We start from the raw sequence: 110,081 nt of genomic DNA on the forward strand, positions 1-110,081 counted from the left end.
GCACGGCTGCCGCCACCAGGGCTGTCTCGGCCGCGTCTGTGAGCACCATGCCCGTTCCGACCAGGGTCAGCACGGCGAACAGCAGCCAGACCTGTTCCTGTGAACGCACGAAGAGCGGCGCGGTCATGACGGCGGCCAGGGCCAGGTTGGTCGCGACCAGAAGCGGACGTCGGCGCACCCGGTCCGCCACGGTGCCGAGCACGGGTCCCGCGAAGGTCGGCAGCCACATGCAGAAGCCGACGAGCGCGGCGAGGCTGCTGGAACCGGTGAGCGTCTTGACCCAGATTCCGGCGGCCAGCGCCATGGCCGAGTTGCCGAAACCAGAGACGATCACTCCGCCCAGATAGAGACGCGCGTTGCGGTCCCGGAAGACCTTCAGCGTGTTCCAGCTCATTCCCTCGCCCTTCGGTGCGCCTGGCGGCACAACCTACCCCCAATCATCTGCTTGGTGGTAAGGGTTCACCGGCGCCGGGCATGCGCTTTACTGGCCCGCGTGACCGAAACCGATCCCGTGCTGCGCGCGCTCGCCCACCCCTTGCGGCTGCGGATGCTCAGCCTCATGTGGCCGGGGCCGATGTCGGCCGCCGAGCTCGCCCGCGAGTTGGACGTCTCTCACGCGCTGGCCAGCCAGCACCTGCGGCGCCTGGACGCGGTGGGTCTGGTCGAGCTGGCGGAGGAACGCACCCGCCGCGGCGGCAGGGAGCGCCGCTACCGCACCGTCCAGGGCACGCCACTCTCCGACCAGCACGAGGGAACCCCGATGCTGGCCGAGACCATGGCGCACACCCTTCGGGAACGTGCCCGGCGACGTGCGGAGGGAAGCGAGGGCGTCACCGTGGACGCCGAGCTGTGGGTGGATCCCCCAACCTGGGAGAGCGTCCGGCAGCGACTCGTCGAGCTCGCCACCGAGCTCCACGAAGCGGCCCGGCCGCCGCACACGCCGGGCACTGTCCCGCTGGGCGTGAGCGTGATGGCCTTCCCGCTGCAGGACGGGACGCGTCCGGACGGATGAACCGCCCGGGCGGGGCCGGTGGGGCGCCCGTCCTCGGTGTGTCTCGTTACCTGGCCCGTCCGGGGCCACTTGGGGGTCCGGGGCTGTCGCCGGGCGCCGGTGGACCGGTTTCGCCTCGGGCGACGCGGATCATGACAGTTTCGCCGGGCGGTGGACGCGAGCGGCGCCGGGACCCTGGTCCGGGCGCCGCTCGTACTCGTCCTTCTTCAGGCCCGGTTCGGCCGGCCCGGCGTGTGATTCCGGGTCAGCAGCCGGTGTCCTTGGGGGTGAAGTCCATACGCGCGTGCTCGTCCGTGCCGATGGCCGCGTCGTAGGTCGTTCTGCTGACCTGGTACCAGACGTCGTCCTTGTTCTTGTCGCCGCTCACGTCGTCCAGGCTGACACACCACTGTTCCCGCCGGACGACACGCGTGTAGGTCTCGGTTCCGCTGCGGATCTGCTTGCAGCTCTTGGAGTGCTCGGTCGAATACCAGGTGCGGGTACGCCGCTTGGCGCCCGAGCCGGTGCTTGTCGTGTGTTTGACCCGCCGGGTGGCCGTGGTGCACTTCTTCGTCATGTGCGGCCGCTTGGCCCGGGTGGTCAGGGCCGCGCGGTGGCGGATCTCGTCACGGAGGCCGAAGACGCTCGCGGCGGCCGTGTCCGGTCGTCGCTCCCCGGCGGCGTTCCCGCTGTCCTGGCCGACGCCGGCCGAGTGGTTCGACCCCACGTCGCGGACGTCATCCCCGTTGCTGCACGCACCCAGCCCGGCTATCAGAACAGCCGTCACCGCAGCCGTGGCAAGTCGCTTGAACATGTTTTCCCTCGTGGTCGACGGGCCGCAGCGTAACCGATCACCGGCCGAAGCCGAACAGGAGGGATCAAGAGCGGGCTCGGAGAGACATCCGCTCCTGCCCGGCGTACGCGAACACCTGCAGCCATCGTCCGTGCGCCGGTGTGCGCCCCGGCGGTCAGGGGGTCGTGCAGATGGCTCTCAACCCTTACCAGCAGGGGCCGTTCATCTGCCGACTCGCCTGTTGGAGTGCCGCTTCTCAAGCCGGACCACCGGCCGACCGATGCCAACGCCGGAAGATCAAGATCGAGAAGGGCTGGACAGAGTGACATCAGTTGGGAAGCGACGGCCGCTGGACCCCCTCGCCGTCGCCGTCGGCGAACTGCGGGCAGGGCGCCCGGTCATCGTGGTCGACGACGAGGACCGGGAGAACGAGGGCGACCTGGTCATGGCGGCCCAGTTCGCCACTGCGGAGACCATGGGCTTCTTCGTCCGCTTCACCAGCGGGCTGATCTGCGTCCCGATGACGGGCGAGATCGCCGACCGGCTCCGGCTGCCGCTCATGGTGGAGCCCGCCCCGGGCACGGATCCGATCAGCACGACCGCCTACACCGTCTCCGCGGACGCGGCGGGCACCGGGTCGGGGATCTCGGCCGCCGACCGGGCGGCGACGGCGCGGACGCTGGCCGACGCCTCGACCCTGCCCGGACAACTGGTCCGCCCCGGGCACATGTTCCCGCTACGGGCCCGCCCCGGCGGGGTCGCCGAACGGCGCGGCCACACCGAGGCCACCGTGGACCTGCTGCGCCTGGCCGGGCTGGCACCGGTCGGCGTGCTCAGCGAGGTCTGCGAGGACGACGGCTCCCTCGCACGTTTCGAACGGCTGCGTGTGTTCGCCGACCGGCACGGGCTGGCACTGGTCTCCATCGAGCAGCTCTCCCAGCATCTGCGTGATGCGGACCCCGCTCCGGCCGCGGTGTGAACGGCGTGCTGAGCGCCACGGTCTTCGATCTCGACGACACCCTCATCGACACCGGCGACTCCTGGGAACGTGTCTGCGCCGATTTCACCGCCCGCCACGGTCACCGCTGGCGGTCGCGGGACGGCACCGCACTGCACGGCAACGGCCACTGGGCGTCCTACGTCGCCGGACTGTGCGGCGGCCCGGTGGACACCGCCGAGGTCATCGAGGCATGCACGGACGTGATGGCCGACGCCTGCGCGGCCGGCCGCATCCAGGCACTGCCCGGAGCCGTGGAGCTGTTCCGCGAGGCCGTCCGGCACGGGCCCGTCGGGGTGGCCACCGCCAGCCCGCGCCGCTTCGTCCTGGCCGCACTCGAACACCTCGGCCTCGCCGGGGACGTGAGCGCCGTGGTGTGCGGCGAGGACGTCACCCGGGCCAAACCCGCCCCCGACCCCTACCTGCGCGCGGCGGCCGCCATCGGCGTCCCGCCGTCGTGCTGCCTGGCTGTCGAGGACTCCCCGAACGGCATCCGCTCCGCCACCGCCGCCGGTATGCCCGTCCTCGCCATTCCGCGCGACCGCATGGAACTTCCCGTGGACATCGCCCACCTGCCCCTGGCCCAGGCCCCCGACGCGGCACACGCCATGCCGCTGCTCACCCGACTGCTCGCCCGCCGGCCCGAACCGGCCGTCCCGGGGCGGCCGGTCGGCGCAGCCGGATGATTCCGGACCACGCGACGGCCCCGTCGCCCACCGCGATCCGGCCCTGGCTTCACGAGAGCACAGGCGGCGGGCGGGAGGTCCTTCGACTCCCGTAGGCGTCGACCCGGGCCTCGCCGCGGACAGCGTCCGCGGCGAGGCCCGGTCAGCCGGCTTCCCGGGAGTTCACGAACGGGCGCCGGTCGGACGGTTTCGAGGCACTGATGGACACCCGGACTTGTGTGTCCGGGCTCTGGCCGGCCAGAGCCCGGGTGACGGCGGTGCGGCAGCGACGGGTGAACCGGGGCCAGGGACGGGCCATCTCCTGGGGCCAGATCGCCGAGACGGCGGCCAGCACGGCCCACAGCGGCATCCATGCCATGGTCCACCAGCCAGGGTCCCGATCGGGCAGCCCGGGGACGGCGCAGCGCATGATCATTGCATGCATGGACATGCCGAACGCCGTGACGAAGGCCGCGGTCAGGGCGGGGAAGCGGTAGGAGCCGAACCTGCTGCGCAGGGGCGCACGACGGGTCTGGAGAACCTTCCGGAAACGAGGGTCGGTGAGCAGTACGTCCACAGTGGCCCCCTTGTGGAGGTGCACGAGTCTCATGAGTGCGGCGAGGACCGGATCCTTCTGACCGAGGAACCGCCTGTGCGGCACGGTGATCCGACCGTCGCGGTCGATCTCGGCGTCACCGGCCAGGATCAGCAGCCTCACGGCCACCTCTGCCGCGTACTTTTCCTGCTGGGCTGACGCGCCCTCCCACGAGGCGCCGAGCCACCATGCCGCCTGTATCGGCTCCACATCCGCTGCCCGGATGCCACGCAGGAACTTCCGCTCGTCCCGTGTACGTCGCCACCATGCCGCGTACAGCCCGGCGTGGACCGCGCCGAAACCGAGCAGCCAGCCGCCGGCGATCCACTCCGTCGCGCCGCTCATGACAGTGCCTCCGCCGTCCCGCTCGTCGGACATGACACCTGACGATCCCCCCTCGCGGCCCGCTGCTCCACTGCGAACGACCTCCAACAGCCTCCCATGGAAGGGAAGTTGGAGGTCGTTTCCGCTCAGGGGATCATTCGGTTCCGGGAACCGCCGACGGGGCACGGCGAGCGCCGCGGAGGCGGATCACGCCTCCGCGGCTGTCAGCCCGGGCTGAGCCCGGGCACGACTCAGCGGCCGGCCAGGGCCTTCAGGGTGGCCTCGGCCGTACCCGTGCTGGACTGGGGGTTCTGGCCGGTGATCAGCTTGCCGTCCACGACGACCTTGTTGCTCCACGGCGCCCCGGTCTCCACCGCGGCACCACGCTCGCGCAGCACGCTCTCCAGGTAGAAGGGGGTGTTGTCGCCGAGGCCTCCCTGGCGCTCCTCCTCGTCGGCGAAGGAGGTGAGGGCGCGGCCCGCGAACGTGAAGCCGCCGTCCGGCGTGGTGGCGCTGAGCAGGGCGGCGACGCCGTGGCACAGCGCGGCGACGATCGTGCCCTGGGCGTCGGCCTCGTTGAGGAGCCGACCGAGATCGGCGTCCTGAGCGAGGTCCGCCATCGGCGCGTGACCGCCGGGAATGTAGAGCGCGTCGTAGTCGCTCAGGCGTACGTCCGCCAGCTTCAGCGGGCTGGAGAGCTGGTCGGCGATGGTGTCGAGGTAGGCGCGGAACTCCTGGGCGTCGGCCTCGGACACACCGCCGCGGGAGTCGAGGCTGAGGGCGTCGACCGTCGGGCGGACAGCGCCGGGGGTGGCGATGTCCACCTGGGCTCCGGCGGCGCGCAGCACCTTGTGGGAGGCGGCGACCTCTTCGGCCCAGAAGCCGGTCGGATGGGTGGATCCGTCGGCCAGGACCAAGCTGTCGGCGGCTGAGACGATCATGAGGATCTTCGACATCGGAATACCTGCTCTTATCTGTGGGGCGACTCTGGAAGGCGGTACCTGGGCCCTGCGGACCGCAGTACCGCGGTGCTCAGGACAACCCCAGCATTCATCACGGAAATGCCCTGCCGCCTCCGCCTCGTCATAAGAAGAGTTATGGACCGGGGTGACCCGCTTCCCGTGGATGTGCCGTAGGGCGTCGCACGACCGGTGACCGTGCCCCGGGCGCCGATTCCATCACTAGGATTGGATCGACCGGAGCCTTTCATAAGCTCAGTGATGGATGAAGTGATGGACGGAGGTGCCCATGCCCGGCCTGGACCTACTGGCGACGTTCCTCGAGATCTACCGCACCGGTTCGCTCTCCGCTGCGGCCGCGCGGCTGGGCGTGAGCCAGCCGGCGGTCACCGGACAGCTCGCCCGTCTCGAGGAGCAACTGGGCGAGCCGCTGTTCGTGCGGTCGAGCAAAGGGGCGCGGCCGACGCCCCGGGCGGCGGCGCTGGCCGCCCGCGTCGGCCTGCATGTCGACGGGCTGCGTACCGCCCTGTCCCCTTCGGGGGAGGACAGCATGCTGGAGGGCACGATTCACCTCGGCGGAGCGGCCGAGGTGATGGCCCTTCAGGTGCTTCCCGCCCTGGCGCCGCTCTCCGCCCGCGGCCTACGGATCCGGGTGACGCTGGGCCTGGCCGGAGAACTGCTGGCGGCACTGACGGCGGCAAGGCTCGACCTGGTCGTCTCCGCGGTTCGCCCCCGGCAGGAGGGGCTGTCGGTGGCACCGCTGGTGGACGAGGAGTTCCTCCTGGTGGGGCCGCCCGCGCTGGCGCACGCCGTGGACCGGGAACGGCTGGCGGCGGATCCGGTCGCCGCACTGGCCCCCATGCCGCTGGTGGCCTACGCGGCCGATCTTCCGATCATCCGGCGGTACTGGCGCAGCGAGTTCGGGCGGCGGCCCCCCAATCAGGTCGCCGTCGTCGTCCCGGACCTGCGCGCCGTGCTGGCCGCGGTGGTGTCCGGCATGGGCATCTCCGTGCTGCCCCGCTACCTCGCCGCTCCGGCGCTGGCCGCGGGGCAGGTGGTGCAGATGCACCGGCCGGAGGTCGAGCCGTTGAACACCCTGTACCTGGCGTCCCGGCGCGACATGCCGGCGAGCCCCGCTCTCGCCGCCGTGTGGGAACACCTGGCCCGGGCGGCACAGGAATGGAAGAGCCTCTGATTCCTCGTGGCCGCTGATGGAACGCCGGACCAGGCTTCTCGCACGCGTGCGGTCGTACGGGAAGGCCCTGTCCCGTGTGTCGCGCGGGACAGGAGTCTCCTCCGGACGTCCGGTCAGTCCGACTGGAGGTTCTCCAACGTCGAGCGGGTGTCGGTCTTCACCCACCGTGAGACCTCGTCGATCTCGGGCGGGGTGGTCGTCTCGTAGGAGGACGAATAGGTGCTCCAGCTCATCTGGTAGGTCATCCAGCCGTCACGCACCGCGAGGATCACCGCCCGGCTGCCGCTGGTTCCCGAGCCGGACGTGGTGTCCTCGGTCACGAGATATGCCTCGTCACCGAAACCGGAAACCTCATCGACCTCGTAGTCCTCGTACCGCTGGGCGTACTCGGACCACACAGCCGTGAACTCGGGGGCCGGGTCGGTCGTCTTGTGCAGGTCCATCTCCACCGAGAGGTACGCATCGGCGTAGGAGGAACTGGACGACGTCTTCAGGGAGATGCTGCAGTAACTCTGATCGATCGCCTTGTGCTTCAGTGCGCTGTGCGTGGGGAGGTTGTCCTCCTCGGCGTATTCGGTCCTCAAGGCGGTGTAGTCGACCGCGGAGCAGAGATTGGCCTTGGCCCGGTAGCCCGCGAGATCGGCGTTGTCGCCCAACGGGCCGAGAACGAGGATTCCTCCGGCCCACAGCGCGGAGGCGGCCACCGCACCGACCGCCGCCCACAGCACCGCGCGCCCCGCGGTGCCCTTGCCGCCAGGCGGCGGGGGAAAGCCGGGCGGTTGCCCGTACGCGTACTGCTGGGCCGGAGGGTAGGCGGGAGGAGTCCCGTAGGTGACCGTCGGCGTCGCGCCTTGGTTCGGGCCCGGGGTGGGTTCGGGTCTTGGCTGGGGTAACGGCTGGGGCTGCGGTTGGGGTGCGGGGGCGGGTATGGGCTGCGTGGGGGAGCCGGGTTGAGGTGACGTCTGCGCCTGGGGCTGCGCCGGGACATCCTCGGGCCGATCCTGCATCCTGTGCTCCTTGGTCGTAGGGAGTGCGGTCAGATGGCGGAAGGGACGGCTGGGCTCGGCGGCGACCGGTGGCGGCGTCGACGGGTGGCGCGGTCGTAGGGACGCCTTGAGCGGGCGGGGCAGGAGCCGACGAGGTGATCGGCCGTCGGGTCGGGACGGTGGGGCAGGGATGCCGGGGCGCGTGAGGGAATCAACAGGCAGATTCTAAAGGCCGGTTCGACAGAAGTGGCCTTGTCGTATCGGCCGTTGCCCGGTTGCCGGTCTCCTTGGAACGGCGCGCCGTGCGCACGTCGCGGGAAGCCTCCGGATCGCAGTGCGAGAACCCGCGCATGCACGGGGTGGTGGTGATCGGCACGAGGGTTTCGCCCGCGGTTTGCTCGGGCCGGGCCGCCGCGACTCGATAGGGGCGTGCCTGCGGCGAAGGGCCCCGCAGCAGTGCTGCGGGGCCCTTCGCGGATGGGGCAGGGACCGTCAGACGGTCTTCTTGATCTTCGTGACCTGTGCCTCGACGACACTGGTCGGCACCTCGGGGGCCTTCTCGTTCAGGATGTTCATCGCGTAGAAGACGGCCAGGGTCGAACCACTCCGTACGACCGTGTAGGTCACCGGGATCTTGGTTCCGTCGATGTCGCTGGTCATCGTGTACGACACCGCCTCGTCGCCGAGGGCGGGGGCCTTCGCGGGCTTGACGCCGGTGTAGTGGTAGTCGGCGTGCTCGTAGGAGGTGCACGTCTCGCTCTGGGTGCGCAGGTCCGCGACCACCTTCTTGGCGTCCGCTTCCTTCTGCGCGAGCAGCCCGACGCGCAGCACCGTGGCATCGGTCGCCGTCAGGCTCGTCACCGAGCGGGACACACGGGCCGTCGCGTCGGGCTCGGTGCCCAGCAGGAACATGTCGGCGAGAGCCTGGCACTTGGCGGGATTCGCGGGAACGCTCACCTCCGGGATCTCGTCGTCGGGAGTGTCGCCGACGCGGTATCCCTTGAGGTCCGCCTTGGTGATCACGGCTTTCGTCAACTGCGCCTCGGTGAGGGGCTTCAGCTCCTCCTCGACGGCGGGCTTCGCCGCCGCGGCCGGCTTCTTCGAGCTGCCGCTGTCGCTCTTGCCCTTGCTGCCGGTGTCCTGCCCGCCGCACGCGGCCGTCGCAGCGAGTGCCGCCATCACGCCGATACCCACCAGGACGCGCCCCGGAACTGACTTCACGTTCTTTCCCACCCTCATGTCTTCATGGGCGCGTCCACGACAACGGTCGCGCCGAGCCGCATTCAAGCCCACAACCAGCGGACTTTGCCAGCGCGTTAGAGTCGCTTGGCGTAACGATCAGAGATCGGCGACATGGTTGTACGGCGCGGCAGTGGTTCTCGCCACGGTTGGGGCTCGCGCTGCGGGGGAAGCGAGAGCCGACGGCATGGCCCGTCACGTCGTGTCGGGCCGTCAGGCAGGCTGGTCGACAACTCCCGGGAGGGTTCCCGGACATGCGCCGCCGCCGTCATGCCCTTGGTGGCAGCGCGCCGGTCGAGTCAGGAGGATGGGCTCATGGAACCGGGATCCAGTGCATCGCACGACGACAGTGACCGCGTTGTCGAACTTGAGGCGGAAGTGCGGCAGTTGAAGGAGGCCGTCACATCGCACGCCGTCGTGGACCAGGCCATCGGGATGGTGGTCGCTCTCGGCCGGGTGTCCCCGGACCAGGGCTGGGCCGTACTGAAGGACGTCTCGCAGCACACCAACATCAAGCTCCGCAACGTCGCCGAACTGATCCTGGTCTGGGGACGCGAAGGCGACATCCCCCCGGACATCCGCGCCGAACTGGAAGACGCCCTCGACCGCCACGGCCCCACCCAGATCCCCGAAGCACCCTCGGAATGACACCCCGCCGACCGCGCCGTGAGGTATCAATTTCTGCCAATCCTTCCGGTACCGCTCCGGGTATGTGAAGCTGCTGGACCGGATGGACCATGAACCGGCCGGGGCGCGCCTCCACGAGCCGGTGAGCCAGAGAGGATGGCTGCATGTCGACTGCGAAACGTCGGTACAGCCTGATGTGGACCGACCCGGACGGTGCGTCGCAGGCTTCGGCCGGCCGTTACGACAAGCGTTCCGCCACGCGGCGTCGGCGTGCGCTGGAGGCGGTCGGCTGCACCCGTGTCGAGGTCGTCGTGGTCGAGCCCGGAGAGCTTCCCGAACCGGCACTCTGACCCCGGGCCCGCGACTCACCGCCCTCCGGGCCCGACTCACCGCCCCCCGAGCCCGACTCACCGACCGGCCGCTCGGTGGCTAGGGTTTCCGGAGGAACTCGTAGGTGAGGAAGGCCAAGCCGTCACCGATGGTCCTGGCTTCCACCAGACGCAGGGGCTTCGTGCTCGGGGCCTCGCCGAAGAACCGTTCGCCGGCCCCGAGCACGACCGGGAAGACGACCATCCGCACTTCGTCGACGAGGTCGTGCTCGATCAGCGTACGACCGAGCCGGTAGCTGGCCGGGACGACGATCTCTCCGTCCAGCTCCCGCTTCAGCTTCGCGACCTCGGTCACCACGTCGCCCTTCAGAACCGTCGAGTTGTCCCAGTCGGGTTCTTCGAGCGTCGAGGACACCACGTACTTGGGCATGCTGTTCAACCGGTCCGCCAGCTCGCCGCCCCGGGGCCGCCACCGCTCCCCGAAGAACTCGTAGCTCTTGCGGCCCAGCAGCCAGGCCTCGGCGCCCAGCGCCTCCTCGAGCGCGATCTTGCTCCACTCGGCGAGATCCTCACCGCCGAACCGGGTGAACCAGCCGCCCAGCTCGAAGCCCTCCTTGCCGTCCGGGTCCTGGACCACTCCGTCGAGCGAGATGTTCTGCGGCCCGCTCATCACGATCTTTCCCATGTCCGATCCCTCCTCGCGCCGACGTTGTCGTCGACCACGTAGGTACAGGCGCCGGTCGGGTGGAGAACTGGGCGGCCGGGCGGCGCCCAGTTCTCCACCCGGCCGGCGCCTGTACAGGATGGAGGCGCGGCAGGGCGCGGAAAGAAGGAGACGGTGACGATGGCGGCAGCCGAACTGATGGAACGGGCGCGAGCCGGGGACGGCGACGCGTTCAGGGAGCTGACCGAGCCGCACCTTCGAGAGCTCCAGGTGCACTGCTATCGCATGCTCGGATCCTTCGAGGACGCCGAGGACGCTCTCCAGAACACGCTGCTGACCGCATGGCAAAGCCTTGCCGGGTTCGAGGGACGCGCCTCGCTGCGCACCTGGCTCTACCGGATCGCCACCCACCGGTGTCTCGACGCGCGCCGCGCGGCCGCCCGGCGCCCTTCCAAGGAGTGGGATGTGCCAGGGGTTGAACCGCCCGAGCCGACCCGGCTCGGCGAGATCGTATGGCTGCAGCCGTTTCCCGGCGCCCTCCTGGAGGACGCGGCCGAGGCGCCGCTCGGCCCGGAGGCCCGCTACGAGCAGACCGAATCCGTCTCGCTGGCCTTCGTGACCGCCCTTCAGGCCCTGCCGCCCCGCCAGCTCGCCGTCCTCGTCCTGCGCGACGTCCTGGGGTTCAGGGCGAGCGAAGTGGCCGACATGCTGGATTCGACCGTCGACTCGGTCAACAGCGCCCTCAAGCGCGCACGCGCCGGCCTGCGACGCAGCCGGCCGTCGGCCGTCGGACACCAACCGCCTCCCGCCGCCGGCTCACCCGCCGAGGAAGGAATCGTCGGGAGGTTCGTCCGCGCGTGGGAGTCCGCAGATGTCGACGCACTGGTGGCCCTCCTGACCGACGACGTCTTCATGTCGATGCCACCGATGCCCTTCGAATACCAGGGCCGGGACATCGTGGCCCGCTTCTGCGCCGGGCTGTTCGACGCCGGCCGCAGGTTCGACCTCGTCCCGTCGCGGGCCAACGGCCAGCCCGCTTTCGGGGCCTACCTGCGCACCCCCAACGGCATCAGCCACGGGGTCGGCCTCTACGTCCTCACGCTCGCCGGCGATCGGATCTGCGCCATGACCCGATTCGACAACAGTGTGCTCCAGTGGTTCGGGCTGCCCCGCTCTCTCCCGAGCCGGTGACCGGAGTCCTCGGAGGGCGGGACGGACGGGGTTCGTGGGCGGTCGGAACCCGCTGCCTACGGTGGTAGGTGCCTACATACGGTGGTACGTGCCGGAGTCCTCCTGGCGATCGTCGACGACCAGTTCGACCGTGTCGTCCGAGGTGTGCGTGACCTGGGCCCTGCCGGGCGAACCCTCGTGGACGATGCCGCATGCCATGGCGACGGAACCGAGGCCGGTGCCGGAGACCGGGGCGTCGGGCCGGCAGTCGTACAGCCAGATCCACGTCCCGTCGCCTCGGCGGCCGCCCGCCCCAGAGCCAGGACCTGCCGCCAGGCTCCCCACCGCAGCGTCCGGCACAGGGGGTCTGCGGTGGAGGCGCTTTCGTGCGGCGCTTCAGACGGAAGCCCGCCCGGCTGGAGCCGGGGCAGGCCCCCGGCGGGGCTTCTCCGGGTCCGATCTGGGTCCGGAAGGACGGTGAAACCCCGTGAACCAAGACCGCACCGCAGCCCCGGACCGAGGCACGGATCAGATCCGGACGCCGAACTGGAAGGGCATGTTGCCGATCGACTCGTAGCGGACGACCGTGCCGGTGCGCGGGGCGTGCAGCACCTGGCCGTTGCCCGCGTAGAGGCCGACGTGGTGCTGGTCGCCGTAGAAGATGACCAGGTCGCCGACCTGTAGATCACTCTGCGAGTAGATGCGGGTGCCCGCGTTGGCCTGGGCCTGCGAGGTGCGCGGAATGGTTACGTCGGCCTGGGCGTACGCCCAGGAGGTGAGGCCCGAGCAGTCGAAGGTGCTGGGGCCGGAGTGGGCGTACGCGTACGGTGATCCGATCACACTCTGGGCGGCGGCGAACGCGGCGGCGGCGCGTCCCGAGGCGGCCTTGGTGGTGCCGAGGTCGACCCGCTCGGCGGCGCGGGTGGCCCGCTGCTGGTCCTGGGTGGCCAGCGCCGCCTTCTCCTGCACCGTCAGCGTGTTCAGGAGCTTCTGCGCCGCGCCCAGCTTGCTCTGGACTTCCTTCTTCTTGCTCGCGAGCTTGGTCCGGGTGTCGGCGAGGTCCTTGAGCTTCGCGGAGGCCTCGGCACGCTGCTGGGCGAGCGAACGCTGCTTCTCCTGGACCTTCTTGAGCGACTCGGCCTGCTGAGCGGTCAGCTGGTCCATGGCCGAGGCATTGTCCAGGAAGTCGTCCGGGTTCGAGGAGAGGAAGAGCGCCACGGAGGGGTCGATGCCGCCGGTGCGGTACTGGGCACTGGCCATCGAGCCGAGGCCGTCGCGGAGCTGATTGAGCGCGTCCTGGCCGCGGGCGACGTTGTCCTGCAGGGAGTTGATCTCCTTCTGCAGTTCCTTCTGCTTCTCCTGGGCGCCGTCGAGCTTCTCCGTGGCCTGCTCGGCCTCCTGGTAGAGCTTGTCGACCTTGGTCTTGACCTCGTCCTTGTCGGGCTTCTCGGACGGCGCGGCATTGGCGACGTTGGCACTGAGGGCAACGGCGGCAGCGGCGGCTGTGGTGAGCACGGTCACACGGGTGCGGCTCGGCTGCTTGGGTCGACGGTGGGACGCCACGAAAGCGAGCTCCTTCTTCTTTCGGCCGCCTGCCGAATACGCCGACGAGCGGTGATCCTTTGCTGTCACCCCAGCGAGTGAACAACCGAGCAAAGGTTCGGGTGGCGACTGTAGTGACTCAGTCTTCATTAGAGCAAGTGGCGTTGTAATGCCGGATGTTGAGTGACAGAGACGAGTGACGGCTCCCTTCAGGGTGTTGCCGGTGAGGCGGCAGGTGTTGATTTGGATTCGACCAGTCAAGGCGACACTCTCGGCTGATGTGCGAAATCCCGGGCACTCGCGCGGCCGGTTGTCGAGCTTCGTCGCGATGGCGTCAAGCTCGTCCTGGCTGAACGTCGACAGGTTTGTTCCTTTGGGCAGATACTGCCGGAGCAGCTTCTCGATCGGTCGGGCGTCGGTGATCTGTGAACGCCACTGGCCTTTCACCGTGTGGCGCTTGTTCTTCCGGATCGGGCGGCCGGTTCGAACGCGCCTGCACAGTTCGCGGGGACCACCTTCCAGCGGGTGGTGTGGATCGTCCGGTGGATCGTCTCGTGGGTGATCTGCGTCCGCGGGTCGTCTCTGTGACGCAGACGCAGGTGCCCGACGATCTGTTCGGGCGACCACTCCTCCGGCAGCAGGGGCAGCGCCGTCTGCCTCCAACCGGCACCGTCGCTCTGGCCGGTTGGATCCGAGTCCGTCAAAGCGGATCTGGTTCAGCGGGAACCTTCGACCGGTTGCCGGACACGTATAGGGCATGGAACTGAATGACGCTGGTCCCGCCGTACCGGTCGGAGGGATATCTGATCGAGAACTGTGGGCGAGGGCCGTCGACGGCGACCGGGAGGCGTTCGGTCGGATCTTCGACCGTCATGGGAAGACCGTCTACAACCACCTGTTCCGGCGGACGGCCGACTGGTCCGAGGCCGAAGACCTCACGTCGACCGTGTTCCTGCATGCCTGGCGTCGGCGATCGGAGACGGTGCTGGACCGAGACTCGGCCCTGCCGTGGTTGCTGGGCATCGCCGACCGCCTGCTGTCGAACACCAGGCGGCGGCTGAGGCGGGCCGAGGCGTTGCTGCGCCGGCTCGTCTCGCACGACGAGTCGGTGGGCGACCACGCGGACCGTGTCGCCGTCCTGGTCGACGACGAGCGTCGTATGTCGGAGATCCACCGGGCGCTGGCTCGGCTGCCGCGCCACGAACGCGAGGTCGTCGAGCTCTGCGTGTGGTCGGGCCTGGATCAGCAGGCGGCTGCGGCAACGCTGGAGGTGGCGGTCGGAACCGTGAAGTCCAGACTGCACCGGGCGCGGCAGAGGCTGGGGGCCGACCTCGTCGGCAGATCCACGGTTCCGGCGTCATTCAGTTCGAGGAGTCCCGTCAACGCGGAAGAGGGCGCACGATGAATGACATGCCGGGCATTCCCGCGGCTCCTTCCGATCGTGATCTGCCGAACCACCGGCGGACCCGAGAGGAGCTACTGATGAAGATCGATCCAGAGGACAACCGTGCTTCACTGCGACGCAGGTGGGGAGTGCCGCTGGGTGTTGCCACCGGCGTCGCGGCGGTGAGCGTCGCGGCCGTGGCCGTCTTCAGCGGGGTAGGGGGTGCCAAGCCGCTTCTCGCCGATCCTGCCGGAAACCCGACGGGTGCCGCCGCGCCATCGAGTCCGATCACAACGCGTGGCTCCACGTCGGCCGGAGCCGGGTCGGCGCCGTCATCGACTCGCACGACTTCCACCCCGGACGCGTTCGCCATCACCAGCGGGACGACGAGCCCGATCGACGCGGGGACCGTCGCCAAGATCCTGGCCTCCTGCCTGGGCTCGGATGCCTCGAGCTACCACGCGGTGGTCGCGGCCCGCGCTCCCATCGCCTCGCGGGACGGGGACGGTGTGGTCATCGCCGTCAACTCCGCCGATCAGTACGTGCAATGCCAGTCAAAGGGCGACAAGGGCAACAGTCAGGATTCCCCGCCCACGTTCATCAACAATCGCCTGTGGGGCACCGGTCGTACGATCGAGTATTTCGACTCCATTCGCGCGTCCGCCGGCAAGGGGCGATATCTCATGTTGGGCGCCGGGCACTACACGTCCGACATTGCCAAGATCGCCATCAGCTACGGCGATAATCCGAAGCAGTACCCGGCGGTCATGGCAGGCGGCGCGTTCGTCTACGCGGCGGCTCTCTCCGTCGACAACCCCGGCTCGCGCTATGCGGGCCCGAGCCCCTACATCCATGCCTACAACGCATCCGGTGAGGAGATCTACAACCAGGAGAAGGACCCGCAGTTCACCAACAACCGGTAAATGGGTCATTCGGTCGACCTTATTGCTGCCCGGCGAAGCCGAAGGACTACGCGCCGGTCTCGCCGGCGCTGAGGATGAGCTCGCCCAGATCGACAGGCGTTCCCGCAAGTAAACGGTCGTCGGTCTCGGTATGCCTACGGCCTGGAGCGAAGATCGTCGAGTGCCGTGCAGATCGGGCGGACGCCGGCGCTCTCGGCAGCAACTGGCGCGAGCTGCCTATCGAGCGGATCCGTGAACTACGGCGTCACAAGAACCTGACAGCCCATCTGGAGAGGCTTCTCAGCCACCTGCGGTCCGGCTACGACGGCTGCTCACCGTTATCGAAGGCGGCGGCGACAGGCCGGCCGACCGATGCCGCGTACCACCACCGCCCCGGCCGAAAGCACCGGAGCGGGTCACCGGACCGGTTCCCGGACCACTGCCGACCTCGCCTTCCTTGCCTACGCGATGAAGGCCCCGCCCCCCGCCCGGCAGTCAGCCGGCGGGCGGGCAGTCAGGGAAGCGGCAGACGAGGGGGCGCCGACGGCCTCGGCAGGGTTGCAGGTGGGGGCAACTGATCATGGGAAAGCCGAGATCGGTGCCGTGTGACACGGCGCCTGCCCTGCCGGTGAAGGGTGCACGTGCACGGACGGTCGATGGCGGACAAGGGAGGGGGAGACATGAACGGCAGTGCACGCACCGCGGCGCCGAAGCGGCCGGCCGCGCGCTGGCGCACCAGCCCATCGTTGTGACGCCCCGAAACCCGCCTCCCGCCCTTGCGGGCACGCCCACCGGGCCCGCGACGGCGTTCGGGCAGCCGGGCTGCCAAGGCCGCGCCCAAGTGCAGGAGTTGACGGAGTTCGTGCGCAGCCGGGGCCACCCTCGATCGTGTCCCGGCTGCGGGGTGCGGCCGATGGCGTTCACCGTCCCGTGGATGGACGTCTGCTCGGAGAGCCCGCACGGCGCGGGGCTTGACGTGTGAGGTCCGATGCCGTGTCATCGTGAAAGAGACAACGACGACGGGTGACGCGATGGTGACAGAGGGAAATGGCTGCCCTGGTGCCGAACCCGCACGCGACAATGTGAGCCCACAGCCCAACGCTCCGAAACCTCCACGCGAGCAAGACAGTTGGGCTGCAGACAACGTACCTGTGATCATCCTGGCTCTCATCGTCCTGGTGCTGGGGATCGCGGGCATGGCGTCCAACGGCAGCGTCACCTGCCCCGGCGGAGCCACCAGCTGCGGCACTCCCTGAAACAACGCCACCGCATCTCAACATCGGGCGCCTGACGATCAGGCTGAGGGCGGGCGCCGGTAGAAGCGTGGCGATGCAGCACGCGCTCTCACCATCGCGCACCAGGCACTCCGGTCAGGAGCTCTGACTGCTGCTGCCGGGCTGATTCGGTCCCGCGCGTCCGCGGGACGTAAGCCACCGCCTGCTGCGGCAGCGCTCGTGCTGCCGTCGTGGGGTTGTGGGTGAGGACCCGCAGCCGCCACAGTGCGGGTCCTCACCACTGTCCTGGGAGGTGTGGACAAGTGACAGGATCGAACAGCTGTGCCAGGTGGGCTGGTCAGTAGCCGCCGCTCTGTGACGACGACTGCTTGGTGATCTGCTTGCCATCAGTACCCAGCACGTACCACTTGGCGCCGAAGGCGTCGATCCCCTGGCCGTTGGTCTGCCCGGCCTTTGTGTCGTCGGCGAACGTGTAGAGCGGGTGACCGTTGTACGTCACCTGCTTCGAGCCGTCGCTGCGCGTGATGGCCGAGAGAAGTTTGCTGTTGACGCCGCCCTTGGCGATCGTCTTTCCGTTCGCCTTCAACGGCGGCCAGGCCTTGGCGCAGTCCCCGTTGCACGTGGACTTGTTCTTCTGGTCGGACTGGAAAAGGTAAAGGGTGTGTCCCTTGCCGTTGACCAGGATCTTGCCCAGCGGTGTGGACTTGGTGGACACCGTCGCGGAGGACGAAGTGCTCACGGCCGACGCCGCTGCGTGTGCACCGCTTGCCGAACTGTGGCTGTTGCCTTGGGCGTACGCGACGGTCGTCGCGGACAGGAGAAGCGCCGATCCAGTGGCGGCGATGAATCCTCTGGTGTGTCTATTCACGAGAATCGCCTCGGAGAGTGTATTGCGGCCTCCGCTCGTGGGCGCGCGCCGCACATCTCCCAGTACACCCCGAAGCCGACGAGCTGGCCACAGCGTCGGTCGTTCACCCAAGGCTCTGGTGAGCGGCCCCGTCAACGGGTAAGTCATGCCGGACCCGCAGACCGGAGACCTCATCGCGGAGCCGCGAAGGAGGTGACGGAGGGGATCGACATCATTACGGAATGCGACTAAAGGTTTGTGTCATCTGCAGTGGCATCGTCCTGCAGAGCGGCGGCATTGCAGATCCGCATGGTGGTGACGCACCCGGCCAGGCCGGGTACAACTACCACTCCAGCGTCCGCCAGGACTACGCCGGCAGGCTCGCAGGTAAGTACAAGGGCACCCTCTTCACTGCCGCCCGGGTAGAACTGGTCATGAGCCAGAAGGATCCCGGGGCGTCCGGCTGATCGACGGCCCGGACGCCGCAAGGGTGACGAGTACATCAACGCGGTGTACACACTCAACCGGGTGCTGAACGGCGACCCCTTCTACGTGAAGATCACGAACCAGCTGAAAGGCTCCGACTGGCCAGGGCGCTTCTCGCCGAGCGTCACGTCACCGCAACCCCCGGCCGCCGCGTCCTGGAGGTCTATGACGCGGACGCCTTCCTCGGCGACAGCGCCGCCCTGGACGCCTGGGGTGCGTCGCCGTGGACGCCCTCACCGGCCCCCAGGTGAGACTGGACGCGGCCCCGCTGACTGGCTGCACGCCTTCCCATGTGGAGAACTGGCTTGTCCACCGCATGACACGGCCCGGCAGTCTGGCGTACAGCGTCGCCGGCGATCCGGTCTTCGCCGACCTCGGCCTGGTGATCCGCTCCCAGCGGGCCGGCGACGCCGTCCTGACCCGCCCCCTCTTCCTGCTCCACGACTGGCTCGACCTGTGGCACGCGCTGCCGAGCGAGGAGTGGAACTGCTCCTGAAGCGTGGTTTCCGTGCGGTGTCCTCCCCCGCGTCCGCCCTCGGATGCGGCAGACGCGGCTTCCCGGACCGGGGGAGGCGGGTTGCCTCCCTGACCCCTCTACCGTGCCGACGCCGTGAGGCCGGGCAGCATGCGCCGCCGCGTGCGGGCTTTGCCGTGAGAGGCTCACCTCAAGGGGCCAGGCAGCCAGCCGTGCGGTGTCAGTGGTTCTCCCAGTCCGGTGCGAAGAAACGGGCCCCGCTGACGACGGTGTCTCCGGCTCGGGTGGCTCGCACGGACATGTTGAGCTCCTCCGGTCCCGGACCGCCGTCGCAGTGGACCAGCCGGCCCAGGCCGTGCTCCTCGATGTGCCGGATCACCTCTGCGCCGACCTCGGAGACCTTCCGGCCGATCAACGGGATGCCGTCCCATTCGACCTGGGGCCCGGTGCGCCCGTGCACGGTCACGGCAGCCAGGGCGGGAACGCCGTCCGGGTACCAGTAGTGGGCGCTCACCCCGGCCTTGTCGAACCGTTCCTCGCTCGAATACCACTGGCCGGCCCCGTGCTGTGACCACTGGTGCCAGCCCCGGCGGTTGGTCGGCACTTCACCGTGCAGCGCGGCGGCCACCTGGTGCGTGGTCATCCCGAACCGAAGCGGGCCGACCCGCTCCAGCGCCGTCCAGTCCCAGCGGGGCCGGTCCCGGTCCAAAGTCACCGGCCACGTCCCGGAGTTCGTCTCCACATCGCGGACGTCGTGCCACCGGATGACCGGCGTCGCCGCGTACGGATCCTCGGCCGGCGCGGGGCCGACCAGCAGGGCATCGGTGATCATTGCGTCCCCCCGCTCCGCGTACCCGTCGGGCGACAACCTCCAGTCCTGCGCGGCACCCATGGACAACCCCCAGGCCGCCACCTCCGGATCACCGCTCCAGTTCACCCGGACCGAAACCCCCACCCGCCGGGCAAGGTCGTGGATGTCAGCACGCGCCTGGGACGGCACCCGGGCGATCAGCCCGACGTCCCCCACCCGCACCTGCGGCCCGGACAACGCATCGACCGCGACGGCGACCAGAAGCGGCCCCGGCCCGTAGACCGCAGTCACGCCCACATCCCGGTACCGCTGCGAACACAGCCCGTTCTGCGAGCTGCGTGAAACGGAAGCGACCGCCCCGTCCAGCGCCTCCTTGACCTGATCAGGGCTCATCCCGAACCGCAACGGCCCGACCCCCACCAACGGCTCGAGCACCCACCGCGCACGCTGCGACTCCGGCTTCCTGGTCCACCAACTCACCGGCACATCCCCGGGATCACTTCGAACAGCCTCGGCCTCCACCAGCCGGTGATCTTGGCGGTCACCCTACGCAGGCCCACTGACAACGCGGTCCTTGATGTTGCCGGAGGACGGCATGCGCACGTGCTGGTGGACGGACTGGTAGCACTGGTTCTGACGCTGAAGCGGTAGCGGTCAACGAACTCCTGACAGCCGCTGACATTGCCTTGACCAGTGGATTTGTGTGGCTGAGAGTGGCCGTACTGATCGACTGGGGTGGGAAGCATGACGCACGACGAATGCGCGGACCGCTGCGAGGAGTTCTTCGCTGTGGGCGGGTTCACGCAGGTCCGGAAGCTGTCCGAAGCCGGCCTGGAGGAGCTTGGGCCCGATCCGGTGCTCTACCGGTGGCTCGGCCTGGCACACGCGGCGGAGGATGAGGACGACCACGATGCCGAGGCGGAGAAGGCCTACGAGTCCGGGCTCGCGCAGTGGCCCGACGACCTCGGACTGCTCGTCTCCTACCTGGAGTTGTGCCTGCGGGCCGACGGCTGGACGTACCCGGGGCGTAGCGGTCGAGCTGTCGTGCTCAAGGAGCGGATCGCTGTCCTGGCTCCGGCGGGTTCGCCAGAAGCGGCGCGGGTGGAGGACGCGCTCGGCTGGGCCGGGCGCGGCTACTGGCAGGACGTACAGGAGAGGACGGCCACCGTGCGGGCCGAGCGGGCCGCTTTGACGTCCCACAGCGCTGATGTGGCAGAAGCGCTGGAGCGGGGCGGGCAGGCGCCCGCGCATCCCGAGGACCTGCGGGCCGCCGAGGTGGCGGCCGCGCTGGAGTTGCTGGCCGGTCCGTGGCGGGCCCCGCTCCGGCTCATGGTCCGTCATCGGGTGGCCGCATACGTCGCCACGTTCGTGCTCGTCCTTGCCACCAACAAAGCACTGGTACTGAGTGGGACTGTCTCGTACAGCCTGTGGGGCTGGATCTGGTATGTGCCCCTTCTGCTGGCTGACGGAAGGCTCAAGCTGGCCCGGCGGGTGGCTCGGCAGCGGGTGATCGCCGCGATGGAGGCCCGGCACGCCGACACCGTCGCCTCCGCGGACTAGCTGGCCTTTCCTTAGCGACCCGACGAGGGCCAATAAGACGGCCGCAAGAGGCCCTGCCCCTGGAGGGGTAGGGCCTTTTGCGTCGCAAGGAGCCTGCGTTGGAGGTGCTTTCGTGCCCAGCGCTTCAGCCGGAAGCCCGCCCGGCTGAAGCCGGGACACCCCCCGATGGGGCTTCTCTGGGTCCGATCTGGGTCCGGAAGGACGGTGAAACCCCGTGAATGATCAACACGGTCGGGACTGTCGAATCGTTGAAGTCCGGCCTCCCTGTTTCGGAGTCCAAGTCTCTTCGTCGGTCCACACGACTCCGATGATCAGCAGTGGCCGCACCCCTGTCCGCACCAGCCTCGACCAGCAAGATCACGACCAACGGCTGGTGTACGGGTACTCCAACAGCGCTTTGACGTTTCCCCTGTTCAGGGGCGGTTTCGGTGAGTGTAGTGGGCTGGTTGTGATCGCCCCGACAAGTCCTAGGCGGTTTCGAAGAGTCGCTTCCGCAGTAGGGCGGTGCCGGATTCGGCGAGCCAGTCCGCGAGCGTACGCAGGCCGGGGTGGATGATGCGCAGCGCCTCGATGTCGGCGTCCCAGCGCGATCCGGCTGCCCAGCGCTCTCGGACCTGGGCGATCTCGGGGTTGAGTGCGGCGGCCTCGGCGTGGGTGATCTGCTCGTAGCGCACCGTCGCACCAGTGGCCTCGCTGATTGCGGCAACTGCCTCGGCCGGGGTGGGGGCGTCCCCGGCCAACTCCAGACTTCGCCCCGCGAATCGGTCCGGCTGGTCGAAGGCCAGCGCGGCGAATTCGGCGATGTCCTCCACCGCGATGATCTGGACAGGTTCGTCCGGCGGGAAGATGTGCCGGTGCACGCCGTGGACGATGCCGTCGATTCCGATGGGTGTCGATCCGAGATAGTTCGACATGAAGCGGACTGGGCGCAGTACGGTCACTGACCGGATCCGCTCATGCAGGTGGTCCTCGATGCGCTTCTTCCCCTCGGAGCCACCCGGGCGCCCCGGTGTGGACGCGACGCCCGTGAACACGACGTGCTCGACCCCCACGGCGGCTGCGGCATCGATCAGTGCTCGGCCCCGGGCGAACTCCCGGTCTACGTCGGGGCCGGCCGGTCCGAATGCCACAGGCGGTACGGCGAACAGTGCCGCTGCTCCCTCCAGCGCCGCGGGCAGACTCGACGAGTCGTCGAAGTCACCTCGGACGAGTTCGGCCCCGGCGGTTTCGAGTGACTTGGCGGTGCGTGTGGTCGTGTCTCGCACGAGTACGCGCACCGGTCTGCCGGCCGCCAGGAGCCGGCGTGCGGTGGCACCACCTTGTCGGCCGGTCGCACCGGTCACGACGACCAAGCGGTCAGTGGTCATGTCGTCCTCCGCCCCGGGATTGTAGGGAGGCATGGTGGGTCGGACCCGGGGTCGATGTGGAATGCTGCACCCGGTTGAGTCCGACGGACAAGGGGTTACGTGACATGACCGCAGCTCCCGAGGACGTCGGCAGGGCTGATGCCCGCCGCAACCGCATGAAGGTGCTCGCCGCTGCCTCGCGGGCGTTCGACGAGCACGGTCTGGACGTCTCGCTCGGCGCGATCGCACGGCAGGCGGGGGTCGGCGCCGGCACCGTGTACCGACACTTCCCCAGCAAGGAGATCCTGCTGGAGGCCGTACTCGTCCAGCAGATCGACAACCGAGTGGACGCCGCCCGACGGCGGGCGGCCCGCACCGACCCTGTCGCGGCGTTCTTCGGCTTCCTCCTGGAGGTCGTCGACATGTCCCAAGGGCGCAAGCATGCGTGCGACGCCTTGACCACGGAAACGAGCTGGCCGCGCCCCAACCTGGCGGCGTCGGCGCGACGGTTCCGGCAGGCTCTCGATGAACTGCTCCGCGCAGCCCAGCGGGCCGGCGGGGTCCGCACCGACGTCGGCGTGGACGATGTCGCCGCGCTCACCGTCGGGTGCGCGACGACATGGGCTGCCCACCGCGACCGGAACGGCGGCACCCGCATGGTGCGGCTGACGCTGGAGAGCCTGCGGAGTTCCGTATCCGTCACGGAAGGGCGGGTGTTTCGTGACGTGTCCGGCACGCTTGACGTGGCGCCACGGTGTGAGGAGTGCGGGACCCGGCTCGATGCCCGCTCCACCGGCCGCCCTGCCCGCTACTGCGGAGCGACTTGTCGACAGCGAGCACGTCGTCGTCGCCTCGGACCGGGAACGACCTCCTAGTGCCGAGGGAGTCCAGGCCGTTGACGCGAGCTTCACCGTGACCTGCCCCGGCGGTGACGTCTACGGCAGCGTGAGCACCGGGTTCGGCGATGCAGGTGCATCCCTGGCCTGTGGCGTGAACCCCCACACCAAGGAGCCCTGGGTCCAGGAGGCCTACCGGCTGACGTGCGGTCCGCTCAGATTCTGAGGAGCAGACCCGGTGGGCGGCACTGAAGTGGGACCGCCGGATCTGACGACGAACTACTGGCGCAGGACACTGGCGGAGGATGCTCGCTGGAATCGGAAGGCGCCACGTACTGCAATGCCCGGTGCCCGCGGCCGACGTTGCTGCTCCGATTCGGCATCCGTGATCACCGCCGGAATGCCGACCGGCCGATCCCATGAGCTGATAAGGCGTCAGCTCTGGCCCGATCGTCGGAGTCCGTCGGCACTGCTCTCCTTTCCGTGGGTTGTCGGTGTGTCGTTCATCGACAGGGGGAGCGGTGGGGCGTGACGGACGGCCGGGCTGGCGGTGGCGGCAACAGCGGTGACGAGCATCAAGGTGGCCAGCACGCAGAGGGAGCCCACCGGTCCGAGACCGGTGAGCAGGAAGCCGGCGCCGAGGGACGCGAGGGGCATGACTCCCCACGACAGGGTCATGGCCGCGCTGTTGACGCGCCCCAGCAACTCGTCGGGGACCAGGAGGGTCGCGTAGCTGATGATCACGACGTTCCACAGCGGTCCGACGAACGCGCAGGCGGCGCCGATGGCGCCGATCAGCAGGGGGCTGGAGGTGAACGCGAACAGCGGCAGAAGCGCGGCCCAGATCCAGTTGACTCCGAGGATGACGGTCTTGGGCGTGAAGTGGCGATGGAGCCTGCCCGCCGCGATTGCTCCCGCCAGGCCGCCGCCGCTGTAGATGCCGAGCATGGTGCCGATGGTGCCGGGTGTGGCGCCGTGGTGTCGGGCGAGGACGACGAGGATCAGTACGAGCGCCTGGAAGACCAGGTTGCTGCAGGCGATCAGCAGGATGGCGGCACGGATGAGTGGGTGACGCCAGATCCAGCGCAGCCCCGCGATCGCCGCCCGCCACAGCGACTCCGAAGGTCGCCGGCGGCCGATCGACCGGTTCCGCGCAGAACCGAGATCATCGTCAATTACAAGTTGACGACGCTGCATCGTCAACTTAAGATTGACGCATGAGTCCACTCGACATCAGCCTCGCCGACCTGATCGCCCGACTCGACGAGGAACTTCCCGAAGCCGACGAACTGTCCCGCATCAGCGAAGCACGACTTCGCGCCCAGACACTGTCCGACCTCGGTGACCAACTCATCGACCACTACGTCAGCAAGGCCAAGCGGACCGGCGCGTCGTGGACGCAGATCGGCGACGCCATCGGGGTGTCCAAGCAGGCCGCCCAGCAACGCCACGCGCCCGCACCCTTCGAGCGGTTCACCAACCTGAACCGGCACAGCATCGTGCTGGCGCAGGAAGCCGCCCGGACGTACAAGCACGACTTCATCGGCACCGGACACCTCCTGCTCGGCCTGCTCGGCGAACCGCAGGGCATGGCGTACGAGTTGCTGCTCGCCAAAACCGAGTCGGAGCAGCGTGTCCGCGACGTGATCGAGGAGGCGATGCCGCCGGCCGGGGAGAAGGCGCTGCGGGGTCACATCGCGTTCCGTCCGGAGAGCAAGGAGGCCATCGAGCAGGCACGCCAGGCGTCGGTGGACCTCGGCCACGACTGGATCGGCACGGAACACATGCTGCTGGGCCTGATCCGCGCCGAGGAGAGCACGGCGGCGCAGGTCCTGCGCGGACTCGGCTTCACGCCGGACGAACTGCGCGAGACGGTCAGGACCGAGGTCGCCGAACGGCTGGCCCCGCGCGACCCGCAGTAGCGAAACGCTCAGCCGTTGCCGTTGCCGTTGCGGGGGCAGGGGCGGGCCCGGTTCGCCCCCGTCCGTCCCGCCCCCCATCTGTCCCGGCCCGATCCGGGGCGGACCGGCAGGATCACCTGACGTCGACGAAATCGCCCGTCGCCGTGGCCGGGCCGGTGGTGGAGGTGCCGGTGAAGAGGAAGCGGAAGTAGCCGTCCGCCTTGGCCGTTGTGGTGGTCTTCAGCGTTCCCTTGTTGCCACTGGTGACGGTCTTCAGAGTGGTGTAGGTGGTGCTGCCCTTCTTGCGGAACTGGAGCTGGACGGACCGGCCCTCGTAGCCGGTGTAGGTGCCGGTCTCCCAGTTGGCGCGGGTCAGCTTGCCGGTGACCGTGATGGTCCTGCCCGCCTTCACCGGCTCGGGGGAGGCGTTCACCGTGAGCTTGGCGTACCGCTTGAACCGCGCTGTGCCGGCGACATCGACGGCTGTCCAGTCGTCGTTGGTGTCCTGCGCCTCGGCGAGTACCTTCCAGGTGCCGGCGAGGCCGATGTCGTCGAAGTCCCGCGCGGCGTCCACCCCGAAGCTCACCTTGCAGGTGGAGGTGGTGCGGTCGGTGGGCGACACCGTGCACGTGCCCGCAGGTGGATAGGTTGGCAGTCTGCCGTCGGCGTCGTCGGTGTTGGGGCCGTGCCACAGGTAGGCCCAGGAAGCGGCCACACCGTCCGGGTCCGTCGCTGTCCACGTGATCGTGACGGTCTTCTTGGTGGCCAGACCGAGCACGACGTCCTTGCCGCCGTTGACGACGACGTTCGAGAACGCCGTGTCGCTGGGCGCGGCCCGGTCCGCCGCCTGGGCGGCTGCCGGAATCACTGACACGGAAAGAGTGGTGGCGAGGAACGCGGCGGCGGTGGCCGGGCGGATGCGCATGAGATCCCCCCTCGGGATCATGGGATCGCCGTTTCCTCACGGCGAACCAGGTGATGGGTCACGCTGCCTAGACACCCGGCGGCCGGTTGCGGTTGCCCTGGCATTCGGCCCGGCTTCCAGCTTCCGTAACGCGTTCTGTGTTCTTGTCCGGCTGTCCTTGGCCCGCGGTGTCGGCGGAAGCGCCTGGTATCGGTGCTCGTACCGGTCCTTGGGCCTGTCGGACTCAGGAGGGCGCGGCCCCGCTGGTCACGGTGGTCCAGCGGCCGCCGGTCACCGAGCACACCGTCAGACCCCGGTTGCGGGTGTCGCCGTACTCGTCGAAGGCGACGCGGCCGGTGACCCCGTCGAAGTCGAGCCGGGACACGGCCTGTTGCATCTTCGCGCGGGCGTCCTGGGGGAGCGTGCCGCCGTTGGCCTTCACGAGGGCCTTCACGGCCTCGACGATGCTCCAGGTGGCGTCATAGGCGTATGGTCCGTACCAGTCGGCGTCGTCCGTGTACCCGGCCTCGTGGTACCGGGCGAGGAAGTCCGTCCCGCCCGCCAGCTCCTCGGCGGGCACGCCGATGTTGACGGCGAGGTCGCCGTCGGCCTTCGGGCCGGACGTGAGAAACCCCTCGGTGAACAAGCCGTCGCCGCCCATGAGGGGGATGTCGGCCCCAGCCTCCTTGAGCTGCTTGGAGAGTGGTCCCGCGGTGTCGTAGTAGCCGCCGAAGTAGACGGCGTCGGCGCCCGAGGCCCGGACGTTCGTGGCGAGATCGGAGAAATCGGTCTGGCCGTCATCGACCTGCTCCGCGCCGACCACGGTTCCGCCGAGCTTCTTGAACTCCGCCATGAAACCGGTGGTGAGACCGGTGCCGTAGAGGCTCTTGTCGTCGATGACGTACACCTTGCTCGTGCCGCCCTCGGCGTGCAGGTAGCGGGCGGCGAACGGACCCTGGTCAACGTCCGTGGCCACGGTGCGGAAGTACGTGTCGTACGGGCGGGACTTGGTGCCCGCCGCCCAGTCGGGGCCCAGTGTCGTCTCGGGAGCGGTGTTGCCCGGTGAGATGTTGACGAGGTCCGCCTGGGCCAGGGGCCCCACCAGGGTCCGGGCCACGCTGGAGTTCAACGGTCCGACGACCCCCAGCACCTTCGCGTCGGAGACGAAACCGGCGGCGTTCTCCTGGCCCTTGGCGGGGTCGGACGCGTCGTCGAGGGACTTGATCTCGAACTTGACGCCGGGAACGAGCTTCTTCTTGTTGGCGGTCTTGACCGCGAGGTCGGCGGAGTTCCGGATGCCGAGGCCCATCGAGGACATATCGCCGGTGAGTGGTGCGTCCACCCCGATCACCACCGTCGCGGTGGAAGCCGCGGCGGCGCCGCCGGCCGCTCGGCCACCGCCGGGTGTCTTGTCCTCACCCGAGAGGGTCCAGGTCAGGGCGGAACCGGCCGCGAGCGTGGCCAGTGCCGCGCCCAGGACCACGGAACGCCGGGTGAGGGCGCGGGACCGTACCTGCTTCGGCTCGTCCGTCTCCATCTCGGTCGTCTTCCCCGGCCAGACCAAGTCCTCGGTCGGGGGCGTGGGTACGGGGACCGACGGCGGGTCGGTCGGCCGGTCCGGGGCGGGAGGCAGGTCCCGAACGGGGTCCCGATCCGGAACGGGAGGTTGGTCCCGGACAGAGTCCTGGTTGGGGACTGAGTCCTGGTTCGGGACGGGGGGCTCGTCCGGAACGGGATCCGGGGCCGGGACAGGGTGATGGTCTCGAACGGGGTCCTGGTCCGGAATACGGGGCCAGGGGTCGGCCGGGGTTGCCCCGGAGTCCAGGACCGTGGGCTCATGCGGCGTACCCGGCGTCGAGGCCTTGGGAGGCTTGCGGGGCTTCGGGGGCACAGAAGGCGGTGCGTGTTCCGTCGCGGCGTCCGGGGCGGGACCGCGCCCGGGCTCGGGCTTGCGCTCGTGATCCGGCCCCGGTTCGGCGGCCGCGTCGTCCTGGGCAGGGAAGGAGCGCAGCACCGACGCCAGCAACCCGGCGGCCTCGGTGGCGCCCACCCGCTGCTCCGGATCCTTCGTGAGCAGCGCCTCCAGTACGGGCGCGAGCGGCCCGGCGTGGACCGGCGGCCGGTGCGGGCGGGTGAAGACGGCCACGGCCAGGGCGTGGAGACCTTCCGCCTCGAACGGCGGCTGCCCCTCGACGGCGTGGTACAGGGTGGCGCCGAGTGCCCACAGGTCGTTGGCGGGGGTCGGGCGCTTGCCCTCCAGCTGCTCCGGGGACATGTACTGCGGCGTACCGATGACGATCCCGCTGTGGCTCAGCTTGGTCGTGGCGTCCGCGAGGTGCGCGATGCCGAAGTCGGTGAGGACCACCCGGTCCTTGGTCAGGAGCACGTTGTCCGGCTTGATGTCGCGATGGACGATCCGCCCCTCGTGCGCCTCGGCCAGCGCGTCGAGCATGGCGGCCCCGATCTCGGCCACCTGCTGCACGGGCAGCCGGCCCTGCCCGCGGATGGCGGCCGCCAGGGACTGCCCACGGATGAACTCCATGACGATCACCGGGGCGCCTTGGTGCTCCACGACGTCATGGATCGTGATGATTCCTGGGTGGCTGAGAGTGACCGCCGCCCGAGCCTCGGCGGCGAAACGCCCGAGCAGCGTCGCGCGGTCGGCGTCCTCCATCCCCGGCGGGAAGAGGATCTCCTTGACGGCGACCTCCCGTCCGAAGAGTTGCTGGTCCACGCCACGCCAGACCCGGCCCATGCCGCCTTGGCCGATACGTTCGACCAGCTGGTAGCGGCCGGCGATGAGTTCGGGGTTCTGCTCGGTCACGCGCACACTCTAGGTCCTGTTGTGCCGTTCGTGTGAAGGAAAAATGGCTTGATCGTGTTCCTGGGGGTGAGGGCCGGGAGAGGGCGAGGCCGGAGCGAGCCCGCGGGCGGCGGGGCGGCGCGGGCATCCAGGTTCAGGAGCCCGGAATGTGGTGACCCGTCAGCACCTCGCGGGAGGTCGGGCCGGCTGCTCGACATGTCGGCCGGGCGAACCGAGGAGTCGATCGCCCGTCGGTAGACCGCGACGGCGCCCCCCGCGTCCACGGCGGGGCACCCCAATTCCTGCCCCTGGCACCGGACCGGGACCAGCCGGCCGGGACGGGCCGGTGGAGTGGGCTCTCTTGCGAAGCGATGACTTCCGCCACACCCGATGGTTCTTCCGGTGCGGTCCCCGGCATGTGAAGCTGCTTGATCGTAGAACCGTGAACCGGTCCGGGTGCGCCCGTACGAGCCGGTGATGCCAGAGAGGAATGGCGCATGTCGACTGCGAAGCGCCGGTACAGCCTGATGTGGACCGACCCGGACGGTGCGTCGCAGGCGTCCGCGGGCCGTTACGACAAGCGTTCCGCCACGCGGCGTCGGCGTGCGCTGGAGGCGGTCGGCTGCACCCGTGTCGAGGTCGTCGTGGTCGAGCCCGGAGAGCTTCCCGAACCGGCACTCTGAGCCCCCGGACTCCGCCGCCTCCTCGACCGTGAGATGCGCGGGCATCGCGGGACCGGGCATGTCTCCCGCCCGTTTTCAGGCGGCGGTGTCGGGGCTGAGGTAGTGCACCGTCGTCCGCGCGGCGTGCGGGGAGAGCAGGTCCTGGAGCTCCTCGGCCGCCGTCTTGAGAAGCCGTCCGTCGCGGGTGGCGTGGACTGTTTCGAGGATGAAGGCCACGTGGGTGGAGCCGGGGGTGACGCGGGTGCGATGGGCGTCGCGGTGGTTCCAGTGCCGGGTGAGCACGTCGGTGCTGTCGGCGTAGACGACTTCGCCGGGGCGGGGGTTCTCGACGGCGTCGGGTTCGCCGAGCGGGGTGAAGGTCTCGCTGCCGTCGGCGTAGCGGATCTCGACATCCCCGGTGACGTGGTCGAGGTCGAAGGCACCGGCGGGCAGGCCGTGGCGCACGGAGACGGCGTTGTAGGAGTCGACGGCCGCGTTGATGCGCGGGAGGGCGCCCTTCTTGGCGAGACGACGGCCGAGGGCGTCGACACTGGGCCGGGTGCGGCGGGGGTTGGTGCCGAAGGACCGGTAGGCGGTGTGCCATGCCTCGATGCGCGGATCGTTCTCGTCCGCGGGCTGCCAGGTGGCGTCGGCGAGCCGCTGCTCCAGGTCCTGAAGGGCGATGGTGGTGGCGGGCCAGGGTTCGTCGCCGCGCAGGCCGGTGGCGGTGACGACGGCGATGAGAGTGCCGGGGAAGGCGTCGGCGACGGAGGGGTTGATACGGAAGGTGGTCATCCGGGGGTCCGTTCCGGGTGGGGGTGGATGAGGAGCGCGGTCAGGTTTCCAGGGGCCGGTGCGGTCGGGACGGCGCGGCTGCCGGGCCGCGGTGGGCGTGTCCGGGCCGGTGTCGCGTTCGGTGAGCCGACGGATGCCGAAGTCGTGGCCGCCGGCGATCCGGGTCCGCGCATTCGGCGTCGCCGAGGGCGGCGCCTCGGTGCTGGATGAACATGCTGGATCCCTTCCGGGCGCGTACGGGGTCAGGTGAGGGCGAGGAGGCTGACGGCGACGGCGGCGGTGCCCAGGCCGACCAGCTGCCCGCGGTGGATCCGCTCGGCGAGCATGCCGCGGGCTAGCAGGACGGTGCCGGCCGGGTACAGGGCGGTGATCACGGCGACGACGGCCAGGTCGCCGCTCCGGGCGGCGAGCAGGAACAGCAGATTGGCCGCCGAGTCCAGCACGCCGGCCGCCGCCGATATCGCGAACGCGGGCTTCTCCGAGCCCAGGCGGCGGTACATCACCCCTGCCGCGGCGAGCGTGACGGCGGAGGAGACCGCACGGCCGACGATCAGGGGTCCGACGCCGCTGTCCGCGGGCGCCTGGTGCAGGAAGATCAGCTGCAGCGCGATGGCGGCCCCGGCGCCGAAGGCCGACAGCAGCGCGGTACGCGAGAGGCGCGCGGTTCCGGTGCCGCCTCCGGCGCTCACCAGTACCACCGCCGCCAGGGCCAGCGGCAGGCCGATCAGCCCGGCTGGGCCCAGCCGCTCACCCTGCACCAGACCGACACCCACCGGCAGCATGGCCGAGATCAGAGCGGTGAGGGGGGAGAGGACGTTCATCGGGCCGATCGCGAGCGTTCGGTAGAGCAGGGCGAACGCCGCGGCCGAGGCGACACCGGACGCCGCGCCCCAGGCGAGGGTCGACGGCGAGAAGGAGGCGCCGAGGAAGGGCCACAGCAGCAGTTCGACGGTGAGCGAGGCCGGCGCGGCGATCATCACCGTGCGCAGGACGTGGGCCTTGCGGGCGCCGAGGCCGCCGAGGAAGTCGGCGCATCCGTAGGCCAGGGAGCTGCCCAGGGCCAGCAGCAGAGCGATCACGGGTACATCCCTTACGATCAATGGAACGACTACACCGTACAGTGCACCGACCGAAGCTGGTCAACCGAACGACTGTGTGGTGCAGTGCGGTGAACGCTGCCAGGAGGGGAGACCGATGGCCGAGACCGAAGCGGCACTGCGGACGCTCGCGCACAACGTCAGAGCCGCCCGCACCCGCGCCGGACTGTCCCTGGACGAACTCGGCCGCCGTGCCAAGGTCAGCAAGGGTGCCCTGGTCGGACTGGAGAAGGCCCAGGGCAACCCGAACTTCGCCACCCTGGTCCGCCTTGCCGACACCCTGGGCATCTCGGTGTCCGCACTGATGGAAGGCCCTGCCGAAGGCCGCGTCCGAGTGGTGACCGCCGATGCCGTCATGCCCTTGTGGGCCGGGGAGAAGGGAAGCGAGGCGAGGCTGATGCTGACCACCTCGGGACCGGCCCCGGTCGAGGTCTGGCGCTGGAAACTGGAACCGGGCGAGGAATACCCCAGTCATCCGCATCAAGCCGGCGTCGTGGAGACCGTCAGCGTCACCGCCGGACAGATGGTGCTCGTCGTCGACAGCACCGAGTACGCCCTGGGGACCGGGCAGACCGCCACCTTCGAGGGCGACACCCCCCACACCTACCGCGGCTCAGGAGATCAGACCTGCCACCTGATCATGACCGTTCACATCCCGCCCGGTCCCGCCGCCACGGCCTGACCGGCGTTCCGCACGCTCCGACAGGGCAGTGGCACTGGCCCGGCGCGCTCCCGGCGGCGCCAGAGCCGGCACCCCCGCTCACTCAGGCATGGGCCACGCGCCGGGCAGGCACCGGCCAGGTATCACGCGCTGCGCCGCGTCTTTCGCGCCGCCGTCTTCTTGGCCGCGGCCTTCTTGGCCGTGGTCTTCTTCTTGGGCAGGTCGTGGACGGTGGCGTCGTCGCCCCGGGACTTGCGGGCCTTGGCCACGGACCGGTAGCCCTTGCCGATCTCGGACTGCGCGACCTCGCGGCCCTCGATTTCGCAGATCTTGCGGCTTCGGACCCGGCCCATGTCCTCCAGGCGCACCTGGAGGAAGTGGATGCTGTGGTCCTCCCGGGCGTCGACCATGTGGATGGGCACGGTGACCAGGCCGAACGAGATGGCCCCGGGCCAGACGGTTCGGGGCATGGAAACCTCCGCGACAGGCTCCGAGGCCTTCAGCCTAGGAGCAGTCGCAGGCCAGGGCACGGCGAGCAGCGCAGGCAGCGGCACAGCGAGCTTCGCAGGTCAGAGGCCGCCCGTGTTGAGCAGCCTGTTGGGAGTGTCGGAGCGCACGCCACGGACGACACCGCGGGTGGCCGTGCGGTCGAGCCAGACGTGAGCCTCGTGAGCCGTGGCGTGGGGGTGTGCCGACAGATACAGCGCGATCACGCCGGTCGCGTGCGGGGCGGCCCAGGACGTCGCGCCGTCGTTCTCCGTGGTCGTACCACCGCCGGCGAGGGCGGCGGTCACCTTCTGGCCGGGGGCGTACAGGTCCACGCACCGTCCGTAACCCGATCCGTAGGAACCGCTGTCGGTCCACGCGCGGTCGTTCGAGGTGGAGGCCGCCACGACGATCGTGCCGGGGACGCCGGCCGGGGAGTGCTTGCAGGCGTCGTCATGGAAGTTGCCGGCCGACACCACCGTCGGGATCCCCGCGTCGACCATCTTCTTCACGGCGGACTCCAGAGCCGCCGACCGGTGGTCGAGGTTGAGCGACATGTTCACCACCGCGGGCTTCTGCGCGTGCGCGGTGACCCACTTGACCGACTTCACCAGGGCCGCCTCCGCCGCCGCGGGGGAGCCGCCACCCTCGCTCTCGCACACGATGCCCTGGACCCGTACGAGCTCCGCCTTCGGGGCCACCCCGTACTTCGCCCCGCCGATGACGCCCGCGACGAACGTGCCGTGGCCGGTGCCCGCCTCGCTGAAGCAGTCACCGGAGTCCTTCGGGCCCACGAAGTCGGCGCCGAGGCGGGCGCGTCCGCCGAACTCCTTGTGGGCGATGTCCATTCCGGTGTCGATCACATAGACGTGAACGCCCTTGCCCGTGGCCGTGGTGCTGAACTTCCCGTTGAGCGGCCGCGACCGCTGGTCGAGAATGTCGAGATTCCACGGCACCTGCCGAGTTGTGGCCCTCGCCGCGGCGAGCCCGGTCCCGGACGACGTCCCCACCGTGCCGTGGGACGTCGGCGCCCAGCCGGAGGACGGCTTGTCCCCGAAGGGCGTCACGGCCGCCCCCTCCTTACGCGAGGAGGGCTTCCCGCCTGCCGCCGCGCCGGCGTCCCCGCCGCAGGCGGAGGCCCCGAACACCGTTGCCATGGCCACCACCAGGAGACCGGCCTTCGTCACGTTCCGCGTCACAATTTCCCCCATGTCCCCGCCGCGTACACAGTCAGCGCACAAGACGACCACAGCGGGCGGGCGGTTCCGGTGGGGCGAGGAGCGGGTCCGTCCTCGTGCTCGGTGCCGGGGATCCGGGTCGCGGGCCGGCTCGAACGTGACGCCTACCAGTAGGTACGCGTGACCTTGTCGGGCAGTCGCCCCTGCCGCTCCGCCTCCCGGAGGATCGCCGATGCGACGGTCAGGAACGCACGGCGGAGTGCCGGGTCCGGGTCGGGGTTCTCCACGTTCCCGACGTTCTTGTCGAGGATCATCCCGCCGAGGGATGTTCCCTCCGGTGTGCAGGCGCGGGCGACCGATGCCTCCGGATCGATCAGGACGTTCCCGGTGGCGCCCTCGATGGTTTCCCACGCGTAGACGGATCCTGCTTCGAAAGAAAGGATCTTCCTGCACGCCACTGACGCTGTCACGGCAATGTCCACCAGTTCGCTCGTGCCAGGGACTTGATCACCCGAATCCTATGCCGTCCGCCGCGGGAGCCGTCTTGCCGCGCGGCAGCCGCGGACCACTCATGCCGCTCATGGGGTCTGCCCGGCGGCGGCATCGCGCAGCAGTTGCCGTACTCCGCGAACAGGGCGGTATCCGAAGGCGTTCACCGCGGCGGTCGAGTCGTAGACCCGGTCCAGACGATCCGGCAGGGGCCATCCCCGGTCGCGGAATGCCTCGAAGACGTCCGGAGCCCGGCCGGCGAGGACCGCGCCCGCGTCATGGTGAAGGGCGAGGCAGTCCTCTCGGCGAAACGGGTGCGGCCCGGAGATGTTGAACCTGCCGGTCACCGAGGAGTGCGTCACGGCCAGCACCCCCGCCGCCGCGACGTCGGCCACGTCGACCGCCCGGTGCAGCAGGTGGCGGGCCCGTACAGGCAGCGGCTCCGGGAAGCATCGCGCCATGCGCAGCGTGACCGAGGAAACGCCGCAGGCGGCGACCAGGTCCTCGGCGGCCAGTTTGGTCTCGTCGTAGATGTCCCGGGGAAGCGGCATGAGCTGCTCGTCCACCCAGACCGCGCGGTCCGTGGGTACCAGGGCGTGTCCGTAGACGCTTGTGCTGCTGACATAGAGGACACGCCGTACGTCGAACCGGGCGGCGTCGTCGAGCAGTTCTGCGGTCACGCCCACGTTCACGGCGCGGAACTCCTCATCGGCCACGCGCCCGACGTGCGGGGCGTGGAGCGCGGCGGCATGGACCAGGACGTCAGCCGGCCGTAACGCGGCCCGCCGCACGCGGCGATCCCGTAGGTCCGCGACGGCACTTGTCCAAGGACCGGGCACGCGGTCCAGGCCACGGACCACCCAGCCGGCCGCGTGGAAAGCCGCTGCCAGAGCCGATCCGACCCGGCCCGAACTTCCGGTGACCGCAACCACCCCGACAGGGTCTCTTCTGCTCCGCTCCGAGCGCACCTGCTGATTCTGTCGCTCGCTCGCTCGCGCGCGGATGCGATCGGAGCAGGCCGGCCACCGCGGACCGGGCCGCTCCTCGCACACCTCGCGCACCCTCGCCGAACCAGTCGACGAGCCGTCAGGTCCGTTTCCGATCGGCGTGTTTCGAGGGAAGGAGTTCACCCACGAGTGCTGCCACCTGTTCCACCTCGATGAGGAAGCCGTCGTGGCCGTAGGGGGATTCGATCAGCCGGAGACCGTCGGCCGTGGAGATGCCTCCCGCCAGTTCCGACTGCTGGGCCGGTGGGTAGAGGCGGTCGGAGCCGACTCCGGCCACGAGGGTGCGCGCGGTCACCCGCCGCAGCGCGGCACGCACACCACCACGGCCCCGGCCGATGTCGTGGCTGTTCATGGCCTCGGACAGCACGACGTAGCTGCCCGCGTCGAAGCGCCTCACCAGCTTGGCCGCGTGATGGCCGAGGTAGGACTCGACCTGGTACCGGCCGCCGTTCCAGGGGTCCTCCGCGCCCTGGGGCGTACGTCCGAAGCGGACATGGAGTTCCGGCTCGCTGCGGTAGGTGACATGGGCGATGCGTCGGGCCAGGCCAAGACCTGTGTGGGGGCCACGGCCGGTGTCGTGGTAGTCGCCTCCGAGCCAGTTCCGGTCGGAGCGGATGGCACGCAGCTGGATGTCGGCCCAGGCGATCTGCTCGGCGCTCGCCGAGGCGCTCGTGGCGAGCAGCAGGAGGGCACCGGTTCGTTCGGGATACGACACAGCCCATTCCAGAGCCCGCATCCCGCCCATCGAACCGCCGACCACCAGCGCCCAGCGGTCGATGCCGAGCATGTCGGCCAGGCCGGCCTCGGCCGCCACCTGGTCACGCTGCGTCAGAAAGGGAAAGTCACCGCCCCAGTGGCGTCCCCCCGGCGTGAGCGACGAGGGCCCGGTACTGCCTTGGCAGCCTCCGAGGACGTTCGGAGCCACGACGAACCAGCGGTCCGGGTCCAGGGCCCGTCCCGGTCCGACGAGCCCGTCCCACCAGCCCGGGGTGGGGTGCCCGGGTCCGGCCGGTCCGGCGACGTGACTGTCCCCGGTGAGAGCGTGCAGGACAAGGACGGCATTGGAGGCGTCCGGCGCGAGTCGTCCCCACGTCTCGAACGCCAGCCGCACACCCGGCAGTTCACCGCCCGCCTCCAGCGGAAGGGGCTTCTCCCGGCTGTACCACCGGCGACGCCCCGGCGGGTCCCCCTCCCGCCAGGCACCGGTGGCCGGCGGGAGAGGTTCCTGACGAGGTGTCAGTACGGAGTTCAGGACGCGCCCTTGGCCGCGCGGAAGCCTGCCTCCAGGTCCGCCTTGAGGTCGGCGAGGTTCTCGATGCCGACCGACAGACGCACCAGACCCGGTGAGGTGCCCGTCGCGACGAGCTGCTCGTCGTTCAGCTGGCTGTGGGTGGTGGACGCCGGGTGGATGATCAGGCTGCGTACGTCGCCGATGTTGGCGAGATGGCTGAACAGTTCGACAGCGTCCACGAACCGCTTGCCCGCCTCCACCCCGTCCCGCAGCTCGAAGGAGACCACGGCACCGGCGCCGCGCGGCAGATACCTCCGGCCCGCCTCGTACCACGTGCTGGACTCGAGCCCCGGGTAGTGGACCGCGGCCACCTCGTCGCGCTGCTCCAGCCATTCGGCGAGTGCCTGGGCGTTCGCCGAGTGCCGCTCGATGCGCAGGCTCAGTGTCTCCACGCCCTGCAGCAGCAGGAACGAGGAGTGCGGGGAGAGCGCAGGGCCGAGGTCGCGCAACAGTTGCACCCGAAGCTTGACCGCGAAGGCACCCGGGCCGAGGGCCGGCCAGTACCGCAGCCCGTGATAGCTCGGGTCCGGCTCGGTGAAGTCCGGGAACCGCTCGGCGTGCGCGCCGAAGTCGAAGGTGCCGCCGTCGACGACCACACCCGCGATGGTCGTGCCGTGCCCGCCCAGGAACTTGGTGGCCGAGTGGACGACGATGTCCGCACCGTGCTCAAGGGGGCGCAGCAGATACGGAGTCGGGACGGTGTTGTCCACGATCAGCGGCACGCCCTCGGCGTGTGCGGCGTCCGCGACCGCCCGCACGTCCAGCACGTTGCCGCGCGGGTTGCCCAGCGTCTCCGCGAACAGCGCCTTGGTGTTCGGCCGGATCGCCGCCCGCCATGCCTCGATGTCGTCGGGGTCGTCGACGAACGAGACGTCGATACCGAACTTGGGGAGCGTGTGCCGGAAGAGGTTGTACGTACCGCCGTACAGCGACGTACTGGAGACGATGTGGTCGCCCGCGCTCGCGAGCGTCAGGATGGCCAGCGTCTCCGCCGCCTGCCCGGAGGAGAGCGCGACGGCCGCCACACCGCCTTCCAGTGCGGCGATCCGCTGCTCGAAGACATCCTGGGTGGGGTTGTGGATGCGGGTGTAGATGTTGCCCGGTTCGGCCAGCGAGAAGAGATCGGCCGCGTGCCGGGTGTCCCGGAACACGAACGACGTCGTCTGGTAGATCGGCGTCGCCCGGGCGCCGGTCGTCGGGTCGGGCGTGGCTCCGGCATGGATCTGCTTGGTCTCGAAGGACCATGCCGAGGTGTCAGGTCCGGCGGGTGCGTCCTCGGGGGTGTGGCCTGCGGTGACGGAGTCGATGGGCTGGCTCATGGTGCTGCTCCCTGTACGGAGGGTGGGAACGGGAAGGCGTGAGGGACCCACGGCGTTGTGGACGCGCGAGGGACCCCGGTGCCGTGGACGTGTGAAGGACCCGCGGCGCTTCGGACCACTGCCGGCACGGCGGCAGCGGTCAGCGCTGGGCGGTGAAGAAGATGCTGGTCAGAAGCCGGAGCGCGATGTCAGCTCGCGGCGCGACAACCGGTGGTGGTGACACGCACGTAATCGACGTGGCGGCGGGTCACGAGCACGGTCATGAGCCCAGGTAACCACACGGGAGCGTCAGGAACCAGCAAGGCGGAGGTGTTTCATGCGTTCGAGGGCTGCCGGATGCGCTCCTCAGGGCGTGCGGAGGCTCAGGCCTGCCCGGTCCGGCGTGCCAGGCGGGCGCGCAGACGCGTCAGGCGGCCGATCTCCGCGTCGATGGCCGCCAGCCGGCGTTCGACCACGCCGGAGCCCGGAGAATCCGGTTCGCCGCCGGTGCAGGGAGGGTGTGGATTCTCGACCAGGAGCTGGATCCGGTCGGCGATGCCGCGCAGGTCCTCGACGGTCAGACCGAGGCCGAGCAGTTCGCGGATGACGCGGACCCGGGCCACCTCGTCCGGCCCGTAACGGCGTTGGCCGGCGGCCGTACGCTGTGGCGGGGGCAGCAGTCCGCGCTCCTCGTAGAACCGCAGGGCCCGTGGGGTGGTCCCGGCCGCTGCCGCCGCGTCTCCGATCCGCATGGCCACCTCGCCTCGCATCGTGTCGGGCGCTCGCCCGCGGTGCACGGCGGCGAGCGCTTCAGCGGGATGGCAGTTCCACGAGCACGGTGCCGAAGTGCCGCCCCTCGAACAGTTCCTGCAACGCTCGGGGCGCTCGTTCCATGCCCGGGATCCGCACGTGCGGAAAGGTGATCTCACCCTTGCGCAGCCAGTCGCCGAACCGCTCGGCCCACTCCCGTGCCACGTCGGGATGGTCGGTGCCGCTGTATCCGCGCAGGGTGATCCCCTGGGTGATGACGCGGAAGGTGTCGATCTCCGCCGGAGCGCTGCCGCCGTCCCGGTGCGGTGACAACTGGCCGGACAGCGCACCGACGAGCGCGACGCGGGCACCGTGGCGCGCCGCCCCGAGCGCGGCGGCCAGTTGTTCACCGCCCACCGTGTCCAGTACGACGTCGATGCCTTCGGGCGCCGCGGTGCTCAACTGCTCTGTCAGAGAAATCGATTGGTCGCCGGGCACCACCACCGCGTCGTAGCCCAGTTCGCTCCGCAGCCGCTCGGCCTTGGCCGGAGAACGCGTACTGCCGATCACCCTTCCGGCACCCAGCAGCCTGGCGACCGGGCCGGCCAGCGACCCCACCCCGCCCGCCGCCCCGGTGACGAGGACGGTGTCGCCCGGCCGGATGCGGGCGAGCCGGGTCAGCGCGCCGTAGGCGGCCGCGCCCGACGACAGGTGCGCGGCCGGATCGGGCAGCGCATCGCCGACCGCGGCGCAGTCCGCCGCGGCCACCAGCGCGTACTCGCGCCACCCGAGCAGGTGCGTGACGACCTCTCCCGGTCGCAGCGCGCTGTCCGGTCCCGCGGCGACGACCTCGCCGACGGCGGGGCCGAAGAGCGCGTCGCCCACGTGGATCGTCGGCAGCGGCACCCCCTCGGGCGCGCCTCCCATCAACGTGCGCAGCCCCGGGAAGACGAGGAAGTACCGGTTGCTGACGATGACTTGTCCGGGGCCGGGTTCAGGAAGCGGTTGGGCGACGACGCCGAGTTCGGGACCGGGCAGCGCCTTGGGCTCGGTCACGAGACGGACCTCGCGGGTGACGGACGGCAGAGCGGCCATGAATCGAGCTCCTGGAATGCGAAGGTGAGGCCCGGCGGTGGCGACGGGCCGAACGGGCTCGCACACGCTATTTCCTGCCGTACGCGTCAAGGGCAAGCGCCGCCCGTCGCGACTTCACCGCCGGACAACCGGAGAAACCCTCCGTGTCCGCCATGCAAGACCCGCCCTGATTTTCTTGACCACCGTGGTGGCCGTCTGCTGAACTCCCGTCTCATGAACCCGCGTGTGGACCTCACCAGGCGGCGCCACATCGATCTGGCGCACGTCGCCAGTACGTTCTGTTGTCGCTGACCCGGCTGATCGTCCCCGGCAGCCGTCGGTACACACCGACGGTGCGCGTCCGACCGAGGCGGTACCGAACCGCCCGGGCCGCGCTGCTGTTGCGCGGGGTCGTCGCGTCCGACGTCCGAGCGACTGCTTCACGACCTCACGTCCCCCTCTCCTTCCCGGCTGCGGGCTGAACTGTCCGCAGTGCGGGGCCCGCGTGGGCGCGGAGGCTGTACGAGAGGGTCGGCACGGTCGTCCCAGTCGTTGAAGCACGGGTGAGCCATCCGCCCCGACCGCGGTCGGTGACGGGGCTCGCCCGGGTCCGGCGAGCCGACATCAGCCCCTCGAACGGCTCGGACCGCACGGTTGCCCTTCCTGGTGACCACAGGCCGTCGGCCCCCGCGTCGTGACCACGACACCTGCCCCGTCTCCGGCCGTTCGGTCCGCGAGGCGATCCGTCGCTGCCGTTTTCCATCCCCAGCACCCGGTGGCGTGCCAACCTCCCCGAGAAGGACCACCTCATGCCCGTGTCCATCCGAAAACTCACCGGCCGTATCGGCGCGGTGGTCGAGGGCGTCGACCTCACTGCGCCACCGGCCGAATCCACGCTCACGGCACTCCGTGACGCCCTCAACGAACACAAGGCGCTCGTCTTCGACCACGTCGGCCTCGACAACTCCGGCCAGGAGCGCGTGGCCCGCTGGTTCGGCGAACTCACCACCGCCCACCCGAACGTGGCGGCCGCCGACGGCACGACCAACGTCCTCGCCGTCGACAGCGAGACCTCCAAGGCCAACGAGTGGCACACCGACGTCACCTTCGTCGTCAACCCACCGCAGGTCACCACACTGAGGTCCCTGGTGACCACCCCCTACGGCGGCGAGACACTCATCGCCAACGCCGCCGCTGCCTACCGCGACCTGCCTCGACCGCTGCGTATCCTCGCGGACTCGCTGCGCGTCGTGCACACCAACCAGTACGACTACGCGCGCCCCGCGGCGACGGCACAACAGCGGGAGTACGACCGGATCTTCGTCTCGACGCCGTACGAGGCCGAGCACCCGGTCGTGCGCGTCCATCCGCTGACAGGCGAACGAGGCCTGTTCATCGGCGGGTTCGCCAAGCGGATCGTCGGTCTGCCGAACAGCGACTCGGCGGATCTGCTGCGCATCTTCCAGTCGTACGTGACGCGTCCGGAGAACATCCTGCGCTGGACCTGGTCGCCCGGCCAACTGCTCGCCTTCGACAACCGGATCACCCAGCACTACGCGGTCGACAACTACGACGATCACCCGCGACTCCTGAACCGCGTGACCGTCGCGGGAGAGGTGCCGGTCGGCGTCGACGGACGCCGTAGCGAACAACTCGTCGGTGACGCCTCGCACTACACCAGTGTGCCGGCGGTGGCGGCATGACCGAGGTCCGCATCCCGGCGCCGGCCGTTCTCAAGGGCCCGGACGCCGCGACCGACAACGTGCGGGAACGCGAGGTGTTCCTTCCGCGCGACGCGCGCCGCCGGACGTCGCTCGCGACACTCCGTGACCGGCTGCGCTGGCCGCTGGGCATCTATACGACTCCGGTCGTGATCCTCGTGGTCTGGGAGGTTCTCGCCCGGGCCGGCGTGGTGACGAAGACCTACGCCCCGGCGCCGACCTCGATCGTGAAGTCCGCCGCCGACCTGTGGCAGCAGGGAGTGCTCGGGCCGGACCTCGCCATCTCGCTGCAGCGGGCCGGTATCGGCCTCGCGATCGGCCTGTCGGTCGGCATCGTCACCGGAGTCCTCGGCGGACTGCTGCGCAGCGGCGAGTATCTGTTCAACGGCGTCGTACAGGTGCTCAACACGATCCCTCTCCTCGCGGTGCTGCCGCTGATGATCGTGTGGTTCGGCATCGACGAGCTCACCAAGGTACTGCTGATCTCCTTCGGCGCCGGCGTCCCGATGTACCTCAACCTGTTCGCCGCGATCCGCGGTGTCGACCAGCGGCTGATCGAGATGACACGCACGACCGGAGCGGGCACGTGGCGCCTGGTGACGCGGGTGCTCGTGCCCGGATCCCTGCCGGGCTTCCTGGTCGGCCTCCGCTTCTCCCTCGCGTACAGCGTGCTGGGCCTCGTGGCCGCGGAAACGGTCAACGCCGACAAGGGACTCGGCTTCCTCATCACCCAGGGACAGACCTATCTCCAGACCAACCAGGTCTTCGTGGGGCTGGTGATCTACTCGCTCCTCGGTCTGATCGCCGACCAGTTCGTCCGGGCTCTCGAGCGGGTGCTGCTGCGGTGGCGCCCCAGTTATGAGGCGTCATGAGCAGCACAGTCGCGACCGACCTCCGCCGGCAGACCGGCGTCGTCGTGGAACGGGTCGTCCGGCAGTTCGGTGACCGGGTCGTACTCGACCGACTCGATCTCACCATCGAGGACGGGGAGTTGGTGGTTCTGCTCGGCCCCTCGGGCTGCGGAAAGAGCACCCTCCTACGGCTGCTCGCCGGGCTGGACCGGCCCGACGGAGGACGCGTGGAGGTCCCGGCGAAGCGAGCGATCGTCTTCCAGGCCGACCGGCTGCTGCCGTGGCAACGCGTCCTGCGGAACATCACCCTCGGCCTGCACGGACCCGACGCGGACCAGCGGGCCCGCGACGTGCTCGCCGAGGTCGGACTCTCGGGCCGCGAGAAGGCATGGCCCAAGGAGCTCTCCGGCGGCGAGGCCCAACGGGTCTCGCTGGCAAGGGCGCTGGTCTCGGAGCCCGAACTCGTCCTGCTCGACGAGCCGTTCGCCGCCCTCGACGCCATCACGCGGCTGCGCATGCACGACCTCGTGCGCGCACTACGCACCAAACACCATGCCGCCATGCTGCTCGTCACCCACGACATCGACGAGGCGATCGCCCTTGCGGACCGCGTCCTCGTCATGAGCAACGGCGGCATCGGCGCCGCACACACCGTTCACCTCTCCGCCGCGGACCGCGAAGCGAGCGTGGCGCGAGAGGAACTCCGCGCCCGGCTCCTGGAAGACCTCGGCCTCGCCGGGCAGCACTGACCCTCCCAAGATCCACCAACACCCGTACCCAGCAAAGAAAGCACAGGACATCCCATGCGCAGGACAACTTCCCGAATCATCGCCGCGGCCGCTCCCCTCGCCCTCGCAAGCACCCTCGTCGCCTGCGGATCGTCCTCCGACACCACCGCGCCGCTGAGCAACGCCGGCAACGCGAGCAGCGAGAAGCACCCTGAGTGGAGCAAGTACACCTTCACCATTGGGGACAACGGCGGTGACGGCAGCCAGGCCCTGGCGAAACTGACCGGCGTCTTCGACAACGCCCCCTACAAGGTGAAGTTCGCCCGCTTCACCTACGGCCCACCCCTCGTGCAAGCCGCCGCCTCGGGAGACATAGACCTGGGCAGCGTCGGTGACGTGCCCCCGATCACCGGCGCGGCGAAGGAGTACGGCTTCAAGATCGTCGCAGTGAACCGCTCGCTCACGCCCGACCAGGCGGTGGAGAACATCATCGTGCCGAAGGGCTCGAAGCTGCGGACGGCCGCCGACCTCAAGGGCAAGCGGATCGCCGTTCCGCAGGGCAGTTCCGCCCATGGACTGGCCCTGAACGCACTGAAGAGCGTCGGCCTCGGCCCCAAGGACGCGAAACTGGTGTTCCTCGACCCGGCGGCCGCCGCCACGGCGTTCAACACCGGGAAGGTCGACGCCTGGTCGATCTGGAACCCGCAGTCGGCGATCGCGGTCAAGAACGGCGCGCGGATCCTGGTCAAGGGCCTCCCGCCGATCGACCAGACGAGCAGCTACTACGTCGCGAGTGACACGTCGCTGAAGGACAGGACCAGGCGTGCGGCCCTCACGGATGTCCTGAAGCGGCTCTCCCGGGAGTATGCCTGGGCCATCAAACACCCCGATCAGTACGCGCAGGCACTCTCGCAGGAACAGGGCATCCCCCTGGCCGACGCCAAGGCATCCCTGGCCGCCTACTCGAACCGCGTGACCCCGGTCGAGAAGTCGGACATCGAACTGGAGCAGAAGCTCGCGGACGCCTTCCTGGAAGCAGGCCAGATCACCAAGAAGGTCGACCTCGAGTCCATCACCGACAACCTCCTTCCCGCCGGCTACGACAGCTCCAAGCTGACCTTCAACTGACCCGCCATCCACCTCGGCACCCAAAGGAGAGAACCCGTGACCCAGACACAGCGCCGGCTTCACCTCAACGCCTTCCTCATGGAAGCGGGCCACCACGAGGCGGCCTGGCGGCTCCCGCACAGCAACCCCCGGGCGGACTTCGACCTGCGGCACTGGATCGAGCTGGCGCAACTCGCCGAGAGCGCCAAGTTCGACTCGCTGTTCCTCGCGGACGGTCCGGCCCTCATGGGAACCGGCGAGTTCCGGCCGCCGGGCCAGCTCGAGCCACTCACACTGCTGACCGTCCTGTCCCAGGCGACCAGCCGGATCGGCCTCATCGCGACCGTTTCCTCGACGTACAACGAGCCCTACAACCTCGCCCGTCGGCTCGCCTCCGTCGACCACGTCAGCGGTGGCCGCGCCGGCTGGAACATCGTCACCTCGGCAGGGGCGGACGAGGCGGCCAACTTCGGACTCGACGACCGCCCCGGCCACGCCGAGCGCTACGCCCGCGCCGACGAGTTCCTGAAGGTGGCCAAAGCCCTGTGGGACAGTTGGGAGTCCGACGCCGTCGTCGCGGACAAGGCCGGCGGACGCTACGCCGACCCCGACCGGCTGCACCGGCTCAGCCACCGGGGCACGTACTTCAAGGTGGCCGGACCGCTCAACGTCGAGCGCCCTCCCCAGGGTTACCCACTGCTCGTCCAGGCCGGCTCCTCCGAGGACGGAAGGGACTTCGCGGCCCGTCACGCCGAGGCCATCTTCACCGCTCACACGACCTACGAGCGCGCGGCCGCCTTCTATGCCGACATCAAGGCACGGACCAGGGCCGCGGGGCGCGACCCGGACGGCGTGATCGTCCTGCCCGGTATCGTCCCGTACATAGGGTCGACCGAGGCGGAAGCCCGGGCGCTCGCCCAGCAGTTCGACGAGCTGCGCGTTCCGGAGTACGGGCTGCGCCAGCTCGCGGCCGTGTTCGAGACCGAGCCCTCGGCCTTCGAACTCGACGCGCCCCTGCCGGACTTCATCCTCGCCAGGCCGAAGCTGGAGGGCGCACAGAGCCGTGCCGACCTGATCATCGACCTCGCGGTCCGTGAAAAGCTCACGGTCCGTCAGGTCATCTCCCGGCTCGGCGGTGGGCGCGGCCACTTCGAGTTCATCGGCACGCCCGAGCAGGTCGCGGACACGATCATCGCCTGGTTCGAGGGCGGGGCGGCGGACGGGTTCAACATCATGGCGCCCGCCCTGCCTTCGGGCCTCGCGGCCTTCATCGAGCACGTCCTGCCGATCCTGCGCGCCAAGGGCCTGTTCCGCGAGGAGTACGAGGGCACGACCTTGCGCGAGCACTACGGCCTCCCGGTCCCGGCGAACCAGTTCCGGGCCTGACCGACCGCTGGGCTGACCGATGGGTCAGCCCAGCACCTGGCCGAGGGAGGTGCCGAACAGGCGCCGGTGGCGGGGGTGTTGGTCGGGACCTGTGGCCGTCATCGGGGGGCCTCCGGCCGGAGCAGGGGCGGGTGCGGGGCGGTGGCCGGGCCGGCGCGATAGAGCGCGGCGGGTTTGCCGCGGCCGCCGGTCAGACGCGCGCCGCCGGGGACGGCCTTCACGAAGCCGGGGGTGGCGAGCACCTTGCGGCGGAAGTTGGGACGGTCGAGACCCGTGTCCCAGACGGTCTCGTACACGGCCTGCAACTCCCCGAGGGTGAACTCGGGCGGGCAGAAGGCGGTGGCCAGACAGGTGTACTCCAGCCTGGCCCGGACCCGTTCACGGGCGTCGGCGAGGATGCGGTCGTGGTCGAAGGCGAGCGCGGCGGCGCCGGCCTCGGCGAGCGGCACCCAGCGGGCCTGGGCGGCGTCCCCGCCCGCCGCGGGTTCGGGCAGATCGGGGATGAGCGCGGCGAAGGCCACGGAGACCACCCGCATCCGGGGGTCGCGGCCCGGGTCGCTGTAGGTGCGCAGTTGCTCCAGGTGGAGGCTGTCGACCAGAGGCTCCGGCAGGCCGGTCTCCTCGGCGAGTTCCCGGCGGGCGGCCTCCTCGGCCGACTCCCAGGGCAGCAGGAAGCCACCGGGCAGTGCCCAGGCGCCCGCGTACGGCTCCTGGCCACGCCGGATCAGCAGCACGTGCAGGGCGGACGCGCGTACGGTGAGCACGGCGAGGTCGACGGTCACCGCGAACGGCTCGTACGCGGACGGGTCGTACGCCGACGGGTCGTACGGAGCGGCGGCCGTCACCGGTTCTCCGGGAGCGGGTCGGCGAAGTGCCAGCCCTCGGCGAGCAGGCCGTCCACCGCCGCCACGGCGGTGCGCAACCGCTCCTCGGGGCTGCCGGTGACCAGCAGGAACCGGCGGCCGGTGCGCTCCAGTTCCTCCCGGAACCGGCCGGTCATCCACGGGCGCAGGTGGGGCTCGTCGCGCAGGCCGTCGTCCTCGAAGGGCACACCCTCGTGGTCGGTGAGCAGGTACAGGTGGCGCTGGGTGCGGGCGGCGACCGCCGCCACCTCGGGGCTGGGCGAGCCGAGGTAGCGCTCGTGCCAGATCGCGGTGGCGAAGGAGTCGGTGTCGCAGAAGAGTACGGGGGAGCCGAGGCGGGCCGCCCGCTGTTCGTCGTCGTCCTGGCGGTGGGCGATGACGGGGAACTCCTCGGAGGTGAAGTCCACTTGGGCCCAGTCGGCTCCGGGGTCGGTGGCCCGCAGGGCGGCGAGCCTCTCCTCGCTGTACGCGCGCCCGTACTCGGGCACCCAGCCGGTGTCCGTCCAGACGCCGCCGCGCGCCCGGTAGTGGGCTGCCAGCGCCAGGGAGAGGGTGGTGGTGCCGGTGGACTCGGCGCCGAGGACGACCACGCGCCGGGCGAGGGCGGCGCGCACGCCCGGGCCGAGGAACGCCCAGCTGCCCACCGGATCCTTGCGTACGGCCGTGCCGGAGACGGGGTACGTGGTGCGGTCCAGGTCCACGCCGACCTCGGCCGCACCGAACCGGCGGGCCAACTCGGTCCCGTAGGACTCCGAGGTGAACACGGCGTCCACCGGCTCCGGGACGGCCGTACGGAAGACCGCCATGTGGGCGTCCCACACCGCGGGGTCGTGCAGGTCGACCGCGTGGTCGTCGACGGCGCCGACGACCTCCGCCTCTGGGTGGGCCTCGCGCATCCACGCCACCCGGTCGGCGAGCGGCACCGATTCCACGGAGGCCGCGCAGACCAGAACGGTCAGCCGGTCGCACTGCGCCTGGGCGGTGCGGACGAGATGGTGGTGGCCCGCGTGCGGCGGATAGAACTTGCCGAGCACCAGGCCGTGCCGGTAAGGGCGGGCGGCGGTGCTCACGCGGTCACCGCCGTCACGGGCCGGGGGGCCGCGGTCACGAGGGTGCGCCGCCAGCCGACGAGGCCGGCCACGCACAGGGCGAGGAAGCCGACGTACAGCAGGGAGGTCAGGTAGAGGCCCTTGTAGGCGTACAGCGGGATGTAGACCAGGTCGGCGGCGATCCACAGCCACCAGGACTCCAGCAGCTTGCGGCACTGGCCGTAGGTGGCCGCCAGGGAGAGGGCGGTGGTGAGCGCGTCCCAGAAGGGGACGGTGGAGTCGGTGGCGCGGTCCAGCAGCAGCGTGAGGGCGGCGGTGCCCAGCACTCCGGCGGCGGCGAGCCAGGTCCATTCGGCACCCGTCGTACGGCGCACCGGCAGGGCGTCGGCGGCGGCCCGTCCGCTGCCGCGGGCCCAGGTCCACCAGCCGTAGGCGGCCAGCGCGATGAAGACGACCTGGAGACCGGCGTCGGCGTACAGGCCGGCCTGGAGGAAGAGCACGATGAAGAAGACGTTGTTGGCCATGCCCACGGGCCAGTTGGCTATGTGCTGGCGGGCCACCAGCCAGACACAGACGGCGCCGGTGGCGAAGCCGAGCGCTTCGGTCCAGCTGAGGTTCCAGTTCACGGGGCGACTCCTTAATAGTCGCCATGACTATAAATAGCGGGACGGGTGGAGGGCAAGGGATTTAGCCCGCGACGCCTGAGGCGGCGCGGGCCTCTCGGGGTGAGTCGGTCGGGTCTCGCTCGCGGTTGCGACCGTGGTCCGGGACGTGGTCGGGGGAGGGGACGGGAACTGCCGGACCTGCGTGGGGCGTTCCGGCGGCTCGGCTCGGCTCGGCTCGGCTCGGCGCTGATCGCGAACGCGCCGCGCAGGCGCCTGCGGTCGGACCGCCCGTCCTCGTGGGCGGTGCCGTCAGTGGCGGCTGGCAGCATGTCCCCATGACTCGCGAGGATCTTGACACACTGTTCGCCGACCCTGCGGCCCTGCTCGCCGCCGAGCCCGAGGCCCTTCGGGACCTGCCCGGCACGGGCGGGGGAGCGGGCCGCGAAGCCTACGCCCAGGCCGTCGCGATCCTCGACCGAGCCGAGGTGCCGCGGGCCGAGTTCGCCTCGTGGCTGCACTTCGGCGCAAAGATACTGGGCCACGACGCCTACGCCGACCTGGTCGCCGAGGCCGAGCCGGACATGCCGTGGCGAACCGTCTGGGCCTGGTGGCGCCCGGTCGGTGCCTACCGGGCCAAGCCGAACTTGAGCGGGGACGCCGACGTGGAGGTGCACGAGGCGCCGGACGGCCGTCTCCTGCTGAAGGTGTGGTCGCTGTGGACCCGGGAGCACTGGATCGATCCGGCCACCGGCCGGCGGGTCCCCGCCCCCGCCGACGGCGAGTTCGGCGAACGGCCCTACGACGCTCCCGTCGAGGGACCCGTCCTCTTCGACCCGGACGACGACCACGGCCTCTACCAGCCCGACGCCTGGGAGGAGCCCGCACCCCTCGGAGACGACCGCGTCATGTTCTTCGACCCGCGCGGCGTGGTGGTCCTGGAGCGCAATGGCGCGGCGGCCGACGGGCCGACGGGTTCCGAGGCGGTTTCCCGGGGCCAGGGCGATCCCTGGTTCGCGGGGCCGGCGGCAGCCGAAGCCCCGCTGGATGCCGCCCGCTTGGAGGAGGCGTTCGGTCCGGACGGGTTGGCGCTGCTGACGCGGGACCAACTGCCCGCCGCGCTGAAGCACGCGCCCACACGGGAGTTGGCCGCCACGGCGGGGCTGCCGACGTGGTTCGTCGCGGGAGTTGCCACATTCACCCTGGCCTGGAACGACGGGAAGGCGCATGGGCTGGAGCCCGACGAGAACGGCCTGCTGCACCTGGGCACATTCGAGCTGGCGTACGCCGACACCGGCCGGGTGCTCGTCCACCCCGAGACGGGCGCGGTATCCATGGTGCGCAACGGCCAGGGCCCGTTCCCCTTCGCCCGGGACACCGAGACCTTCGTACGACTGCTGGAGGCGGTGTACCGCTTCATGGGCGCCTGCTGGAACCCCTACCCAGGCGAGTGCGGCGAGCGGGACTTTCTGGCCGAGGTCGCCGCTCTCGAACCGCTCACGGTGAACGAGGAAGCGCCCGCTCAGAACGTCTGGGAGCACCTGTTCGCCGCCATCGTCGAACTCAGCGCTTGGGGCTTCTGACCGAGTGAAGCCGACTCCGTCCGGGCGTGAGCGGGGCGGCTCGGTCGTCGTACGGGGAGCGGAATCCGCCGTTGTCGCCGATCCTGTGGGGGAGACTCCGGCCCGATGGGATCGTCATGTCTGATGCAGCCACGCGCGCGGAGCGGCGGGTCGCGCTGGTCCGGGACGATGTGTCCGGCCGTCTGGCGCTGGCGCAGGAGTTCTACACGCACTCCTCCGAGCCCCTGCGCCGGTACGGTCACGCCGAGCTGAGCTTTCTGCGCTGGTCCGCGGCGCGCGGGGTGCTCGCGCCGAGGTCCGGTGACCGTCCGGGCAGCGCATGGTGGCGTTCCGTGAACGAGGGGCTCCTCAGGGACAAGGTGGAGGCGGGCCTCCTGTGTGCCGGTGCCCCGGGGCAGGCGAGCGCCAAGAGCGTCGAGTACTGGGTGGACTGCGTGCGGGACCCGTCGCCCGCCGCCTGGTACCGCGCCCACAACGCCAGCATCGTCGCCGGTTATCTGCGCCATGAGGACCTGGCCGTGCCGGAGTCGCAGGTGGAGCGGTTCATGATGAACGTCGCCCTGCTGCGCGTGCTGTTCACCCACGCCATGCTGGTACGGCCGCGGCTCGCGCTCGGGTGGCTGGGGCCGCTCGGGCCACGGCTGGTGGACCCTCGCTACCGGACCGTGAAGTGGTTTCTCGACCTCGGCCGGTCCTTCCCGGCGGTGTACCCGGTCACCCTGCCCACCGTGGACACGATCCTCGACGAGCACGCCGTCGCCCGGATGCTCGACTACGGCGTCATCGCCCCCCGGCTGCCGGCGCTGTACGCGTTCTCGGCCGCCGCACTCGAAGAACCCCGGCTGACGGCCTTCCTGGACGCGGGTGTGCCGGCCTACGTCTGGACCACGGCGGAGCGACCGCTCTGGTACGTCGGCAACACGGGCGCTCACCTGCGGTTCATCGCCCGGGTGACAGGCGCGCACCTGAGCTGGCCTCCGTCACCGGCCGGCCGTCGCAGGAGTTCACGGCACGGCTGAAGGAACTCCCGCGGCCGTGCGACGGGCTCCGGAGAGGTGTCGTACACCGCCGCCACGCCCGGGACAGCCGCCCCGAATCGCGGTCTGGCACGCTGGTGGGGTGCAGCCCATCCCCGTCACGCCCGAGGCGCCGGTCGCCGTGCGCAACCCGCTCCTCACCCAGCGATGGCTCGACCTCGCGTTCCTCCACTGGGCCGTCGATCCCGAGGCCGTCGCGCCGCTGCTGCCGCGCGGACTCGTTCCCGACACGCACGACGGCGTCACCTACGTGGGCCTTGTCGCGTTCCGGATGGACAAAGTGGGGTGGCTCGGCTTTCCCGGGGTGCCGTATCTCGGCTCCTTCCCCGAGACCAACGTGCGCCTCTACTCGGTCGACGAGCACGGACGCCGAGGAGTCGTCTTCAGGTCCATGGACGCCTCGCGGCTCGTGCCGGTGGTCATCGGACGCCTCGGTTTCCGGCTCCCGTACCTCTGGTCCCGTATGCGGGTCCGGGCCGACGGCGACCTGGTCACGTACAAGAGTTCCCGGCACCGGCCCGGCACCTCCCGGGCGTACAGCCGGATCGCCGTGAGAGTCGGCCGGCCCATCGCGGAGCCCACCGAGCTGGAGCACTTCCTCACGGCCCGATGGGGCATGCACAACGCCTTCTCCGGCGGAACGGGCTACGTCGCCAACGAACACCCGCGCTGGCCGCTCCACCACGCGGAGCTGGTCTCCTGCGAGGAGAACCTCCTCGCGGCCGCCGGAATCCCGGCACCCGACGAACCACCGGTCAGCGTCCTGTACTCGCCCGGTGTCCCGGTACGCCTCGGCAGACCCACCGGCCTCACGCCCCGCGGACCGGCCTCCGTCCCGCCCGCCGCACCGGCGAGCCCGCGGACCGCCGGGTGAAGCCGGGTTCCGTCCCCACGACTGGGCCGGGGCGCGGGCCGCTTCCGATCCGGACGCGGTGAGCGCCGGCTCGCGTCCGGAACGGGTTTCCGCACCCCCGGTCCGTGCCGTCACGGACCGGGGTTCACTTGCGGGTCATGGCCGAAGACCCGTTCTTCGGCCGGCCTCGGCCGACAGCGCGGACCCTTCGGTGCGGACGCGAGCGCCCGTACGGCACCGGCCTCGGTGCGCGGCCTACTTGCTCAACGCGAAGCGCATCAGGGCGCTTTCGTCACCCTGCTTGATCTTTCCCGTCACGTTGATCACTTCGAGCTTCCAGGCACCGTCGACCCGCACGGCCTTGGCCACGGCGCAGGCGTTGTCCTGGGTGAGCAGGCTGGGCCAGACGTCCGCGACCTGCTGGGTGCTGCCACCGGTCGCGTCGTAGACCTTGAAACTGATGTTGCGTGCCTTCTGGAAGGAGCTTCCCTTCTTGAAGGCGGCGGCGACGAACACGATGGACGTGATGTGCGCAGGGACGCGTGCGAACTCCACCGAGACGGTTTCGTCGTCGCCGTCGCCGTGCCCGGTCTGGTTGTCGCCGCTGTGTACCAGGGAGCCGTTGCCCATGGGGTCGAGTGAATCGAGGCCGGCCAGGCGTACCGGGTCCGGGCCGTGCATGGCGACGGCGATCAGATCCAGGTCGGTGCCGCTCTTGCGGCGGAGCATTCCCACGACTCCTCCGCTGCTGCCTGCCGTGGCGTCCCAGGACACCCCGATGGACAGGCGAGTCACTCCGTCCAGGTCTGCGGGTCCGTCTTCCTTGGTGAGCGTGATCATGGGTGGGCCATCCTCCGGTGAAAAGGGACTACACCTCGCAGAGTGTGCCTTGTCCTCGATCGGTTCCCCGCTCGGGGGCCCGAGTTGTGCCGCGCCGGCGTTCCGGGGCCGCCCGAGGGTACCTGCCCCTGTGCCGCTTTCCACCGCCCGGCCGTCTGGTCCACCGATGGGCGACGTGTCGAGCCCAACGGCTGTGGCCCGGACGCCCGCTGTGTCAGGCAGTGCCCAACAGGCCCCGAACACAGGGCCGTTCAGCCCAACGGCCACAGACCTTCGGCATCCGGCACCGCCCGGCGTCCGGGACGAGAGTCAGGGACGTCAGACAACGAACCGACTGCCCCGAAGGGACCATCACCATGGCCGTGCACGAGCAGCCTCGCCGGAGCTCCGGCCTCCGTCTGCCGTCGTTCCGCGGGAACAGGACCACCGCCGGGTCGCGGTCGGACGTGTCGGCAGGCACCGACACGAGCACCGCGCGGGCCTACGCCCTCGCGTCCCTGCGTCTGCTCACCGGGTTCGTCTTCCTGTGGGCCTTCCTCGACAAGACCTTCGGCCTCGGCTACGCCACCCCGTCCGGCAAGGGGTGGACCGACGGCGGATCGCCGACCAAGGGCTTCCTCGGTTCCGTCGCGGCGGGACCGATGAAGTCCACCTTCCACTCCTGGGCCGGGGACACCTGGGCCGACTGGCTGTTCATGCTCGGCCTGCTCGCCATCGGCCTCGCTCTGGTCGCGGGCGTCGCGCTGCGGATCGCCGCCGTCGCGGGCACCGCGATGATGGGGCTGATGTGGATCGCCGAATGGCCCCCCGCCAGGCACCTCGCGGACGGCTCGCCGAGCATGTCCACCAACCCGTTCGTCGACTACCACGTCGTCTACGCCATCGCCCTGATCGTGCTGGCCGCCGTCGCCGCCGGTGACGTACTGGGCCTGGGCAGGCTCTGGGCGAGGCTGCCGATCGTCCGCGACCACGGCTGGCTGCGTTGACCCTCGCGGCGCGGTGGGCTTCGGGAGTCCCGTCCGAAGCCCACCGCGCCCACACGTGTTCCCCGCCGGGTCAGCCGGCAGGTTCGTCGGACCGTGTCAGGCTGGCCCCGGAGGCCGGGTCGAAGACGTGCATGTGGGCGGTGTCCACCCAGAGTTGGGCTCGGTCGCCCTCGCGCACCCGCGTGGCGGCGTTGAGACGGGCGACGATCTGGTGCCCGCCCGCGCCGGTGTCGGTGATCCCCGAGTCGGCCGCGAGCTCGGCGAGTTCGGAGGTTTCGGTGGGCTGCCCTTCGTCCTCGGTGAAGTAGGCGTAGACATCGGATCCCAGGGATTCGATCACGTCGATGTCCACGCTGAAGGTCGTACCCGATCCGGCCTTGCCCTGGTCCACCAGGGCGGCGTCCTCGAAGGCCTCCGGACGCAGCCCCACGATCAGGTCCCTGGGGGCGTCGTGCCGCTCTAGGGCGCGGCGCAGCCGGTCGCCGAGTTCGAGGTCGCCCACCGAAGTGCGCAGGCGGCCTCCCTCCGCGGTGGCGTGCAGGAAGTTCATCGAGGGCGAACCGATGAACCCCGCGACGAAGAGGTTCCTGGGCTGCTCGTAGAGGTGTTGCGGGGTACCGATCTGCTGCACCAATCCGCCGCGCAACACCACCACCCGGTCGCCCAGCGTCATGGCTTCGGTCTGGTCGTGGGTGACGTAGACCGTGGTGCTGCCCAGGCGTTGCTGGAGGCGGGAGATCTGGGTGCGCATCTGGACGCGGAGCTTCGCGTCCAGGTTGGACAGCGGCTCGTCCATCAGGAACGCCTTCGGGTCGCGCACGATGGCCCGCCCCATCGCCACCCGCTGGCGCTGACCGCCGGAGAGGTTGGCGGGCTTGCGGTCCAGATGTTCCGTCAGGTCGAGGATGCGGGCGGCCTCTTCGACCTTCTCGCGGATGGTCGCCTTGTCCACCTTGGCCAGCCGGAGCGCGAAACCCATGTTGTCGCGCACGCTCATGTGCGGGTAGAGGGCGTAGCTCTGGAAGACCATGGCGATGTCGCGGTCCTTCGGGCTCCTGTCGTTGACGACCTGCCCGTCGATCAGGAGGTTGCCCTCGGTGATGTCCTCCAGCCCGGCGATCATGTTGAGGGTGGTGGACTTACCGCAGCCGGACGGACCGACGAGGATGACGAACTCGCCGTCCCCCACGGTGAGGTTGACGTCCTTCACCGCCACCGCACCATCGGGGTAGCGCTTGGTGATGCCTTCGAGAACGATCTCTGCCACGGTCGGTCCTTCTTGTCCTGACGAACGGCTGCCGCCGGTCAGCCCTTGACGGCTCCGGAGGTGAGCCCGGCCACGATGCGCCGCTGGAAGAGCAGCACGAAGACGATGATGGGGATGGTGATCACCACGGCGGCGGCGGCGATCGAGCCGGTGGGCTGGGCGAACTGACTGCTCCCGGTGAAGAAGGCGATGGCCGCCGGCACGGTCCGGGCCGCCGAGGTCGAGGTCAGCGAGATCGCGAAGAGGAAGTCGTTCCAGCAGAAGATGAACACCAGGATCGCGGTGGTGAACACGCCCGGCGCCGCGAGCGGAGCGATCACCAGCCGGAACGCCTGCGCCGGGGTGGCCCCGTCCACCTTGGCCGCCTTCTCCAAGTCCCAGGGGATCTCCCGGAAGAAGGCCGACAGGGTGTAGATGGCGAGCGGCAGCGAGAAGGTCATGTACGGGATGATCAGACCGGTCCAGGTGTCGAAGATGCCGATGATCCGCTCGATGTTGAACAGCGGCGAGACCAGTGAGATGGGCGGGAACATGGCGATCAGCAGCGACATGCCGATCAGCAGCCTTTTGCCGGGGAAGCGGAGCCGGGCGACGGCATAGGCCGCCATGGTGCCCAGCACCACCGCGATCACCGTGGAGATCAGGGCGATGCCGATGGAGTTGATCAGCGCGCGGGTGAACTCGGAGGTCTGGAAGATCCCGCGGTAGTTCTCCCAGGTCCACTTGGTCGGGATGAAGCTGCCGTCGGTGAGGGTGCTGGGGTCCTTGAAGGACAGAGAGACGATCCAGCAGACCGGGAACAGGGCATAGACGATCACGATGATGTTGACCAGGGCCCACCCCGTCATCCTCCGTCGTCCGGCGGCGGACATCAGCGTCCCCCTTCCTGGGAGCCGGGCGCTGCCGCCCCGAACAGTTTGATGAAGGCGAAGGCGATCAACGCCACGCACAGGAAGATGAGTACGGAGATGGCCGAGCCGATGCCGAGGTTGAGCGCGGTGAAGAGGTTGTCGTAGCCCAGGATGGACACCGAGCCGGTGTTGTGCGCGCCGGACGTGAGGATGTAGATGTTGTCGAAGATCCGGAAGGCGTCCAGGGTCCGGAAGAGCAGGGCGACCAGGATGGCCGGCTTCATCAGGGGGACGGTCACCAGGAAGAAGCGCTGCCAGGCTCCGGCGCCGTCCACCTGGGCAGCGCGCAGCGTCTCCTCCGGCACCAGGGCGAGGCCGGCGAGCAGCAGCAGGGCCATGAACGGGGTGGTCTTCCACACCTCGGCCAGGATGATCAGGCCGATGGCGGGCCACTGTTCGGTGAGGGGAGCGTCACCGGAGGGCAGGAGATCGGCCAGGTAGCCGGTTTCCGGGGTCCAGGCGTACTGCCAGGAGTAGGCGGCGACCACGGTGACGATGCCGTACGGGATCAGGATGGCGGTGCGAACCGTCCCGCGGCCGAAGATGGTGCGGTGCATCACCAGCGCCAGGGCGAATCCGAGGACGAGTTCCACGAGCACGGAGACCACGGTGATGAACACCGTCACCCACAGGGCCTGCCACCAGAACTCCGAGGACAGCACTGCGCCGTAGTTGCTGAGGCCGACGAACTCCGCCTGTTGCGGGAAGCGCAGGTCATAGCGCTGGAGCGATAGGTAGATCGCGTAGACGATGGGGTAGGCGGTGACGGCGAGCATGACGATCACGGCCGGTGCGCACAGCAGCCAGCCCAACCGGCGCTCCTGCCGGGCCCCTTCGGACAGGGCACGGCCGTCCTTGGGTCCCGTTGCCTTCCTGGGGGCGGTCGGCGCCGACGGGGTCACGGGATCAGCCCCTTCGAGTTGAGGGCGTCCTTGATCTGGCCGCTGATCTTCCGCACGTCCGGTCTCGGCTCGATCCCGTTCGGCGGCGACAGGGTGTGCGAGATCGCGATGGACACGTTCTGGTAGGCGGGGGTCTTGGGCCGGATGCTGGCGTTCTCCAGGGCCGCCAGAACGGTGGAGGCGAAGGGGTAGTTCTTGACCAGGGCAGGGTCCGAGTAGAGCGGGCGGAGCGTCGGCGGGAGCCCGCCCTCGAGCGCCGCGGTCAACTGGTTCTGCCGGTTCCGCAGGCACAGCGCCGCCTCGAAGGCGAACGCGGAGTGGCGGGTGTAGGCGCCGACGGCCAGGTCGATGCCGCCGATGGTGGGCTTGGCCGGCCGGCCCTTTTCGACCCCCGGGTAGGGCGCCCACCGGAACTGCTCGAAAAGCTTGGGGTTGTTGGCCTTCATCGAGGGATACACGAAGGGATAGTTGATCTCGAAGGCCGCGCTGCCGGACTCCATGGCCAGCCGGTTCTGGTCCTCCATCTGATTGGACAGGGAGGGGTCGGCTGCCGCCGAGGTGGCCAGGGTCTTCATGATCGAGGCCGCGCGTACGGCGGGTGGGCCCAGCCTGGGAGCCGTGGCGGTCGCGTTCAGGATGGAGCCGCCGGCGCTCTCCACAAGCGTGTTGAACCAGACCGTGAGTCCTTCGTACTGCGCGCCCTGGATCTCCACGTAGTGCGGCTTGCCCTGCTTCGCCAGGCGGCCGGCCATCAGGATCATCTCGGCCCAGGTCTCGGGCGGCGTGGGGACCAGATCCTTGCGATACCAGAGCAGTTGGGTGTTCGTGTTGTACGGGACTGCGTACAGCCGGCCCTTCCACGTAGCCGTCTGCAGCGGGACCTCCAGGGTGTCCCGGGTGGCCGCGGCGCGGTTGCTTCCGGTCCACGGCAGGATCCACTTGGCTTCCGCGAACTCGGCGGGCCAGGTGACGTCCAGCCCGATGATGTCGACCGTGTCGTCCTTGGCGGCCAGCCGGCGCACCAGTTGCTGGCGCTGCCCGTCCGCCGTACGGGGCAGCTTGTTGTAACTGATCCGGTAGCGCCCACCGGACTGCTTGGAACAGGCGCTCGCCGCACTGGCCAGCGCACCGGAATCATCCGGGAAGTTGTACCAGTTGAGGGTCACCGGCCCGCCGCCTCCGCTCCCGCAGCCGGCGAGCAGAGCCGCCGACAGGCACAGAGCGAGCAGAACCCGCAGGAGGCGGCCACGGATGCCGGACGACAGCGCCACGCTCACACTCCTTCCGGACCAGTACGAGAAATCCGGACAAGCAGGGGAAGACCGGACGTGCGACAGGCTAGGCCCGCGACCGGCATCACCCCTCACGCCTCACCGACCCGTCATCCGATCGGCGGCGGAGAAGGCCCTCTCTGGGGCGGGCCTCACTCGCCGACGCGTCCGGCCCCGCACACCGGCCTCGCGTTGGTGCAACGCCGCACCGACAGGGCCGGCCGCACCTGCCACCGGATCCTGGAGATCCATCGCGTCGGCCGGGAGCACCGGTTCGGCGGGTTCCACGAGGAACTCCTCACGCTCTGAAACGTCGTGTGACGAGCTCGTCGCCTTGGTTAGCATCCAGCCATGGCACCTGACACCAGCCCGTACGGACGTGAGCGAACAGCCCGGAGCACCCCCGCGGCCGGTACAGGATCGGTCTTCGACGTCGTCGTCGACCGCAGGAACAGCAACTCCATGAAGTGGGCCAGAGCCCACGAATTCCTGACGCCCGAAGAGATCGCGGCCGACCCGCTGCCGATGTGGGTCGCGGACACCGACTTCAAGGCACCCCAGGCGGTGATCGACGCGCTCCACGAGGCCGTGGACCATGGCGTCTTCGGCTATCCGGGCGGTGCGACCGACAGCTACCTCGACGCCGTGACCGGCTGGCAGGCCAAGCGGTTCGGCTGGGAGGTTCCCCGGGAGTGGGTGGTGCAGACCTCCGGAATCATCACCACGCTCAAGACGGTCGTGCAGGCGTTCTCCGCACCGGGCGACTCGGTCCTCATCCAGCCACCGGTCTACGTACATTTCCACGAGGACGTCCTGCTGAACGGCCGTCACCTCGCGTTCGCGCCGCTGCGGCGGACCGATGACGGCTACCGGTTCGACGCCCGGGTGTTCGAGGCCGCCATCCGTCCCGACACCAGGCTGTTCATCCTCAGCCATCCGCACAACCCGACCGGGAACGTGTGGACCGAGGGCGAACTGCGGACCATGGGCGAGATCTGCGCCCGGCACGACGTCCTGGTCATCTCCGACGAGGTCCACCAGGACCTCGTCCTCAACCCGGACCTCGGACACATTCCGTTCGCCTCGCTCGGTGAGGAGTTCGCACGCAACAGCATCACCTGCACCTCTCCCGGCAAGACGTTCAACCTTCCCGGCCTCCAGAGCGCCAACGTCCTCGTGCCGGATCCCAGGCTGCGGGCAGAGCTGGAGCGCCAGTACGACCGCAACGTGTTCCCGCTGGTCAACGTGCTCGGCATGGTCGCGGCCGAGGCGGCCTACGCGCACGGTGAGCCGTGGCTGGAGGAGTTGCTCACCTACCTGCGCGGCAATCACGCGCACTTCGCCCAGGCGGTCAACTCCGCGACCTCCAAGGTGCGCGTCCTGCCGGCCGACTCCCTGTATCTGGCGTGGATGGACTGCCGGGGACTGGGGATGGACGCCGAGTCGCTGGACAGGTTCATGCTCACCAGGGCCCGGCTGTGGCTGGACAAGGGGCAGAAGTTCGGGACCGAGGGCCACGGCTACATGCGGGTGAACCTGGGCTGCCCCCGCTCCACGGTCGACGAGGCCGTGGACCGCCTGCTCACGGCCGTCGAGAAGCTGTGAGTACGGTGCGCGAGCCGTGGCCCGGGCCTTCCGGGGCGCCGTGACCATCGCCAAGGACCCCGCACGACGTGCGGGGCCCTTGGCGTGGAGCCGTGGTTGGGCTCAGGGGCAGCCGAGGCGGGTGAAGCCGGTGTCCGTCGTGCAGGTGTCCGTCTGAGTTCAGGAATAGGTCATGGGGCAGCCGCGCCGCACCGAGTGCTGGGCGGCGCGCAGAAACACGGCGACGTAGAAGGCCGCGTCCAAGTCATCGCTCCAGGGACCCGGCCGGGCGGCGGCCAGTCGCTCCGCCGCTCCTTGCCCGAACCACATGGTCAGATCGAGGTTGTCGCACATGTGAGGTGTCTCGGCCGGGAGGCCGACGGCCGCCGCCAGCCTTTCGGCTATCGCCAGTACCTGGGGAGCGCCGGCGATCACGGTCGACGCCTCCGTGTAGCCGGAGCCGAGGGGCAGCCGGATCGTCTCGTCGAGCGAGAACGGCACCAGTACGGTCCAGCCGCAGATGGTCTCCTCGTCCTCTCGGGACAGGTGAGCCCGGCACAGCGCCACGAACCCGTCCATCGAAGGACTCATCTTCTCCTCGAAGGCCTGCCCCGAACCGCGAACGAAATCCGCCGCCTCGGGTACGGACTCATAGGGCGGCAGCCCCTGTTGCCGCAGCTCGCCGTTCAGCGCCGTGGCGATGTCCCCCCACCCGTCCTCGCCCTCGGTAAACCAGTCCTCCGCGCAGACACTGACCAGATAGACACCCATGGCCGCAACGTACAGCGCGCCACTGACAGGCCGGACGCCGGGCGGATCGTCCGTCAGAGTCCGTAGCTCTTGCCGATCACGTCCCGCTGGATCTCGCTCGTCCCGCCGTAGACGGTGGAGACGACCGCCGCCCGCAGATGGCGTTCCATGTCGTACTCGGTGGCGTAGCCGTAGCCGCCCATCATCTGCATGCCTTCGAGGGCGGCCCGCTTCGCGGTCTCGGTGGCCTTGAGTTTGGCCATGGACGCCTCGCGGGGGAAGAGCCGGGCCGGTTCGGCGTCGCAGTCCGCGGCCACCTCCCGGACCAGCAGCCGGGTGCACTCGATCTCCGTGGCGAGGTCGGCGATCCGGTGCCGCAGCGCCTGGAACGAGCCGACGGGACGGCCGAACTGCTCGCGCTCACGGACATAGGCGACGGCGTCGTCGAAGGCCCGGCGTGCCAGGCCGAGCATGTTGGCGGCGAGGAAGAGCCGCTCGTGGTTCAGCCCGGCCATCAGCTGCCGCCAGCCGTTGTCGACCTCGCCGACGACGGCGTCCGCGGGCAGTCGCACGCCGCTGAAGAAGACGTCGTTGACCTCCCGGCCGCCCATGGTCTCGATGCCTCGGATCTCCACCCCGGGCGTGCCGGCGGGAACGTGGAACATGGTCAGGCCGGCGTGCTTGGCCGCGCCCGTGCGTGCCACGAGCAGGATGCTGTCGGCCAGATGGGCGTTGGAGATCCAGGTCTTCTGCCCGTCGATCAGCCAGTCGCCGTCCGGTCCTCGTCGCGCCCGGCAGCTCAGCGCGCCCACGTCGGAGCCCGCCGACGGCTCCGACATGGCGATGGCGAGGACCGCGCCCCGCACGGCACCGGCGAGCACCTCGGCCTTCTGCCGCTCGGTGCCGAACCGCTCGTATGCCTTGGCGGTGATCACGGTGGTGATGAAACCGCCCGCGGGGACCATTCCATAGGACGTCTCCTCCAGGAAGAGGCAGGCGTCGGCCAGTCCGCCGCCTGCCCCTCCGTACTCCTCCGGCAGGCAGACCCCGAGCCAGCCGTTGTCGGCGAGCCTGGCGTAGACCTCGGCGTTGTGCGGGTCACGGCCGTGGCCGGTCAGCGCGTCGCGCTGTTCACGCGTGCCGCATTCGCGCTTGGCGAAGTCGCGGACGGCGGCGACGAAGTCGGCCTGCTCCGGGGTGAGTCGAGTGCCCATGGGGTCCTCCGGGTTCCGGGTGAGTTACCAAGAAATGCGGCGTGTCTCATGGCTTCTTGAGCGTGACCGAATCCGTGTCTCGTCGCCGTCCCGCCTGGACGCGAAGGTGCCCGTGGGCCAGGGCGCACGGGACGGATATGACGGCGCCGCGTTTCCCGTGCGCACGACCCGCCCTCTGGGTATGAGTCCGGTATGGATGCATCCGTCACTCATGAGGAGTCCCTTTCGCGGGGCTGGGGGCGATGGCTGCGAGCTTTCGGGAGTCGTCGATGAGTCGAAGATACAAAAACTATTGACTTGTTTCACGGGGCGCGTCAATACTCCGGACACAACGGAGAAACGGAAGCGTCATGGCTCCTCTGCCGCACCTGCCCACCCAGCCGAACCCCGCACAATCCAAGGGAGTTGAGACGTCCTCCGCAGTGAGGGCACCGCGTCGGGGCGGAGCGGCCTGGCGATACTTCGGGGACGCCCGCTCCACCCTCATGGCGCCCCAGCTGCTCCTGCTCCAGGTCGCACACCCCGTTGTCGGCGCCGGTGTCGAGGACCACAGCAACTTCCGTGCCGAACCCTGGCCCCGGCTGATGCGCACCCTGTTCTCGCTGAGCACCGTGATCTACGGAGGGCAGCGCGCAGCCACCGAAGAGGCGCGGCGCCTGATCAGGGTGCACGCCGGAATGAAGGGGACCGACTCCGCGGGCCGCCGCTATCGCGCACTCGATCCGGAGGCCTATCACTGGGTGCACGCGACCCTCGTCAAAGGGCCCGTCGACGCGCAGAACCTGTTCGGCAAGGGTATGACCGCACAGGAGACGGAGGAGTACTACCGCGAGATGCGGGACGTCGGACGGGTCTGGGGTCTCAAGGACCACCAACTGCCCCCGGACTGGGCGGCGTTCAGTGCCTACTACGACGACATGGTCGACAACCGGCTGGAGTACAACCAGTCCGTTCGGGACGTCGTCGACGAACTCACGCACCCCGCCAAGCCGTTCCGCCTGCTCCCGGACCCGCTCTGGCGGCCGTTCGCCCGGATCGCCGCCCATTACGCGCTGCTGGTCACCGTCGGCACCATGCCACCCCGCCTGCGCGACCGGCTCCACCTCGGCTGGAGCCCGCGGCAGCAACGCGCACTGCGGCGCTTCGCCCGCGTCGTGAGGTTCGTGATGCTGCTCGTCCCGCCCCCGCTGCGTATCAGCGGCACGCTCGCCATCGCCTACTGGGCCACCCACCGACCGGGCACCGATCCCGCCGCGCGGCGCCCGCTGGGGGCGAGGTGACATGGGGTCCACCACCGAGCCCGTCCGGCTCGCCCCCGGGCAGGCCGGCGCCGGTCGGAGGTCACTCGCGTACGCCCGCGAGCTCCACCGCCGGGCGGCGCAGGGAGAGGACGGCCGGAGCGACCTCCGAGATCACGGCGAGCACCGCGCAGGCCTCCTGGACTCCGGAGACGGATCGGGTGTCGGCTATCTGCTCAAGGACCGTGTCGGCCAGGTCGAGGAATTCGTGGAAGCGCTGCACAAGGTGGCGGACGGCGGGACGGTGATCGACCCCGAGGTGGTGCGCCAGTTGCTGCGCCCCCGGCGCGATCCGCTGGAGCAGCTCACCCCGCGCGAACGCGAGGTGCCGGCACTGGTCGCCGAAGGCAGGTCCAATGGCGCGATCGCCAAGGAGCTGGTGGTTTCCGAAGCGGCGATCGGCAAGCACATCGGCAGCATGCTCACCAAGCTGGACCTGCCTCCGACGGACAAGACCCACCGCAGGGTCCTGGCCGTCCTCACTTACCTGCGGGCCTGACCCCGCGCACCACCTGACCGCTACTCGCGCAAACGGCCCCTTCGCGCGAGCACGATCAATCGTGGCCGCCGGCCTCCCGCCCGTCCCGGACGCGTGGCTGTGGCGGATGGAGGCGGGGCCTATTCGTGGTCCGCACTTGGCCGGGAGGTGTCGCCCGGGGTTGTTCCAGGGCCGGTGTGGAGGACTTCGCGGGCCTGTTCGGCGGCGCGGGTGATGCTTTCGCTGATGAAGTCGAGGAAGCGGGCGACGTTCTCCAGACGGGCGGCGGCGGGGGTGTCGCGGCCGAGGACGGCGACGCCCTGGCGGGCGGTCTTGACGAGTTCGTCGTTGGCCCGGGCGCTGGCGATCGTCGCCTGGTAGAAGAGCTCGCCGTCGACGACGTAGCGGTCGCGGCGGCCCTCGTCGCGTTCCCGGCGCACGAGGCTCTGGCTCTCCAGGAACGTGATGGCCTTGGAGATGGACGCCGGGCTGACCTGGAGGCGCTGGGCGAGCTCGGACGCGGTGAGGCTGCCCGTGTCCGCAGTGAACAGACAGGTCAGCACCCGGGCCGGGATCTTGGGCAGGCCGGAGCCCATGAGGACGGTGGTGAACGTCTCCTCGTACTCGGCCACGGCCTCGGCGTCGCGTCCGTGCGGCTGGGGAACCGACTCCGGACCGAGGGAGGTGGCGGTCCTGCGCCGGTGCGCGCGGCGTTCGGTGGCGCGGTGGGCCAGATTGGCGCGGTAGGCGGTGGGACCGCCGTTGCGCATCACCTCACGTGTGACCGTCGAGGTGGGACGGCCCAGACTCCGGGCGATCTCGGCGTAGGGGAGGCTGTCGGCCAGTCCCAGCGCGATCTGCTGGCGTTCCTGCTGGGTGAGTCTGCCTCCCGGCATCGCGGTCTCCTCGGTGATTCCTCGCGGCGGTCCCTGTACCCCTCACTGTAGCGTTCACCCTCCTTCATTGCAACAAATGGAGAGAGGGTTGTTGCGTTAAAGGTGAAACCATTGCAACAATTTCATGCCCTTTACCTGCGAATATAAGGGAGCTTCGCAATTAATGAGTTGCTGCGTCCGTGAACGCAACGTAGCGTTTCCGATGTAGGAAAGCATGATGGGGAGCGGCGTCGGGGCGGGCCTCGCGGGTCGGGCGGACGGACGAAGGGGTGGGGATCATGGAAACAGCACCGAGCCGGCGGGGGGCCGCCGCTCCCGGCGCCTTCACCGCCTTCGCCCGCTTCGTGCTCTGCGGCGGGGGAGTGGGGCTCGCCTCCAGCTTCGCCGTGGCCGCCCTCGCCGCCTGGATTCCCTGGGGCGTGGCCAACGCCCTGATCACCGCGGCCTCCACCCTTCTGGCCACCGAACTGCACGCCCGCTTCACCTTCGGTGCGGGCGGGCGCGCGACCTGGCGCCAGCATGTGCAGTCGGCCGGGTCCGCCGCGGCCACCTACGCGGTGACCTGTGCGGCGATGCTCGTCCTGCATCAACTGCTGGCGGCGCCCGGCGCGGTGCTCGAGCAGGCCGTCTACCTGTCCGCCTCCGCGCTCGCCGGTGTCGCACGGTTCGTGGCGCTGCGCCTGGTCGTCTTCGCACGCGGCCACGCACAGGACGCGGCCTCCGCCGGCTGTGACCTCGCGTCGGGAACGGCCTCGGTTCACCGCGACTCCGCGTCGGGCACGGTCTCCGTCCGCCGTGACGCCGCGCCGGACACGGCCTCCGTCCACCGCGCCCTCGCGCCGGACGCGGCCGCCGTCCACGCCACCCGCCCCGTACCCGCTCCCGCGGCCCGCGTCACGGCACCGGCGGGTCAGGCGGCGCTCTGTCGCGCCGCCTGACCCGCCGGTGCCGTGAGGGCTGCCCGCCGGGGTGTCACATCCGCGGGTCGGGCTTCAGCAGGGCGAACTCGGCGCCGAACGGGTCCGCGAGCCAGGCGATGCGGCCGACGTCCGGGACGTCCGCCGCCGGCATCAGGACGGACCCGCCGTTCGCCGTGGCCGCCGTGGCCGTGGCGTCGGCGTCCTCCGCGTGGAAGTAGGGCACCCAGCGGGGCCGTTCGCCTTCGCCGCCGCCCATCGGTGCGACCCCGCCGAAGGAGGCGTCCTGCTGGTCGCCGTCCTTGGTGCTCAGCACCCGGTACGTCATGCCGGGCGCCTGCATCTCCTGGCTGCGCCAGCCGAACAGGCCCTCGTAGAAGGCGATGGCGGCGAGCGGGTCGGGAGCGTGCAGCTCTGCCCAGAGCAGCGTGTTCGGGGCGGAGGCGATATCCAGTCCGGCGGTCTTGCCGGGCTGCCAGAGGGCGAACTCGGCGCCCTGCGGGTCGGTGGCCTGTGCCAGATGGCCCTCGCCCATGACGTCCATGGGCTCCATCCGGACGGTCCCGCCGCCGGCCGTGACGGCCGAGACGGTGGCCTGGATGTCATCGGCCTTGAAGTGGATCATCCAGGCGGACTTCGCGCCCTCCTGGGTGAGCGGTCCGAGCGCGGCGACGGTCTTCCCGTCGAGCTGGAAGAACCCGTACCCGCCCGCTTCCGGTCCTGCGGAGACGAACTGCCATCCGAGGACGGCGCCGTAGAACGCGGCGGCCGCCTCGGTGTCGGGGCTGCCGAGGTCGAGCCAGTTGGGCGATCCGATGCTGAAGTCTGTGCCGAGCATGAGGAGTCCTCCGGGGGCGTCGGTCGAGCGGGCGGGGGCAACGATGCCGACCCGGCCCGCGGTGGGCCACCCGTAACCACCGGCGGCCTGCGGGCTTCACCCGTACGGAGTAACCCGCGGCCCACTCCGGCGCCGAAAGCGCGACCCGCGCCCGATGGTGCTTCCTGGCCCCGGCGGCCAGGACGGGCGACACGCTCCACCGGTCGCGGCCGGTGGCCGTGCGGTGCGGCCGGGTGCGAGAACTGATCCATGGGCCCGGATCGTGCCGATACCCCGCTGGTCATAGCGTTCACCTTCATTCATTGCAACGTCTCCTGTGGGAGGGTGTTGCGTTAAGCGTGGGACCGTTGCAACAAATTTTGGGTATCTACCTGCGAATATTGGCATCTGACGCAACAAGTATGTTGCCGGATCTGTGAATGCAACGTAGCGTTTCTGTCATCGGAAAGCAGCGGGCCGACCAAGGCGCGCGACGCCGGACAAGGAGAGCATCATGCAGAAGTTCGACACTCCCGCCCCCGTCTCCGCGATCATCGACATCCCCGCGGGACGCATCCAGTTCATCGCCGCCGACCGCGCCGACACCACTGTCGAGGTCCTGCCCGCCGACCGTGCCAAGAGCCGCGACGTGAAGGCGGCCGGACAGGTCCGGATCGACTACGCCGACGGTGTCCTGCGCGTCGAGGCTCCGGAGGCGAAGAACCGGCTGCTCGGCCCGTCCGGGTCCGTCGAGGTGACCGTGCAGCTTCCGGCCGGCTCCCGCGTCGAGGCGAAGGCGGCCGCCGCCGAGTTCCGCGGCGTGGGACGGCTCGGCGAGGTCACCTTCGAGGGCGGCCACCGCTCGGTCAAGCTCGACGAGGCCGACAGCCTCCGCCTGACGGGCCTCGACGCCGACATCACCGTCGGCCGCCTGAACGGACCCGCCGAGATCAGCACCCAGAAGGGCGATCTGAACGTCGTCGAGGCCGCCCGCGGAACGCTCACGCTGAGCACGCAGATGGGGAACATCACCGTCGGCGCAGCCCCCGGCGTCTCCGCGGTCCTGGACGCCGGCACCACCTTCGGCCGGGTCAGCAACACGCTCAAGAACGCCGACGCGACTCCCGGCCTGACCATCCACGCGACCACCGCCCACGGCGACATCACCGCCCGCAGCCTCTGACCGCCGCCTCGACGAAGGAGCACTCCATGACCGACCCGGCCATCGCCGCACACGGGCTGCGCAAGTCCTACGGCGACAAGACCGTCCTCGACGGCATCGACCTGACCGTCCCCGAGGCGACTGTCTTCTCCCTGCTGGGCCCGAACGGCGCCGGCAAGACCACCGCCGTCAAGATCCTCTCCACGCTGATCTCCCCCGGCCCCGGCTCCGGCCCGATTCGCGTCGGGGGCCACGACCTGGCCACCGAGGCACAGGCCGCACGCGCCGCGATCGGGGTCACCGGCCAGTTCTCCGCCGTCGACGGCCTGATCACCGGCGAGGAGAACATGCTCCTCATGGCGGACCTGCACCATCTCTCCCGGTCCGAGGGGCGGCGGGTCGCCGCCGCGCTCCTGGAGCGCTTCGACCTCACCGAGGCCGCGAAGAAGCCCGCCTCCACCTACTCCGGCGGCATGAAACGCCGCCTGGACATCGCCATGACCCTGGTCGGCAGCCCCCGCATCATCTTCCTCGACGAACCGACCACCGGCCTGGACCCCCGCTCCCGCCACAACATGTGGCAGATCATCCGCGAGCTCGTCGCAGGCGGCACCACGGTCTTCCTCACCACCCAGTACCTGGAGGAGGCCGACGAACTCGCCGACCGCATCGCCGTGCTGAACAACGGCGGGATCGCCGCCGAGGGCACCGCGGAGGAACTCAAGCGGCTCGTCCCCGGCGGACACGTCCGGCTGCGCTTCACCGACCCGGTCGCCTACCGGTCCGCCGCCGCCTCACTGGGAGACGCATCCCATGACGACGAGGCCCTCGCCCTGCACCTGCCCAGCGACGGCAGCCAGCGCGAACTGCGCGCCGTCCTCGACCGTCTGGACACGGCCGGCGTCGAGGCCGACGAACTGACCGTGCACACACCCGACCTCGACGACGTCTTCTTCGCCCTGACCGGCGGCACCGTACCGAGCCAGCCGAACAAGTCGAACCAGTCCGACCAGCCTGAGGAGGCTGTCCGATGAACTCCTTCTCCCTCGCCGTGCGCGACTCGTCCACGATGCTGCGCCGCAACCTCCTGCACGCCCGCCGCTACCCCTCGCTCACCCTGAACCTGCTGCTCACCCCTGTGATGCTCCTGCTGCTGTTCGTCTACATCTTCGGCGACACCATGAGCGGCGGCGCGGGCCGCTCCGCCTACATCGCCTACATCGTCCCCGGCATCCTGCTGATGACCATCGGCTCCACCGTCGTCGGCACCGCCGTATCCGTTTCCACCGACATGAACGAGGGCATCATCGCCCGCTTCCGCACGATGGCCATCCACAGAGGCTCCATCCTGTTCGGACATGTCGTCGGCAGCGTGCTGCAGGCGGTCGTCAGCGTCGTCCTGGTCGGCGCCGTCGGCGTCGCCATGGGCTTCCGCTCGACCGACGCCACCGTCGTGGAATGGCTCGCGGCCTTCGGACTGCTCGCCCTGTTCGCCCTGGCCGTCACCTGGATCGCGGTCGGCATGGGCATGGGCAGCCCCAACGCCGAAGCGGCCAGCAACAACGCCATGCCGCTGATCCTGCTGCCCCTCATCTCCAGCGCCTTCGTCCCCCTGCACTCCATGCCCGGCTGGTTCCAGCCGATCGCCCAGTACCAGCCCTTCACCCCCGCCATCGAAACCCTGCGCGGACTCCTCCTGGGCACCGAGATCGGCAACAACGGGTGGATCGCCCTGGCCTGGTGCCTGGGCCTGAGCGTCCTCGGACACCGTTGGTCGAAGGCCCAGTTCGACCGCGACCCCAAGTAGCCCCGCCCCACACGGACGTGGCGACACGACCCCGTCCCACCCCAGGGCGGCGCACCCCGGCACCCCGCCGGAGTGCGCCGCCCCGCCGGTTATCCCTTTGCGCCCGCGCCACCACGACACCCACACTGTTCCGGTGCTGATCCGACGCGAAGCGCCCACCGACATCCCCGCCGTACGCGCCCTCACCTCGGCCGCGTTCGCCAAGCAGGGGACGACGACCCCCGTCGAGACCACCCTGCTGGACGAACTGCGTGACTGCGACGGCTGGTTGCCACAACTGTCGCTCGTGGCGGTGAACGAGCGGGACGAGGCCGTCGGGCACGTGATCTGCACCCGCGCACACGTCGACACCGCCCCGGTCCTCGCACTCGGCCCGCTCAGCGTGCACCCCGACCACCAGCGCCGAGGCGTCGGCCTCGCACTCGTCCACACGATGCTCGGCGCGGCGGACGCGCTCGGGGAACCACTCGTCGCGCTGCTCGGCAGCCCCGCCTACTACAGCCGCTACGGCTTCCGCATCAGCACGCGGTACGGCATCACCCCACCGGACCCCGGCTACGGCGAGCACTTCCAGGTACGCCCTCTCTCGGCGTACGAGCCGGCTCTGCGCGGCGCCTTCACCTACGCCGCTCCCTTCAACGATCTCTGACCCACCCGCAGGCGCCGCGCGCCCGGGGCCCTGGGCCCGGCAGCGGACCCCGGCCCGAGCCAGAGCGGCGGAGCTGCTCGCCCGCATGCGGGAGCGGCCAGGTGCGGCACTCCGCCGGACAGACCGCCGCCGAGAACCGCGGCGGCATGACACCTGTCATACGAAAGGGCGGGCATCGGGCACTGGGGGAACCCCACGCCCCGGTCCGCCCCGACGTCGCCGTGAAGGTGCACGGCATCCGCCTCGGCGGGGTCAGGGACGACGGCCCGGGCGAGCCGGGCGGCCCGACGGTCCGCGTCGACGCCCGGGGCCTGCTCGACGGAGTCACCGTCACCCGCGGGTGAGGCCGCCCCCACGTTCAGGCGCCCTGCCGCAGCGGGGTCAGTCGCACAGGGCCGCCACCACCAGGCTGTCGAAGACCAGGGTGCCGTCCTGGGAGGCGGTCACCCGGATCGCCGTGTCCTCGGCCGCGTCCTGCTGAGGCAGCGGGGTCGCGGCGATGTGACACGCGAGGTCCAGTTCCACGGGGCGGTGGAAGGCGCTGCGCACCTCGATGGGCAGAACACGGTACGGGGCGCACACGTCCTGGGCGGCCTGGCGGGCGGCCTTGAGGAGCAGCATGGCGGGCACATGGTCCATGGGATGGTCGAAGAGCGCCGGGTGGCTGGGGTCGACCCGCAACTGCCAGGTGTGACCGCCCCGGCCGGAGCGCGCGGCCGGGACGCCGAGCACCACGTCCCGTACGTCGAGGCGCCCCACGACGGGCGGCGGCAGACCTACGGGGGGCAGTTCACCGAGGGCACGCTGGTGGCCCGGGCGGAGGCGCACGGCGGAGTACTGCTGAGCGTCAGCAGGGCGAAGGACCGCACGGACCCCAACCTCCACACCGCGACGGTGATGCTGGGGCTCGTGCCACCCGCCAGAGGGACCGTCGCCGCGGACGCCTGTCCGGTCCGCTGCTACCGCTTCACGTTCGGGCTCGGCCCCCACAGCGTGGACCGGTCCGCCATGACCTGCCCGGTTTCGCGGACCGACGGCGAACCCGGCAGCCTGACGGCGCAGTTGGGCGCCCTCCTCGCCAGGCAGCCCACCGGCCCGTACGCGTACCGGCAGATGACGACTCGGGGTTATGCGCATACGACGCAGGGCGCCCTGGACTTCCTCAGGGACAAGCGGCTGGCCGCCGCCAAGGACACGGTGACCGCGGTCTCCGGAAGGACCGAGAACGGTGACGTCTACCTCCTGGCCCTGCGCATCAACGGCGTCTGCCACCACCTGCGAATGGACTCCTCGTCCGCCGCGTCACGCTTGATACCCCTGTGGGCCGTCCCGGCCGACCGGCAGAAGGCGTGTGACGTGAGCGAGCCCGTGGCAGCCACCTTGTACGGGATCGATCCGGCGAAGGCGGGGTGACAACGTCGATAGTCTCGTCACCATGATGCGTGTCTGGATCCTGCCGACGCTGCTGGTGCTCTGCGGCGCAGTCGTCGCGACCGGGCTGATCCTCAAGGGGAACCCCGGTACAGCCGCCGCACTCCTGCCGGCGTTCCTGGCGCTCGCGGCCGTGAACTCGCCCCTGATCTTCCCGACGTCGATCGGTGCGCGGGAGGCACAACGCCGCAGCGTGGTCGACGGCCGGCCGGTCGTCTTCTGGCGTCCGGGCTGCACGTACTGCATACGGCTGCGCATCCGGCTGGGCCGCAGGGCCCGACGGCTGCACTGGGTGAATATCTGGCAGGACCCGGCGGGCGCCGCGGCGGTCCGGGCGGCCAACGACGGCAACGAGACCGTGCCGACCGTCGTCGTGGCGGGCCGGCCACACACCAACCCCGATCCCCGATGGGTGCGCGAACAGCTCTTTCCTTCCACGTGATCAGACGCTCGCGATGGTTCCGGCGACACCGCCCGAGAACCTCCCGCACGGCCCGGCCCACCGGGGCCTGCTCATCGATCACGCCTGTTCCGGCCCGGCCCTGCCCGAAAACCTCATCGCCGAGGCCCGCCGCCTCCGGAACAGCTGACGGGCACTCGGCCCTTTGATCATTCGTGAGCCCCGCCGGGCCGGGCCGACCCCCGCTCACGCGGGCCCCGGTGCTGTCGTCCGGCGCCATCACCGCAACGTGATCTGCTCGCCGATCGACCGCTCGCGGGCGGACGCGATGACCAGGGCCGTGGCCGCGGCGTCCTGCACCGCCGTGCCGACCGACTTGTAGAGGGTGATCTGGTCCGGCGACGTGCGCCCCGGTTTGCTGCCGGCGATGAGTTCGCCCAGCTCGGCGTGTACGTGCTCGGCCGTGATGAGGCCGTCGCGGATCGGCGTGAGCAGGTCGTTGCTGCCCGCGGGGTACGGGGCGAGCACGGCCTGGCGCGATTCGACGCACACCAGCGCCTCGGCGACCGTGGCGTCGTCGACCTCGCGGCCGGCCGGGTTGAATCCGACGGAGGTGATGTGCACGCCGGGTGTCAGCCAGGGGCGGCGGATCACGGGTTCGACGGCGTGCGTCGTCGCCGCGGCGATGTCGGCGCCGTCGAGCGCCTCGGCGTAGCCGGCCACGGCCCGGACCTCGGCCTCCAGCACGGCGGAGAGTTCCTCGGCCAGAGCGGCGGCCTTCGCCGGGTCCCGGCCGGCCACGCGGATCTCCCGGATCGGGCGGACCCGGCAGATCGCGCGGGCGTGGGACCTGGCCTGCACGCCGGTGCCCAGTACGGCCAGCACCGTCGCGTCCTCGCGGGCCAGCAGCCGCGCCGACAGTGCGGAGCAGGCGCCCGTTCGCGCCGCGGTGATGGCCGTACCGTCCAGCAGTGCGGCAGGCTCGCCGGTGTCCGGATCGAACGCCACGATCAGCGCCTGATGTGTCGGCAGCCGTACCCCGTCGTTGTGCGGGAAGAGGGACACCAGCTTGGTCATGAGCACCCCGGCCGAGGGCAGGAAGCCCGGCATGGCCGCCAGGAATCCGTCGCGTTCGGGCACCAGGGCGGCGACGCGGTCGGGTACCGAGGCGCGGCCCGCACTGAAGTCCGCCATCGCCGCAGCCAGGGCATCGATCAGCGTGTCCACGCGGAGCAGTGACTCGACCTGCGTGCGGCCCAGAACAAGCATGCGCTTCAGCCTCCTGATGCCGGTCATCCGGCCGACGACCGCACCGCCCAAGCGTCGACCTCAGCCCCGCCGCCGCCCCGCTACGACACGCGGTCCTTCCTGAGCACGGTCCTCCGGGACACGCGTACACGTCGCCCACCTCGACACCGACCGTGGCACCGGCGGCACTCCGTCGCGCTCCCTCCCTCCCCGACCGCCACCGGTCTCAGGCCGTCGGTCCGCCTTGACCGCACCAGGCAGTCGGTGGCCCAAGTCATGTCCGGACCGAGGCAAGGAAGTCGCGGACCGCGTCCGCGAAGCCGGCCAGGTCGTTGGCGTACAAGAAGTGGTCCGTGCCCAGTTCGACGAGTCGGGTGCCGGGCCGCCGGGCAGCCATCCGTGCTGCCTGCTCGGCCGACAGCACGCCGCCTGCGGTGCCGCGTATCAGCAGCGCCGGGCAGGTGGAGCCGGTCCAGTCCGACCAGTGGTCGCCGTGGACCTGGTCCTCGGACTCGTAGATGTCCTCGGGGTGGAAGCGCAGGCCCCAGGTTCCGTCCGGCCGTTCGCGAACGGCGGATGCGAGGAAGGGGGCGAACGGGCCCAGCCGCGCCACGAACGCCTCCCGGCTGGGGCCTGTGTCCTGCGGAAGGTTCAGCACGAACGCCAGCGGGTTGCTGCCGTCCAGGCCGAGCTCCGCACAGCCCTCTCCGTTGACCAGCGCGGTCACGCGCTCGGGATGGCGGGCGGCGAACTGGTAGGCGTTGATCGCGCCGAGCGAGTGGCCGAGGAGGGCCGCGCGACGCAGCCCCAGATGGTCCATGAGGGCTTCCAGGTCGGCGAGGTAGCCCTCACGGCTGTAGTCGGCCGCCCGGTCGGAGTCGCCGTGTCCGCGCTGGTCGGGTGCTATGACCCGCCAGTCCGGGGCGAGTCGGGCGGCGAGACCTGCGTACGACATGCCCTCGGACATGTGTCCGTGCAGGGCGAGCAGCGGGCGGCCCGGTCCGCCGAAGTCCACGTAGGACAGGGTGCGGCCGTCGATGGTGAGCGCGGAACGCTGGGCGTTGTCGGTGTTCATGGGTTCACCGTAGACGACATCTATACGCCCGTACAATACGTTCGTGTAAGACGATTGTATTGAAGCTCGCTGCCGTGCGGTGTTGTGCGCCGAGTGCGCCGAGTGTGCCGCGGCCGGCCTTGCGTGGGGTTGCGCTCTACCGGGAGCACCGTGGGGAGCGGCCCGTGACGGGCGTGCTGTACACCCACAGTCACGGCGGCCACTTCGGCGGCGTGCGGGGTGTCATCGGCGACGAGGACGTCGCTTCCGGCGTGCCGGTGTTCGCCCCGACGGCTTTCCCGAACGCGCGGTGAGCGAGAAGGTGTTCGCGGGCACGGCGACGAACCGCCGCGCGGCCTACACGCACAGTGCGGCGCTGCCCATGGGCGAGCGGGGGCAGATCGGGGCGGGGCTCGGGCCTGGCGGCGCGAGACGGCGTCGCGGTCGTCGGCGACCCGAGCAAGGTGACCGAACTCCTGGGGCACCTCGCGGAGCCCGACCCGGTCCGGTGCCTCAGCCCTGCTGTCGGCGCACCATCTCGTTGATCCAGACGGGCGCGAACGGGGAGGTGCAGCCTGGGGGAGTGGGGTAGTCCTTGAGGACTTCCAGGCGCTCACCGATGTCGATGGCACGGGTGCGCTGCTCGGTGTGCTCGATCCCGATCTGGGCCAGGCAGTGGTTCATCGCCCACTGCAGGCGGTCGGGGGCGTCCTTCATGTCCGCCTCGATGGTGTCGAGCAACCCCGGGAGGTCCAGGCCCTCAGGGTTCTTCGCCACGCGTTCGGTGGTCAGCGCCCAGCCGGCACCGGCCACCACCGGATCCGGATCGGCGGACCAGGACAGCCGCAGCTCCTCGGCGTGCGGGTTCTTCTTCACCACGTAGTTCACGAGCCAGTCGTGCACCTTGGGTGTGCGCGCCTGGCGCAGCATGGTGTCCAGCTCCGCACGCCCGAAGGCCTTCGGGCGGCAGATGAGGATCGCCAGCAGTCTCGCCGCGCTGTCGTCCGTCTCCCAGAGCCGGCAGGCGAGTTCCTGCTGTGTCTTCAGCCGCTTCGCGAGTGCGCGCAGCTTGCCGAGGTTCACACCGTGATCGTCACCGTGCTTCTCGTTGACCGCGCGTGCCTTGGGGTCCTCGAGCCCGGCCAGCTCGGCCATCACCTCGGCCATCGTCGCCTCGGTCACGCTCGGCCTCCCGTCGATCACCTGAGGGGTCCAGCCGACGAGTACGCCGGCCACCTGGATCGTACGAGATCAGCTCGGTGTGCCGCCGGAAGGCGCTGGATCGGGGTCGCGGGCTCGTCACCGGCGTGCGGGCCCGTGACGAGCGGCGGCCGGCGGCCCGCGGAATCGTCGGGCCACCGGCGGTGACGAACTTCCGCCGGGACGGGGACCTGTCAGGCGTCCTTGATCGCGGAGATCTCGAACTCCAGCTGGATCTTCTCGCTCACCAGGACACCGCCGGTCTCCAGCGCGGCGTTCCAGATGACGCCGTAGTCCTTGCGGTTGATGGTGACCGAGCCTTCCAGGCCGACGCGAATGTTGCCGAACGGGTCGGTGGCGGTGCCCTCGTAGCTGAAGGGGATGGTCACCGGCTTGGTGACGCCCTTGATGGTGAGATCTCCGGTGACGTCGAAAGTGCTGTCGCCGCTGCGGTGTACGGCCGTGGAGACGAACGTGATCTGCGGGTACTCGTCCATGTTGAGGAAGTCGTTGCTGCGCAGGTGCTTGTCGCGATCGGCGTTGCGGGTGTCCACGCTGTTGGCCTGGATGGTCACCGTGCCGCTCGACTTCGACGGGTCGGCGCCGTCGAAGGACGCGCTGCCCTCGAACTCACTGAATGCGCCGCGGACCTTGGTGACCATCGCGTGCCGGGCAACGAAGCCGATCCGGCTGTGCGAGGCGTCGATGGTGTAGTGCCCGGTCAGGGGGGACAGGTCGGTAGGGAACGCGGTCATCGCGGGGCTCCTCGGGTCAGCGCTGTGAAAGAACACACGTGCGATGAAGGAAGATAACGGACATATGCAACCTATCGGTCATGCTGTGCAAGTGCCCGCCGCCACGGCGTGGCGCGGCCGTCCGGCCGTACACACCAGCGGGGCCGCCGCCCTCCCCTGGCAACTACCCTCACCTGCGTGACGACCGATTGGACAGCGGAAGCCCGGCGCATTGCTCGAGGGAGGCGCTTCGACGAGTTCAGCAGTCCATCCGCGAGGCAGGCCGCCTCCTCGCTGCTGCCGCCGCCGCTGTCCGAAGCGGAGATCCGCGAAGCGGAGGCGGAACTGGGCATCGCGTTCCCGGAGCAGTACCGCGAATATCTGCTCCGGCAGAGCGCCGGCGGCGCGGTCAACCGCCTGTACCGATCCTCGGCAGGATGGGGCTGGCACGGGGACTCGAGCACCAACTACGGCTTGCTCACCACCGACTTCCCTCACCGCGACTCCTACCGCCAGGACGAGGACGAGCTGGACGCGCGCGAGCCGTCGGCGCAGGACTTCCCGGACCAGGACGCCTACCAAGCGGCGTGGGAACAGTGGGACGCCGAGTACGAGGTGTTCCAGGAGCGCAAGACGTCCGGCGCCGTATTCATCCAGGAGAACGGCTGTGGCTTCTCGACCCTGCTCGTCGTCACCGGTCCGCACCGGGGCTCACTGTGGTTCGACGGCCGGGCCACCTGCGACCTGATCCTTCCCATGAACCTGGACGGCCGGCCCGTCTCGTTCACGGACTGGCTCGCTCGACGGTCCATGGATCTGGTCTGCTGGTGAACGCGGCCGGGCCGATGTCACGAACGCGACGAACCGGCCGACGTCGCTCAAGGATCGCGGATGGCAGCCGTGTCACCGGACCCGGCACCACGCGCGCCGCTCACGGCACTCGGGCGAGTTCCCGGCGCCGTCGGCTTCGGTGATCGACCGACCGGATGAAGTTCTCCCCCAAGCTGTCGGCGCGGCGCCGAGCAGGGGAAACGTGCGCGGTCCGTGTTCCTACGATGCCGCAGGAGCGTCCCGGCGAGCAGGGCCCGGGCGAGTCGGGCCCGTGCGATGCGGGTTTCCTCGACTCGGCTCCTTCGACTCCAGAAATGGCGGAACGCATGAGACCGATGATCTGTGGCCGGCTCCGGACCTGGGCCGGTGCCGGAGCGACACTCGCGCTTCTGGCGGGGGCGGCCGCCGCCGGCACGCCGGCGGCGGCGCACGACGACGACCTCGGGCCCGCCATCGAGGCGATCATGCACAAGCCCGGTTACGAGCACGCGCAGTGGGGCGTACTGGAGACGGACCCGGAGACCGGCCGGGTGATCCACTCCCAGTTCCCGAACCAGTTCTTCGTCCCCGGCTCGACGGTCAAGCTGGTCACCATCTCGACCGCCTGGCACACCCTCGGCCCGAACCACCGTTTCACCACCCCCGTGATGGCGACCGGCACCCGCACCGGGTCGACGCTGCACGGAAACCTGGCACTGGTCGCCCAGGGCGATCTGACCATGGGCGGGCGCACCAAGCCCGACGGGTCCGTCGACTACACCGACATCGACCACACCGAGGCCGCGATCCCCGGCGCGACCCTCACCCCGGAGAACCCGCTCGCCGGCATCAACAAGATCGCCCGGCAGATCCGCGACGCGGGCATCACCAGGGTCGACGGCAACGTCATCATCGACCCCCGTCTGTTCACTCCTCCCGCGCTGAGCCCGCAGCCCACCCCGCTGATCCTCAACGACAACCTGATCGACCTGCTGACGACTCCGACCACGCCGGGGAAGCCGGCAAAGCTGTTCTGGCGCCCGCAGGTCTCGCCGTACCACGTCACCTCCACCGTCCGGACGGTCTCCAGCGGGGGGACCACCTCCGTCAACGTGACCGCTTCGCCCGACGGCACCCAGATCCACCTCTCCGGCACCATCGCCGCCGGTTCACAGCCGCTGCTGCGGGTTTCCAACATCCAGGACCCCAATGCCTTCGGCCGCACCGCGCTGATCGAGGCCCTGGCCCGTGTCGGCGTCACCGTCACCGCGCCGCCCACCGGCCCCAACCCGCAGAAGGAGCTGCCCGCCTCCTACCGCAACACCCCCCGCGTCGCCGCGTACGTCTCCCCGCCCTACAGCCAGTACGCCAAGCTGATCCTCAAGGTCAGCCACAACCTCGGCGCCAACCTGGCCCTGTGCAACATGGCCGTCGCACGCGGCAGCAAGAACTGCTTCGACGCGTTCCCGATCGAGCACGACTTCCTCACCAACGTCGCGCGGATCGACCCGAAACAGTTCCAGCTCGCCGACGGGCGTGGCGGCGTGCCGGCCGAGCGGGTCACCCCGAACGGCCTCGTCGAGCTCCTCACCTACTGGCTGCACACCCCCGACGCCGAGGCCTTCAGGAGTCTGCTCCCGATCCTCGGCGTCGACGGCTCGAACGGCATCTCCTGCACCACCGACTGCCCGGCCAAGGGCAAGGTCTTCGCCAAGCCCGGCACGATCATCGGTGACGACTACCTGAACCAGGAGCTCGCGGCCACGGCGCAGAACGAGGCGGGCTATCTGCAGACCGACGACGGCCGTCTGCTGACCTTCTTCGTCGGCGTCAACGGCGCCGCCACCCAGGACATCCAGAGTTTCATCAGCATCTTCAACGACGTGAACCAGATCACCGCCCTCCTCCAGGAGCAGGCCTCGGCGGACGAAGCGCACCACTAGCCCACCGCCGAAACCGCCGCACGACCGCCACACAACCGCCGAGCGCACAGGGGTCCGTCCGAAAGGGAGGCGACGCCTGTGCGCTCGGCACTCCGGCACCCATCGGGTTGCCGTCAACGACACCATGAACTGCCTTACGGGAAAACCCTGTTGGCGACATTGACAGGGATGCGTCAAGCCGGTTCACTGCCTCGAAAGAAGGTACGGACCAGGCTCGACCGCCGCCCGCTCGGCTCGCCACAGCGCCGTCGGTGCCGACCGCTCCCGCCACCCCGGCATCCTCCATCGTGAAATCGAGGCGAGTTCCGGTGTCCTTACGCCCCGCCGACATCGTTGTCGGATCACGGTTCCTCATTTTCCTGTCGGCGGTCGTTCTCGCGTGTGCGGCCGTCCTCCCGGCCGCGACGCCCGCGGCCGCCGCCACCCAGGTGTGCGTACTGGCCTGCGACACGCTGGACCCCTCGCTGGCGCGGCAGGAGAGCTTTCCGGTACCGGCGAAGGCACTCAACGGCCGTCGCCTCGAACTGCACGTCTCCGACGCGGACGACATGGCGTGGGCCAGCATCGACGGCGGTGTGACGGGTGACTCGGTGTGGCTCGACCGTTCCTGGGACGGCGGTGCCACCTGGGACGGGCTGCTCGGCAAGGCCGCCGTCCCGGGCACCTGGACCGGCACCAGGACGCTGATGTACAACATCACCGATCCCCGCAACCACCGACGCGGACTGGTCCGGGCCTGCGGCGACGCCGCCGCAGTCGGCTGCACCGACTGGGCCTACCCCACCGTGTGCGACACACTCTGCGACCGTACCGACGCCGGCCAGGCGTCCGGCGACGACCAGCCGGTACCGTCCGCCACGCTCTACGGCCGTACGATCCGGCTGCACGTCGACCAGAAGAACTCCATGGCCTGGGCGAGCGTCGAATCCGGTGCCGGCGGTGACGAAATCTGGCTGGACCGTTCCTGGGACGGCGGCTCGACCTGGCCGGACGGCTCCTCTCTCGGCCGCACGGCCGTCCCCCAGGGAGCCACCGGCACCCGTACGACCATGTACGCGACCCGCGATCCGCGCGGCCTCCTCTACGGTGGTGCGGTCCGCGCGTGCGGCCGCGAGGCCGGCCACCAGGAGGGCAGCTGCACCGTGTGGGCCAGGCCCGCGCCGACCCGGACACGCGCCGCGGCGGACGCGCTCATGTCGTCGTACGACCCCTACAACGGCTGGTGGCCCAGCAGTTGGTGGAACTCCGCCGCCACACTCACCTCGCTCGTCGACTTCGCCAGGACGACCGGCACGCACGACTACGACTGGGCCGTCGCGCGCACCTACGACCGGAACAAGGGCACCTTCGCCGCCGGCGTGCGAAGTTCGGACGCGATCGAGGGCCACTTCATCAGCCGGTCCATCGACGACTCGGGCTGGTGGGCGATCGCCTGGATCGACGCGTACGACTACACCGGCGACGCCCGATATCTCGACGAGGCCGTCACCATCTCCGGCTATGTCCAGCAGTACTGGGACCCCGGGACCTGTGGAGGCGGGGTGTGGTGGGACCGGGAGCGGACCTACAAGAACGCCGTCACGAACGGCCAGTACCTCTGGCTGGCCACCGCGCTGCACCAGCGCATCCCGGGCGACACGGTATGGCTCCAGCGGGCGAGAACCGCCGCCGCCTGGTTCAGGACGAGCGGGATGATCAACTCCTCCGGGCTGGTGAACGACGGACTGACCTCTGCCTGCGCCAACAACGGCGGCACCGTGTGGAGTTACAACCAAGGGCTGGCCATCGGCGGTTTCACCGAGCTGTGGAAGTCGACCGGGGACGGTTCCCTGCTGGCCACCGCACGGACCCTGGCCGACGCCGCCATCAACAGCCCGGCGCTGACCCGCGACGGCGTGCTCACCGAGTCCTGCGACGTCGGCTCGGCGTCCTGCGACGACAACCAGAAGCAGTTCAAGGGAATCTTCGTGCGGAACCTCGCCGACCTCGCGAAGGCGACCGGCTCCAGCACCTACCAGGGCTATCTCCAGAAGCAGGCGGACACGTTGTGGGCCCGGGACCGCAGCTCCCTCAACGCCCTCGGTCAACGCTGGGCCGGTACCCTCCCCAACCAGACCGACTGGCGCACTCAGGCCGGCGCCCTCGGAGCGCTCACGGCGTGCGCGGGACCGGAGGGCGACCGCAACGGAGCGCCGGGTCAGTCAAGTTGAGAGCCGCGCGCGGTCCGGCGGTGCCACCGTCGGGCGGAGCTCAAGGCCGCGTGGGTCAGGACCGGTGGACGGGAGCTGCGGCGATCCAGCGGTGATAGGCGTCCACGTCGACGTTGCTCCCGCACACGATGGTGACCACATGCCGGCCGGCGAACCGGTCACGGTCTTCGAGGATCGCCGCGATGCCGAGCGCGGCCGACGGCTCCACGACGAGGCCGGCGTGGTCGAGGAGCATCCGCATACCGACGATGATCGATTCCTCCTGGACCAGAACGGCGTCGTCGGCGACCAGGAGGAGGTCGTCCAGGACGGCCGGGATGGGATACCGGCCGGCGACGCCGTCGGCGATCGTGCTGGTCGAGTCGGTGGTGACGACGCGCCGCCCGCGCCACGAGTGTGTCATCGCCGGTGCGCCCAGCGGCTGGACGCAGATCACCTCGACCTCGGGCGCCAGGGCCTTCAGCACATGACCCACACCGGTGGCCAGCGCCCCGCCACCCAGAGCGATCAGGACGGTGTCGAACGACGGCACGGTGTCCACCAGTTCCAGACCGATGGTCGCCGCACCCTCGCAGGTCTCGATGTCCAGGCTGTCTTCGACCAGCCGGATTCCCTCGCGGCGCGCGATGGCCGCCGCCCGCTCGCGGGCCGTCTCGTGATCGCCGTCCACCAGCTCCAACCCGGCGCCCAGCGCGCGGATGCGGTCAAGCTTGGCCACCGTCGCAAAGCGTGACGCCACGACCGTCACCTCGAGCCCCCGGCCGCGACCGGACCACGCGAGGGCCTGGCCGAGATTTCCCGCGCTGGCACACACCACCTCGCACGAGCCGTCCTCGGCGAGCAGGCTCGCGACCACCTCGGTGCCGCGGGCCTTGAAGCTGCGTACCGGGTTCGCCGTTTCGAGCTTGATGCTCACGGCGCATCCGAGGCCGGGCTCCAGCGCCTCGCAGCGGTACAGCGGAGTGTCGAGGAAGACCGGGTCGATGACCCGGCGGGCCGCCCGGATCCGAGCGATGTCGAGGCGCGTCTTCTGCACGACGCGGAAGCGTAGCGCGAGCGACAGTTCATATCCTGCGGTTCGACGGGGCAGTTCAGGCTGCCTGAGCCTTGGGGGGCACTCGACGGAGCCAGGAACAGTCGAGACCTGTGGATCGGTGTGTCATACGGCTTGGGTGTCACCTCCTGATGTGCGGGTCGTTCGACGCGTATCGTCCGGACATGGACACCGCTGCTTCGCCTCGCGTCCTCGTCATCGGGCTGGATCCGTATCGGGTGCCAGGGCCGTGGGATCCCGAGCCGGTGGCCAGGGCCATCGAGGCGGGAATGGCCAAGTTCGCCGAGCATGGCGTGGGCGTGGAGACCTGCCTCATCGGCCTTGACGGAAGTGACGACGTGGAAACCATCGTCGCGGACGCGCTGCGAGCGCATCCGTGGGAGTGCGTCACCGTCGGCGGTGGCCTGCGGCACTCGGACGATCAGGTCGAACTCCTTGAGCAAGTGGTCAACCTGGTTCGGCGGCACGCACCCGATGCGGCCATCGCGTTCAACAGCGGCCCGGCCACCACCTATGAGGCCGCCGCGCGGTGGATCGAGTGACGCCGACACCTACGCGGCTCGAGCGTCACCTCGTCCTTGCCGGTCCGGGTGTTTCCCTGACCGACGTACTGGTGGCCCCATGGCAGGCCTCTGGTGTTCAAGGCGGCGTGCGGTCTGCGCCGCGACGTGGGCGGCGTGCGGGCGGCGGTGCGGTTGTGGCGCCCGGGTTTCCGCCCTTCACCGCATGGTCCCTGAACGGAAACGCTGTGACCCAGGCGATCCAATATCTGTGGCGGCGACGTGAGAAATCGGCTTCAGGTGCGATGAGAATTTCTTGATCGGCAGGCGGAGTGAAATAGCCGACAGCACGCAATCTATCGTTCCGTGCTACTGTCGAGACCAGTTGCAGTTGTGGTTCCCAAAAACTTGTGAGCATCCACCCTGTTCTTGCAGGGTGGTGTTCTTCTGTGTATCCGGTCATTTCCGGCGGGTTAATCATCGCGGCGACGCGGAGTCCGCACAGTGCGGATCCCGAGCACCGTCCCGAAGGAGAATTGACATGGCTACTGGCACCGTGAAGTGGTTCAACGCGGAAAAGGGCTTCGGCTTCATCGAGCAGGACGGCGGCGGCGCCGACGTCTTCGCCCACTACTCGAACATCGCCAGCTCCGGCTTCCGTGAGCTCCAGGAAGGCCAGAAGGTCTCCTTCGACATCGCGCAGGGCCAGAAGGGCCCGACGGCGGAGAACATCGTTTCCGCCTGACACCGGCACGCACGGCGAAGCTGGGGCCCGCACCTTGGGGTGCGGGCCCCAGCTCGCCGCGTTTCCGTCGCACGGTCGCGAGCGTCCCGGCAGTCAGCGGTGAGTTCGCCCCGCCGCCGCGCCTGTGAGGTTCCAGGGTCGCCACTCGGGCCCTCGCCGACCCCCTGCCGCCGCACTGATCCCGGTCCGCGTCTCACTCGCTGCCGATCCGCGCCCGGCCCGTTCCCACCGCAGGCCCACTTCGGGCCCGCTGCCGACCTCATTCCAGGTCCGCGTACGAACGCCATTTCGCATCACTCCGTATTTCTTCAGCTTTTCGGGACATCGCTGCCGCTCCGGCAGGATATCCCGTGAGAATTCTTCACCGGTCCTACGATTCGGTGCCGAATTTCGGTCGGCTCGTTCTCGCGATTCTCTGCGCCGCTCATCGGCTGCGGGAATTCCTTGATACGCGCCAGGTCAAGGAAGGTTCCGCATGAACCGCACACGTACGAACGATCGTTTCGCCCGCACTCGCACCGAGGGCGGCAGTTCCAGAAGGGGCGGCAGCCGCTTCGGGGCCACCTCCGCCGGCGGCCGTTCCGGCTCCTCCGGCAGGCCGAAGAGCTACGGACGTCAACCGGCCGCACCCCAGGGCGAGTTCGCGTTGCCGGAGACGATCACCCCCGCCCTGCCGGCCGTGCAGGAGTTCGCCGATCTCGCCCTGCCGGCGCCGCTGCTCGCGGCGCTCGGCCACGAAGGCGTGTCCGTCCCCTTCCCGATCCAGGGGGCGACCCTGCCGAACTCCCTCGCGGGCCGTGACGTACTCGGCCGGGGCCGCACAGGTTCCGGAAAGACCCTCGCCTTCGGCCTCGCGCTGCTGGCCCGTACCGCCGGGCAGCGCGCCGAGCCCCGCCAGCCGCTGGCCCTGGTCCTGGTACCCACCCGCGAACTGGCCCAGCAGGTCACCGACGCGCTCACCCCGTACGCCCGCTCCGTGCGGCTGCGGATGGCCACCGTGGTCGGCGGGATGTCGATCGGCCGGCAGGCCGGTGCCTTGCGCGGCGGGGCGGAAGTCGTCGTCGCGACCCCGGGCAGGCTCAAGGACCTCATCGAGCGGGGCGACTGCCGGCTGAACCAGGTCGCCATCACCGTCCTCGACGAGGCCGACCAGATGGCCGACATGGGCTTCATGCCGCAGGTCACCGCACTGCTCGACCAGGTGCGTCCGGAGGGGCAGCGGATGCTCTTCTCCGCCACCCTGGACCGCAACGTCGACCTGCTGGTCCGCCGCTACCTGACCGACCCGGTGGTCCACTCGGTCGACCCGTCCGCGGGCGCGGTCACGACGATGGAGCACCATGTCCTCCACGTGCACGCGGCGGACAAGAGCCGCACGACCACCGAGATCGCGGCACGCGACGGCCGGGTGATCATGTTCCTGGACACCAAGCACGCGGTGGACCGGCTGACCGAGCACCTGCTGAACAGCGGTGTCCGCGCCGCTTCCCTGCACGGCGGCAAGTCCCAGCCGCAGCGCACCCGGACCCTGGCCCAGTTCAAGACCGGGCACGTGACGGTTCTGGTGGCGACCAACGTCGCGGCGCGCGGCATCCACGTCGACCAACTGGACCTCGTGGTCAACGTCGACCCGCCGACCGATCCCAAGGACTATCTTCACCGCGGCGGCCGTACGGCCCGTGCCGGTGAGTCCGGAAGCGTCGTGACCCTGGTGATGCCGAACCAGCGCCGCGAGATGACCCGGCTGATGGCCGCCGCGGGCATCACTCCGCAGACCAGCCAGGTGCGTTCGGGAGAAGCGGAGCTGAGCCGCATCACAGGCGCCCAGGCGCCCTCGGGCGTGCCGGTCGTCATCCGCGCGCCGGTCACTGAGCGTCCGCGCCGTGCCGCTTCCGCCTCCTCCCGGGGCCGGCGTGGCCGCTCCGGCCAGGGCCGGTCCACCGGTACCGCCGCGCGTCGCACCCCCCAGGCCTAGAGCGGAAGCCGCGGCGCCCGGACCACCGTCCGGGCGCCGCGGCGACCTCCGGCACACCGGTCCCCGGCCGCCCGTTCAGGGGCGACCGGGACCGACGAACGAAGCCCTGCGCCGACGAATGACGCCGACGGCCCGTTCCTGGGAACGATGCCGTCGGCCGGTCGCCGCATGTCCCGCCGTACTCACCCAGCAGGAGTCACCTTTGCCGCTCGTCCGGATGCAGCTGTGTTCCGAGGGATCCATCCCCGCCGTCATCGTCCCCAGTGGTGTCATCCCCGCTGGTGTCGTCCCCGCAGATGTCCTCCCCACCGGCGTCGCGGAACACGCGGACGCCTCCGGACCGCGGGTACGGGCTGACATGACCGTCGAGGTGGCGCTGTCCGTCATGGCGGGCGCCCGTGTCAGGTATCTCCTCGTCATTGACGCGGACGACCAGTGCACGGACTCGGTCACCGAGGCCCAGCTCGCCGCCGTCCGCGACGGGGCCGCGTACTCGGACCGGCTCCGCGTACGCGATGTCATCCGACTTCGCCACAACCCGGACGCGCTCGCCCCGGTCTGATTCTCGACCTGGCCCCTCGAACGTTCCGCCCGTTCCCTGCGCCACTCAAGCTCGACCCCACCCGGCCCGTTCTCCCGCTACCTGTGAGGCACCATGCGCTGCGTCATCGCCCGCTTCCCGTTCGACCTCTCCAAGAGTGGAGTGCTGGCCTCGATGAAGGGGATCAAGCCCGAGCCGATCACGGGCGAGTCCGTGATCATCGGTCGCTGCCACTACCCCGTCAAGCAGGTGGGCGAGGTCATCACCCGTCAGGACCGCCGCGATTTCACGAGCGGGGAAGTGACCCGGGCCATGACCCGCCTCGGCTTCACCTGCCGCACTCCGCAGGTGGCCGCGCCCCCGATCGCTCTCAGCCCGCTCCAGAACGCCTCCGCGCTGCTCGGCGGCGAGCACCTCCCCGCTCAGGCTTGAGAGACCGTCACGAGCCCGGCCCAGGCAAGCAGCCCGGCTGAACCCGCCAACTGGGCGGCTCCAGGCGGGCGTTACCGGGGCTCTTGCGGAAGGCCCTGGACACGGCTACCCCCGCCTTCGGGCGGTTCGACCACCTGTTAGCGTGCGCGGATGGACGATCTGGGATTAGTGGCATGGCCGCCCGAGCCGATCACGACCGAGAGGCTCGTGCTTCGTGAGCCCGAGTTCCGGGACCGTGCGGCGTTCGTCGAGTTGCTCGCCTCGCCGGACGTACACACCTACCTCGGCGGCCCCCGGCCGCGTGACGAGCTCGAGCGCGAGATGTCCGGGGTGCCCGAACGGTGGCCCGGGAGTTTCGTCGTTGATCTCGACGGGGCGATGATCGGTCAGATCCTGCTCAGGAGAAATGAGGCGGACCGTCGCCCGGCCGCCGCGGGGAAGGCCGATCTCGGCTACCTGTTCCTGCCGCGGGCGTGGGGATTCGGGTACGCCGCCGAGGCGTGCGCGGCAGCACTCGGCTGGCTCACCGGCGCGCTTCCCGGCGAGCCGGTGGTACTCACCACCCAGACCGCCAACGTCCGCTCGCTGCGTCTCGCGGCGAAGCTGGGGTTCATCGAGGTGGAGCGGTTCGAGGCTTGGGGCGCCGAGCAGTGGCTCGGCATGCGGTCCCCGGCCATGCCGTCCGGTTGAGTTCGCGACGCAACTGCCGGGGAACAGCCGCCCCTTGATGCGCGAGCGGCCCGCAACCGCGACTTGCCCGCGCGCATGCCGGGCGTCACCTCTGGCTTCGGAGCATGCGACGAGCCGGGTGCCCCGATCGGCGTTTCCGACCGGCCGGGACACCCGGCGGGTTGAGCGGCGGAGCGATGCGGCAGCAGAACCGTGGAGCATCCGCGGATCAGCCCTGGATCAGTCGTGGATCAGCCCTGGATCAACCGCGTGGCAGGACCAGTGACTGCACGTCCGGCAGGCCCCGCCAGTCGTTCGACGCGACCGTGGCATGCGCCTTCGCCAGCAGCGCGACGCGTGCCGACGCGTCGGACGCCGACGGGCTGACGTCGTCGAGAGCCGGCGACACGTTCTGCGAGTCCGTCATGAACAGCAGGTAGTGGTTGGTGTCGTACCAACTCGTGTCGATGCCGCTGTTGATGTAGCCGGCCGCGTCGCCGTCGAATGCCACGAACCAGGGCCGCAGTGTCGTGTCGGAGTAACGGCTGCGCGGGTCGCCCGACGCGGAGTTGTGGACCGAGGGGAAGATGTTCGCCTGCGCGGTGGTGCCCGCGGTGTGCAGGTTGCGCAGGTAGGTCGCGTATTCCTTGTCCGTCCACAGGGTGTCGGTCGGGTTGTTCTCCTCGACCGTGCCGGGGATGATCTCCAGCAGCACCTTGCCCGCCAACTGCGCCCGGGTGGGCCAGTTTCCGGCCTTGGCCGCGTCGTCCAGGGTGGCGAACTGGCCACCGCCGGGCTTGTTCAGCAGGTCGTTCGGCTTGTAGACGAGGCCGCCCAGGTGTGCGGTGATCGACTGGTCCAGCTTGGCCGGGCTCATTCCGAGGCCGGCCTGGAAGCCGGCCTTCATCTCCAGCTTGATGATCAGCGGCCCGTGGCCGGGGTGCGCGCCGAGCCACACCCGGACGTCGTCCAGGCAGCTCTCCAGGTTCTTGTTGGTGCTGCCGGTGTACAGGTCGGCGGCCGAGGAGGCGTTGACGCAGTTGTTGCCGTTGCTGGTCAGACTGCTGTGACTGACCTTCCATTCCTGGGTGAAGAAGTCGTCCCAGACGTCCAGTTCGATCATCGAGGTGCCGGTGTCGAGGCCCTGGGCGAGGTAGGTGAACGCGCTGGGGTCGTAGGTGTTGTGGATTCCGGACGCGGTGGTGCCGGACACCTGTAAGGAGTTTGTGTCCCCGGCGACGGCGACGGCGGTGGCGGTGGCGCCTCCGGCTCCGGCGGCGCCGAACGCCAGGAACAGGCTCAGCACGCCGATCAGCGCAGTACGCGGCGCGGCGAGCGGGCGCAAGGAAAATCTACGGCGGTTCATCGAACCGGTCACGGCTCCTTCTTTGTGGGGGTGACTCTCCGTCCGGACGGTGACGTCTGTGCATGAATCGACGGAGACATGACACGTAACGCGATCGAGAATCCTGCTGTCAGCTACGATTCCGGCCGATCTTGCCGAAGCGGAATGTGCCGCAACAGGGCGACTGCACATGAGACTTGATGAACAGCGACCTGATGGGTCTTCGTGCGTGGGTGGCATCCGCGCCTGACGGAGATGGTCCGAGCGACTTCGACGCCCCTGCGGCAAGCGATGGACGAGACACGGGAATGACCCCGGCTTGATGTATTCCGATATAGGAATATGATGGTTGCCATGGCACGAGCAGCGACGACGTCGGACACGTTCAACGCGATCGCCGAGCCGCAGCGCCGGGACATCCTGGCGCTGCTGCGGGCGGGTGAGCGACCGGTGACCGAGTTGGCCCAGGAGCTGGGGATGAGTCAGCCGGGGGCGTCCAAGCACCTGCGGGTGCTCCGGGAGGTGGGGCTGGTGCGGGTCCGCGGGGTGGGCAAGCAGCGCCTCTACGGCCTGGACGCCCGCGGGCTGCGGCCGGTCCACGAGTGGGTCGGCGGATTCGAGCGGTTCTGGAACGAGAGTTTCGACCGGCTGGACACCTACGTGCAGGACCTCAAGCAGACACGGCAGGAGGACTGACCGATGGCAGAGGCGAGGCAGGAAACACGGGCGGAGCCGGAGACGGCCGACCGGGAGATCGTGATCTCCCGGGTCATCGACGCCCCGCGGGAGCTGGTGTTCGAGGCGTTCACCGAGGTCCGGCACCTGTCGCGGTGGTGGGGTCCGGAGGGGTTCACCACCACCACGCGGTCCTTCGAGTTCCGCGAAGGCGGCGAGTGGAAGTTCGTACTGCACGGACCGGACGGGACCGACTACTCCGAGTGGATCCGCTGGCTGCGGATCGCCCCGCCGGAGCGGATCGCGCTGCTGCACGGTGAAATCCGTGACGACCCGAACGCCTTCGAGTCGGTCCTTACCTTCGCCCCGGACGGCGCGGCGACCCGGATCGTGATGCGCACGGTGTTCCCCACCAAGGAACTGCGCGACGAGGCGGTCGAGAAGTACCACGCGATCGAGGGCGGCCGGCAGACCCTGAGCAGCCTGGCGGCCTACGTCACCGAGATCGTTCGGAAGGGGGCGGAGGGCTGATGGCCGGGAAGGTGTTCTTCAGCGTGTCGATGTCGCTGGACGGCTTCATCGCCCCCGAGCCCGTGCCCGTCGAGGACGAGCTCTTCGCGCCCGACAGGCAGAGCGACCCGGACGTGCAGCGCTGGATGGCGCAGTGGATGGAACTGCAGCAATGGATCTTCCCGCTGCGGTTCTTCCGGGAGAACCTGAAGTTCGGCGAGGGCGGCGAGGAGGGCCGTGACAACGACATCGCGCGGGAGACGTTCGAGCGCACCGGCGCGAGCGTCATGGGCAAGCGCATGTTCGACCTCGGCGAGCAGTCATGGCCGGAGGAGGCGCCCTTCCACACCCCGGTCTTCGTCGTGACGCACACCGAGCGTGACCCGTGGGAGCGGCCCGGAGGCACCACGTTCCACTTCGTCAACGACGGTATCGAGCACGCCGTCGACCAGGCCCGCGAGGCCGCCGGCGACCGCGACGTCCGCATCGCAGGCGGCGGCGCGACGATCCTGGAGCACCTGAACGCCGGCCTGGTGGACGAGTTCTCGATCGCGCTGTCACCGGTGCTTTTCGGCGCAGGCACCCGTCTGTTCGACGGCGTGGACGCGTCCAGGGTCGCGTTGGAGCCGGTCCGCTCGGAGCCGTCGTCGCGGGTGACGCACCTGACCTACGCCGTGCATCCGCGGTAGCCGCGCCACCAGTCACCCTGGCGACCCGAGCACCCACGGCGCACACGCTTGAATCAGCCGGCCACGGCCACTGCGTACAGCCGCATCCTTCGGCTGGGCGGACTTCAGGCCGGTGAGCGGACCGATCCGGGAGTAGCCGAACGAGGCGATGGCCTTGGCCGCCACTCAGTGGCGATGTCAGTGGTGCGGCATACGATCCGGGGATGCGAGCTTCAGGAACGTTCACAGTTGTCGACTTCACCCCGGCACCGGTACCGAGCCCCGCAATCGAGACGGCGCTCCCCGTCGGTGTCGCCACGATGGAGAAGCATTACGAAGGCGAGGTCGCCGGGCGCTCCGCCACGTTGTTCACCGCCGCTTTCGATCAGTCCAACGGGGTGGGGACGTATGTCGCCATGGAGTCCTTCGAGGGGACGCTCCATGGGCAGGCGGGCGCCTTCAACTTCGCGCACTCCGCGACGACCCTGGGCGACGGGAGGGAGAGCGAGTTCTTCGTCGTCGTGCCGACCAGCGGAACGGGTGCGCTGGCCGGGATCACTGGGACCGGCGGCGTCGCTGTCGACACGGACGGCACCCACCGCATCTGGTTCGACTACGAACTCGGCCACTAGGCCGTTTCGTTCGGATCTTGCGAGGCTTGCCATACTTCCCGAGTGGAGATGCAAGCCGAGGAAGCAGCGCGGCGTTGGCTGGCTGATCAGGGCGTCAGCCAGGTGCGCGACGGGTGGGTGAGCGACGAGAAGCCGGACGCGTTGCTCACCGCCAACCAGGTAGCGCACTCCTGGACCGGTGATGTGTTCGCCGAAGACCTGGATGCAGCCGACCAGGTGCGGTTGGCTTTCGGGCTGCTGGACCTCCTCGACGAGTACTGGGTCACGTGCGAGATCCGGTTCGCGAACGAGGGTGCGGAGGGTCCCCTGCCGGCCGACGTGCTGTGGGACGGCTACCGTCAGCGGCTGGAGGCGGACCGGGACGCCGAGGCCGTCACCTACTCGCTGTGGGCGGACTGGTTCGAGGACCACGCCACTTCCGCGACGGCCTTCGCCGAAGTTCTCGGTAACGACATCGAACGGGTGGTGGCCGAGCGATCGGAAGCCCTGCTCCGCCGAGCCCGTCGGGTTCTGGAGTGTTCGGGCCCGGTGCGCTGGACGGTGAAGGAGCTGACGTACCGCACCGCCATGCGGCTTCCTGCCCTGCACTCGGCCGTCTTCCGCAGCCTCCTGGCGAGCTTCCACGACGCCTGCGGCGACCTGGAGCCGGCTGCCGCACTGACCTTCCTCGGCCGGCTGGATCTCCCCACGAACACCCAGCACCTTGCCGAACTGCGCCATGTACTTGCCGCGGGGCACGAGAACCACTACCGCAGCCCTGGTGCCTGGGACGATGCGGTTCGCTCCTGCTCCTGAGTCGTTGGCCTGGCAGACCAAAGAAAGATGCCGGCGACGTAGAGTCCGGCCAGGTAGATGGTCGCGGTCTTCTCGTAGCGGGTGGCGATGCTCCGCCACTGCTTCAGGCGGTTGATGCAGCATTCGACGGTATTGCGCTGCTTGTATGCCTCGCGGTCGAAGGCGGGTGGCCTGCCGCCTCGGCTACCGCGCCGCAGCCGGTGGCCGCGTTGATCGGCCGGAACGGGGATGACCGCCCGGATCCCGCGCTTGCGCAGGTGCTCGCGGATCACGCGGGAGGAGTACGTCTTGTCGGCCAGGACCACGTCCGGCCTGGTACGGGGGACGTCCTCGCTGCCGAGGGATGCGGAGACGGGCCATGACGTGAGCGAAGGCGGGCGCGTCACCGGCCTGTCCGGCGGTGAGCACGAAAGCGAGAGGTCGGCAGTGGTCGTCCGCCGTCAAGTGGACCTTGGTGGTCAGCTCGCCACGGGACCGGCCGAGGGCATGGTCTTCTGGCTCGCCGGCCAGAGCCCCTTTTTACGGGCGCCGGTAGCGTGCTGATGAGCGCGGACGATGGTTGAGTCGACTGCGACGACCCAACCGAGATCCCCCTCAGCGTCCGCTTGGGCGAGCAGAGCGGTGAACACCCGCGCCCAAGTGCCGTCGAGCGCCCACTTTCGCAAGCGGGTGTAGACGCCCTTCCACGAACCGAACTCGGAAGGCATGTCCCCCAGGGCGAGCCCGTCCGGTACTTCCACGCGATCGCCTCGATCACCTGGCGGTGATCACGCCACCGACCGCCCCGCTTCGGCGTCCGATCCGGCAACACCGACTCTATGCGCGCCCACTGGACGTCAGTCAACGGCACGACCGGACCAACGATCCGATGATCGGAAAGTGGCGGTCATCAGGCCGGGGTGATTCGGCCACACTGGTGCGATGAACTTCGGGGCGGGGCTTGGCGAGGGTGGCTGGGACGATGACGGAGCCCTCCGGGCTGCGCTAGGGCGTACGGCTGAAGGGCTCGGGCTTGCCCTGCCCGAGTCGGACGGGAAGTGGAGTCGCCTCGCAGAGTACGTCGACGCGAGGAGCGGTCGGCGCGTGATGGTGTATCCGCCCGGCGAGAGGCGTCGGACTTTCCAGGTGATTCTCAAGGACAACGGCACACCCTTGGCCTGTGGGTGGACCGTAGACCTGGCCGAAGTGGTCAGGGCGACGGCTGCGTGGACGGGCGGCGTGGGCCTCGAGGAGACCAAAGCGCGCGCCCCGTTCGTCCGGTTCAGGCCCTGGGCCCTCGTCCACGAGCGGGAGCCGTTCGGTGTGGTCGAGTTGACGTGGTGCGCCATGCTCGACCGCATCCACATGCCGCCGTACGACCGGCACCCGCGCCCCCACGCGGTGCTGGCGGCGGCGTACGCCCAGCCGGTGCTCCGCCAGTTGATGCCGGTCAACAGTCACTTCAACCTCTGGTTCTCCCCCAGGGTCGAGGAGTTCTGGAAGACGCGGGTCGGATACATCATCTGCCCGTACGACGAGGGGCTGTATGGGGTGCGGAACAAAGGCAGGCTGGTCGCGCGCACCGAGACGCCGGAGGAAGCCGTCGCTTTCGTGGTGGCCGCCCTCCCGAAGGGGCTCGGGCCGGCGAGCTGAGGCTAAAGGACCGCGGGCAGCGCGCGGGGGCTTTTGCAGCACGGGAAGTCGGGACCACCGCCCTGACATGCTGAGGGCAAGATCCTTAAGACACGCCCTAACCGCTGCAGACTCCGGGCACACGGCCTGCCAGCTCCCGACCAGGCGACGGACCGTCGGCCCGAGGCACTCCAGTAGGCTGCGTCGGCCATGGATACGCATTCCTCGATGCCTGGTGGACACACACCTTGCGGACGGACCAACCCTCACGACCGCCTGCGAGATCTTCGAGGCCTGTGCGACGGCGACTGCTTCGGTGGCGCCGTAGCTCGCCCGCTGGGACACGGAGGCGGCGGCGGGTGAGACGGCCCGCCGGCACCTGGTCACCTGCGCGCAGCAATGGTGCGAGGAGCTGGAGACCGGCGATCCGCCGTTCTGGTGGTGGGACGGGGAGGAGGCCGCGGCGGCCTGGCGCGAGGTGACCGCCTGGCTCGGTGGGCGCAGTTGACCACGAAGGCCGCCGCGCACCGGTCAGTCGCCGTCGTAGCCCGAGTCCGTGTCGGCGCTGTAGCCGGAGTCGCTCCAGTCGGTTCCACCGGTCGTGCCGGGGGGACCGGCGGCGGACCCGGACTCCGCGGGGCTGGACAGGAAGACACCGGAGATCAGTCCGGCGACGCAGGCCAGCGTGAGGGCAACGGCCGGGAGGAGTACGGCGGAGTACAGCGAGCCGTCCGGGTTCACGTCGAGAAACATGAGCAGCGCCAGGCCCGGGCAGAGGAAGAAGATCGACGGAACGCAGACGATGGTCAGCGCCAGGCTCTCGTGGAGAGCGGAGAAGCCGGAGGCGTCCTCCGGCGAGGCCGTCCGGCCGGGCAGCCCGACCGGGAACAGAGCGACCGCCTGGCATGCCAGGCACGCGAGCTGGACCGTCAGGTAGTCCGCGAAGGTGAACGGACGTGTCCAGTGGTAGACCGTCGAGGCGATCGCGCAGGCCAGGGTGGACAGGTTCCCCAGGATCACCCACTTCGCACGGGACCGTACGAGATGTGAGACCGCGTCGAGCATGTCGTCCCAGTAGTACCACTCGGTGATCCGCAGCACTCTGGGGTTGTTCCTGGCCCTGTCGAACATGCGAAGTCCCCCTGTAAGCCGGTACCGCCCCTGATGTGCATCATGCCCACGACAGGACGTCCGTAAAGGAGAAGAGACGGGCGGCGGACCGTGGAGGAGAAGGATGCGCGGCGGAGAGGTGTCCCGTCTTCCCGGCCCGATTAGCACACTCGCCACCGCCGCCCCGCAGAGGCCCACCGTGCGGGCGTGGCCGAGGCGTTCGTGGAGCAGGAGGAGGCAGAGGAGGACGGGGATGGCCGGGTAGAGGGAGACGAGGACGACCGCCACGGTGAGGAGTTGTTCGCGGGTGGCGAGGAGGTAGCAGATCAGGTCGAGTGCGGCGCCCGCGCCGGAGAGGGTCGCGCCGGCGAGGAGGCGGGGCGGCATCCGGTGGACCGGGGGACTGGACACGGCGAGCGGGAGGACGGTCAGGAGCGCGGCGGCCCGGCCCGCCGCCACCGCCCAGAGGCCGCTCGACGCGCCGGCCTGGGCTAGGCCGCTTCTTCTGGATCACCCTGCTGACCAGATGAAGATGGCTGCGACGTGGAGTGCGGCGAGGTAGATGGTGGCGGTTTTGTCGTAGCGGGTAGCCAGGCCGCGCCATTGCTTGATCTTGTTGATGCATCGCTCGACGGTGTTTCGCTGCTTGTAGGAGGCGCGGTCGAAGGCCGGAGGCCGTCCGCCGCGGTTGCCGAGCCGCTTGTGGTTCGCGGCTTGGTCGGCTGGCTGCGGGATCACCGCCCGGATCCCGCGGCGACGCAGATGGGTGCGGATCGCGCGGGACGAGTACGCCTTGTCGGCCAGGATCACGTCCGGTGTCGTTCGTGGTCTGCCGAGTGGTCTGGGCACCCGGATGCCAGCCATGACGTGCTCAAACGCGGGTGCGTCACCGGACTGGCCCGGGGTGAGGACGAAAGCCAAGGGCCGGCAGCGGCTGTCGGCGGCGAGGTGGATCTTGGTGGTCAGGCCGCCGCGCGAGCGTCCGAGGGCATGGTGGTCAGGCTCGCCGGCCGGGGCCCCTTTTGGCGGGCCCAGGCCGCGTGCTGGTGGGCGCGGACGACGGTGGAGTCGACGGCGACGACCCAGTCGAGGTCGCCGTCAGTGTCGGCCTGGGCGAGCAGGGTGGTGAACACCTTCTCCCAGGTTCCGTCGGCGGCCCACTTCCGCAGCCGGTTGTAGACGCCCTTCCACGAACCGAAGCGTTTGGGAAGGTCTATCCACGGGCTCCCGGTGCGGTACTTGAATGCGATCGCGTCGATCACCTGCCGGTGATCACGACACCGCCCACCCCCCGAGGTGTCCGGTCCGGTAGCAACGGCTCGATGCGTGCCCACTGGGCGTCAGTCAACGACACACCCGGACCAACGATCAGACGATCGGAAGGCTACTGCTCAACTGCCTTGGCGCTGTTCACGCTCTCGAAGCCGTCGCACATGCCTGGCGTACTGCCCGGCCCGCGACCTCTGAGCGCGATCGATCGAAAGCACTTGGGGATCCGCCGCGCGCTCGTACAACTCGACTTCGAAGGGGTCCGCGTCCACCTCGACAAGCCGTGCCAGCGCGTCCCGATCCTGCTCAGCCGTCGGACGCACGCGAACCTCGTCCCTCCGCACCTGACCGCTCGCTTCGGCTTCGTCCACCTCGCCAATATATGTGCGGGCAGGCGGCGAACGGGCTCCTCCGAACCAAGATCCGAAAGAGACGGCCTAGTCGAAGCCGGCGGGTCGCCGCCCTTGCTGCCGCGAGCGATTCGGTCGGCCGACTCGTTCTTCGGCTCCGCCTCTGGTCCGTCACCACGGAGGCGACGGACCAGACGGCGGAGCCCACGACGACATAAGTCGCGTGGAGCCGACGTGACTTCGGTGTGACGCCACCGGTGCACTGCAGTCCCTCGGCACTACGATCTCTGGCGGTCGCAGCGACCTTCCTGCTGCTGATATGCCGACCTCGGCATACGGACGGTGGGGGCCCGGCCGCCGGGCGGTGACATCAAGAACCGATCGTGTCCGGGTCCTCGGTGGTGTCCGCAAGCAGTCGGGCCATCAAGGCTTGGCCTTCCTGCCTCACCAGATCATCGGGGCCGTAGGAGCGCTTCGGCCAGTACGCCCGCCCGTCAATCCACGGGACGCCCATCGGCAATCCGTCCGTTCGGCCACGGAGTTCGAGCTCGCCGACGGGCTCCACAGGCAGGTCGGCCGGGAGCTTGCCCGCCCCCAGGAACCGACGCCAGGTTTGAGGCAGGGGCCTGAGTTCCAGCACCCCATCGGGTCGGACGTCGTCGCCCCCGGCGGCCGGAAACAGCACCAGCAGGGCGACCCCGCCCCAGGGCGGGTCGTACAGCAGGGCATACCGCTTGGGCACGGGGCCGGGCGCGCAGGCGGCATGGGCCAAGGTCCTGGCCGTCGCCCCACCGGATCCACGGAGTTGGTAGGCCCCGAAAAGCGCCATGCCGACCGATACCACGAGCGGGAACCAGGCATCGGGCAGTATCGACGGGCCGCCCAGCCAGCAGATCGCCAGCAGAAGGAGCGTGAAGACCAGCGCCGTGGCCAGGGTGGACACACCTGAGATGATCCGCAGCGTCCGCACCCGCCACCACCGCACCCTGCGAATGTCCGCCTTGCGATGGCTGCGTGCCGTGGGCCTGGTCAGCGCCGCCTGGCGCCGCGCCTCGGCCATCAGCATCGCGTACGTGGGTGCGCCGGATCTCGGCGTCGTGCTTGCTCCATCGTCGTGCGACATCGGGCCCCTCTCCTCCGCGGGCATCCCCCGCGCCCCAAATGGCTGTAACGGGCACCGACTTTAGGCCCTCAAAGGTTTCGCAGGCGCACCGGGCCCGGCTCGGAGGACGAGCACCTCACGCTCCGCGGCGGGCAGTTCGCCAAGTGCGTGATGTCAGCGCCGAAATCGCTGAACTCGCCCGCGACGTAGGCTTTGGACCATGTGGAGAGAGACGGCGGCGCAGAGCTTTCCCGGTGTGGGCCTGCGGGAGGCGGTTCAGGAGTCCGCTCTCGCCGAGGCGCAGGAGCGGCTCGGGCGGACACTGCCGGCCGAACTGCGGGCGCTGCTCCTCGAAAGCGACGGGGTGACCGGACACACCGACACGGACGCTGTCTGGCCGCTGGACCGGATCGTCGAGCAGAACCTTCTCTTCTGGTCGGATGAAACGTTCGCCCAGCTGTACATGCCCTTCGACGCTCTGCTCTTCTTCGGGGACAACGGGGGCGGCGACCAGTTCGCCTTCGTGCAAAGGCCCGACCGTCCCGACATCTTCGTCTGGGAGCACGAGAGCGACAGCCGCCGCTGGGTCGCCGGCGGCCTGCGGGACTACCTCGGCCGCGCGCTGAGCACCGGCGGAGACGACTGGTATCGGTCCTGACATCCGCCACTTCCTCAGAAGGCCCCATAGCCATCGAGGTGGCCTATCGTGCGTGCCTGTTTCGCGAGAGGGTGTCGGGCCCGAGCGGGAACAGAGAACCAGCGCCTGCGGTGCTCGGGTTGGGCTGACAGGGAGGAAGACCGATGGGGGACTTGTTCAGCGGCGGAATCGCCCTAATCGGTCGCCTTGTAGCCAGGGAGTGAGGGCCACCGGACGGTCAGAACCACGGACTCTTCCTCCGCGAACCAGGAGTGGTCAACGCCCCGGCCCCACACGACGTAGTCCCCCTGCTGGGCCAAGAGAACGCTGCGTCCGGGCAGTTCCACCCGGAAGCGCCCGCTGATGAGGACCAGCAGGGCGGTGCGCCCTTCGCCCGTCACCCACTGAGCCCGCTCATCGCCCTGCGGGTGGACGCCCCATTTGATCTCCACCGCCTCGCTGTGCCGAGGATCGGAGACGTCCTTGAAGTGCCCCAGCAGCCACCCCCGGTCCAGTGCCGCATCCCTGCCGGCATTGCCCACATACACGCTGTCGTTCATGGCTCGGAAGGTAGCAGCCGACCACGTCGGCCCTCACAGGAGCAACTACAGCCACTTTCGCATCAATCCTGGCGCCCTGCCCGCTGCGCCTACGGGAGGGTCGCTGGACTGGGGCTGGTGTCCGGTCGAGGGTGGCAAGAGTTCGCGGTTCTGTTGCCCGGTGTAGCCGATCACGGCTGCGCCATAGTTGCGGTGCGGTTCGGCGGGGTGGTCGAGCTTGATCCACAATGCGTTCCTGCCCGTGACCGGATCGACCTGGACCAGCGGGCACTGTGCAGCATCCGCACCCCGGGGCGGGTGCGCGCAGAGAGTTCCGCATCGCGCGCAGGTATGGGCAAGTCCTCGTGGGAGGGCATGCAGCCGTTGGCCATGGCCGGCCTGCCGTGTATGCCGGTTCAGTTCCTGAAGGGTGTCGTCGTTGCGCTGCTCAGGACATTTGTGGGGCTCCTTGTGTGACACCTGTACTGCGGTATTTGTGCCTCTTGACACTGCACCACGCCTGTCGACCTCCGTAGGCTTACGGCATGTTCACATCTCACCGACCAGGACCGGACGACGCTTGGGAAGGCATCGTTGAGGACAAGTCGCGGGGCATGCTCGACGGCGCGAACATGTACCACTTCGTCAAGGTGAGGCGTGTGGACGGCCAGTTCATGAAGGTGCGCATCGACCGTCGGCTGTGGAAGTCGATCGGGGTCGGCGATCGCATCGTGAAGGAGCCGGGAAGCGGCCCGGTCAAGGTCGCTTAACCCCGCGAGGCCGGCAGCGAGTACGAACTTGCCCCTGAAGGAGGTGACTTCGGGCGCCGGATCGCCGGCACCGACGTTTTTTTGAGGATGCCTGCGAGGGTGACGATCGCCGATTGCTTGCTCTCGGCTGACGTGTCGCGTCGCGTCCCCAGAAGAGGGCGATGGTGTGGCGGATCCGGGTAGTGATGTTCGGGGCGCTGTCACTGAGGGCGCGGTGCGCAAGCGCGCCACCTGATAGTCGACCTGCACGGAACCCCGCTCGCCGTCACCCTCACCGGCGGCAACCGCCACGACGTCACCCAGCTCCTGCCGTTGCTCGACGCGGTCCCGCCGATCCGGGGGGCTGCGAGGACGGCCTCGCCGCAAGCCGCGGCATCTGTATGCCGACCGGGGCTACGACTTCGACAAGTACCGTCGCCTGCTGTGGAAGCGCGGCATCAAACCGATGATCGCCCGACGTGGCGTGGCCCACGGCTCGGGGCTCGGCAAGGTCCGTTGGGTGGTGGAGCGGGCCTTCGCTTGGCTGCACCAGTTCAAACGGCTCCGGATCCGCTACGAACGACGCGCCGACCTCCATCAGGGCCTGCTCGAACTGGCCTGCAGCCTCATCTGCCTCCGTCGCCTGCGCACCGTACGGTGAAACGAGCGGTCAGGTGAGGACGATCGGATTGGTGAGTGCGGCGACGTGCCCGTTGGGATGGCGGACCTCGATGCGGACGAACGCTGAGTCCTCCGCCGTCGTGTCCCACTGCACCACACCTGCCCCGTCGCCGGGGAGAGACGCCCGGTGAACCTTCCCTCGATCGGTGTGGAAGCTGACGGTCCCCACCGGCACACCTCGTACTGCCGCCTGCACTTCGACCTGCCCACCATGAGTTGTGAGCTGTTCTCCCACCCCGGCAGCGCGACCATCGGCATTGGCGGTGAACGACACGTCCACGTCCGCCGACTCGGCGATCCAGCTGCGGCCAGCACGGATTCCGGCCAGGACCGCCTCGGTGCTCAGCTCCTCGGCGAAGACCACGGTGTGAGGGATGCCGATCTGCCCCTCCAAGTGGGTGTCGCTGTTGCCCATCGCCGGCCGCCACGAGCCCGTGTGGATGTCCGCTGCGAGGCTCCGCCCCCACTCCGCCAGGGCGGTCTCGTTGTCAGCGTTCCAGGGTCGGTCCGAAGTCCACAGCCCGTTCCAGACCTCCACCACGTCGAAGCCCCGGAAGGGGAACATGAAGTCGCCCGACGGATAGGGCGCATGCGGGTGTGCGGCCACGCACAGGCCCCCCACTCGATGGACCTGATCCAGGCACTGATCGATCAGCCCGTCCCTGACCTGGTGGTTCCAGTCGACGACCTCGCCGGGGTTGATGCCGAGCGCGAGCCAGTGCCCGGTCTTCGTGGTCACTTCCTCACCGAGAACGATCAAGAAGTCATCGGCAGCCAGATGCCCCCATGCACCGGGTTCCGCAGCTGAGTTGTGCTCCGTTGTCGCCATGAAGTCGAGCCCGGCAGCGCGCGCCCGAACGGCCAACTCTTCAGGAGTGAGTTCCCCGTCCGAGTCGACGGAGTGGACATGGCAATCCCCGCGGTACCAGGCCGCCCCACGTCCGACCGCCCGCGCCGGCGGGAAACTCAAAATCGACAAGGTTCTCCCCTCCCAAAGTACTGTCGAGCCAACGCGCAAGCAGAGCTACCGGTTCCGTCGCGTGACTGAGCGCCGTCTCAGCCGAGAGGTCAGATCAAGATCTCATTCTGAAACGATCAGTTAGTGATCAAGTGGTTTGGCAATGTCAGTGAGAACTGACAACGCTCAGGGCCTGACGGTTCCGCAGCACTGTGGGTGTTCTGAGGTGACCTTGGTGGCGTGAGGTGTCCTACCTTCTAGGCGGGTTGATCGGGCCATTCGTAGGGTCCTGTCGCCTGGGGGTTCTGGGAGGGGCTACTGAGGTGTCGCCGCTCGTGGCTGAACAGACTTGGCCGCCTGGGACCCCACCGACGACCGGGCCGCTCATTGAGAGTTGCGAGTAGATCGCTGAGTAGGACAACGCCGGTGAGGTCGTCTGTAGAGAATCAGTACGACTGACTCGGGATGAAGATGAATCGCATCTGGGCCGGCATCGACGCTGGCAAGGGCCACCACCACTGCTTCGTCATCGACGGGGAGGGCACCAAGCTGTTATCGAGGCGGGTGGCCAATGACGAGCCTGACCTCTTGCTGCTGATCACCGATGTTCTCGCCCTGGGCGACGAGGTGATCTGGGCCATCGACCTTGCCGATGGCGGGGCCGCTCTCGTCATCGCTCTCCTGCTCAACCACGACCAGGAGGTGCTCTACATCCCCGGCCGGACCGTGAACCGGGCCACGGCCGGCTACCGCGGCGAAGGCAAGACCGATGGCACCGGCTCCCAGGGACTCAGGCAAGGTCAGCGGTAACCGACACCGGCCGAAGCGATATCGCCGACGTCTGCAACGGGCCCTGTTCCTTGCCGCCATGAGCAGCATCACTTGCTGCTCGGAATCACGCTGGTACTACGACCGCAAACGGGCCGAGGGCAAGAGGCACTCGCAAGCAGTCCTGGCGCTGGCCTGGCGACGAGTTAACGTCCTGTGGCCACTTCTCCGAGACCAGCGGCCCTACGAACTCATGCCACCGGCAGCAACCGCCCAATAGGGCTACTCGCCGATCGCAAACCTGATCGACCAAAGCAGACTTCTCAGGGAGGATCCCATCAGCATTGACCCATGGCGCTGAGGAGATCCCTGTGATCACACAAGGAGTACAGGTCACAGGCCGGTGCAGTGCCTGCGGAGGTACGACGACCTGCGATGTCGGCCAGTTCTTCGACCGCGGCATGCTCTGTTGGGGCACCGAAGGGCGATGCGTGGACTGCCCGAATGGGTGGTGCGAGGAAGACAGCGGCCCCGTCACGCCCGAGAACATTCGACAGCCTCTGCTGCAAGTGCACGGGCCAGCGCGGCTTCTCCTGTCTGGAGACGTACCGAGCCTTGTTCCCGTGCTGCAGGCCCTCCGGAGTGCACGGGAACTGTCCCTGGGCGAAGCACGAGCGCAGGCAACGGAGCTCGCCGAAGCCGGTCTTATCGGCACGCTCGTCGAGATGGAGGTCCTGGCGGTTCACCTTCGGAGACGAGCTATCGCGGTGAGCGTTGAACCAGCGGCGTAGCCCCGTCTGGACAGCACCCGCGCGGCTTGACAACGGCATTGAGAAGTCTGTGGGCGCTGGGTTCCGTTCAGCTGTGGGTGGTGGCTGATCGCACGACGGTCAGGCCGCACAGGTATGGCTCGTCGAGTTCGCCTTCGGGGAAGGTCCGAGCCAGTGCGGTGCGGTTCATGTCGAGGAGTTCGGCCCGCTCGATGGGGTCCATGACCGTGAAGTGCGAGTGGGTGGCGAGGTATCTGGTGTGCTCCTCGACGGTGATCTGGCGCGACCACGGGATCTCGCGGGTAGCCACGTGGACCGGGAACGAGGCGAGCAGCTCGGCCACGGTTGCCGGGTAGTTGCGGGTGAAGGGTGCGAGTCGGGCATCCTCCGCTGCGACCCACGGGACGCGGACGTCGGCCTGGTTCCACCACAGGGCCAGCACGCCGTGCGGGCGTAACACACGCAGCGCTTCGGGGACGGAGCGGGCCGGGTCGGTCCAGTGCCAGGCTTGGGCGTAGGTGATCACGTCGAAGCTGCCTGCGGCGAATGGCAGGCAGTTCCCCTCGCCCCGCACCAGCGGGATCTCCGGCTCGGCCGCGCGTAGCTCGGCCGCCATACCGGCGCCCGGCTCCAGGGCGACGACGTGGGCGCCTCGTTCGCGCATCAGCCGAGTGGCGATGCCGGTGCCGGCTCCGCAGTCCAGTACGTCGGCGCAGGCCAGCGGTCGGCCGGCGAGTTCCTCAACGGCGTCGAAGAGGGCCGACGGATAGTCCGGCCGGGTGGCAGCGTACTGAGTGGCAACAGTGTCGAAGGACAGGGCGCGGGCATGGTTCGCGTGAGATGCCATGCCCGTGATCTTTCCGGGTGTTGCCAGAACTCAGCAACACTGCCCTCCGGGAAAACCGGGCGTTCCCCGCTCTGAGCGACAAGTGGTGTCAGCTCCCACGTACAAAACCAAGCCTCAACGGCATCCCGAGGCCCCCAGTCACGCCACATCTCACCGGCTCCGACATGGGAGGGTGACTCTGGCCCCGTCCCGGTGTCTGCTCAAGCCGTTGAACAAGAGGCGGGGCACGGTTGAAGGAGTTAGTGAAGGGCCCTGACATGTCCCGCGGTGCTCGTCTGGCCGCCCATGGCACCGTTTCTACATCGCTGGCGCTGCGCAGTGACCGCAGTCTGCGCGAGTTCGTGGAAGCCGGCGCACCGCTGGGGTCGGGCATCGGCGGGAAAACAGTCCTGCTGGAGGTCGAAGGAACCCGGGTCTTCGTCAAGCAGGTACGGCTGACCGATCTGGAACGACGGCCGGAGCACGTTCACTCCACCGCGAATCTGTTCGGACTCCCGGACTTTTGCCACTACGGCATCGGCACCATCGGTGGCCCGGGGTTCGGGGCCTGGCGGGAGCTGACCGCGCACGCCATGACGACGAACTGGGTGGTCGCGGGAGACTACGAGGGCTTTCCCCTGATGTACCACTGGCGAGTAATACAAGACTCTGGCCAGCCGCTGCCCGAGGAACTGGCCGATGTGGACCGAGCTGTCGCCTACTGGGGAGGCGGATCAGCGGTACGCCGGCGGATCGAAGCTCTCCAGCAGTCCACGGCAAGCCTCGTGCTGTTCCTGGAGTACATCCCGCAGAACCTGCACAACTGGCTGGGCGTCCAGATCGGGGTCGGCGACGAGGCAGCCGGGCGGGCCTGCGCCATGGTCGACGACGAGCTGAAAGCCGGCATCTCGTTCATGAACGCCCGCGGACTTCTGCACTTCGACGCCCACTTCGAGAACATCCTCACCGACGGTCGACAGCTCTTCTTCACCGACTACGGCCTCGCGATCTCCTCACGCTTCGACCTCACACAGGACGAGGCCTACTTCTTCGACCAGCACCGCACCTACGACCGCTGCTACACCGTCACACACCTGGTGAGCTGGCTAGCCGTCGCTCTCTACGGACACAAACCGGAAGAACGCAAAGCGTTCGTGCATGCGTGCGCCCAGGGGGTGCCACCGGAGGGGGTTCCAGCGTCGATCGCGGCGCTCCTTGTCCGTCACGCGCCGGTTGCCGCAGTGATGGGAAACTTCTATCGCGAATTTCAGCAGGAGAGTCGAACAACTCCCCATCCACTGGCAACGATCTGTCGTATAGGGCGAAGTACGTGATCAGCGGCGGCCGGTCACAGGCGGGTGGTGAACCGCCCGTTGGGTAGCCTCCGTAACCAGCTGCGGTCGACGAGTCTGGCCAGCTTCCCGCGCAGCGGTTCCAGCCTGGCCCGCACATTGACGTCCACTCCCAACATCTCGCCGATCTGCCGGGCCATGACCGGTCCAGCGGCCTGCTGCACGCCGGCGAGAATGCGCTGGTAATCCAGCGGAAGTACGCTCTCCTCCACATCCGTTGTGCGGTGTGGGATCAGCATGACCGCCCGTCCACCCACCTGCGCGGGCACCGGCGAGGCCGAGACGCGCTCGTCAGCAATTTGTTCGCTCACCTGCTCAAGGACCCGTTCGGCGACAGCAAGTTCGTCTCGCTCGGCCCTCACCTCCGCCAGCTGCTTGGCCAGCTGTTCTTCGAGTTCGTCCAGTTCCGCGTGCCGCGCGGTGATCCGTTCCAACAGCTCGGGATCCATGCACCGGATCGTAAATGGCTGCCTAAGTAGTCCAGCCGTAGATCGTGATCTTCATGGTGAGGGGAGCCGAGGCGGCAGGTGGCCAGCGTCGATCATCTCGCCCGAGATCGTCCACGCCGTCGCGGGCGTAGGCTCCTTCTTCGTCTACCCGAGTTCACCGAGACGGAGGGCGTCCCTTATCTCGCTGAGCTTCGCGGTCGATGCGGGGGTCCGCTCCCGCGCTTGTTCAGCGAGTCGGAGGGCGTCGTCAATCTCGCTGAGCTTCGCGGAGGACAGGGCGGCCTCCCGCTCTATCAGGTCGTCCCGGGACACAGTGGTCAGCCACGTGCACGGGGTGAAGCCTGGACGCGGGAACGCGAGCCGCAGCACGCCATCGAACGGCAGTCCTTCACCGGCGCCCACCATCACTTCGATGCCCAGACCGCTGATGTCGACGCCCGCTGGAGCGACGACCTGCATCACCCGGATCCCGGACGTTTCCTCTCCCGACAGCAGTACGACCAACCTCCGCTCGTCGAACTGAACCCACCAGACTTCGCCACGTTGCACAAGTCCTCCAGATACAGGACGCAGGCAGACGCTGCGCGACCCTGACGCGCTGTGGAGACGGGTGCGGCCACCGTTGATCATCGACGCGTGAAGACAAACGATCATGCGGTGGCCGCAGGTCACAGCGTAGACCCTGGCCGCTGGCAGGAAGCGTTCGAGGGCCTGATGAGCCGGATAGCGGGACGGTTCACGCGGGTGGAATCCCGGCGCCGGGCCCGGAAGTTGGTACTCGGCCTGCTGTCGGACCTGCCGCGCAAGAACTGCTGGACCATCGCCGAGTGGGCCGGGGACAGAACCCCGGGACGGCATGCAGCACCTGCTCGGGCGGGCCAAGTGGGACGCCGACCAGGTCCCCGACGACGTGCGCGCCTACGTGGTCGAGCATTTGGACGACGACGAGGCAGTCCTGGTCGTCGACGAGACCGGCGACGTGAAGAAGGGCACCGACACTGTCGGTGCCCAGCGGCAGTACACCGGCACCGCGGGCAGGATCGAGAACGCCCAGGTCGCCGTCTATGTGGTCTACGCCGGCCGCCGCGGGCACGCCGCGGTGGACCGGGAACTGTACGTTCCGCGTTCCTGGACCTCCGACCCCGACCGCTGCCGGGCAGCCGGCCTTGGTGACAAGACGGAGTTCGCGACCAAGCCGGAGCTGGCCGCTCGCATGGTCACCCGATTCCTGGACGCCGGCCACCGGGCCGCCTGGGTCGCGGGAGACGAGGTCTACGGCGGCAACCCGAGGCTGCGCGCCGCGCTGGAGGAACGTGGCACCGGCTACGTCCTCGCGGTGGCCTGCTCGCACGAAGTCACCACAGGCTCCGGGAAGTTTCGCGCCGACATGCTGGCCAGGAAGGTGCCCAAGAGGGCCTGGCAGAAGCTGTCCGCAGGGGCCGGAGCCAAAGGCCACCGCTTCTACGACTGGGCCGTCATCGACCTGACCGGTCCCCGGCCCGGCAGCCGCCAATTGCTGATCCGGCGTAACCGCACTACCGGCGAACTCGCCTACTACCGCTGCTATTCGACCGCACCGGTACCGCTTGCCGAGCTGGTGCGAGTCGCTGGATCAAGATGGCGGGTGGAGGAGTTCTTCCAGTCCGGAAAGGGCCTGGCCGCCCTGGACGAGCACCAGGTCCGCCGCTACCCGTCCTGGTCGCGCTGGGTCACCCTTGCCATGCTCGCCCACGCCTTCCTAGCCGTCGTCCGCGCGGACGAACACGCCCGCCACCTCGCACCCGGCACCCTCATACCGCTCACCTGCAACGAGATCCAGCGCCTGTTCATCACCCTCGTCGTCCGGCTGCCCGCACTCGACGCCGCCCACCGGCTCCGCTGGTCCCACTGGCGACGCCGCCACCAAGCACGATCACAGACCAGCCACTATCGGCGACAAGCCGCTCAAGCATGAAGATCACGATCTACGGCTGGAGTACTAGCCCCAGCGAGCAGGAACCAGCGAACTGTCCGGCTCTGTCAGACGATCTACTCCGCAGACAGCCGCCCACGACCAGCGTGAGCACTTCGAGAGCCGGTCACACCAGACCTCTGACCTGCTTCTTCAGGTTGGCGGAGGCTCACTGTGCGGGTAGCTCGGGACAGGGGCGGTACCTGCCGATCGGGCAGGTACCGCCCGATGAAATCCCCTTCATCGCCCTTCAGTTGCACCCGCGTCGTGCAGGATGCGCTACCGGATCCGCTCCATGGCGCGGAACGGTCCGCCGGATCGATCACGACTCGATACCCGCCCTGGATGGGCGGGCGGGGTGGCGCATCCCCTTTGAGAGCTACAGGGATTGTCCATGTGGGGGTGACTCGCGGACGTCGGCGCGTCCCTAGCGTGGTTGTCAGGTCGCCACCGGTGCGACCACCACCACAAGGGGAGGCCACGATGGGTACGACGTCCACCGCACCGCACGACACAGGCTCCGGCCCGGACGAAGACGGCGACGGCTGGGGCGGCCGTTTCGGCCGGATCGTTCGATCTCCACTCGGCTGGATGCTGACAGGCATGGTCGGTGTCGGTCTCGTCTCGGGCCTGACCGCGACGGGCCCCGGTCCGGTGCCGGCGCTGGGAGCGGCTGCCGCGGTGGCGGTGTACTGGGCGGTCATGCGCTTCGTCGCACGACGCCCCACGCCGGAGATCGCCCGGCGTGGGGCCGGCCGGGAGGTGTTGCTCGGCGGCGGGATCGGTCTGGGCTTCATCCTCGTGTCCGCACTCCTGATCACGGCTCTCGGGGGCTACTCGTTCTCCTGGGCGGGCAACGGCTTCGTGTCGGTCGTGTGGTCCGCGGTCATGGTGCAGATTGGCGCCGCGGTCACCGAGGAGCTGCTGTTCCGCGGTCTCGCCCTGCAGGCTCTGGAGCAGTTGTGGGGCAGCCGGGCCGCCGTCGCGATCACCGCGTTGTTCTTCGGCGTCGCCCACCTGGGGGCTCCGGGTGCCAGTGGGCGGAGCCTGGTGGCGATCGCTCTCGAGGCGGGCGTCATGCTCGGTGCCGCGTTCCTGTGGCGGCGTAGCATCTGGTTCGTCGTGGGTCTGCACTTCGCCTGGAACACTGTCGAGCAGCTGCTCGGCGTCCCGGTCTCCGGACACACCCCCGAGGCTCTGTACACCGTCGACGTCCATGGTTCCACCCTGTTGACCGGCGACGGCTTCGGCCTGGAGACGTCGATCGTGCCCATCGTCCTCGGTGTACTGATCACCGTCCCGATGGCCGTCCTCGCCCACCGGAACGGCCGACTGCTGCCCCGGCGGCGGGCCCGGCACTGAGACAGGCCGACTGGAGGAAACGGAAGTGATGTCCCGTCAGGCGCTCTGGAGTCCCCCGCCCCTCCGGGCATTACGTGACTGGTGGAGCGAGCGGGATGCCTCCGTCAAGGACGGCGTCCTCGCTCTGGTGCTCACCCTGCTGGCCTTCGTGCCGACCCTGTCGAACATCGGGGGGCAGATCGGCGACCTGCCCGAGCGGCCGGCGAACGCGCTGGGCATCGGGCTGATCCTGGCCCAGACCCTGCCGGCGGCGGTCCGCCGCCGGTGGCCCGCGGCCTGTCTGGCCGTCACCGCGGGCGCGTTCGCCGTGCACCAGGCGCTGGGTTTCGCGACGACGTTCGGGAGTCTGGGACTGTATCTCGCCCTGTACTCCGCCGGGGCCCATCAGGTCGGCCTCCGCCGCGCCGTGACCGTCGTGGCGAGTGCGGCGTACGCCGTACTGGCCGTCGTCCTGCACCACCTCGGCTCACCACAGGAAATCCCGGACTATCTCGCGTTCTATCTGACTCTGGCCGCGATCTGGCTGGTGGGGAGTGTCGTGCGCATGCGGCGAGGGGAAGAGGTGGAGCGGCGGCGGCTGGCCGCCGAGGTGGCCACGGCCGCCGAGCGGGCACGGATCGCGCGCGAACTGCACGACGTGGTCACCCACCACGTGACGGCCATGGTGGTCCAGTCCGACGCGGCGCAGTTCCTGCTCACGTCGGCGCCGGAACGGGCCGGGGAGGGACTGGCGGCCGTCAGCGACACCGGCCGTCGGGCTCTGACGGAGCTGCGGTACCTGCTCGGTGTGCTGGAGGCGACCGGTGAGTCCGCGGTCGCCGACCCGGCGCGTGCGGACCGGGCCCCGACCCTGGGACGGGTGGTGGACCTGGTCGAACAGGCCCGCAGGTCGGGTCAGTCGGTCGAGTTCAGCGAGCAGGGCGAGCGGCGGGCGCAGTCCGTGGACGTGGAGCTGGCCGCGTACCGGGTGGTGCAGGAGGCGCTCACCAACGCGATGAAGCACGCGGCAGGGCAGACGGCACACGTCATGGTCGGGCACCGCGAGGAGCACGTCGAGATCAAGGTGACGACCGAGGCACCCGCCGCCTCCCCGGCGACCGTACCGGTCCCGCGGAAGCCTGGCCCAGCGGGCGGACGAGGTCTGGCCGGGCTGCGTGCACGGGTGGGGATGCTCGATGGTGAACTGGAGGCCGGACCCCGGCCCGAGGGCGGGTTCGAGGTCCGCGCAACGATTCCGTCCAAGCCCGTTCAGGAGTGACCCCGTGAGCGATGCGCCGCAAACCGTCCGTGTACTCGTCTGCGACGACCAGGCGCTGGTGCGGACCGGCTACGTCACCATCTTCTCCGCGCAGCCCGATCTCGAGGTCGTCGGGGAGGCCGAGAACGGGCACGCGGCAGTGGAAGCCGCACGGCGACTGCGGCCCGACGTGGTGGTGATGGACATCCGGATGCCTCTGCTCGACGGCATCCAGGCGACCCGGCAACTGGCCGGTCCCGATGCCCAGTTCCCGCCGAAGGTGCTGGTCGTCACCACGTTCAACGTCGATGCCTACGTCTACGACGCGCTGCGGGCCGGAGCCAGCGGCTTCCTCCTCAAGGACGCGCCTCCCGCGGAGCTGGTGAACGGGATTCGGACGGTCGCCCGGGGCGAGGCCCTGCTGGCGCCCGCCGTCACCCGCCACCTCATAGGTCACTTCGCCGAGCACCTGCGGCCGGCCGACACCTCCCGGCAGGCCAGGGAAGACCTCGTACGCGCGCTGACCCCCCGCGAGCTCGACGTGCTCCGGCAGATCGCCGAGGGGCTGTCCAACGCGGAGATTGCCACGGCGCTGTTCATCACCCCCGAGACGGTCAAGACCTACGTTTCGCGGATCCTGGCCAAACTCGGCCTGCGCGACCGGGTCCAGGCGGTCGTCCTCGCCTACCGGGTCGGGCTGACCCCAGCGGCCGACTGACTGCGGGCAGCCCCTGTGGCGCCTGCCGTACCGGTCGCTGCAACTCGGCCTCTCCGGTGAGGCCGTACGACGCTACGCGGACGAGTGGACGCTAGCCGGCCGCGACGTCGCCCCGCTCGCCATCTGCCGCAGCATCTTTTGCATATGCCGGTTACTCACCGATCGCCTCCTCACACACGATCAGACAGGTCTCCACATCGGCATGATCATGCCGATCGTGGAGTGAACCGCGGTGAAACGGCGAGAGCGGCACGAATGGGGGACGGACTCCCAGGAATTGGCTTCGCGTCGTATCCCGACAGCGGCCACGACCTGGTGATGGTCGTCTCGTACGAGGGTCACGGCCTCATCGCGAGCGGCGCTTCCGGAGCAGGTCGGTCCGAGTCCGGCCCAGCTCGAAAACGGTCTGTGGGCGATCCTTGGCATGGATCGTCAAGCAGCGTTCGCAGACCTCATCCACGCTGGTGGCGGCGTGACTGTGACGGCTGCCGGTGCGTTGCCCGCCTCGCGGGTGGGACGGACAGCGGCCCTGCGGTGGGAGGTCATCCAGATTGACGTCCGCCCGGCGATCATGTGCTTCCGTGTGGCCCTGGGAGATGCCGGCCTCCCTGTCCGGACCTGCGGTCAGGGGCGCAGATGGGCCAGTAGTTCGTCACCGGCGGCGTACGGCTTTTCCTGGGGGAGGAGTTGGGCGGCCAAGTCAGGATCGCCACGGCTGACGAGCGCGCGTATCTCGCGGGCGAGCGGGGTCACGTCGCTGATGGACACGGTCCACTCGTCCGCGTAGCGTGACGATGTCGTGCCCGAGAGCCCCAGTTGCAGCGAGCGGTACGGCAAGGGACGCAGGTTCAGGTCGCGTTCGGGATCCCACTGGACGCGGGACGGTGCGTGCTTGAGGTCACGCTGCCAGGTACTGCGATCGGGATGCAGCCCGCGAACGTAGCTCGACAGGCAGGCGTGCCGCAACGCCCAGTCGAAGCCGTCGCGATCGATCTCGACGGCAAGAACGGTCTCCTGCCCGGTGCTCGTACCCCAGTTGGAGCGGTACATCATCCACAGGAAGCTGGGTTTGATCCATGTCAAGCCGTGTTCGCAGACCTTTCCCTGGCACGCGTCCGAGAACTTGCCTACTGCTCCAGACCGTTGAGTCCTTGGCGCTTTGCCCCTGGCAGGATGGCCGACATGGAG

General features: G+C 69.5%; 111 protein-coding genes and 10 pseudogenes (3 of these 121 cut by a window edge). 65 read left to right on the forward strand and 56 right to left on the reverse strand.

The window, feature by feature from the left end; translation table 11 throughout:
* Positions 1-394, reverse strand: the start of a protein-coding gene (locus tag OG410_RS39985) for an MFS transporter (protein ID WP_329303659.1). Its footprint begins 848 nt before the window's first position; only the first 394 of its 1,242 coding nucleotides appear in the window; its start codon is at positions 392-394; its stop codon lies off the left edge, out of view.
* Between the two features lie 99 nt (positions 395-493).
* Here OG410_RS39985 and OG410_RS39990 point away from each other — a divergent pair, with 99 nt between their 5' ends.
* Positions 494-1,012, forward strand: a complete 519-nt coding sequence (locus OG410_RS39990; protein WP_329303660.1) for an ArsR/SmtB family transcription factor — start codon at positions 494-496, stop codon at positions 1,010-1,012.
* 244 nt (positions 1,013-1,256) lie between these two features.
* Here OG410_RS39990 and OG410_RS39995 read toward each other — a convergent pair whose 3' ends face one another.
* On the reverse strand, positions 1,257-1,805 hold the full coding sequence (locus tag OG410_RS39995) for a hypothetical protein (protein ID WP_329303661.1): 549 nt from the start codon (positions 1,803-1,805) through the stop codon (positions 1,257-1,259).
* A gap of 301 nt (positions 1,806-2,106) precedes the next feature.
* Between OG410_RS39995 and ribB the strand changes: the two genes are divergently transcribed.
* Positions 2,107-2,763, forward strand: coding sequence for a 3,4-dihydroxy-2-butanone-4-phosphate synthase (gene ribB / locus OG410_RS40000; RefSeq protein WP_329303662.1), 657 nt, complete (start codon positions 2,107-2,109; stop codon positions 2,761-2,763).
* 5 nt (positions 2,764-2,768) lie between these two features.
* Entirely contained in the window at positions 2,769-3,467 is a 699-nt protein-coding gene (locus OG410_RS40005) for an HAD family hydrolase (RefSeq protein WP_329303663.1), read from the forward strand.
* A gap of 142 nt (positions 3,468-3,609) precedes the next feature.
* Here OG410_RS40005 and OG410_RS40010 read toward each other — a convergent pair whose 3' ends face one another.
* Both OG410_RS40010 and OG410_RS40015 read right to left on the reverse strand, forming a co-directional pair.
* Positions 3,610-4,419 carry a hypothetical protein gene (locus tag OG410_RS40010; protein WP_329303664.1) on the reverse strand — a complete coding sequence of 270 codons (810 nt, stop codon included), beginning with the start codon at positions 4,417-4,419 and terminating at the stop codon, positions 3,610-3,612.
* A 197-nt stretch (positions 4,420-4,616) separates the two neighbouring features.
* Entirely contained in the window at positions 4,617-5,321 is a 705-nt protein-coding gene (locus tag OG410_RS40015) for a type 1 glutamine amidotransferase domain-containing protein (protein WP_329303665.1), read from the reverse strand.
* 292 nt (positions 5,322-5,613) lie between these two features.
* On the opposite strand from OG410_RS40015, the gene OG410_RS40020 reads away from it, so the two are divergent.
* Positions 5,614-6,519 carry a LysR family transcriptional regulator gene (locus tag OG410_RS40020; RefSeq protein ID WP_329303666.1) on the forward strand — a complete coding sequence of 302 codons (906 nt, stop codon included), beginning with the start codon at positions 5,614-5,616 and terminating at the stop codon, positions 6,517-6,519.
* A gap of 113 nt (positions 6,520-6,632) precedes the next feature.
* Here OG410_RS40020 and OG410_RS40025 read toward each other — a convergent pair whose 3' ends face one another.
* On the reverse strand, positions 6,633-7,526 hold the full coding sequence (locus tag OG410_RS40025) for a hypothetical protein (RefSeq protein ID WP_329303667.1): 894 nt from the start codon (positions 7,524-7,526) through the stop codon (positions 6,633-6,635).
* 471 nt (positions 7,527-7,997) lie between these two features.
* Complete coding sequence (locus OG410_RS40030) at positions 7,998-8,726, reverse strand: hypothetical protein (RefSeq protein WP_329303668.1); 729 nt, start codon at positions 8,724-8,726, stop codon at positions 7,998-8,000.
* 333 nt (positions 8,727-9,059) lie between these two features.
* On the opposite strand from OG410_RS40030, the gene OG410_RS40035 reads away from it, so the two are divergent.
* Positions 9,060-9,392 carry an ANTAR domain-containing protein gene (locus OG410_RS40035; protein WP_329303669.1) on the forward strand — a complete coding sequence of 111 codons (333 nt, stop codon included), beginning with the start codon at positions 9,060-9,062 and terminating at the stop codon, positions 9,390-9,392.
* Positions 9,393-9,535: 143 nt separating this feature from the next.
* On the forward strand, positions 9,536-9,721 hold the full coding sequence (locus tag OG410_RS40040) for a hypothetical protein (RefSeq protein ID WP_328444084.1): 186 nt from the start codon (positions 9,536-9,538) through the stop codon (positions 9,719-9,721).
* A 79-nt stretch (positions 9,722-9,800) separates the two neighbouring features.
* On the opposite strand, the gene OG410_RS40045 is transcribed toward OG410_RS40040, so the two are convergent.
* The gene (locus OG410_RS40045; RefSeq protein ID WP_329303670.1) at positions 9,801-10,385 is read right to left on the reverse strand and encodes a dihydrofolate reductase family protein; all 585 of its coding nucleotides are present in this window, start codon (positions 10,383-10,385) and stop codon (positions 9,801-9,803) included.
* Between the two features lie 159 nt (positions 10,386-10,544).
* Between OG410_RS40045 and OG410_RS40050 the strand changes: the two genes are divergently transcribed.
* The gene (locus OG410_RS40050) at positions 10,545-11,555 is read left to right on the forward strand and encodes a sigma-70 family RNA polymerase sigma factor (RefSeq protein ID WP_329303671.1); all 1,011 of its coding nucleotides are present in this window, start codon (positions 10,545-10,547) and stop codon (positions 11,553-11,555) included.
* Positions 11,556-11,627: 72 nt separating this feature from the next.
* Here OG410_RS40050 and OG410_RS40055 read toward each other — a convergent pair whose 3' ends face one another.
* The 3 genes and pseudogenes from OG410_RS40055 to OG410_RS42745 form a co-directional block, all read right to left on the reverse strand.
* Positions 11,628-11,879, reverse strand: a complete 252-nt coding sequence (locus OG410_RS40055; RefSeq protein WP_329303672.1) for a hypothetical protein — start codon at positions 11,877-11,879, stop codon at positions 11,628-11,630.
* Positions 11,880-12,062: 183 nt separating this feature from the next.
* Positions 12,063-13,097 (reverse strand): C40 family peptidase, encoded by a 1,035-nt coding sequence (locus OG410_RS40060; RefSeq protein WP_329304455.1) that lies wholly within the window; start codon positions 13,095-13,097, stop codon positions 12,063-12,065.
* A gap of 240 nt (positions 13,098-13,337) precedes the next feature.
* Positions 13,338-13,472: pseudogene (locus tag OG410_RS42745) on the reverse strand (IS30 family transposase); the annotation flags it as partial.
* 361 nt (positions 13,473-13,833) lie between these two features.
* Here OG410_RS42745 and OG410_RS40065 point away from each other — a divergent pair.
* Both OG410_RS40065 and OG410_RS40070 read left to right on the forward strand, forming a co-directional pair.
* The gene (locus OG410_RS40065; protein WP_329303673.1) at positions 13,834-14,481 is read left to right on the forward strand and encodes an RNA polymerase sigma factor; all 648 of its coding nucleotides are present in this window, start codon (positions 13,834-13,836) and stop codon (positions 14,479-14,481) included.
* Positions 14,482-14,558: 77 nt separating this feature from the next.
* The gene (locus OG410_RS40070; protein WP_329303674.1) at positions 14,559-15,383 is read left to right on the forward strand and encodes a hypothetical protein; all 825 of its coding nucleotides are present in this window, start codon (positions 14,559-14,561) and stop codon (positions 15,381-15,383) included.
* Positions 15,384-16,934: 1,551 nt separating this feature from the next.
* Here the strand turns inward: OG410_RS40070 and OG410_RS40075 are convergent.
* A complete protein-coding gene (locus OG410_RS40075) occupies positions 16,935-17,336 on the reverse strand; it encodes a COG4315 family predicted lipoprotein (RefSeq protein WP_326783293.1) in 402 nt (133 codons plus the stop codon).
* Positions 17,337-17,686: 350 nt separating this feature from the next.
* Here OG410_RS40075 and OG410_RS40080 point away from each other — a divergent pair, with 350 nt between their 5' ends.
* A complete protein-coding gene (locus OG410_RS40080; RefSeq protein ID WP_329303675.1) occupies positions 17,687-17,911 on the forward strand; it encodes a hypothetical protein in 225 nt (74 codons plus the stop codon).
* Positions 17,912-18,153: 242 nt separating this feature from the next.
* Entirely contained in the window at positions 18,154-18,426 is a 273-nt protein-coding gene (locus OG410_RS40085) for a hypothetical protein (protein ID WP_329303676.1), read from the forward strand.
* A 199-nt stretch (positions 18,427-18,625) separates the two neighbouring features.
* Here the strand turns inward: OG410_RS40085 and OG410_RS40090 are convergent, their stop codons facing one another.
* Positions 18,626-19,507, reverse strand: a complete 882-nt coding sequence (locus tag OG410_RS40090; RefSeq protein WP_329303677.1) for a hypothetical protein — start codon at positions 19,505-19,507, stop codon at positions 18,626-18,628.
* A gap of 453 nt (positions 19,508-19,960) precedes the next feature.
* Here OG410_RS40090 and OG410_RS40095 point away from each other — a divergent pair, with 453 nt between their 5' ends.
* Complete coding sequence (locus OG410_RS40095) at positions 19,961-20,776, forward strand: hypothetical protein (RefSeq protein WP_329303678.1); 816 nt, start codon at positions 19,961-19,963, stop codon at positions 20,774-20,776.
* Between the two features lie 467 nt (positions 20,777-21,243).
* Here the strand turns inward: OG410_RS40095 and OG410_RS40100 are convergent, their stop codons facing one another.
* On the reverse strand, positions 21,244-22,143 hold the full coding sequence (locus OG410_RS40100) for an NmrA/HSCARG family protein (protein ID WP_329303679.1): 900 nt from the start codon (positions 22,141-22,143) through the stop codon (positions 21,244-21,246).
* A 104-nt stretch (positions 22,144-22,247) separates the two neighbouring features.
* On the opposite strand from OG410_RS40100, the gene OG410_RS40105 reads away from it, so the two are divergent.
* Positions 22,248-22,997 (forward strand): TetR/AcrR family transcriptional regulator, encoded by a 750-nt coding sequence (locus OG410_RS40105; RefSeq protein ID WP_329303680.1) that lies wholly within the window; start codon positions 22,248-22,250, stop codon positions 22,995-22,997.
* A 396-nt stretch (positions 22,998-23,393) separates the two neighbouring features.
* On the opposite strand, the gene OG410_RS40110 is transcribed toward OG410_RS40105, so the two are convergent.
* A complete protein-coding gene (locus OG410_RS40110; protein WP_329304457.1) occupies positions 23,394-24,155 on the reverse strand; it encodes an MFS transporter in 762 nt (253 codons plus the stop codon).
* A gap of 20 nt (positions 24,156-24,175) precedes the next feature.
* Between OG410_RS40110 and OG410_RS40115 the strand changes: the two genes are divergently transcribed.
* Entirely contained in the window at positions 24,176-24,880 is a 705-nt protein-coding gene (locus OG410_RS40115; protein WP_329303681.1) for a Clp protease N-terminal domain-containing protein, read from the forward strand.
* A 112-nt stretch (positions 24,881-24,992) separates the two neighbouring features.
* Here the strand turns inward: OG410_RS40115 and OG410_RS40120 are convergent, their stop codons facing one another.
* Both OG410_RS40120 and OG410_RS40125 read right to left on the reverse strand, forming a co-directional pair.
* Positions 24,993-25,784: a hypothetical protein gene (locus OG410_RS40120; RefSeq protein ID WP_329303682.1), complete on the reverse strand. Its 792-nt coding sequence runs from the start codon at positions 25,782-25,784 to the stop codon at positions 24,993-24,995.
* Positions 25,785-26,007: 223 nt separating this feature from the next.
* Positions 26,008-28,587 carry a bifunctional serine/threonine-protein kinase/ABC transporter substrate-binding protein gene (locus OG410_RS40125; protein ID WP_329303683.1) on the reverse strand — a complete coding sequence of 860 codons (2,580 nt, stop codon included), beginning with the start codon at positions 28,585-28,587 and terminating at the stop codon, positions 26,008-26,010.
* 476 nt (positions 28,588-29,063) lie between these two features.
* Between OG410_RS40125 and OG410_RS40130 the strand changes: the two genes are divergently transcribed.
* Positions 29,064-29,249 carry a hypothetical protein gene (locus OG410_RS40130; protein WP_328444084.1) on the forward strand — a complete coding sequence of 62 codons (186 nt, stop codon included), beginning with the start codon at positions 29,064-29,066 and terminating at the stop codon, positions 29,247-29,249.
* Between the two features lie 75 nt (positions 29,250-29,324).
* Here OG410_RS40130 and OG410_RS40135 read toward each other — a convergent pair whose 3' ends face one another.
* Together OG410_RS40135 and OG410_RS40140 are read right to left on the reverse strand one after the other, a co-directional pair.
* Entirely contained in the window at positions 29,325-30,023 is a 699-nt protein-coding gene (locus OG410_RS40135; RefSeq protein WP_329303684.1) for a B3/B4 domain-containing protein, read from the reverse strand.
* A gap of 242 nt (positions 30,024-30,265) precedes the next feature.
* On the reverse strand, positions 30,266-31,102 hold the full coding sequence (locus OG410_RS40140; RefSeq protein WP_329303685.1) for an EamA family transporter: 837 nt from the start codon (positions 31,100-31,102) through the stop codon (positions 30,266-30,268).
* 115 nt (positions 31,103-31,217) lie between these two features.
* Here OG410_RS40140 and OG410_RS40145 point away from each other — a divergent pair, with 115 nt between their 5' ends.
* Complete coding sequence (locus OG410_RS40145; RefSeq protein ID WP_329303686.1) at positions 31,218-31,802, forward strand: helix-turn-helix domain-containing protein; 585 nt, start codon at positions 31,218-31,220, stop codon at positions 31,800-31,802.
* Between the two features lie 122 nt (positions 31,803-31,924).
* On the opposite strand, the gene OG410_RS42750 is transcribed toward OG410_RS40145, so the two are convergent.
* The 8 genes from OG410_RS42750 to OG410_RS40185 all read right to left on the reverse strand — a co-directional run bounded on the left by OG410_RS42750 (position 31,925) and on the right by OG410_RS40185 (position 39,375).
* Positions 31,925-32,251 carry a Ku protein gene (locus OG410_RS42750; protein ID WP_443063859.1) on the reverse strand — a complete coding sequence of 109 codons (327 nt, stop codon included), beginning with the start codon at positions 32,249-32,251 and terminating at the stop codon, positions 31,925-31,927.
* A gap of 99 nt (positions 32,252-32,350) precedes the next feature.
* On the reverse strand, positions 32,351-33,466 hold the full coding sequence (locus OG410_RS40155) for a S8 family peptidase (protein ID WP_329303687.1): 1,116 nt from the start codon (positions 33,464-33,466) through the stop codon (positions 32,351-32,353).
* Between the two features lie 143 nt (positions 33,467-33,609).
* Complete coding sequence (locus OG410_RS40160; protein WP_329303688.1) at positions 33,610-33,915, reverse strand: hypothetical protein; 306 nt, start codon at positions 33,913-33,915, stop codon at positions 33,610-33,612.
* 108 nt (positions 33,916-34,023) lie between these two features.
* A complete protein-coding gene (locus OG410_RS40165; protein ID WP_329303689.1) occupies positions 34,024-35,064 on the reverse strand; it encodes an NAD-dependent epimerase/dehydratase family protein in 1,041 nt (346 codons plus the stop codon).
* Positions 35,021-36,193 (reverse strand): homoserine O-acetyltransferase MetX, encoded by a 1,173-nt coding sequence (gene metX / locus OG410_RS40170; protein ID WP_329304458.1) that lies wholly within the window; start codon positions 36,191-36,193, stop codon positions 35,021-35,023. The genes OG410_RS40165 and metX overlap by 44 nt, the downstream gene beginning before the upstream one ends.
* Positions 36,190-37,551 (reverse strand): bifunctional o-acetylhomoserine/o-acetylserine sulfhydrylase, encoded by a 1,362-nt coding sequence (locus tag OG410_RS40175; RefSeq protein WP_329303690.1) that lies wholly within the window; start codon positions 37,549-37,551, stop codon positions 36,190-36,192. Before OG410_RS40175 ends, metX begins: the two co-directional genes overlap by 4 nt.
* Before the next feature lie 362 nt (positions 37,552-37,913).
* Entirely contained in the window at positions 37,914-38,282 is a 369-nt protein-coding gene (locus tag OG410_RS40180; RefSeq protein WP_329303691.1) for a MerR family transcriptional regulator, read from the reverse strand.
* 58 nt (positions 38,283-38,340) lie between these two features.
* A complete protein-coding gene (locus OG410_RS40185) occupies positions 38,341-39,375 on the reverse strand; it encodes an MDR family NADP-dependent oxidoreductase (protein ID WP_329303692.1) in 1,035 nt (344 codons plus the stop codon).
* Between the two features lie 788 nt (positions 39,376-40,163).
* Here OG410_RS40185 and OG410_RS40190 point away from each other — a divergent pair.
* The 5 genes from OG410_RS40190 to OG410_RS40210 are packed head-to-tail and all read left to right on the forward strand — an operon-like array spanning position 40,164 to position 45,147.
* Positions 40,164-41,057: a TauD/TfdA dioxygenase family protein gene (locus OG410_RS40190; RefSeq protein WP_329303693.1), complete on the forward strand. Its 894-nt coding sequence runs from the start codon at positions 40,164-40,166 to the stop codon at positions 41,055-41,057.
* Complete coding sequence (locus OG410_RS40195; RefSeq protein WP_329303694.1) at positions 41,054-41,947, forward strand: ABC transporter permease; 894 nt, start codon at positions 41,054-41,056, stop codon at positions 41,945-41,947. The genes OG410_RS40190 and OG410_RS40195 overlap by 4 nt, the downstream gene beginning before the upstream one ends.
* Positions 41,944-42,675 (forward strand): ABC transporter ATP-binding protein, encoded by a 732-nt coding sequence (locus OG410_RS40200; protein WP_329303695.1) that lies wholly within the window; start codon positions 41,944-41,946, stop codon positions 42,673-42,675. Before OG410_RS40195 ends, OG410_RS40200 begins: the two co-directional genes overlap by 4 nt.
* A gap of 54 nt (positions 42,676-42,729) precedes the next feature.
* Positions 42,730-43,782, forward strand: coding sequence for an ABC transporter substrate-binding protein (locus OG410_RS40205; protein ID WP_329303696.1), 1,053 nt, complete (start codon positions 42,730-42,732; stop codon positions 43,780-43,782).
* Between the two features lie 36 nt (positions 43,783-43,818).
* Positions 43,819-45,147, forward strand: a complete 1,329-nt coding sequence (locus OG410_RS40210; RefSeq protein ID WP_329303697.1) for an LLM class flavin-dependent oxidoreductase — start codon at positions 43,819-43,821, stop codon at positions 45,145-45,147.
* 98 nt (positions 45,148-45,245) lie between these two features.
* Here the strand turns inward: OG410_RS40210 and OG410_RS40215 are convergent, their stop codons facing one another.
* Genes OG410_RS40215 through pnuC form a run of 3 tightly spaced genes read right to left on the reverse strand, consistent with a single transcriptional unit; the run spans position 45,246 to position 47,685 of the window.
* Positions 45,246-45,992, reverse strand: a complete 747-nt coding sequence (locus OG410_RS40215; protein WP_329303698.1) for an NUDIX hydrolase — start codon at positions 45,990-45,992, stop codon at positions 45,246-45,248.
* A complete protein-coding gene (locus tag OG410_RS40220) occupies positions 45,989-47,080 on the reverse strand; it encodes an AAA family ATPase (protein WP_329303699.1) in 1,092 nt (363 codons plus the stop codon). The genes OG410_RS40215 and OG410_RS40220 overlap by 4 nt, the downstream gene beginning before the upstream one ends.
* A complete protein-coding gene (gene pnuC, locus OG410_RS40225; RefSeq protein WP_329303700.1) occupies positions 47,077-47,685 on the reverse strand; it encodes a nicotinamide riboside transporter PnuC in 609 nt (202 codons plus the stop codon). Before pnuC ends, OG410_RS40220 begins: the two co-directional genes overlap by 4 nt.
* Before the next feature lie 314 nt (positions 47,686-47,999).
* Between pnuC and OG410_RS40230 the strand changes: the two genes are divergently transcribed.
* From OG410_RS40230 to OG410_RS40240, 3 genes are all read left to right on the forward strand, one after another.
* Positions 48,000-49,244, forward strand: a complete 1,245-nt coding sequence (locus OG410_RS40230; RefSeq protein WP_329303701.1) for an SUKH-4 family immunity protein — start codon at positions 48,000-48,002, stop codon at positions 49,242-49,244.
* Positions 49,245-49,360: 116 nt separating this feature from the next.
* Entirely contained in the window at positions 49,361-50,263 is a 903-nt protein-coding gene (locus OG410_RS40235; protein ID WP_329303702.1) for a hypothetical protein, read from the forward strand.
* A 100-nt stretch (positions 50,264-50,363) separates the two neighbouring features.
* Positions 50,364-51,155 (forward strand): YqjF family protein, encoded by a 792-nt coding sequence (locus OG410_RS40240; RefSeq protein ID WP_329303703.1) that lies wholly within the window; start codon positions 50,364-50,366, stop codon positions 51,153-51,155.
* Positions 51,156-51,389: 234 nt separating this feature from the next.
* On the opposite strand, the gene OG410_RS40245 is transcribed toward OG410_RS40240, so the two are convergent.
* Positions 51,390-51,974, reverse strand: a complete 585-nt coding sequence (locus OG410_RS40245; protein ID WP_328674025.1) for a TerD family protein — start codon at positions 51,972-51,974, stop codon at positions 51,390-51,392.
* Positions 51,975-52,330: 356 nt separating this feature from the next.
* Here OG410_RS40245 and OG410_RS40250 point away from each other — a divergent pair, with 356 nt between their 5' ends.
* Complete coding sequence (locus tag OG410_RS40250; RefSeq protein ID WP_329303704.1) at positions 52,331-52,960, forward strand: hypothetical protein; 630 nt, start codon at positions 52,331-52,333, stop codon at positions 52,958-52,960.
* A 70-nt stretch (positions 52,961-53,030) separates the two neighbouring features.
* Here OG410_RS40250 and OG410_RS40255 read toward each other — a convergent pair whose 3' ends face one another.
* From OG410_RS40255 to OG410_RS40270, 4 genes are read right to left on the reverse strand one after another with little or no spacing between them, the layout of a single operon-like run.
* Entirely contained in the window at positions 53,031-54,227 is a 1,197-nt protein-coding gene (locus OG410_RS40255; protein ID WP_329303705.1) for an ABC transporter ATP-binding protein, read from the reverse strand.
* 38 nt (positions 54,228-54,265) lie between these two features.
* Positions 54,266-55,099 carry a carbohydrate ABC transporter permease gene (locus OG410_RS40260; RefSeq protein ID WP_329303706.1) on the reverse strand — a complete coding sequence of 278 codons (834 nt, stop codon included), beginning with the start codon at positions 55,097-55,099 and terminating at the stop codon, positions 54,266-54,268.
* On the reverse strand, positions 55,099-56,040 hold the full coding sequence (locus OG410_RS40265; protein WP_329303707.1) for a carbohydrate ABC transporter permease: 942 nt from the start codon (positions 56,038-56,040) through the stop codon (positions 55,099-55,101). The genes OG410_RS40260 and OG410_RS40265 overlap by 1 nt, the downstream gene beginning before the upstream one ends.
* Complete coding sequence (locus tag OG410_RS40270; RefSeq protein ID WP_329303708.1) at positions 56,037-57,311, reverse strand: ABC transporter substrate-binding protein; 1,275 nt, start codon at positions 57,309-57,311, stop codon at positions 56,037-56,039. The genes OG410_RS40265 and OG410_RS40270 overlap by 4 nt, the downstream gene beginning before the upstream one ends.
* A gap of 201 nt (positions 57,312-57,512) precedes the next feature.
* Between OG410_RS40270 and OG410_RS40275 the strand changes: the two are divergent.
* Both OG410_RS40275 and OG410_RS40280 read left to right on the forward strand, forming a co-directional pair.
* A pseudogene (locus OG410_RS40275) lies at positions 57,513-57,620 on the forward strand (M24 family metallopeptidase); the annotation flags it as partial.
* Between the two features lie 42 nt (positions 57,621-57,662).
* Positions 57,663-58,916, forward strand: a complete 1,254-nt coding sequence (locus OG410_RS40280; protein ID WP_329303709.1) for a MalY/PatB family protein — start codon at positions 57,663-57,665, stop codon at positions 58,914-58,916.
* Between the two features lie 159 nt (positions 58,917-59,075).
* On the opposite strand, the gene OG410_RS40285 is transcribed toward OG410_RS40280, so the two are convergent.
* Positions 59,076-59,666 (reverse strand): hypothetical protein, encoded by a 591-nt coding sequence (locus OG410_RS40285; protein ID WP_329303710.1) that lies wholly within the window; start codon positions 59,664-59,666, stop codon positions 59,076-59,078.
* A 53-nt stretch (positions 59,667-59,719) separates the two neighbouring features.
* Positions 59,720-60,859 (reverse strand): acyl-CoA dehydrogenase family protein, encoded by a 1,140-nt coding sequence (locus OG410_RS40290; protein ID WP_329303711.1) that lies wholly within the window; start codon positions 60,857-60,859, stop codon positions 59,720-59,722.
* 422 nt (positions 60,860-61,281) lie between these two features.
* On the opposite strand from OG410_RS40290, the gene OG410_RS40295 reads away from it, so the two are divergent.
* On the forward strand, positions 61,282-62,139 hold the full coding sequence (locus tag OG410_RS40295) for an oxygenase MpaB family protein (RefSeq protein WP_329303712.1): 858 nt from the start codon (positions 61,282-61,284) through the stop codon (positions 62,137-62,139).
* Between the two features lie 142 nt (positions 62,140-62,281).
* Positions 62,282-62,656, forward strand: a pseudogene (locus OG410_RS40300) (LuxR C-terminal-related transcriptional regulator); the annotation flags it as partial.
* Between the two features lie 119 nt (positions 62,657-62,775).
* Here the strand turns inward: OG410_RS40300 and OG410_RS40305 are convergent.
* Positions 62,776-63,531, reverse strand: coding sequence for a helix-turn-helix domain-containing protein (locus tag OG410_RS40305; protein ID WP_329303713.1), 756 nt, complete (start codon positions 63,529-63,531; stop codon positions 62,776-62,778).
* A 278-nt stretch (positions 63,532-63,809) separates the two neighbouring features.
* Here OG410_RS40305 and OG410_RS40310 point away from each other — a divergent pair, with 278 nt between their 5' ends.
* The gene (locus OG410_RS40310; protein ID WP_443063860.1) at positions 63,810-64,469 is read left to right on the forward strand and encodes a GtrA family protein; all 660 of its coding nucleotides are present in this window, start codon (positions 63,810-63,812) and stop codon (positions 64,467-64,469) included.
* 34 nt (positions 64,470-64,503) lie between these two features.
* On the opposite strand, the gene OG410_RS40315 is transcribed toward OG410_RS40310, so the two are convergent.
* The gene (locus tag OG410_RS40315) at positions 64,504-65,286 is read right to left on the reverse strand and encodes a VOC family protein (RefSeq protein ID WP_329303714.1); all 783 of its coding nucleotides are present in this window, start codon (positions 65,284-65,286) and stop codon (positions 64,504-64,506) included.
* 493 nt (positions 65,287-65,779) lie between these two features.
* On the opposite strand from OG410_RS40315, the gene OG410_RS40320 reads away from it, so the two are divergent.
* From OG410_RS40320 to OG410_RS40340, 5 genes are all read left to right on the forward strand, one after another.
* The gene (locus OG410_RS40320) at positions 65,780-66,448 is read left to right on the forward strand and encodes a hypothetical protein (protein ID WP_329303715.1); all 669 of its coding nucleotides are present in this window, start codon (positions 65,780-65,782) and stop codon (positions 66,446-66,448) included.
* A gap of 26 nt (positions 66,449-66,474) precedes the next feature.
* A complete protein-coding gene (locus OG410_RS40325; protein WP_329303716.1) occupies positions 66,475-67,461 on the forward strand; it encodes an ATP-binding cassette domain-containing protein in 987 nt (328 codons plus the stop codon).
* On the forward strand, positions 67,458-68,234 hold the full coding sequence (locus tag OG410_RS40330; RefSeq protein ID WP_329303717.1) for an ABC transporter permease: 777 nt from the start codon (positions 67,458-67,460) through the stop codon (positions 68,232-68,234). Before OG410_RS40325 ends, OG410_RS40330 begins: the two co-directional genes overlap by 4 nt.
* A gap of 133 nt (positions 68,235-68,367) precedes the next feature.
* Positions 68,368-68,883 carry a GNAT family N-acetyltransferase gene (locus OG410_RS40335; RefSeq protein ID WP_329303718.1) on the forward strand — a complete coding sequence of 172 codons (516 nt, stop codon included), beginning with the start codon at positions 68,368-68,370 and terminating at the stop codon, positions 68,881-68,883.
* A gap of 146 nt (positions 68,884-69,029) precedes the next feature.
* On the forward strand, positions 69,030-69,227 hold the full coding sequence (locus tag OG410_RS40340; protein ID WP_329303719.1) for a hypothetical protein: 198 nt from the start codon (positions 69,030-69,032) through the stop codon (positions 69,225-69,227).
* 37 nt (positions 69,228-69,264) lie between these two features.
* On the opposite strand, the gene OG410_RS40345 is transcribed toward OG410_RS40340, so the two are convergent.
* Positions 69,265-69,642: an AfsA-related hotdog domain-containing protein gene (locus tag OG410_RS40345; protein WP_329304460.1), complete on the reverse strand. Its 378-nt coding sequence runs from the start codon at positions 69,640-69,642 to the stop codon at positions 69,265-69,267.
* Between OG410_RS40345 and OG410_RS40350 the strand changes: the two genes are divergently transcribed.
* Both OG410_RS40350 and OG410_RS40355 read left to right on the forward strand, forming a co-directional pair.
* Positions 69,526-70,296, forward strand: coding sequence for a hypothetical protein (locus tag OG410_RS40350; RefSeq protein WP_329304500.1), 771 nt, complete (start codon positions 69,526-69,528; stop codon positions 70,294-70,296). The two genes, OG410_RS40345 and OG410_RS40350, sit on opposite strands and share 117 nt — an antisense overlap.
* A 22-nt stretch (positions 70,297-70,318) precedes the next feature.
* Positions 70,319-70,756: a glutaredoxin domain-containing protein gene (locus OG410_RS40355; RefSeq protein WP_329303720.1), complete on the forward strand. Its 438-nt coding sequence runs from the start codon at positions 70,319-70,321 to the stop codon at positions 70,754-70,756.
* A gap of 237 nt (positions 70,757-70,993) precedes the next feature.
* Here OG410_RS40355 and OG410_RS40360 read toward each other — a convergent pair whose 3' ends face one another.
* Both OG410_RS40360 and OG410_RS40365 read right to left on the reverse strand, forming a co-directional pair.
* Complete coding sequence (locus OG410_RS40360; protein WP_329303721.1) at positions 70,994-71,983, reverse strand: ornithine cyclodeaminase family protein; 990 nt, start codon at positions 71,981-71,983, stop codon at positions 70,994-70,996.
* Positions 71,984-72,236: 253 nt separating this feature from the next.
* A complete protein-coding gene (locus tag OG410_RS40365; RefSeq protein ID WP_329303722.1) occupies positions 72,237-73,037 on the reverse strand; it encodes an alpha/beta fold hydrolase in 801 nt (266 codons plus the stop codon).
* A gap of 59 nt (positions 73,038-73,096) precedes the next feature.
* Between OG410_RS40365 and OG410_RS40370 the strand changes: the two are divergent.
* Positions 73,097-73,434: pseudogene (locus tag OG410_RS40370) on the forward strand (MBL fold metallo-hydrolase); the annotation flags it as partial.
* 95 nt (positions 73,435-73,529) lie between these two features.
* On the opposite strand, the gene OG410_RS40375 reads toward OG410_RS40370, so the two are convergent.
* Both OG410_RS40375 and OG410_RS40380 read right to left on the reverse strand, forming a co-directional pair.
* Complete coding sequence (locus OG410_RS40375) at positions 73,530-74,183, reverse strand: DNA alkylation repair protein (RefSeq protein WP_329304462.1); 654 nt, start codon at positions 74,181-74,183, stop codon at positions 73,530-73,532.
* A gap of 227 nt (positions 74,184-74,410) precedes the next feature.
* The gene (locus tag OG410_RS40380; RefSeq protein WP_329303723.1) at positions 74,411-74,971 is read right to left on the reverse strand and encodes a YceI family protein; all 561 of its coding nucleotides are present in this window, start codon (positions 74,969-74,971) and stop codon (positions 74,411-74,413) included.
* Between the two features lie 177 nt (positions 74,972-75,148).
* Here OG410_RS40380 and OG410_RS40385 point away from each other — a divergent pair, with 177 nt between their 5' ends.
* The 3 genes from OG410_RS40385 (at position 75,149) to OG410_RS40395 (ending at position 79,913) form a co-directional block, all read left to right on the forward strand.
* Complete coding sequence (locus OG410_RS40385) at positions 75,149-75,781, forward strand: SMI1/KNR4 family protein (RefSeq protein ID WP_329303724.1); 633 nt, start codon at positions 75,149-75,151, stop codon at positions 75,779-75,781.
* Between the two features lie 326 nt (positions 75,782-76,107).
* Positions 76,108-77,703, forward strand: a complete 1,596-nt coding sequence (dacB, locus tag OG410_RS40390; RefSeq protein WP_329303725.1) for a D-alanyl-D-alanine carboxypeptidase/D-alanyl-D-alanine endopeptidase — start codon at positions 76,108-76,110, stop codon at positions 77,701-77,703.
* A gap of 308 nt (positions 77,704-78,011) precedes the next feature.
* On the forward strand, positions 78,012-79,913 hold the full coding sequence (locus tag OG410_RS40395; RefSeq protein WP_329303726.1) for a glycoside hydrolase family 76 protein: 1,902 nt from the start codon (positions 78,012-78,014) through the stop codon (positions 79,911-79,913).
* 55 nt (positions 79,914-79,968) lie between these two features.
* On the opposite strand, the gene OG410_RS40400 is transcribed toward OG410_RS40395, so the two are convergent.
* The gene (locus OG410_RS40400; protein ID WP_329303727.1) at positions 79,969-80,949 is read right to left on the reverse strand and encodes a threonine ammonia-lyase; all 981 of its coding nucleotides are present in this window, start codon (positions 80,947-80,949) and stop codon (positions 79,969-79,971) included.
* 182 nt (positions 80,950-81,131) lie between these two features.
* Between OG410_RS40400 and OG410_RS40405 the strand changes: the two genes are divergently transcribed.
* From OG410_RS40405 to OG410_RS40430, 6 genes are all read left to right on the forward strand, one after another.
* Entirely contained in the window at positions 81,132-81,509 is a 378-nt protein-coding gene (locus tag OG410_RS40405) for a hypothetical protein (RefSeq protein WP_329303728.1), read from the forward strand.
* A gap of 499 nt (positions 81,510-82,008) precedes the next feature.
* Positions 82,009-82,212, forward strand: a complete 204-nt coding sequence (locus tag OG410_RS40410) for a cold-shock protein (protein WP_103550103.1) — start codon at positions 82,009-82,011, stop codon at positions 82,210-82,212.
* A 475-nt stretch (positions 82,213-82,687) separates the two neighbouring features.
* Positions 82,688-84,187, forward strand: a complete 1,500-nt coding sequence (locus OG410_RS40415; RefSeq protein WP_329303729.1) for a DEAD/DEAH box helicase — start codon at positions 82,688-82,690, stop codon at positions 84,185-84,187.
* A 202-nt stretch (positions 84,188-84,389) separates the two neighbouring features.
* Complete coding sequence (locus OG410_RS42755) at positions 84,390-84,749, forward strand: CBS domain-containing protein (protein WP_443063861.1); 360 nt, start codon at positions 84,390-84,392, stop codon at positions 84,747-84,749.
* A 93-nt stretch (positions 84,750-84,842) separates the two neighbouring features.
* Entirely contained in the window at positions 84,843-85,160 is a 318-nt protein-coding gene (locus tag OG410_RS40425) for an SCO5918 family protein (RefSeq protein ID WP_329303730.1), read from the forward strand.
* A gap of 150 nt (positions 85,161-85,310) precedes the next feature.
* Entirely contained in the window at positions 85,311-85,850 is a 540-nt protein-coding gene (locus OG410_RS40430; protein WP_329303731.1) for a GNAT family N-acetyltransferase, read from the forward strand.
* Positions 85,851-86,091: 241 nt separating this feature from the next.
* Here the strand turns inward: OG410_RS40430 and OG410_RS40435 are convergent, their stop codons facing one another.
* Complete coding sequence (locus OG410_RS40435) at positions 86,092-87,207, reverse strand: phosphatidylinositol-specific phospholipase C domain-containing protein (protein WP_329303732.1); 1,116 nt, start codon at positions 87,205-87,207, stop codon at positions 86,092-86,094.
* Between the two features lie 321 nt (positions 87,208-87,528).
* Between OG410_RS40435 and OG410_RS40440 the strand changes: the two genes are divergently transcribed.
* The 5 genes from OG410_RS40440 to OG410_RS40460 all read left to right on the forward strand — a co-directional run bounded on the left by OG410_RS40440 (position 87,529) and on the right by OG410_RS40460 (position 90,454).
* Positions 87,529-87,870 (forward strand): ArsR/SmtB family transcription factor, encoded by a 342-nt coding sequence (locus tag OG410_RS40440; protein WP_329303733.1) that lies wholly within the window; start codon positions 87,529-87,531, stop codon positions 87,868-87,870.
* A gap of 3 nt (positions 87,871-87,873) precedes the next feature.
* Positions 87,874-88,380, forward strand: a complete 507-nt coding sequence (locus tag OG410_RS40445) for an SRPBCC family protein (RefSeq protein WP_329303734.1) — start codon at positions 87,874-87,876, stop codon at positions 88,378-88,380.
* A complete protein-coding gene (locus OG410_RS40450) occupies positions 88,380-89,048 on the forward strand; it encodes a dihydrofolate reductase family protein (RefSeq protein WP_329303735.1) in 669 nt (222 codons plus the stop codon). The genes OG410_RS40445 and OG410_RS40450 overlap by 1 nt, the downstream gene beginning before the upstream one ends.
* 203 nt (positions 89,049-89,251) lie before the next feature.
* The gene (locus OG410_RS40455; protein WP_329303736.1) at positions 89,252-89,659 is read left to right on the forward strand and encodes a DUF3224 domain-containing protein; all 408 of its coding nucleotides are present in this window, start codon (positions 89,252-89,254) and stop codon (positions 89,657-89,659) included.
* A gap of 48 nt (positions 89,660-89,707) precedes the next feature.
* A complete protein-coding gene (locus OG410_RS40460) occupies positions 89,708-90,454 on the forward strand; it encodes a hypothetical protein (RefSeq protein ID WP_329304465.1) in 747 nt (248 codons plus the stop codon).
* On the opposite strand, the pseudogene OG410_RS40465 reads toward OG410_RS40460, so the two are convergent.
* Positions 90,406-91,304: pseudogene (locus tag OG410_RS40465) on the reverse strand (IS5 family transposase). The gene OG410_RS40460 and the pseudogene OG410_RS40465 sit on opposite strands and share 49 nt — an antisense overlap.
* Before the next feature lie 71 nt (positions 91,305-91,375).
* Here OG410_RS40465 and OG410_RS40470 point away from each other — a divergent pair.
* Complete coding sequence (locus OG410_RS40470) at positions 91,376-92,086, forward strand: DUF6193 family natural product biosynthesis protein (RefSeq protein ID WP_329303737.1); 711 nt, start codon at positions 91,376-91,378, stop codon at positions 92,084-92,086.
* A 510-nt stretch (positions 92,087-92,596) separates the two neighbouring features.
* Here OG410_RS40470 and OG410_RS40475 read toward each other — a convergent pair.
* On the reverse strand, positions 92,597-93,196 hold the full coding sequence (locus OG410_RS40475) for a hypothetical protein (RefSeq protein ID WP_329303738.1): 600 nt from the start codon (positions 93,194-93,196) through the stop codon (positions 92,597-92,599).
* Positions 93,197-93,382: 186 nt separating this feature from the next.
* Between OG410_RS40475 and OG410_RS40480 the strand changes: the two genes are divergently transcribed.
* The gene (locus tag OG410_RS40480; RefSeq protein WP_329303739.1) at positions 93,383-93,670 is read left to right on the forward strand and encodes a hypothetical protein; all 288 of its coding nucleotides are present in this window, start codon (positions 93,383-93,385) and stop codon (positions 93,668-93,670) included.
* 15 nt (positions 93,671-93,685) lie between these two features.
* Here the strand turns inward: OG410_RS40480 and OG410_RS40485 are convergent.
* The 3 genes and pseudogenes from OG410_RS40485 to OG410_RS40495 all read right to left on the reverse strand — a co-directional run bounded on the left by OG410_RS40485 (position 93,686) and on the right by OG410_RS40495 (position 95,917).
* Positions 93,686-94,544 (reverse strand): annotated as a pseudogene (locus OG410_RS40485) (IS5 family transposase).
* A 22-nt stretch (positions 94,545-94,566) separates the two neighbouring features.
* Positions 94,567-94,815: a hypothetical protein gene (locus OG410_RS40490; protein ID WP_329303740.1), complete on the reverse strand. Its 249-nt coding sequence runs from the start codon at positions 94,813-94,815 to the stop codon at positions 94,567-94,569.
* 349 nt (positions 94,816-95,164) lie between these two features.
* Positions 95,165-95,917, reverse strand: coding sequence for a hypothetical protein (locus tag OG410_RS40495; RefSeq protein ID WP_329303741.1), 753 nt, complete (start codon positions 95,915-95,917; stop codon positions 95,165-95,167).
* Between the two features lie 199 nt (positions 95,918-96,116).
* Here OG410_RS40495 and OG410_RS40500 point away from each other — a divergent pair, with 199 nt between their 5' ends.
* Positions 96,117-96,554 carry an SMI1/KNR4 family protein gene (locus OG410_RS40500; protein WP_329303742.1) on the forward strand — a complete coding sequence of 146 codons (438 nt, stop codon included), beginning with the start codon at positions 96,117-96,119 and terminating at the stop codon, positions 96,552-96,554.
* A 173-nt stretch (positions 96,555-96,727) separates the two neighbouring features.
* Here OG410_RS40500 and OG410_RS40505 read toward each other — a convergent pair whose 3' ends face one another.
* Positions 96,728-97,093 carry a signal peptidase I gene (locus tag OG410_RS40505; protein ID WP_329303743.1) on the reverse strand — a complete coding sequence of 122 codons (366 nt, stop codon included), beginning with the start codon at positions 97,091-97,093 and terminating at the stop codon, positions 96,728-96,730.
* A gap of 524 nt (positions 97,094-97,617) precedes the next feature.
* Between OG410_RS40505 and OG410_RS40510 the strand changes: the two genes are divergently transcribed.
* Both OG410_RS40510 and OG410_RS40515 read left to right on the forward strand, forming a co-directional pair.
* Positions 97,618-97,842 carry a DUF7489 domain-containing protein gene (locus tag OG410_RS40510; RefSeq protein ID WP_329303744.1) on the forward strand — a complete coding sequence of 75 codons (225 nt, stop codon included), beginning with the start codon at positions 97,618-97,620 and terminating at the stop codon, positions 97,840-97,842.
* Positions 97,843-98,067: 225 nt separating this feature from the next.
* Positions 98,068-98,482, forward strand: a pseudogene (locus tag OG410_RS40515) (IS5 family transposase); the annotation flags it as partial.
* Positions 98,483-98,491: 9 nt separating this feature from the next.
* On the opposite strand, the gene OG410_RS40520 reads toward OG410_RS40515, so the two are convergent.
* Positions 98,492-99,481: a CehA/McbA family metallohydrolase gene (locus OG410_RS40520; RefSeq protein ID WP_329303745.1), complete on the reverse strand. Its 990-nt coding sequence runs from the start codon at positions 99,479-99,481 to the stop codon at positions 98,492-98,494.
* Between the two features lie 450 nt (positions 99,482-99,931).
* Between OG410_RS40520 and OG410_RS40525 the strand changes: the two are divergent.
* Positions 99,932-100,508, forward strand: a pseudogene (locus tag OG410_RS40525) (IS110 family transposase).
* 578 nt (positions 100,509-101,086) lie between these two features.
* Here OG410_RS40525 and OG410_RS40530 read toward each other — a convergent pair.
* Complete coding sequence (locus OG410_RS40530) at positions 101,087-101,845, reverse strand: class I SAM-dependent methyltransferase (protein WP_329303746.1); 759 nt, start codon at positions 101,843-101,845, stop codon at positions 101,087-101,089.
* A 257-nt stretch (positions 101,846-102,102) separates the two neighbouring features.
* On the opposite strand from OG410_RS40530, the gene OG410_RS40535 reads away from it, so the two are divergent.
* Positions 102,103-103,158 (forward strand): protein kinase family protein, encoded by a 1,056-nt coding sequence (locus tag OG410_RS40535; RefSeq protein WP_329303747.1) that lies wholly within the window; start codon positions 102,103-102,105, stop codon positions 103,156-103,158.
* 14 nt (positions 103,159-103,172) lie between these two features.
* Here the strand turns inward: OG410_RS40535 and OG410_RS40540 are convergent, their stop codons facing one another.
* On the reverse strand, positions 103,173-103,625 hold the full coding sequence (locus OG410_RS40540; protein WP_329303748.1) for a hypothetical protein: 453 nt from the start codon (positions 103,623-103,625) through the stop codon (positions 103,173-103,175).
* A gap of 144 nt (positions 103,626-103,769) precedes the next feature.
* Complete coding sequence (locus OG410_RS40545) at positions 103,770-104,174, reverse strand: type II toxin-antitoxin system PemK/MazF family toxin (RefSeq protein WP_329303749.1); 405 nt, start codon at positions 104,172-104,174, stop codon at positions 103,770-103,772.
* 165 nt (positions 104,175-104,339) lie between these two features.
* On the opposite strand from OG410_RS40545, the pseudogene OG410_RS40550 reads away from it, so the two are divergent.
* The 5 genes and pseudogenes from OG410_RS40550 to OG410_RS40570 form a co-directional block, all read left to right on the forward strand.
* Positions 104,340-105,579, forward strand: a pseudogene (locus OG410_RS40550) (IS701 family transposase).
* Positions 105,580-106,059: 480 nt separating this feature from the next.
* Positions 106,060-106,938: a CPBP family intramembrane glutamic endopeptidase gene (locus OG410_RS40555; RefSeq protein WP_329303750.1), complete on the forward strand. Its 879-nt coding sequence runs from the start codon at positions 106,060-106,062 to the stop codon at positions 106,936-106,938.
* A 28-nt stretch (positions 106,939-106,966) separates the two neighbouring features.
* Positions 106,967-108,196, forward strand: a complete 1,230-nt coding sequence (locus OG410_RS40560; protein ID WP_329303751.1) for a sensor histidine kinase — start codon at positions 106,967-106,969, stop codon at positions 108,194-108,196.
* Positions 108,197-108,200: 4 nt separating this feature from the next.
* On the forward strand, positions 108,201-108,893 hold the full coding sequence (locus OG410_RS40565; protein WP_329303752.1) for a response regulator transcription factor: 693 nt from the start codon (positions 108,201-108,203) through the stop codon (positions 108,891-108,893).
* Between the two features lie 22 nt (positions 108,894-108,915).
* Positions 108,916-109,014 (forward strand): annotated as a pseudogene (locus OG410_RS40570) (DUF4291 domain-containing protein); the annotation flags it as partial.
* Between the two features lie 503 nt (positions 109,015-109,517).
* Here OG410_RS40570 and OG410_RS42760 read toward each other — a convergent pair.
* Positions 109,518-110,081, reverse strand: partial view of a DUF4291 domain-containing protein gene (locus OG410_RS42760; RefSeq protein WP_443063940.1) — the 3' portion only. 99 nt of this gene lie beyond the right edge of the window; 564 of the gene's 663 nt are visible here — the last part of the coding sequence; its start codon lies off the right edge, out of view; it ends in the stop codon at positions 109,518-109,520.
* Positions 110,076-110,081: the start of a hypothetical protein gene (locus OG410_RS40580; RefSeq protein WP_329303753.1), read on the forward strand. The gene runs 447 nt beyond the window's last position; the window shows 6 of its 453 coding nt (coding positions 1-6); it begins with the start codon at positions 110,076-110,078; the stop codon falls past the right edge of the window. The genes OG410_RS42760 and OG410_RS40580 overlap by 105 nt on opposite strands.

Origin of the sequence: Streptomyces sp. NBC_00659 (assembly GCF_036226925.1) — a bacterium.
In the GTDB taxonomy this organism is placed as follows: domain Bacteria; phylum Actinomycetota; class Actinomycetes; order Streptomycetales; family Streptomycetaceae; genus Streptomyces.

Excerpts from the sequence above, each read along its gene's own strand:
- OG410_RS40235 (WP_329303702.1), top strand. The coding sequence starts at position 49,361 with ATGTCTGATGCAGCCACGCGCGCGGAGCGGCGGGTCGCGCTGGTCCGG.
- OG410_RS40020 (WP_329303666.1), top strand. The coding sequence starts at position 5,614 with ATGCCCGGCCTGGACCTACTGGCGACGTTCCTCGAGATCTACCGCACC.
- OG410_RS40365 (WP_329303722.1), bottom strand. The coding sequence starts at position 73,037 with ATGAACACCGACAACGCCCAGCGTTCCGCGCTCACCATCGACGGCCGC.
- OG410_RS40260 (WP_329303706.1), bottom strand. The coding sequence starts at position 55,099 with ATGTCCGCCGCCGGACGACGGAGGATGACGGGGTGGGCCCTGGTCAAC.
- OG410_RS40530 (WP_329303746.1), bottom strand. The coding sequence starts at position 101,845 with ATGGCATCTCACGCGAACCATGCCCGCGCCCTGTCCTTCGACACTGTT.
- OG410_RS40410 (WP_103550103.1), top strand. The coding sequence starts at position 82,009 with ATGGCTACTGGCACCGTGAAGTGGTTCAACGCGGAAAAGGGCTTCGGC.
- OG410_RS39995 (WP_329303661.1), bottom strand. The coding sequence starts at position 1,805 with ATGTTCAAGCGACTTGCCACGGCTGCGGTGACGGCTGTTCTGATAGCC.
- dacB (WP_329303725.1), top strand. The coding sequence starts at position 76,108 with ATGAGACCGATGATCTGTGGCCGGCTCCGGACCTGGGCCGGTGCCGGA.
- OG410_RS40285 (WP_329303710.1), bottom strand. The coding sequence starts at position 59,666 with ATGGGTGTCTATCTGGTCAGTGTCTGCGCGGAGGACTGGTTTACCGAG.
- OG410_RS40175 (WP_329303690.1), bottom strand. The coding sequence starts at position 37,551 with ATGAGCCAGCCCATCGACTCCGTCACCGCAGGCCACACCCCCGAGGAC.
- OG410_RS40440 (WP_329303733.1), top strand. The coding sequence starts at position 87,529 with ATGGCACGAGCAGCGACGACGTCGGACACGTTCAACGCGATCGCCGAG.
- OG410_RS40205 (WP_329303696.1), top strand. The coding sequence starts at position 42,730 with ATGCGCAGGACAACTTCCCGAATCATCGCCGCGGCCGCTCCCCTCGCC.
- OG410_RS40190 (WP_329303693.1), top strand. The coding sequence starts at position 40,164 with ATGCCCGTGTCCATCCGAAAACTCACCGGCCGTATCGGCGCGGTGGTC.
- OG410_RS40010 (WP_329303664.1), bottom strand. The coding sequence starts at position 4,419 with ATGTCCGACGAGCGGGACGGCGGAGGCACTGTCATGAGCGGCGCGACG.
- OG410_RS40320 (WP_329303715.1), top strand. The coding sequence starts at position 65,780 with ATGCAGAAGTTCGACACTCCCGCCCCCGTCTCCGCGATCATCGACATC.
- OG410_RS40555 (WP_329303750.1), top strand. The coding sequence starts at position 106,060 with ATGGGTACGACGTCCACCGCACCGCACGACACAGGCTCCGGCCCGGAC.
- OG410_RS40110 (WP_329304457.1), bottom strand. The coding sequence starts at position 24,155 with ATGCAGCGTCGTCAACTTGTAATTGACGATGATCTCGGTTCTGCGCGG.
- OG410_RS40470 (WP_329303737.1), top strand. The coding sequence starts at position 91,376 with ATGAACTTCGGGGCGGGGCTTGGCGAGGGTGGCTGGGACGATGACGGA.
- OG410_RS40245 (WP_328674025.1), bottom strand. The coding sequence starts at position 51,974 with ATGATCACGCTCACCAAGGAAGACGGACCCGCAGACCTGGACGGAGTG.
- OG410_RS40115 (WP_329303681.1), top strand. The coding sequence starts at position 24,176 with ATGAGTCCACTCGACATCAGCCTCGCCGACCTGATCGCCCGACTCGAC.
- OG410_RS40330 (WP_329303717.1), top strand. The coding sequence starts at position 67,458 with ATGAACTCCTTCTCCCTCGCCGTGCGCGACTCGTCCACGATGCTGCGC.
- OG410_RS40135 (WP_329303684.1), bottom strand. The coding sequence starts at position 30,023 with ATGACCACCTTCCGTATCAACCCCTCCGTCGCCGACGCCTTCCCCGGC.
- OG410_RS40540 (WP_329303748.1), bottom strand. The coding sequence starts at position 103,625 with ATGGATCCCGAGCTGTTGGAACGGATCACCGCGCGGCACGCGGAACTG.
- OG410_RS40560 (WP_329303751.1), top strand. The coding sequence starts at position 106,967 with ATGTCCCGTCAGGCGCTCTGGAGTCCCCCGCCCCTCCGGGCATTACGT.
- OG410_RS40015 (WP_329303665.1), bottom strand. The coding sequence starts at position 5,321 with ATGTCGAAGATCCTCATGATCGTCTCAGCCGCCGACAGCTTGGTCCTG.
- OG410_RS40510 (WP_329303744.1), top strand. The coding sequence starts at position 97,618 with ATGTTCACATCTCACCGACCAGGACCGGACGACGCTTGGGAAGGCATC.
- OG410_RS40450 (WP_329303735.1), top strand. The coding sequence starts at position 88,380 with ATGGCCGGGAAGGTGTTCTTCAGCGTGTCGATGTCGCTGGACGGCTTC.
- OG410_RS40460 (WP_329304465.1), top strand. The coding sequence starts at position 89,708 with ATGCAAGCCGAGGAAGCAGCGCGGCGTTGGCTGGCTGATCAGGGCGTC.
- OG410_RS40445 (WP_329303734.1), top strand. The coding sequence starts at position 87,874 with ATGGCAGAGGCGAGGCAGGAAACACGGGCGGAGCCGGAGACGGCCGAC.
- OG410_RS40315 (WP_329303714.1), bottom strand. The coding sequence starts at position 65,286 with ATGCTCGGCACAGACTTCAGCATCGGATCGCCCAACTGGCTCGACCTC.
- OG410_RS40500 (WP_329303742.1), top strand. The coding sequence starts at position 96,117 with ATGTGGAGAGAGACGGCGGCGCAGAGCTTTCCCGGTGTGGGCCTGCGG.
- OG410_RS40380 (WP_329303723.1), bottom strand. The coding sequence starts at position 74,971 with ATGACCGCGTTCCCTACCGACCTGTCCCCCCTGACCGGGCACTACACC.
- OG410_RS40355 (WP_329303720.1), top strand. The coding sequence starts at position 70,319 with ATGATGCGTGTCTGGATCCTGCCGACGCTGCTGGTGCTCTGCGGCGCA.
- OG410_RS40130 (WP_328444084.1), top strand. The coding sequence starts at position 29,064 with ATGTCGACTGCGAAGCGCCGGTACAGCCTGATGTGGACCGACCCGGAC.
- OG410_RS42750 (WP_443063859.1), bottom strand. The coding sequence starts at position 32,251 with ATGCCCCGAACCGTCTGGCCCGGGGCCATCTCGTTCGGCCTGGTCACC.
- OG410_RS40230 (WP_329303701.1), top strand. The coding sequence starts at position 48,000 with ATGACTCGCGAGGATCTTGACACACTGTTCGCCGACCCTGCGGCCCTG.
- OG410_RS40095 (WP_329303678.1), top strand. The coding sequence starts at position 19,961 with ATGACGCACGACGAATGCGCGGACCGCTGCGAGGAGTTCTTCGCTGTG.
- OG410_RS40035 (WP_329303669.1), top strand. The coding sequence starts at position 9,060 with ATGGAACCGGGATCCAGTGCATCGCACGACGACAGTGACCGCGTTGTC.
- OG410_RS40505 (WP_329303743.1), bottom strand. The coding sequence starts at position 97,093 with ATGAACGACAGCGTGTATGTGGGCAATGCCGGCAGGGATGCGGCACTG.
- OG410_RS40305 (WP_329303713.1), bottom strand. The coding sequence starts at position 63,531 with ATGCCGGGAGGCAGACTCACCCAGCAGGAACGCCAGCAGATCGCGCTG.
- OG410_RS40120 (WP_329303682.1), bottom strand. The coding sequence starts at position 25,784 with ATGCGCATCCGCCCGGCCACCGCCGCCGCGTTCCTCGCCACCACTCTT.
- OG410_RS40045 (WP_329303670.1), bottom strand. The coding sequence starts at position 10,385 with ATGGGAAAGATCGTGATGAGCGGGCCGCAGAACATCTCGCTCGACGGA.
- OG410_RS40185 (WP_329303692.1), bottom strand. The coding sequence starts at position 39,375 with ATGGCCGCTCTGCCGTCCGTCACCCGCGAGGTCCGTCTCGTGACCGAG.
- OG410_RS40455 (WP_329303736.1), top strand. The coding sequence starts at position 89,252 with ATGCGAGCTTCAGGAACGTTCACAGTTGTCGACTTCACCCCGGCACCG.
- OG410_RS40070 (WP_329303674.1), top strand. The coding sequence starts at position 14,559 with ATGAAGATCGATCCAGAGGACAACCGTGCTTCACTGCGACGCAGGTGG.
- OG410_RS40430 (WP_329303731.1), top strand. The coding sequence starts at position 85,311 with ATGGACGATCTGGGATTAGTGGCATGGCCGCCCGAGCCGATCACGACC.
- OG410_RS40475 (WP_329303738.1), bottom strand. The coding sequence starts at position 93,196 with ATGTTCGACAGGGCCAGGAACAACCCCAGAGTGCTGCGGATCACCGAG.
- OG410_RS40495 (WP_329303741.1), bottom strand. The coding sequence starts at position 95,917 with ATGTCGCACGACGATGGAGCAAGCACGACGCCGAGATCCGGCGCACCC.
- OG410_RS40535 (WP_329303747.1), top strand. The coding sequence starts at position 102,103 with ATGTCCCGCGGTGCTCGTCTGGCCGCCCATGGCACCGTTTCTACATCG.
- OG410_RS40350 (WP_329304500.1), top strand. The coding sequence starts at position 69,526 with ATGGTCGAAGAGCGCCGGGTGGCTGGGGTCGACCCGCAACTGCCAGGT.
- OG410_RS40105 (WP_329303680.1), top strand. The coding sequence starts at position 22,248 with ATGACCGCAGCTCCCGAGGACGTCGGCAGGGCTGATGCCCGCCGCAAC.
- OG410_RS40065 (WP_329303673.1), top strand. The coding sequence starts at position 13,834 with ATGGAACTGAATGACGCTGGTCCCGCCGTACCGGTCGGAGGGATATCT.
- OG410_RS40310 (WP_443063860.1), top strand. The coding sequence starts at position 63,810 with ATGGAAACAGCACCGAGCCGGCGGGGGGCCGCCGCTCCCGGCGCCTTC.
- OG410_RS40100 (WP_329303679.1), bottom strand. The coding sequence starts at position 22,143 with ATGACCACTGACCGCTTGGTCGTCGTGACCGGTGCGACCGGCCGACAA.
- OG410_RS40040 (WP_328444084.1), top strand. The coding sequence starts at position 9,536 with ATGTCGACTGCGAAACGTCGGTACAGCCTGATGTGGACCGACCCGGAC.
- OG410_RS40375 (WP_329304462.1), bottom strand. The coding sequence starts at position 74,183 with ATGGCCGAGGTGATGGCCGAGCTGGCCGGGCTCGAGGACCCCAAGGCA.
- OG410_RS40080 (WP_329303675.1), top strand. The coding sequence starts at position 17,687 with ATGCGACTAAAGGTTTGTGTCATCTGCAGTGGCATCGTCCTGCAGAGC.
- OG410_RS40250 (WP_329303704.1), top strand. The coding sequence starts at position 52,331 with ATGGCCGTGCACGAGCAGCCTCGCCGGAGCTCCGGCCTCCGTCTGCCG.
- OG410_RS40195 (WP_329303694.1), top strand. The coding sequence starts at position 41,054 with ATGACCGAGGTCCGCATCCCGGCGCCGGCCGTTCTCAAGGGCCCGGAC.
- OG410_RS40280 (WP_329303709.1), top strand. The coding sequence starts at position 57,663 with ATGGCACCTGACACCAGCCCGTACGGACGTGAGCGAACAGCCCGGAGC.
- OG410_RS40025 (WP_329303667.1), bottom strand. The coding sequence starts at position 7,526 with ATGCAGGATCGGCCCGAGGATGTCCCGGCGCAGCCCCAGGCGCAGACG.
- OG410_RS40415 (WP_329303729.1), top strand. The coding sequence starts at position 82,688 with ATGAACCGCACACGTACGAACGATCGTTTCGCCCGCACTCGCACCGAG.
- OG410_RS40325 (WP_329303716.1), top strand. The coding sequence starts at position 66,475 with ATGACCGACCCGGCCATCGCCGCACACGGGCTGCGCAAGTCCTACGGC.
- OG410_RS40340 (WP_329303719.1), top strand. The coding sequence starts at position 69,030 with ATGACACCTGTCATACGAAAGGGCGGGCATCGGGCACTGGGGGAACCC.
- OG410_RS40180 (WP_329303691.1), bottom strand. The coding sequence starts at position 38,282 with ATGCGGATCGGAGACGCGGCGGCAGCGGCCGGGACCACCCCACGGGCC.
- OG410_RS40405 (WP_329303728.1), top strand. The coding sequence starts at position 81,132 with ATGGACACCGCTGCTTCGCCTCGCGTCCTCGTCATCGGGCTGGATCCG.
- OG410_RS40145 (WP_329303686.1), top strand. The coding sequence starts at position 31,218 with ATGGCCGAGACCGAAGCGGCACTGCGGACGCTCGCGCACAACGTCAGA.
- OG410_RS40050 (WP_329303671.1), top strand. The coding sequence starts at position 10,545 with ATGGCGGCAGCCGAACTGATGGAACGGGCGCGAGCCGGGGACGGCGAC.
- OG410_RS40425 (WP_329303730.1), top strand. The coding sequence starts at position 84,843 with ATGCGCTGCGTCATCGCCCGCTTCCCGTTCGACCTCTCCAAGAGTGGA.
- OG410_RS40200 (WP_329303695.1), top strand. The coding sequence starts at position 41,944 with ATGAGCAGCACAGTCGCGACCGACCTCCGCCGGCAGACCGGCGTCGTC.
- OG410_RS40290 (WP_329303711.1), bottom strand. The coding sequence starts at position 60,859 with ATGGGCACTCGACTCACCCCGGAGCAGGCCGACTTCGTCGCCGCCGTC.
- OG410_RS40360 (WP_329303721.1), bottom strand. The coding sequence starts at position 71,983 with ATGCTTGTTCTGGGCCGCACGCAGGTCGAGTCACTGCTCCGCGTGGAC.